Origin of the sequence: Micromonospora sp. NBC_00898, assembly GCF_045207895.1 — a bacterium.
GTDB lineage: Bacteria > Actinomycetota > Actinomycetes > Mycobacteriales > Micromonosporaceae > Micromonospora.
In genome coordinates this window covers 7,225,074-7,337,780 of sequence record NZ_CP108775.1, presented here as the reverse complement: position 1 = coordinate 7,337,780, position 112,707 = coordinate 7,225,074, and the positions used below count along the sequence as shown (strand labels likewise).

The 112,707-nt window shown below is 72.5% G+C and carries 105 protein-coding genes, 3 tRNA genes and 2 pseudogenes (1 of these 110 cut by a window edge); 40 read left to right on the top strand and 70 right to left on the bottom strand.

Annotated features, from left to right (window positions below):
• Positions 1-2 precede the first annotated feature (2 nt).
• Positions 3-800 (bottom strand): carbon-nitrogen hydrolase family protein, encoded by a 798-nt coding sequence (locus OG799_RS35645; RefSeq protein WP_406041770.1) that lies wholly within the window; start codon positions 798-800, stop codon positions 3-5.
• 40 nt (positions 801-840) lie between these two features.
• Entirely contained in the window at positions 841-1,674 is an 834-nt protein-coding gene (locus OG799_RS35640; RefSeq protein ID WP_406041768.1) for an EamA family transporter, read from the bottom strand.
• Positions 1,675-1,715: 41 nt separating this feature from the next.
• Here OG799_RS35640 and OG799_RS35635 point away from each other — a divergent pair, with 41 nt between their 5' ends.
• On the top strand, positions 1,716-2,342 hold the full coding sequence (locus tag OG799_RS35635; protein ID WP_406041766.1) for a helix-turn-helix domain-containing protein: 627 nt from the start codon (positions 1,716-1,718) through the stop codon (positions 2,340-2,342).
• Between the two features lie 24 nt (positions 2,343-2,366).
• Here OG799_RS35635 and clpX read toward each other — a convergent pair whose 3' ends face one another.
• The 5 genes from clpX to OG799_RS35610 all read right to left on the bottom strand — a co-directional run bounded on the left by clpX (position 2,367) and on the right by OG799_RS35610 (position 6,923).
• Positions 2,367-3,662, bottom strand: a complete 1,296-nt coding sequence (clpX, locus tag OG799_RS35630; RefSeq protein ID WP_200214942.1) for an ATP-dependent Clp protease ATP-binding subunit ClpX — start codon at positions 3,660-3,662, stop codon at positions 2,367-2,369.
• Between the two features lie 209 nt (positions 3,663-3,871).
• A complete protein-coding gene (locus OG799_RS35625; protein WP_406041763.1) occupies positions 3,872-4,534 on the bottom strand; it encodes an ATP-dependent Clp protease proteolytic subunit in 663 nt (220 codons plus the stop codon).
• A gap of 10 nt (positions 4,535-4,544) precedes the next feature.
• On the bottom strand, positions 4,545-5,186 hold the full coding sequence (locus tag OG799_RS35620; RefSeq protein ID WP_406041761.1) for an ATP-dependent Clp protease proteolytic subunit: 642 nt from the start codon (positions 5,184-5,186) through the stop codon (positions 4,545-4,547).
• Between the two features lie 172 nt (positions 5,187-5,358).
• The gene (gene tig, locus OG799_RS35615; RefSeq protein ID WP_406041759.1) at positions 5,359-6,705 is read right to left on the bottom strand and encodes a trigger factor; all 1,347 of its coding nucleotides are present in this window, start codon (positions 6,703-6,705) and stop codon (positions 5,359-5,361) included.
• 144 nt (positions 6,706-6,849) lie between these two features.
• Positions 6,850-6,923 (bottom strand) — tRNA-Pro (locus OG799_RS35610).
• A 271-nt stretch (positions 6,924-7,194) separates the two neighbouring features.
• Here OG799_RS35610 and OG799_RS35605 point away from each other — a divergent pair.
• A tRNA-Gly gene (locus OG799_RS35605) sits at positions 7,195-7,265 on the top strand.
• A 53-nt stretch (positions 7,266-7,318) separates the two neighbouring features.
• Here OG799_RS35605 and OG799_RS35600 read toward each other — a convergent pair.
• The 6 genes from OG799_RS35600 to OG799_RS35575 all read right to left on the bottom strand — a co-directional run bounded on the left by OG799_RS35600 (position 7,319) and on the right by OG799_RS35575 (position 11,195).
• On the bottom strand, positions 7,319-8,320 hold the full coding sequence (locus OG799_RS35600) for a tyrosine-type recombinase/integrase (RefSeq protein ID WP_406041757.1): 1,002 nt from the start codon (positions 8,318-8,320) through the stop codon (positions 7,319-7,321).
• 136 nt (positions 8,321-8,456) lie between these two features.
• On the bottom strand, positions 8,457-8,666 hold the full coding sequence (locus OG799_RS35595; RefSeq protein WP_130330370.1) for an excisionase family DNA-binding protein: 210 nt from the start codon (positions 8,664-8,666) through the stop codon (positions 8,457-8,459).
• Between the two features lie 64 nt (positions 8,667-8,730).
• Positions 8,731-10,260 (bottom strand): replication initiator, encoded by a 1,530-nt coding sequence (locus OG799_RS35590; protein ID WP_406041755.1) that lies wholly within the window; start codon positions 10,258-10,260, stop codon positions 8,731-8,733.
• On the bottom strand, positions 10,250-10,543 hold the full coding sequence (locus OG799_RS35585) for a hypothetical protein (RefSeq protein WP_406041753.1): 294 nt from the start codon (positions 10,541-10,543) through the stop codon (positions 10,250-10,252). The genes OG799_RS35590 and OG799_RS35585 overlap by 11 nt, the downstream gene beginning before the upstream one ends.
• Positions 10,540-10,815: a helix-turn-helix domain-containing protein gene (locus tag OG799_RS35580; RefSeq protein WP_406041751.1), complete on the bottom strand. Its 276-nt coding sequence runs from the start codon at positions 10,813-10,815 to the stop codon at positions 10,540-10,542. The genes OG799_RS35585 and OG799_RS35580 overlap by 4 nt, the downstream gene beginning before the upstream one ends.
• Positions 10,809-11,195, bottom strand: coding sequence for an XRE family transcriptional regulator (locus OG799_RS35575; protein ID WP_406041749.1), 387 nt, complete (start codon positions 11,193-11,195; stop codon positions 10,809-10,811). Before OG799_RS35575 ends, OG799_RS35580 begins: the two co-directional genes overlap by 7 nt.
• Before the next feature lie 291 nt (positions 11,196-11,486).
• On the opposite strand from OG799_RS35575, the gene OG799_RS35570 reads away from it, so the two are divergent.
• Positions 11,487-12,329, top strand: coding sequence for a sigma-70 family RNA polymerase sigma factor (locus OG799_RS35570; protein WP_406041747.1), 843 nt, complete (start codon positions 11,487-11,489; stop codon positions 12,327-12,329).
• A complete protein-coding gene (locus tag OG799_RS35565; protein ID WP_406041745.1) occupies positions 12,329-13,135 on the top strand; it encodes a hypothetical protein in 807 nt (268 codons plus the stop codon). The genes OG799_RS35570 and OG799_RS35565 overlap by 1 nt, the downstream gene beginning before the upstream one ends.
• A gap of 15 nt (positions 13,136-13,150) precedes the next feature.
• On the opposite strand, the gene OG799_RS35560 is transcribed toward OG799_RS35565, so the two are convergent.
• Positions 13,151-14,146 (bottom strand): DUF4365 domain-containing protein, encoded by a 996-nt coding sequence (locus OG799_RS35560; protein WP_406046511.1) that lies wholly within the window; start codon positions 14,144-14,146, stop codon positions 13,151-13,153.
• Positions 14,147-14,922: 776 nt separating this feature from the next.
• On the opposite strand from OG799_RS35560, the gene OG799_RS35555 reads away from it, so the two are divergent.
• The 5 genes from OG799_RS35555 to OG799_RS35535 all read left to right on the top strand — a co-directional run bounded on the left by OG799_RS35555 (position 14,923) and on the right by OG799_RS35535 (position 19,431).
• The gene (locus OG799_RS35555; protein ID WP_406041743.1) at positions 14,923-16,197 is read left to right on the top strand and encodes a trypsin-like serine protease; all 1,275 of its coding nucleotides are present in this window, start codon (positions 14,923-14,925) and stop codon (positions 16,195-16,197) included.
• Positions 16,198-16,267: 70 nt separating this feature from the next.
• A complete protein-coding gene (locus tag OG799_RS35550; RefSeq protein WP_406041741.1) occupies positions 16,268-16,813 on the top strand; it encodes a hypothetical protein in 546 nt (181 codons plus the stop codon).
• A gap of 383 nt (positions 16,814-17,196) precedes the next feature.
• Positions 17,197-17,616 carry an ASCH domain-containing protein gene (locus OG799_RS35545; protein WP_406041739.1) on the top strand — a complete coding sequence of 140 codons (420 nt, stop codon included), beginning with the start codon at positions 17,197-17,199 and terminating at the stop codon, positions 17,614-17,616.
• A 531-nt stretch (positions 17,617-18,147) separates the two neighbouring features.
• Positions 18,148-18,732: a hypothetical protein gene (locus tag OG799_RS35540; RefSeq protein ID WP_406041737.1), complete on the top strand. Its 585-nt coding sequence runs from the start codon at positions 18,148-18,150 to the stop codon at positions 18,730-18,732.
• 249 nt (positions 18,733-18,981) lie between these two features.
• The gene (locus OG799_RS35535) at positions 18,982-19,431 is read left to right on the top strand and encodes a GNAT family N-acetyltransferase (protein ID WP_406041735.1); all 450 of its coding nucleotides are present in this window, start codon (positions 18,982-18,984) and stop codon (positions 19,429-19,431) included.
• Positions 19,432-19,766: 335 nt separating this feature from the next.
• Here the strand turns inward: OG799_RS35535 and OG799_RS35530 are convergent, their stop codons facing one another.
• The 3 genes from OG799_RS35530 to ltrA form a co-directional block, all read right to left on the bottom strand.
• On the bottom strand, positions 19,767-20,285 hold the full coding sequence (locus tag OG799_RS35530; RefSeq protein ID WP_406041733.1) for a GNAT family N-acetyltransferase: 519 nt from the start codon (positions 20,283-20,285) through the stop codon (positions 19,767-19,769).
• A 15-nt stretch (positions 20,286-20,300) separates the two neighbouring features.
• Positions 20,301-21,488 carry a site-specific integrase gene (locus tag OG799_RS35525; protein WP_406041731.1) on the bottom strand — a complete coding sequence of 396 codons (1,188 nt, stop codon included), beginning with the start codon at positions 21,486-21,488 and terminating at the stop codon, positions 20,301-20,303.
• Positions 21,489-22,079: 591 nt separating this feature from the next.
• Positions 22,080-23,537, bottom strand: a complete 1,458-nt coding sequence (ltrA, locus tag OG799_RS35520; RefSeq protein ID WP_406041729.1) for a group II intron reverse transcriptase/maturase — start codon at positions 23,535-23,537, stop codon at positions 22,080-22,082.
• Between the two features lie 929 nt (positions 23,538-24,466).
• On the opposite strand from ltrA, the gene OG799_RS35515 reads away from it, so the two are divergent.
• Together OG799_RS35515 and OG799_RS35510 are read left to right on the top strand one after the other, a co-directional pair.
• Entirely contained in the window at positions 24,467-25,021 is a 555-nt protein-coding gene (locus OG799_RS35515; RefSeq protein WP_406041727.1) for an RNA polymerase sigma factor, read from the top strand.
• A complete protein-coding gene (locus OG799_RS35510) occupies positions 25,021-26,037 on the top strand; it encodes a CU044_5270 family protein (RefSeq protein ID WP_406041725.1) in 1,017 nt (338 codons plus the stop codon). Before OG799_RS35515 ends, OG799_RS35510 begins: the two co-directional genes overlap by 1 nt.
• Positions 26,038-26,414: 377 nt before the next feature.
• Here the strand turns inward: OG799_RS35510 and OG799_RS35505 are convergent, their stop codons facing one another.
• A complete protein-coding gene (locus tag OG799_RS35505; RefSeq protein ID WP_406041723.1) occupies positions 26,415-26,804 on the bottom strand; it encodes a hypothetical protein in 390 nt (129 codons plus the stop codon).
• A gap of 197 nt (positions 26,805-27,001) precedes the next feature.
• On the opposite strand from OG799_RS35505, the gene OG799_RS35500 reads away from it, so the two are divergent.
• A complete protein-coding gene (locus tag OG799_RS35500) occupies positions 27,002-29,908 on the top strand; it encodes an Hsp70 family protein (RefSeq protein ID WP_406041721.1) in 2,907 nt (968 codons plus the stop codon).
• A 58-nt stretch (positions 29,909-29,966) separates the two neighbouring features.
• On the opposite strand, the gene OG799_RS35495 is transcribed toward OG799_RS35500, so the two are convergent.
• Both OG799_RS35495 and OG799_RS35490 read right to left on the bottom strand, forming a co-directional pair.
• Positions 29,967-31,850 (bottom strand): propionyl-CoA synthetase, encoded by a 1,884-nt coding sequence (locus OG799_RS35495; protein WP_406041719.1) that lies wholly within the window; start codon positions 31,848-31,850, stop codon positions 29,967-29,969.
• Positions 31,851-32,146: 296 nt separating this feature from the next.
• The gene (locus OG799_RS35490) at positions 32,147-32,680 is read right to left on the bottom strand and encodes a hypothetical protein (RefSeq protein WP_406041717.1); all 534 of its coding nucleotides are present in this window, start codon (positions 32,678-32,680) and stop codon (positions 32,147-32,149) included.
• A gap of 98 nt (positions 32,681-32,778) precedes the next feature.
• Between OG799_RS35490 and OG799_RS35485 the strand changes: the two genes are divergently transcribed.
• Both OG799_RS35485 and OG799_RS35480 read left to right on the top strand, forming a co-directional pair.
• On the top strand, positions 32,779-33,996 hold the full coding sequence (locus OG799_RS35485; RefSeq protein ID WP_406041715.1) for a GNAT family N-acetyltransferase: 1,218 nt from the start codon (positions 32,779-32,781) through the stop codon (positions 33,994-33,996).
• A gap of 37 nt (positions 33,997-34,033) precedes the next feature.
• Positions 34,034-34,390: a hypothetical protein gene (locus tag OG799_RS35480; protein WP_406041713.1), complete on the top strand. Its 357-nt coding sequence runs from the start codon at positions 34,034-34,036 to the stop codon at positions 34,388-34,390.
• 28 nt (positions 34,391-34,418) lie between these two features.
• Here OG799_RS35480 and OG799_RS35475 read toward each other — a convergent pair whose 3' ends face one another.
• The 4 genes from OG799_RS35475 to OG799_RS35460 form a co-directional block, all read right to left on the bottom strand.
• Positions 34,419-34,889 (bottom strand): ribose-5-phosphate isomerase, encoded by a 471-nt coding sequence (locus tag OG799_RS35475; protein WP_406041711.1) that lies wholly within the window; start codon positions 34,887-34,889, stop codon positions 34,419-34,421.
• A gap of 71 nt (positions 34,890-34,960) precedes the next feature.
• Complete coding sequence (locus tag OG799_RS35470) at positions 34,961-36,160, bottom strand: DUF1015 family protein (protein WP_406041709.1); 1,200 nt, start codon at positions 36,158-36,160, stop codon at positions 34,961-34,963.
• Between the two features lie 128 nt (positions 36,161-36,288).
• Positions 36,289-36,708 (bottom strand): hypothetical protein, encoded by a 420-nt coding sequence (locus OG799_RS35465; RefSeq protein WP_406041707.1) that lies wholly within the window; start codon positions 36,706-36,708, stop codon positions 36,289-36,291.
• A 172-nt stretch (positions 36,709-36,880) separates the two neighbouring features.
• Positions 36,881-37,504, bottom strand: a complete 624-nt coding sequence (locus OG799_RS35460) for a disulfide bond formation protein DsbA (protein ID WP_406041705.1) — start codon at positions 37,502-37,504, stop codon at positions 36,881-36,883.
• A 222-nt stretch (positions 37,505-37,726) separates the two neighbouring features.
• On the opposite strand from OG799_RS35460, the gene pepN reads away from it, so the two are divergent.
• On the top strand, positions 37,727-40,273 hold the full coding sequence (pepN, locus tag OG799_RS35455; protein ID WP_406041703.1) for an aminopeptidase N: 2,547 nt from the start codon (positions 37,727-37,729) through the stop codon (positions 40,271-40,273).
• Between the two features lie 66 nt (positions 40,274-40,339).
• On the opposite strand, the gene OG799_RS35450 is transcribed toward pepN, so the two are convergent.
• The 15 genes from OG799_RS35450 to OG799_RS35380 form a co-directional block, all read right to left on the bottom strand.
• Positions 40,340-40,753: a DUF5130 family protein gene (locus OG799_RS35450; RefSeq protein WP_406041701.1), complete on the bottom strand. Its 414-nt coding sequence runs from the start codon at positions 40,751-40,753 to the stop codon at positions 40,340-40,342.
• On the bottom strand, positions 40,740-41,024 hold the full coding sequence (locus tag OG799_RS35445) for a hypothetical protein (protein WP_406046510.1): 285 nt from the start codon (positions 41,022-41,024) through the stop codon (positions 40,740-40,742). Before OG799_RS35445 ends, OG799_RS35450 begins: the two co-directional genes overlap by 14 nt.
• A 73-nt stretch (positions 41,025-41,097) precedes the next feature.
• Positions 41,098-42,561 carry an amidase gene (locus OG799_RS35440; RefSeq protein ID WP_406041699.1) on the bottom strand — a complete coding sequence of 488 codons (1,464 nt, stop codon included), beginning with the start codon at positions 42,559-42,561 and terminating at the stop codon, positions 41,098-41,100.
• A 387-nt stretch (positions 42,562-42,948) separates the two neighbouring features.
• On the bottom strand, positions 42,949-43,950 hold the full coding sequence (locus OG799_RS35435) for an amidohydrolase family protein (protein ID WP_406041697.1): 1,002 nt from the start codon (positions 43,948-43,950) through the stop codon (positions 42,949-42,951).
• A complete protein-coding gene (locus OG799_RS35430) occupies positions 43,950-44,474 on the bottom strand; it encodes a 3-hydroxyanthranilate 3,4-dioxygenase (RefSeq protein ID WP_406041695.1) in 525 nt (174 codons plus the stop codon). The genes OG799_RS35435 and OG799_RS35430 overlap by 1 nt, the downstream gene beginning before the upstream one ends.
• A 17-nt stretch (positions 44,475-44,491) precedes the next feature.
• Positions 44,492-45,907 (bottom strand): RNA-guided endonuclease TnpB family protein, encoded by a 1,416-nt coding sequence (locus OG799_RS35425; protein WP_406041693.1) that lies wholly within the window; start codon positions 45,905-45,907, stop codon positions 44,492-44,494.
• 46 nt (positions 45,908-45,953) lie between these two features.
• Positions 45,954-46,394, bottom strand: coding sequence for a RidA family protein (locus OG799_RS35420; protein ID WP_406041691.1), 441 nt, complete (start codon positions 46,392-46,394; stop codon positions 45,954-45,956).
• Positions 46,391-47,164, bottom strand: coding sequence for a 2-keto-4-pentenoate hydratase (locus OG799_RS35415; RefSeq protein ID WP_406041689.1), 774 nt, complete (start codon positions 47,162-47,164; stop codon positions 46,391-46,393). Before OG799_RS35415 ends, OG799_RS35420 begins: the two co-directional genes overlap by 4 nt.
• Positions 47,161-48,231, bottom strand: a complete 1,071-nt coding sequence (gene dmpG / locus OG799_RS35410) for a 4-hydroxy-2-oxovalerate aldolase (RefSeq protein ID WP_406041687.1) — start codon at positions 48,229-48,231, stop codon at positions 47,161-47,163. The genes OG799_RS35415 and dmpG overlap by 4 nt, the downstream gene beginning before the upstream one ends.
• Positions 48,228-49,160, bottom strand: coding sequence for an acetaldehyde dehydrogenase (acetylating) (locus tag OG799_RS35405; RefSeq protein WP_406041685.1), 933 nt, complete (start codon positions 49,158-49,160; stop codon positions 48,228-48,230). The genes dmpG and OG799_RS35405 overlap by 4 nt, the downstream gene beginning before the upstream one ends.
• Positions 49,157-49,954 (bottom strand): 2-keto-4-pentenoate hydratase, encoded by a 798-nt coding sequence (locus OG799_RS35400; RefSeq protein WP_406041683.1) that lies wholly within the window; start codon positions 49,952-49,954, stop codon positions 49,157-49,159. The genes OG799_RS35405 and OG799_RS35400 overlap by 4 nt, the downstream gene beginning before the upstream one ends.
• Positions 49,951-51,432: a 2-hydroxymuconic semialdehyde dehydrogenase gene (locus OG799_RS35395; protein ID WP_406046509.1), complete on the bottom strand. Its 1,482-nt coding sequence runs from the start codon at positions 51,430-51,432 to the stop codon at positions 49,951-49,953. Before OG799_RS35395 ends, OG799_RS35400 begins: the two co-directional genes overlap by 4 nt.
• A gap of 20 nt (positions 51,433-51,452) precedes the next feature.
• Positions 51,453-52,787, bottom strand: coding sequence for an FAD-dependent oxidoreductase (locus tag OG799_RS35390; protein ID WP_406041681.1), 1,335 nt, complete (start codon positions 52,785-52,787; stop codon positions 51,453-51,455).
• Between the two features lie 58 nt (positions 52,788-52,845).
• On the bottom strand, positions 52,846-54,126 hold the full coding sequence (kynU, locus tag OG799_RS35385; RefSeq protein WP_406041679.1) for a kynureninase: 1,281 nt from the start codon (positions 54,124-54,126) through the stop codon (positions 52,846-52,848).
• A 14-nt stretch (positions 54,127-54,140) separates the two neighbouring features.
• Positions 54,141-55,025: a tryptophan 2,3-dioxygenase gene (locus OG799_RS35380; protein WP_406041677.1), complete on the bottom strand. Its 885-nt coding sequence runs from the start codon at positions 55,023-55,025 to the stop codon at positions 54,141-54,143.
• Positions 55,026-55,165: 140 nt separating this feature from the next.
• On the opposite strand from OG799_RS35380, the gene OG799_RS35375 reads away from it, so the two are divergent.
• The 3 genes from OG799_RS35375 (at position 55,166) to OG799_RS35365 (ending at position 57,397) form a co-directional block, all read left to right on the top strand.
• Positions 55,166-55,636, top strand: a complete 471-nt coding sequence (locus tag OG799_RS35375) for an Lrp/AsnC family transcriptional regulator (protein WP_406041675.1) — start codon at positions 55,166-55,168, stop codon at positions 55,634-55,636.
• A gap of 87 nt (positions 55,637-55,723) precedes the next feature.
• Positions 55,724-56,233, top strand: a complete 510-nt coding sequence (locus tag OG799_RS35370) for a hypothetical protein (RefSeq protein ID WP_406041673.1) — start codon at positions 55,724-55,726, stop codon at positions 56,231-56,233.
• Positions 56,234-56,488: 255 nt separating this feature from the next.
• Complete coding sequence (locus tag OG799_RS35365; RefSeq protein WP_406041671.1) at positions 56,489-57,397, top strand: class F sortase; 909 nt, start codon at positions 56,489-56,491, stop codon at positions 57,395-57,397.
• Between the two features lie 7 nt (positions 57,398-57,404).
• Here the strand turns inward: OG799_RS35365 and OG799_RS35360 are convergent, their stop codons facing one another.
• Entirely contained in the window at positions 57,405-57,941 is a 537-nt protein-coding gene (locus tag OG799_RS35360) for an HNH endonuclease (RefSeq protein WP_406041669.1), read from the bottom strand.
• 188 nt (positions 57,942-58,129) lie between these two features.
• Between OG799_RS35360 and OG799_RS35355 the strand changes: the two genes are divergently transcribed.
• From OG799_RS35355 to OG799_RS35345, 3 genes are all read left to right on the top strand, one after another.
• Complete coding sequence (locus OG799_RS35355; RefSeq protein ID WP_406046508.1) at positions 58,130-59,272, top strand: mechanosensitive ion channel family protein; 1,143 nt, start codon at positions 58,130-58,132, stop codon at positions 59,270-59,272.
• A 258-nt stretch (positions 59,273-59,530) separates the two neighbouring features.
• On the top strand, positions 59,531-60,919 hold the full coding sequence (locus OG799_RS35350) for an MFS transporter (protein ID WP_406041667.1): 1,389 nt from the start codon (positions 59,531-59,533) through the stop codon (positions 60,917-60,919).
• A 101-nt stretch (positions 60,920-61,020) separates the two neighbouring features.
• Entirely contained in the window at positions 61,021-61,410 is a 390-nt protein-coding gene (locus OG799_RS35345; RefSeq protein ID WP_406046507.1) for a globin, read from the top strand.
• Between the two features lie 52 nt (positions 61,411-61,462).
• Here the strand turns inward: OG799_RS35345 and OG799_RS35340 are convergent, their stop codons facing one another.
• The 4 genes from OG799_RS35340 to ettA all read right to left on the bottom strand — a co-directional run bounded on the left by OG799_RS35340 (position 61,463) and on the right by ettA (position 64,965).
• Positions 61,463-62,047 carry a YbjN domain-containing protein gene (locus OG799_RS35340; protein ID WP_406041665.1) on the bottom strand — a complete coding sequence of 195 codons (585 nt, stop codon included), beginning with the start codon at positions 62,045-62,047 and terminating at the stop codon, positions 61,463-61,465.
• 131 nt (positions 62,048-62,178) lie between these two features.
• Positions 62,179-62,853 carry a hypothetical protein gene (locus tag OG799_RS35335; protein WP_406041663.1) on the bottom strand — a complete coding sequence of 225 codons (675 nt, stop codon included), beginning with the start codon at positions 62,851-62,853 and terminating at the stop codon, positions 62,179-62,181.
• On the bottom strand, positions 62,850-63,296 hold the full coding sequence (locus OG799_RS35330) for an acyl-CoA thioesterase (protein ID WP_406041661.1): 447 nt from the start codon (positions 63,294-63,296) through the stop codon (positions 62,850-62,852). Before OG799_RS35330 ends, OG799_RS35335 begins: the two co-directional genes overlap by 4 nt.
• Complete coding sequence (ettA, locus tag OG799_RS35325; RefSeq protein WP_406041659.1) at positions 63,289-64,965, bottom strand: energy-dependent translational throttle protein EttA; 1,677 nt, start codon at positions 64,963-64,965, stop codon at positions 63,289-63,291. Before ettA ends, OG799_RS35330 begins: the two co-directional genes overlap by 8 nt.
• A gap of 319 nt (positions 64,966-65,284) precedes the next feature.
• Between ettA and OG799_RS35320 the strand changes: the two genes are divergently transcribed.
• Both OG799_RS35320 and otsB read left to right on the top strand, forming a co-directional pair.
• On the top strand, positions 65,285-66,685 hold the full coding sequence (locus OG799_RS35320; protein WP_406041657.1) for a trehalose-6-phosphate synthase: 1,401 nt from the start codon (positions 65,285-65,287) through the stop codon (positions 66,683-66,685).
• 35 nt (positions 66,686-66,720) lie between these two features.
• A complete protein-coding gene (gene otsB / locus OG799_RS35315; RefSeq protein ID WP_406046506.1) occupies positions 66,721-69,282 on the top strand; it encodes a trehalose-phosphatase in 2,562 nt (853 codons plus the stop codon).
• A gap of 237 nt (positions 69,283-69,519) precedes the next feature.
• On the opposite strand, the gene cobA is transcribed toward otsB, so the two are convergent.
• The 3 genes from cobA to cobC are packed head-to-tail and all read right to left on the bottom strand — an operon-like array spanning position 69,520 to position 72,937.
• Entirely contained in the window at positions 69,520-70,764 is a 1,245-nt protein-coding gene (gene cobA / locus OG799_RS35310; RefSeq protein ID WP_406041655.1) for a uroporphyrinogen-III C-methyltransferase, read from the bottom strand.
• Positions 70,761-71,837: a nicotinate-nucleotide--dimethylbenzimidazole phosphoribosyltransferase gene (cobT, locus tag OG799_RS35305; RefSeq protein ID WP_406046505.1), complete on the bottom strand. Its 1,077-nt coding sequence runs from the start codon at positions 71,835-71,837 to the stop codon at positions 70,761-70,763. The genes cobA and cobT overlap by 4 nt, the downstream gene beginning before the upstream one ends.
• Positions 71,837-72,937 carry an Rv2231c family pyridoxal phosphate-dependent protein CobC gene (gene cobC / locus OG799_RS35300; protein WP_406041653.1) on the bottom strand — a complete coding sequence of 367 codons (1,101 nt, stop codon included), beginning with the start codon at positions 72,935-72,937 and terminating at the stop codon, positions 71,837-71,839. The genes cobT and cobC overlap by 1 nt, the downstream gene beginning before the upstream one ends.
• Before the next feature lie 133 nt (positions 72,938-73,070).
• Here cobC and OG799_RS35295 point away from each other — a divergent pair, with 133 nt between their 5' ends.
• The gene (locus OG799_RS35295; protein ID WP_406041651.1) at positions 73,071-75,203 is read left to right on the top strand and encodes a transglycosylase domain-containing protein; all 2,133 of its coding nucleotides are present in this window, start codon (positions 73,071-73,073) and stop codon (positions 75,201-75,203) included.
• A 188-nt stretch (positions 75,204-75,391) separates the two neighbouring features.
• Here OG799_RS35295 and OG799_RS35290 read toward each other — a convergent pair whose 3' ends face one another.
• Positions 75,392-76,765 carry a cobyrinate a,c-diamide synthase gene (locus tag OG799_RS35290; protein WP_406041649.1) on the bottom strand — a complete coding sequence of 458 codons (1,374 nt, stop codon included), beginning with the start codon at positions 76,763-76,765 and terminating at the stop codon, positions 75,392-75,394.
• A gap of 173 nt (positions 76,766-76,938) precedes the next feature.
• Here OG799_RS35290 and OG799_RS35285 point away from each other — a divergent pair, with 173 nt between their 5' ends.
• Complete coding sequence (locus OG799_RS35285; RefSeq protein ID WP_406041647.1) at positions 76,939-77,763, top strand: SURF1 family protein; 825 nt, start codon at positions 76,939-76,941, stop codon at positions 77,761-77,763.
• Positions 77,764-77,779: 16 nt separating this feature from the next.
• Here the strand turns inward: OG799_RS35285 and OG799_RS35280 are convergent, their stop codons facing one another.
• The 4 genes and pseudogenes from OG799_RS35280 to OG799_RS35265 all read right to left on the bottom strand — a co-directional run bounded on the left by OG799_RS35280 (position 77,780) and on the right by OG799_RS35265 (position 81,805).
• Positions 77,780-79,372: an ATP-dependent DNA ligase gene (locus OG799_RS35280; RefSeq protein WP_406041645.1), complete on the bottom strand. Its 1,593-nt coding sequence runs from the start codon at positions 79,370-79,372 to the stop codon at positions 77,780-77,782.
• 86 nt (positions 79,373-79,458) lie between these two features.
• Positions 79,459-79,665 (bottom strand): hypothetical protein, encoded by a 207-nt coding sequence (locus OG799_RS35275; RefSeq protein WP_406041643.1) that lies wholly within the window; start codon positions 79,663-79,665, stop codon positions 79,459-79,461.
• A gap of 78 nt (positions 79,666-79,743) precedes the next feature.
• Entirely contained in the window at positions 79,744-81,096 is a 1,353-nt protein-coding gene (locus tag OG799_RS35270) for a dipeptidase (RefSeq protein WP_406046504.1), read from the bottom strand.
• Positions 81,059-81,805, bottom strand: a pseudogene (locus OG799_RS35265) (uridine kinase). Before OG799_RS35265 ends, OG799_RS35270 begins: the two are co-directional and overlap by 38 nt.
• A gap of 223 nt (positions 81,806-82,028) precedes the next feature.
• Here OG799_RS35265 and OG799_RS35260 point away from each other — a divergent pair.
• Positions 82,029-82,430 carry a rhodanese-like domain-containing protein gene (locus OG799_RS35260; protein WP_406046503.1) on the top strand — a complete coding sequence of 134 codons (402 nt, stop codon included), beginning with the start codon at positions 82,029-82,031 and terminating at the stop codon, positions 82,428-82,430.
• Between the two features lie 116 nt (positions 82,431-82,546).
• On the opposite strand, the gene OG799_RS35255 is transcribed toward OG799_RS35260, so the two are convergent.
• From OG799_RS35255 to ssb, 3 genes and pseudogenes are all read right to left on the bottom strand, one after another.
• On the bottom strand, positions 82,547-84,088 hold the full coding sequence (locus tag OG799_RS35255; RefSeq protein WP_406041641.1) for a cobyric acid synthase: 1,542 nt from the start codon (positions 84,086-84,088) through the stop codon (positions 82,547-82,549).
• 137 nt (positions 84,089-84,225) lie between these two features.
• Positions 84,226-85,212: pseudogene (locus tag OG799_RS35250) on the bottom strand (cobalamin biosynthesis protein); the annotation flags it as partial.
• Positions 85,213-85,303: 91 nt separating this feature from the next.
• A complete protein-coding gene (ssb, locus tag OG799_RS35245) occupies positions 85,304-86,074 on the bottom strand; it encodes a single-stranded DNA-binding protein (protein WP_406041639.1) in 771 nt (256 codons plus the stop codon).
• Positions 86,075-86,417: 343 nt separating this feature from the next.
• Here ssb and OG799_RS35240 point away from each other — a divergent pair, with 343 nt between their 5' ends.
• Both OG799_RS35240 and OG799_RS35235 read left to right on the top strand, forming a co-directional pair.
• Positions 86,418-86,858: an HPF/RaiA family ribosome-associated protein gene (locus OG799_RS35240; protein ID WP_406041637.1), complete on the top strand. Its 441-nt coding sequence runs from the start codon at positions 86,418-86,420 to the stop codon at positions 86,856-86,858.
• Between the two features lie 82 nt (positions 86,859-86,940).
• Positions 86,941-87,969 (top strand): alpha/beta hydrolase, encoded by a 1,029-nt coding sequence (locus OG799_RS35235; RefSeq protein WP_406041635.1) that lies wholly within the window; start codon positions 86,941-86,943, stop codon positions 87,967-87,969.
• Positions 87,970-87,972: 3 nt separating this feature from the next.
• Here OG799_RS35235 and OG799_RS35230 read toward each other — a convergent pair whose 3' ends face one another.
• The gene (locus OG799_RS35230; RefSeq protein WP_406041633.1) at positions 87,973-88,707 is read right to left on the bottom strand and encodes a hypothetical protein; all 735 of its coding nucleotides are present in this window, start codon (positions 88,705-88,707) and stop codon (positions 87,973-87,975) included.
• 167 nt (positions 88,708-88,874) lie between these two features.
• Here OG799_RS35230 and OG799_RS35225 point away from each other — a divergent pair.
• Positions 88,875-88,947: transfer RNA gene (locus OG799_RS35225), tRNA-Arg, on the top strand.
• A gap of 82 nt (positions 88,948-89,029) precedes the next feature.
• Here the strand turns inward: OG799_RS35225 and xerC are convergent.
• Positions 89,030-89,662, bottom strand: coding sequence for a tyrosine recombinase XerC (gene xerC, locus OG799_RS35220; RefSeq protein ID WP_406041631.1), 633 nt, complete (start codon positions 89,660-89,662; stop codon positions 89,030-89,032).
• 790 nt (positions 89,663-90,452) lie between these two features.
• Here xerC and OG799_RS35215 point away from each other — a divergent pair.
• Together OG799_RS35215 and OG799_RS35210 are read left to right on the top strand one after the other, a co-directional pair.
• Positions 90,453-90,977, top strand: a complete 525-nt coding sequence (locus tag OG799_RS35215; RefSeq protein WP_406041629.1) for a SigE family RNA polymerase sigma factor — start codon at positions 90,453-90,455, stop codon at positions 90,975-90,977.
• Positions 90,974-92,200 (top strand): hypothetical protein, encoded by a 1,227-nt coding sequence (locus OG799_RS35210; RefSeq protein WP_406041627.1) that lies wholly within the window; start codon positions 90,974-90,976, stop codon positions 92,198-92,200. The genes OG799_RS35215 and OG799_RS35210 overlap by 4 nt, the downstream gene beginning before the upstream one ends.
• Positions 92,201-92,257: 57 nt before the next feature.
• On the opposite strand, the gene OG799_RS35205 is transcribed toward OG799_RS35210, so the two are convergent.
• From OG799_RS35205 to OG799_RS35190, 4 genes are all read right to left on the bottom strand, one after another.
• Complete coding sequence (locus tag OG799_RS35205) at positions 92,258-93,040, bottom strand: alpha/beta fold hydrolase (protein ID WP_406041625.1); 783 nt, start codon at positions 93,038-93,040, stop codon at positions 92,258-92,260.
• Between the two features lie 79 nt (positions 93,041-93,119).
• Positions 93,120-93,908: a GNAT family N-acetyltransferase gene (locus OG799_RS35200; protein ID WP_406041623.1), complete on the bottom strand. Its 789-nt coding sequence runs from the start codon at positions 93,906-93,908 to the stop codon at positions 93,120-93,122.
• Between the two features lie 236 nt (positions 93,909-94,144).
• Positions 94,145-94,657 (bottom strand): hypothetical protein, encoded by a 513-nt coding sequence (locus OG799_RS35195; protein WP_406041621.1) that lies wholly within the window; start codon positions 94,655-94,657, stop codon positions 94,145-94,147.
• Positions 94,658-94,932: 275 nt separating this feature from the next.
• Positions 94,933-95,916: a sigma-70 family RNA polymerase sigma factor gene (locus OG799_RS35190; protein ID WP_406041619.1), complete on the bottom strand. Its 984-nt coding sequence runs from the start codon at positions 95,914-95,916 to the stop codon at positions 94,933-94,935.
• A 130-nt stretch (positions 95,917-96,046) separates the two neighbouring features.
• Between OG799_RS35190 and OG799_RS35185 the strand changes: the two genes are divergently transcribed.
• Together OG799_RS35185 and OG799_RS35180 are read left to right on the top strand one after the other, a co-directional pair.
• Positions 96,047-96,454: an SgcJ/EcaC family oxidoreductase gene (locus OG799_RS35185; RefSeq protein WP_406041617.1), complete on the top strand. Its 408-nt coding sequence runs from the start codon at positions 96,047-96,049 to the stop codon at positions 96,452-96,454.
• Positions 96,455-96,688: 234 nt separating this feature from the next.
• Positions 96,689-97,333: a class I SAM-dependent methyltransferase gene (locus OG799_RS35180; protein ID WP_406041615.1), complete on the top strand. Its 645-nt coding sequence runs from the start codon at positions 96,689-96,691 to the stop codon at positions 97,331-97,333.
• A gap of 48 nt (positions 97,334-97,381) precedes the next feature.
• On the opposite strand, the gene OG799_RS35175 is transcribed toward OG799_RS35180, so the two are convergent.
• Positions 97,382-98,263, bottom strand: a complete 882-nt coding sequence (locus OG799_RS35175) for an NAD(P)-dependent oxidoreductase (RefSeq protein ID WP_406041613.1) — start codon at positions 98,261-98,263, stop codon at positions 97,382-97,384.
• 158 nt (positions 98,264-98,421) lie between these two features.
• On the opposite strand from OG799_RS35175, the gene OG799_RS35170 reads away from it, so the two are divergent.
• The 4 genes from OG799_RS35170 to OG799_RS35155 all read left to right on the top strand — a co-directional run bounded on the left by OG799_RS35170 (position 98,422) and on the right by OG799_RS35155 (position 102,373).
• The gene (locus OG799_RS35170; RefSeq protein ID WP_406041611.1) at positions 98,422-99,600 is read left to right on the top strand and encodes a sensor histidine kinase; all 1,179 of its coding nucleotides are present in this window, start codon (positions 98,422-98,424) and stop codon (positions 99,598-99,600) included.
• Between the two features lie 52 nt (positions 99,601-99,652).
• Positions 99,653-100,870 (top strand): hypothetical protein, encoded by a 1,218-nt coding sequence (locus tag OG799_RS35165; protein WP_406046502.1) that lies wholly within the window; start codon positions 99,653-99,655, stop codon positions 100,868-100,870.
• Positions 100,840-101,556, top strand: coding sequence for a response regulator (locus OG799_RS35160; RefSeq protein ID WP_406041609.1), 717 nt, complete (start codon positions 100,840-100,842; stop codon positions 101,554-101,556). Before OG799_RS35165 ends, OG799_RS35160 begins: the two co-directional genes overlap by 31 nt.
• A gap of 73 nt (positions 101,557-101,629) precedes the next feature.
• Positions 101,630-102,373 (top strand): hypothetical protein, encoded by a 744-nt coding sequence (locus OG799_RS35155; protein WP_406046501.1) that lies wholly within the window; start codon positions 101,630-101,632, stop codon positions 102,371-102,373.
• A gap of 100 nt (positions 102,374-102,473) precedes the next feature.
• Here OG799_RS35155 and OG799_RS35150 read toward each other — a convergent pair whose 3' ends face one another.
• A complete protein-coding gene (locus tag OG799_RS35150) occupies positions 102,474-103,772 on the bottom strand; it encodes an isochorismatase family protein (protein ID WP_406041607.1) in 1,299 nt (432 codons plus the stop codon).
• Positions 103,773-103,887: 115 nt separating this feature from the next.
• Positions 103,888-104,637: a lysophospholipid acyltransferase family protein gene (locus OG799_RS35145; protein ID WP_406041605.1), complete on the bottom strand. Its 750-nt coding sequence runs from the start codon at positions 104,635-104,637 to the stop codon at positions 103,888-103,890.
• 131 nt (positions 104,638-104,768) lie between these two features.
• Here OG799_RS35145 and OG799_RS35140 point away from each other — a divergent pair, with 131 nt between their 5' ends.
• Positions 104,769-105,416 carry an alpha/beta hydrolase gene (locus OG799_RS35140; RefSeq protein WP_406041603.1) on the top strand — a complete coding sequence of 216 codons (648 nt, stop codon included), beginning with the start codon at positions 104,769-104,771 and terminating at the stop codon, positions 105,414-105,416.
• A 159-nt stretch (positions 105,417-105,575) separates the two neighbouring features.
• Here OG799_RS35140 and OG799_RS35135 read toward each other — a convergent pair whose 3' ends face one another.
• Together OG799_RS35135 and OG799_RS35130 are read right to left on the bottom strand one after the other, a co-directional pair.
• Positions 105,576-107,639 (bottom strand): glycogen debranching N-terminal domain-containing protein, encoded by a 2,064-nt coding sequence (locus tag OG799_RS35135; protein WP_406041601.1) that lies wholly within the window; start codon positions 107,637-107,639, stop codon positions 105,576-105,578.
• Complete coding sequence (locus tag OG799_RS35130; protein WP_406041599.1) at positions 107,639-108,010, bottom strand: SCP2 sterol-binding domain-containing protein; 372 nt, start codon at positions 108,008-108,010, stop codon at positions 107,639-107,641. Before OG799_RS35130 ends, OG799_RS35135 begins: the two co-directional genes overlap by 1 nt.
• Positions 108,011-108,162: 152 nt before the next feature.
• Here OG799_RS35130 and OG799_RS35125 point away from each other — a divergent pair, with 152 nt between their 5' ends.
• Positions 108,163-109,275 carry a DNA glycosylase AlkZ-like family protein gene (locus tag OG799_RS35125; RefSeq protein WP_406041597.1) on the top strand — a complete coding sequence of 371 codons (1,113 nt, stop codon included), beginning with the start codon at positions 108,163-108,165 and terminating at the stop codon, positions 109,273-109,275.
• An 82-nt stretch (positions 109,276-109,357) separates the two neighbouring features.
• Here OG799_RS35125 and OG799_RS35120 read toward each other — a convergent pair whose 3' ends face one another.
• The 4 genes from OG799_RS35120 to OG799_RS35105 all read right to left on the bottom strand — a co-directional run bounded on the left by OG799_RS35120 (position 109,358) and on the right by OG799_RS35105 (position 111,741).
• Positions 109,358-109,774 carry a CBS domain-containing protein gene (locus OG799_RS35120; protein ID WP_406041595.1) on the bottom strand — a complete coding sequence of 139 codons (417 nt, stop codon included), beginning with the start codon at positions 109,772-109,774 and terminating at the stop codon, positions 109,358-109,360.
• Between the two features lie 154 nt (positions 109,775-109,928).
• The gene (locus OG799_RS35115; protein ID WP_406041593.1) at positions 109,929-110,132 is read right to left on the bottom strand and encodes a helix-turn-helix domain-containing protein; all 204 of its coding nucleotides are present in this window, start codon (positions 110,130-110,132) and stop codon (positions 109,929-109,931) included.
• Positions 110,133-110,236: 104 nt separating this feature from the next.
• Positions 110,237-111,052, bottom strand: coding sequence for an alpha/beta fold hydrolase (locus OG799_RS35110; protein WP_406041591.1), 816 nt, complete (start codon positions 111,050-111,052; stop codon positions 110,237-110,239).
• 17 nt (positions 111,053-111,069) lie between these two features.
• Positions 111,070-111,741: a DUF4097 family beta strand repeat-containing protein gene (locus OG799_RS35105; protein ID WP_406041589.1), complete on the bottom strand. Its 672-nt coding sequence runs from the start codon at positions 111,739-111,741 to the stop codon at positions 111,070-111,072.
• A 226-nt stretch (positions 111,742-111,967) separates the two neighbouring features.
• Here OG799_RS35105 and OG799_RS35100 point away from each other — a divergent pair, with 226 nt between their 5' ends.
• Positions 111,968-112,707: the 5' portion of a helix-turn-helix domain-containing protein gene (locus OG799_RS35100; RefSeq protein WP_406046500.1), read on the top strand. The gene runs 16 nt beyond the window's last position; only the first 740 of its 756 coding nucleotides appear in the window; the start codon lies at positions 111,968-111,970; its stop codon lies beyond the right edge, outside the window.

Genomic DNA, 112,707 nt, shown 5'->3' with positions numbered 1-112,707 from the left:
CCTCAGAGCCGCCGGTTCGCGAGGCTCGGCAGCTCCGCCCGGATCGTGCGGAGCCGATCCAGGTCCAGGTCGCTGACGGCGAGTCCCGGGCCGTCCGGCACCTGGCTCAGCACCGTCCCCCACGGGTCCACCACCATGCTGCGCCCGAAGCACGTCCGCCCCGGCTCATGGTCGCCGATCTGGCCGGCGGCCGCGACGAAGCACTGGTTCTCGATCGCCCGGGCGCGCAGCAGGACCTCCCAGTGGTCCCGCCCGGTGTGCATCATGAACGCCGCAGGGACCACGAGGAGCTGCGCGCCGCCGTCGGTTGCGAGCTGCCGGTACAGCTCGGGGAAGCGCAGGTCGTAGCAGATCGACAGGCCGACCCGCAGGCCCTCGACGTCGACCACCACCGGTTGGTCCCCCGGCGCCACGGTCGCCGATTCGAGGTACGACACCCGGCCCGGGATCTCCACGTCGTACAGGTGGATCTTCCGGTAGCTGGCGGCCAGGGCGCCCGTACGGTCGAAGACGAGCGAGGTGTTCCAGGTGCGCTCCGGATCGGGGCCCGCCTCGTGGAAGGAGCCGGCAACCACCCAGATGCCGAGCCGGCGCGCGACGGCGGCGAAGAAGTCCCCCACCACGCCGCCCACCGACTCGGGCTCCGGCATGCCCTTCGCCGGTCCGAGGTAGTCCACGTACTCGGGGAGGACGGCGAGGTCGGCGCCGGCCGCCGCGGCCCGGACCAGCAGGGCCTCGGCGGCGGCGAGGTTCGCCGCCCGGTCGTCGCGGGCGTTGAGCTGGCAGACGGCGACGCGCATGGGGTTCAGCGTACGGACGGGCGACGGTCGGCGACAGGGCTCAGAGGCTGGCCAGGACCAGGGCCCCCGCGGCGAAACCCAGACCGGCGACCTGCGCCGGGCGCAGCCGCTCCCGGTCCACGGCGAGCGCGAGGAGCACGGTGCTCGCCGGGTACAGCGCGGCGATGGCTGCCACGATGCTCAGGTGACCACGGCTCGCCGCCGCCAGGTAGAGCGCGTTCGCCGCGGAGTCAAGCAGACCGGCCGCGGCGGCCCAGCCCCAAACCCGGGGCCCGAGCCGCAGGCTCACTCCGGCGCGCGCGGCCAGCGCGAGCCCGAAGCCGATCGAGCTGAACCGCACGGCCAGCACCGGCCACATGCCGGCGTCCTCGTCGGCCTGGCCCAGCAGGGCGAAGAAGACGCCGAAGAGCGCGCCCGCGCCGAGGGCCGTCCCCACGACGCGCGGGGACACCGCCCCGGAGACCCCGCCCTCCCCCAGGCTGACCAGGGCGATGGCCAGCACGGCGAGGCCGGCGCCGCAGAGTGCGAGGGTGCCGGGCGAGTGGGCGGTGATCAGGCCGGCGACGATCGGCACCAGGGCGGCCGTGATCGCGGTGACCGGCGCGACGACCGCCATCATCCCGCCGGCGAGGGCGCGGTAGAGCAGCACCACGCCCGCGGCGCCGGCCACCCCGGCGAGCAGGCCCCACACCATGTCGACGGTGTGTGGCGTGCCAGGCACCACCAGCACGAGCGCGAGCAGCAGCGGGACGCTCAGCAGCTGTGAGACCACGGTGACGGCGATCGGGGCGGCCCGGCGGGACGCCTTTCCGCCGGAGAAGTCGGCCGTGCCGAACGCGACTGCGGACACTGCTGCGAGCACAATGGGGAACATCCGAATGTCGTACCACAATATTAACCGCGAAGGATAGTGTGATGACCGACGCCAGTGCCGGGCGGGTGAGCGCGGTGACGTCCGCCGTCGCGCGGCAGGTACGCGAACTGCGGGCCACCCGCGGCTGGTCCTTTGAGGAGCTGGCGGGCCGGTCCGGGGTCAGCAAGGGCATGCTCGTGCAGATCGAAGGGGCCCGGACCAACCCGAGCATCGGCACGCTCTGCCGGGTCGCGGACGCCTTCGGGGTCAACATCGCCCAGCTCCTCGAGCCGGCCGAGGAGAGCACCGTGCGGACCACCGCCGCCGGCGAGGCGCCGGTGCTCTGGCGGGGCGAGCACGGTGGAAGCGCCCAGCTGCTCAGCGGCCTGGGCGAGCCGGACCTGGTCGAGCTCTGGGACTGGCGGCTGGAGCCGGGCGAGACGCATCACTCCCCCGACCACCCCCGCGGCACCCGGGAGGTGCTGCACGTCCTGACCGGCACGGCGACGGTGGTCGTCGACGGCGACGCGCACCTCGTACGGGCCGGGGAGACGATCGAGTTCCACGCCGACCGGGAACACGGCTACCGCAACGCCGGCGACGAGCCGGTGCGGCTGGTGATGGTGGTCGTCACCCCGTCGGGCGAATGGGACCGGAGGACCCGCTCACGCCGACGGCGCCCGGAATGATCCCGGACGCGGTCGGTACGGAGATCAGGCGGACTTCTCCTCGCGGTCCCGACGGGCCCGGCGACCGGTGAACTCGCGGGGCACGATCGTCGGGTTGACGTTCTCCAGGACCACCTCGCGGGTGATCAGCACGCGGGCGGCGTCCGGGTTGCTCGGCACCTCGTACATCACGGAGAGCAGGACTTCCTCCATGATCGCCCGGAGGCCCCGGGCGCCGGTGCCGCGGAGCATCGCCTGGTCGGCGATCGCCTCCAGGGCCGGCTGCTCGAACTCCAGCTCGACGCCGTCCAGCTCGAAGAGGCGCTGGTACTGCCGGACCAGGGCGTTGCGCGGCTCGGTCAGGATCCGCACCAGCGCGGAGCGGTCGAGGCTGCGCACGTTGGTGATCACCGGGAGCCGGCCGATGAACTCCGGGATCAGCCCGAACTTGAGCATGTCCTCCGGCATGACCTGGCTGAAGATGTCGTCGGTCGACCGCTCGGAGACCGACCGGAGCCGGGCGCCGAAGCCGGTGCCGCCGGAACCCGTCCGGGCCTCGATGATCTGATCCAGCCCGGCGAAGGCCCCACCGCAGATGAACAGCACGTTGGTCGTGTCGATCTGGATGAACTCCTGGTGCGGGTGCTTCCGCCCGCCCTGTGGCGGCACGTTGGCCACCGTGCCTTCCAGCATCTTCAGCAGCGCCTGCTGCACGCCCTCGCCGGAGACGTCCCGGGTGATCGACGGGTTCTCCGACTTGCGGGCGATCTTGTCGACCTCGTCGATGTAGATGATCCCGGTCTCGGCGCGCTTGATGTCGTAGTCCGCGGCCTGGATCAGCTTGAGGAGGATGTTCTCCACGTCCTCGCCGACGTAGCCCGCCTCGGTGAGCGCGGTGGCGTCGGCGATCGCGAACGGGACGTTCAGCATCCGGGCCAGGGTCTGCGCCAGGTGCGTCTTGCCGCAGCCGGTGGGACCGAGCAGCAGGATGTTGGACTTGGCCAGCTCGACGGCGTCGCTGCCGGAACCCGGCGCGCCGGCCGCCTCGGCCTGGATCCGCTTGTAGTGGTTGTAGACCGCGACCGCGAGCGCCTTCTTGGCCTGGTCCTGGCCGACCACGTAGTTGTCGAGGAACTGGCAGATCTCCATCGGCTTGGGAAGCTCTTCCCACTTCACCTCGCCGGACTCGGCCAGCTCCTCTTCGATGATCTCGTTGCAGAGATCGATGCACTCGTCACAGATGTAGACCCCGGGGCCCGCGATCAACTTCTTGACCTGCTTCTGCGACTTACCGCAGAAGGAGCACTTCAGTAGGTCGCCACCGTCACCGATCCGTGCCACCTACGTTCTCCCTGCACTCGTCGGCCGGTACGCCGGCCCTGACCTGCGGGCGCCGGGCGCCCGTCCGTCTGTCTGCCCCGCCGGTCCGACCCAGCGAAGCGGCACAGACCCGACGTTACCCGCTGGCGGAGGTTTCTCCGACCCCCAAAACGGGTGTGTCAGAGGTCGGCCGGGAACGGATCCGCGGCCGACCTCCGACCCGATGTTGCTCAGCTCGCGGCGTTCGCCGCCAGCAGGCCCTTCTTGCGGCTGGTCAGGATCGTGTCGACCAGCCCGTACTCCTTGGACTCCTCGGCCGTCATGATCTTGTCCCGGTCGATGTCCTTGCGGACCTGGTCGGTCGGGCGGTTGCAGTGCCGGGAGAGCATGTCCTCCAGCTGGGTCCGCATCCGCAGGATCTCCCGGGCCTGGATCTCGATGTCCGAGCCCTGACCGTAGCCGCCCTCGGTGGCCGGCTGGTGGATGATGATCCGGGAGTTCGGCAGCGCCATCCGCTTGCCCGGAGTGCCCGCCGCGAGCAGCACCGCCGCCGCGCTGGCCGCCTGGCCCAGGCAGACGGTCTGGATGTCCGGCCGGACGTACTGCATGGTGTCGTAGATCGCCGTCATGGCGGTGAACGAACCACCGGGCGAGTTGATGTACATGATGATGTCGCGGTCCGGGTCGGTGCCCTCCAGCGTCAGCAGCTGGGCCATCACGTCGTTGGCCGACGCGTCGTCCACCTGCACACCGAGGAAGATGATCCGGTCCTCGAAGAGCTTGTTGTACGGGTTCGACTCCTTGACCCCGTACGACGTGCGCTCGACGAACGACGGCAGCACGTAGCGGTTGTGCACGGCCGCGAACTGGGGCGGCAGGCTCAGATCGGTCATCGTCAGCTCCTCAGCTCAGGGTCCCGGCGCCATCCGGAACCTGAGCGGCCCCGATGATCACCTTGTCGATGAAGCCGTAGTCCATCGCCTCCTGGGCGGTGAACCAGCGGTCCCGGTCCGAGTCCGCCTCGATCTGCGCCTGGCTCTGGCCGGTGTGGAAGGCGACCCGCTCCTGGAACATCCGCTTCGTGTAGAGCATCTGCTCCGCCTGGATCGCGATGTCCGACGCGGTGCCGCCGAGGCCACCCGACGGCTGGTGCATCATGATCCGCGCGTGCGGCAGGGCGTACCGCTTGCCCTTGGTGCCCGCGCAGAGCAGCAGCTGGCCCATCGAGGCCGCCATGCCCATTGCCACGGTCGACACGTCGTTGTCGATGAACTGCATGGTGTCGTAGATCGCCATGCCGGAGTAGACCGAGCCACCCGGCGAGTTGATCCAGAGGTTGATGTCGCGGTCCGGGTCCTCCGCCGCGAGCAGCAGCAGCTGCGCGCAGATGCGGTTGGCGACCTGGTCGGTCACCTCGCTGCCCAGGAAAACGATCCGCTCCTTGAGCAACCGGTTGTAGACCGAGTCGTCGAGGTTGCCAATGGTGTCGCCTCCGCGGGCCTCGATCGCCCGTAGCGGCTTCGCTGGGATGTGCATGTCGGTCATGGCAGCCCTTCGCTCTCCGTACCGTCCTACCCGACACTAACCGCTCAGCCGGGGGGCGCACTCCCGGTCGGGGCACTGTTCGCTCTCAGCGCAGTTGTCCCGCGGACGTACCCCGGAAAGGGTTTCGGCCGCCGCCCACCGCAAAGCGGCGGACGGCGGCCAACCCGGACGATCAGTGCTGGTGGTCGTGCTCGGCCTCGTTCTGGGCACGCAGCGCGTCGAGGGTGACCTCGTTGCCGGCCGAGTCCTTGATCTTGATCTTCTCCATCACGGAGGCGAGCGCCTTGCCGCGCCGGACGTCGCCGAAGACGGCCGTGGCGGCGCCGGAGCGGACCAGCTGGTCGTAGTACTGCTGCGGGGCCATCCCGGCGCGCTGGGCGCGGTGGACGATCTCGTGACCGAACTCGTCGTCGGAGACCTGGACGTCCTCGGCGTCGGCCAGGGTGTCCAGCAGGAGCTGGATCTTGACCCCGTCGGTCGCCGCCTCGGTCAGCTCGGCGTCGATCTGCTCCTCGGTCTTCTCCTCGGCGGCGAGGTACTCCTCCAGGGAGGCGCCGATCCGCTCGAGCTGGTCGACCATGGCGGTCTTGCGGCTCTCGACCTCCTCGCGGACGACACCCTCCGGCGCCGGCACCTCGGCGGCGGCGACCATCTCCTCGAGGGCCTTGTCCCGGGCGGCGTAGATCTGCTCGACCTGCTTGCCCCGGGTGACCCGCTCACGCAGGTCGTTGCGCAGCTCCTCGATGGTGTCGAACTCGCTCGCCATCTGGGCGAAGTCGTCGTCCAGCTCCGGCAGCTCCTTCTCCTTGACCGTGCGCACGGTCACCGCGACCTCGGCGTCCCGGCCGGCGAGGTCGCCGCCCACGAGCTGGGTGGAGAAGGTGGTGCTGTCACCGGCGGCGAGGCCGACCACGGCCTCGTCCAGCCCGGGCAGGAGCTGCTTGCTGCCGACCTCGTGCGAGATGTTGCTCGCCTGGCCGCCCGGCACGTCCTCGCCGTCAACGGTGGCGTTCAGGTCGATCTGGACGTAGTCGCCCTCCTGGGCGGCCCGCTCCACGGTCTTCAGCGTGGCGAACCGCTCCCGCAGGCCCTTGACCTGCTCGTCGATCTCGCTGTCGTCGACCTGGATCTCGTCCACGGTCACCTCGATGGTGGCCGGGTCCGGCAGGGTGATCTCCGGGCGGACGTCGACCTCGGCGGTGAAGTTCAGCGAGTCACCGTCGTTGAACTCGGTGATCTCGACCTCCGGGCGGCCGAGCGTCTTCAGGTCGTGCTCGCGGACCGCGGCGAGGATGTTTTGCGGGATGGCCTCCTGCACCGCCTCGTTGAGGACGGTGCCCCGGCCCACCCGCTGGTCGATCACGGCGGCCGGCACCTTGCCTCGGCGGAAGCCGGGAACCTGCACCTGCGAACCGATCTCCCGGTACGCCTTCTTGAGGCTCGGCTCGAGCTCGACGAACGGCACCTCGATGGCGAGCCGCACGCGCGTCGGGCTCAGAGTCTCGACGGTGCTCTTCACAGGCGTACTCCTTGACGGATCTCAGTTGAGTCTGGGCGTGATTGCGACAATCGAGTGTAGGCGAGCCGGGCCGCCGGCTCGCCAGCGCCCGGGTACCGCGCGGAAAAATCGGCGGCTCCCGGGCGACCCGGCCGCGGACGACAGTCGGGGTGGCGGGATTTGAACCCACGGCCCCTCGCTCCCAAAGCGAGTGCGCTACCAAGCTGCGCCACACCCCGTGGCGACGAGAAGTGTATGCCGTCGGCGCCCACCGGACGCCCCCGGGCCGCGCCGACCCGCCGCCTCGGCCCCCGGCCGGGGGTGGCGGGGCGGGGGCGACTTCCGGGAAGTAGCGGTGTCCGCCCGCCCTGGATGCCGCCACTTTCCGGAAGACGTGCGGATCTTGGGGACGCCGGGTCCCGGGTGGTGGCTGGCGCGCCGGTACGTGGCTGCGCGTGCGGGACGGGCATTGGGTACGCTGTCGGCGCGTCCCGTCACCACGGGGCGCCCGCGGGCGTAGCTCAATGGCAGAGCTTCAGTCTTCCAAACTGACGGTGCGGGTTCGATTCCCGTCGCCCGCTCCGGCACGATGGCCCAGGTCAGACAGCTCATCCGACCTGGGCCATATCCGTGTCTACCGCTCCGTTGTGTCGGCGTGCCCGCTACGTGCCCGACCGCGCGCCTCGGCGATGCCGGCGCTCAGCGCGTCAGCGATGCTCCGGTCGCGTTCGGCGGTGGCGTGTTGGTACACCATGGCGGCACGGGTCGAGCCGTGCCCCATCCGCGCCATCAGATCCGCCAGACTGGCACCCGTGCCAGCGGCGAGGGTGTTGCCGGTGTGCCGCAGGTCATGAAAGTGGAAGCCGGGCAGACCAGCGGCGTCGACCGAGGCGGACCAGCCGGCCGCCTTCTGGAAGTTCGAGCGGCGCAGGGCAGCACCCTTCGCGCCGGTGAAGACCAGGGCGTCGGGTTCGTCGGCGACGAAGTCGCGCACGTGACGCTCAAGGTCAGGGCGGATCGCCGCCGGGATGGTGACGGAGCGGCGGCCGGCAGCCGACTTGGGCGGGCCGAAGATCATGCGTCCGTCTGACATCTCGACCAGAGTCGCGCGGACCGTGACGGTCTGGCAGCGCGGGTCGAGGTCGCGGCGACGCAACGCCGCAAGTTCGCCATAGCGGAGGCTCGTGAAGGCTGCCAGCAGCACCAGGGCGCGAAACCGCGAGGGTACCCGGCTGGCGATGTCGAGGACCTGGGCGATGGTCGCCACGGGTCGCTCAGGGGTGTGGTGCTCCCCCGCTCCCTTGATGCGGCAGGGATTGCGGCGGATCAGCTCGTCGTCAACGGCGGTGGCAAGCACCGCGTGCAGCAGTCGGTACGCCTTGGCGGTCATGGTGGCGGTCGCGCCGGCCGCGACAAGTTCGGCGTACCAGGCCCGGACCCGGCCGGGCGTGAGGTCGCTGAGCAGAACAGTGCTCAGGGTGGGTTCGATGTACTTGCGCGACAGCCACCGATAGAGGTCGACCGTCCGTGGCCGCAGGTTCGGCCGATGGTCGATCCAGGTGGCCACGTACTCCCCCAGTGCGACACGTCCCCGGTTCGGGTCGTGCCATGTGCCCTTGAGGATGTCGGCTTCCACAGCGGCGAGCCACCGGTCAGCGTCGGTCTTGCGGGCGAAAGTGTTCGGCGCTGGCCGGTCGGTCCCATCCGGACCCGGGTAGCGAGCCTGATACCGGCCCGACGGGAGCTTGCGGATGCGGCCGAAGCGGCGCTTGCTAGCCATAGACGTGTTCTCCCTTCCGGTAGCGCAGGACAGGCCGGATGGCGTCAATGCGGCCTTGACGGATGTAGTCGGTGAGGTCGTCGGGGTGGAACCGGACGTACTTGCCGACCTTGTAGAAGCGGATGCGGCGCTCAGCGACGATGCGGCGCACGAAGCGGACTCCGGTGCCCAGCCGTTGCGCGGCCTGCTCGACGGTGAGCATGTCGACGTCGCGGGGTTCGTTCAGAGCCGTACTCCTCTCGTGATGACGGTCAGGTCGTGCGGGTTCAAGCAGCAGCGGTCATCTCCTCTCGGGCGGCTTCGTGTCGCTCCCGGGCCATGGCGGCTGCGGTGTTGGCCAGGAGCGCGTCTCCGGTGGTGCGCCAGCCCGAGCCGGCGTAGGACAGCAGGCCGACGATCAGGGTTGTCTCTACCGGCTGCTCGGCCCATTCGTGGCCGGTCTCAGTGCGTCGCCAGATGACGCGGGCGTCGCGGAGGATGCGGAAGGTGACGGAGTAGCGGCGGCTTTTGGTGAGGAAGTGGCCGCCGAAGCCGAGCATGTGCGCCCACCGTCGGAGCTGCTGCCAATCGCGGTGGCCGCCGAGGGTCCAGCAGGCATCGATGAGCCGTTCTGGGTGGGTGCCCTGGTGGTTGGCGTAGAGGTCGATGGTGTCGCTGTCGAGGCGGCGGGAGACGTGGCCGGTGGTTTCGGTGCTTTTAGTGGCGTACTTGGCGAGGTAGCCGGCGACCTTGCCGTCGGTGATGTCGCCATCGGCGTTGACCGGCTGCACGTCGAGGCCCTTGCCGGGGTCGCCCCAGGTGATGTGCCAGCCGGCGGGCTGGACGGGGTGGGGGCGGGTGGTGAACGCGACGACGGCGGCGTGCTGCACGGCGGCGACCAGGTCGTCGACGCCGAGGGCGGCCGGCGGGGGGATCACCGCGTTCGGGTCGTGCGGGTCGACGCCGTCGAGACGGATGACGGCGTGGTAGTGCACGACGCCCCGGCGCTGCATTTCGGCGACCTTGCCGAAGGACACCTTGACCGGCGGCACCAGGCGGACCCGGCCCGAGTCGGTGACCTGCTGCACCCACGGCAGCCCGAGAGCACGGGCACGGGCGTGGACGTGGCGGGTGATGGCGATGGTGGTGCGGCGCCACAACTCCGGTGCGGAGTGGTTCCACACCGCCTGGCCGTCGTAGTCGTAACAGTCCAGACACAGCGGTGTGCCGAGGGTCGGGTCGTCGTCGGTGTGCCGCTGGTGGCAGCGCAGGTCGACACCATGCGGGCACAGGTCGGCGTGGCGGCGGGGCCGGCAGGGGATAGGCCGACCGGCGCGGTCGCTGCGTTGGGTGTGCACGGGGCCGAACGACGAGGCGGTGAACGTGCCGAACACTGCCGGATGCTGCGCCACCGTGGCGGGGATGCCCTTGCCGCCGGCGAGGCCCGCTTTGACGAGCTGGTAGGCGTCGCGCTGGTAGGTGCGGGCGCAGGACGGGCAGACGGCGTGGCGGCGGTTGCCGCACGGCTTGTAGATCTCCCCGTCCGGCAGGTCCGCCGTCGACACCGAGGCGAGGAGTTGCCCGGTGGCCCGGTCGACGGTGGCGACTTCACCTGAGAGCCGGATCGGGTGGGAGCAGCCCGCGGCCGATCGCACGTGTTCCAGCCAGCCGAAGTAGTCCGGGGTGGTGGCCCGTTGGAACGCGGACTCATCACGGCCGACGAACGAGCCCGACGAGCCGGTGGCGGGGTGGGGCCGGTGCCCCGGACCAGACGGGTGAGCCTGGTCCGGGACAACGGCGGTGGGGTCAGCGGCCACGGGTGCGGACCGCCTTCATCGGTAGGTGGGTGATGGGGCCGGTGCCGAACGGGTTCGGGTGGTCGAAGATCCGGCCGAGCAGGGAGGCCACGGGTGCGGGCAGGTCGGCCCGGTGGTGCTCCCACAGGTAGATGTCGCGGATGAGTTGGTAGGTCTTCGGCAGCTCGATCCCGTCGCGGGCGGCGAGGATCTTCATGCGGCCGATCAGTTGGACGGGTTCCCAACCCCGGGCAAGCCGGGGTCGACGCCAGACGTAGGCGGCGGGTGCTCCGGTGGTGGTCATCGGGCCACCTCGATCAGCACCGCCAGGTCGACGCCCAGGACGCGAGCGAGGTCCCGCAGGACAGACAACCGATCCACGGGGATGCGGTCGTGTTCGACCTTGGCCAGCCAGGTTTCCGACCGGCCAACCAGGTTGGCGCAGACAACCTGCGACAGGCCACGACGGCGACGCAACCGCGCGACCGTCTGCCCGAACGTCACTGGCTGGTTGAGCATTGCCCGCCGGTTGACGGTGGCGGGTCGGATGGCAGTGATGGTCATCGCGATCACCACAGCTCGGTGGTGTGTGCGGCCTCGACCACACCCCAACCGGGCAGACCGAACAGACGGCCCAGCAGCCCCTCGTAGAACGGGGACGCCTTGACGGTGCCGCTCTCCCAGCGGCACAGGTTCCGCTTGAAGGTGGGCCACTCCGGCAGCCGCACGCCCTCATTGGCGGCGACCTTGCTCAGCCGGCGGAACACCTCCAACTGCGACCAGCCACGAGACTGACGCAGCTTCTTCCAGGGCCAGGTGAAGTGTCGGGTAGCAGGTGCGGGGATGGTGGCGTTCGTGGTGAGCACGGACAGGGCATCCAGCAACGCGGTGCGGTCGAGCACCGCAGGCAGGTTCAGCGCCTCCCCAGGGGCCAGCGCGTTCCAAAGCGTCGCCAAAGCAGACAGCAGGCGAGCATCAGACAGTGCCGAAGAGTGGCCCGAGGCGCACAGGGCAGGGTGAACGGTAGGCTGGACAGGCATCGTTGTTCCTTTCGCATGGGGCCGATGCACCGGGCCTCGACGGGCCGCAATCCCGTCGGGGCCTTCCTCTTTGCGCTCCCCGTATCCCTTGTAAAGGGGGGTTGCGCATCGATGTATGACCGAGGGTAGGCAAGCCCCCTTGCTGGGGTCAAGCCCCGTTCTGAGGTAAGGTGCGTGAGACGTGTAGCGCAGCAGCCGGGAGGGGCCGTGGAGATCGCTCCGCAGGTCTTGGCCGAGATCCAGGACCCGGGAGAACGGGCACGCAAGGCCAGCGACCTGATTGACGAGCACCAGGCGGCCGTTAACGAGCTGTCCCGGCTGCGCCGTGAGGCGTTGGACGAGATGGTGTCGCAAGGGATGACGCACGCTCAGATCGCCCAGGTGGTCGGCATGACCCGCGCCCGAGTCGGTCAACTCCTGTCGTCGGGCCCCCGGCCGGAACGGGCGATGCTCGGCACCGGCCCCCTCACCGTGGCCGTGGGTGGCAAGTTCGAGGCGGGCAAGAAGGACCCGTATGCGGTCGTCTCCGCCGAGATGCTTGCCGCCTACGAGAAGCTGTCCAACCTCGCCCGGGGACTCGGCCTGAAGACCGAGTACGAGGTGGTGCCGCCGCCGGGCATGGTCGACCTGAACCGCACCAACTTGATAGTGGTTGGCAGCCCTCGCATCCTGCCGTTCGTCGGGCAGGTGCTCGCATCCGACCCGAGGCTGGGCTTCGGCAAGGACGACGGCGGGCTGTATCTGGTGAACCACCAGACCGGCGAGGAGTTCCACTCCCCGTCGGACAGCGGCGAGCCGGTCGACTACGGGTACATCGGCCGACTGCCCCGCCCCGACGGACGTGGCACGTTCCTGTACCTTGCCGGCGTCCACGCCATGGGCACCCTCGGCGTCGCGCAGTACCTCGAAGACCACCTGGACGAGCTGTACCGCGAGGTGAAGAACCGCCGGTTCTCCCTGCTGGTGGCCTGCACATACGACCCCGCCACGCGCACGATCAAGAAGGTCGACGCCCTTACGCCGATTTATCGCAGCGAAGGTCTGGCCTGATGCGCGTCTCGACCGCCTCGGAGGCCGGCAACCCGAAGTCGCCCAACGAGGATTGGGCCATGGCCAGCGAGAACCTGATCGTGGTCCTCGACGGTGCCACCGCCCGCACCGGCACCGGGTGCATTCACGGCATCGCCTGGTATGCCGCCAAGCTCGGCTCAGCCCTCGCCGGCCTGGCCGCCGACCGCGATTCTGAGCTGGCCAACGCGCTGATGTACGGCATCCGGTTCACCGCCGACCAGCACCGGGACACCTGCGACCTCAGCCATCCCGGCACACCGTCGGCGGCGACCGCGATGCTGAGGCTCAAGGACACAGCGCTGGAGTACCTGGTGCTCGGTGATGTCACGGTGCTTATCGACACCGCCGACGGCATCCAGGTCATCACCGACGACCGGGTGGACAAGACCGCCCGCGCCGAACGCGAGGAAGCCGACCGGCACCCGTTCGGGTCGGCCGAGAAGCAGGCCGCGTTGCTGCGGATGAAGCACGCCGAGCTGGCCGCCCGAAACCAGCCCGGCGGCTACTGGGTGGCAGCCGCTGACCCGTTTGCTGCCCAGCACGCCATCACCGGAGAAGTCCCGCTCGACAGTGTCCGACGAGTCGCCGTCCTGACCGACGGAGCCGCCCGCCTGGTGGCCCTGTTCGGTCTGCTCGACTGGCCCGACGTGCTCGACGTCCTAGAGCAGATCGGCCCGACGGAGCTGATCAGCCGGGTACGCGCCATCGAGGCCGCCGACCCGTCGTGCATGAAGTGGGCACGCAACAAGCGCAGCGACGACGCCACCGTCGTTTACGCTGCCTGACGAACCCGGCCGACGTCAGCCCAGCCCGGGGCCGATGACCCTTCGTGGCCTTCGACGCAGTTGCTCAGCGGCTAGGGCTTCAATGACATCTTCTCGCTCGGCTTTGAGCAGTTGCGGCGCCAGCGTCAAATGAGCGTTCATCCTGAACAGGGCCTGCGAGTACGGCGCGACAGCCATGAGCAGGTCTGCCGCAGCGTTATCGGCGTGCAGCTGGAAGAGTAGGTAGGCAAGTGCGACCACACCATCGGCGGCGAGGGCCACGTGACCCTGCGAGCCTTCGTAGAAACCACGATCAAGATGGAGGGTCGTGCTTCTCAGGTCGCCGGGCAACACCGCTCGGATCTCTGCCTGTGTGTACGTCAGGAATGCCGCCAGTTCGTCAGGTTTGGCAAACCGTATTCGACCCGACTCCGCGACGATCCGGCCTAGCTCTTCCGTGGTCCGGGCCAGCGGGTGTCCGTCGACCGACTCTCCGTCTACTCGGACGGGCATCGGGCTGCGGCGGAGATCGCCCATGCGGGCAGCCCGGAAGAACCGCAGTTGCTCGGGAAGCCGAGCGACTGCCTCGGGGGTCAGCCGGTGATCGACTCGGTAGTTGAAGGTGACGGTCTTCGGGCCCGGGTTGCAGCTTTCGTCGCACAGCCCTGCGTGGCTCTTGTAATGCCAGTCATAGCTGTGCGCCCAGCGAGCGTAGACCTGGTCCGCAGGAACACTGTAGGTGGCGACCAAGAGCGGGTAGTCCAACGACTGCCAGTACCGCAAGCTGCTCGTCTCGATACCGGACTTGCTGAGTCGGCCCTTGCGGGGTGCCTTTTCGATACTTTTGAGCTGGACCCCAAACAAGATTCCGGTAGCCTCGCCGTCTTCGAACAGCTCTACTTCCAGGTCTCTGCCGTAGTCCGGGTTCACGGGACGGATTACCCAGTTGTCGTCGCTGAAGAGCGTCGCGAAGGCCCTCTCTGACCTCTGAGCGTTAACGTGCGCCGAAGGGCGCTGCGGTAGACCGGGCATAGTCGCACTTTCTCTGTCGTCGGCTCCGACGCCTGTCTTGTCCGCCGACAGGCTACACACTGGATACGACATGGTCGTCGGGATGCATATGTCCAGCCTGGACCGAGCGTTGCCGTCGTCCACCGACTGTCGCCGTCGATCGGTGAGGACTTTCTGTACGTCTTCAAGGCGGCCCGAGACGGGCCGCACGCGCCGCCGCCTGGGCGCGCGTCCGACGCTCCGCTGTCGCTCCACGCCGGCCACGCAGAACGCCCGTCGGCTGGCGCGGAAAGCGGGAAGCCCGAGGGCCGCCGCAGACGGTAGCGACGAGACTGTTTGAGGTTTCCGGGCCGGCAGCCGGCCGAGGCGCGGCGGCCGTCGCACCGCCGCGCCGTAGGGCGAGTCACCACCGGCCGTGGTGGGGATGCGGCGCGAAGGATGCGGGGCCGCCCCTCCGACCTCAAGGGCGCTTCGCGTCGCTACGCGACGGCCCTGCGGGCCGCCCTTGACCCCGGAGCCTCTGCGGCCCCTCGGGCCGGCGTTGCCGGCAGGCGGGGGCCTGCCCGTGATGCTCGCGCCGCATCCCCACCACGGCCTGCCCGCCCACGCCGCAGGTTGCCATTGTCGAGGCGAAAGCCTGTCAAGCTCAGATTGACGCTCAGTCGAGAAGCTGCCACGGACTGCGTTACACCCCGTTACGCCTCCTTTGTCCATCGGGGACGCGTAGATAGATCTCGCCCCTCTACTATCCGAGCGCTCGACGGAGAAACCGTCAGTACCCAGGAAACGAGGGAGACTTGTTCTCTATTGGATTGAAGAGGCGCGGATCCCGACGCCTGCTCGCGCTCACTCTGTCCGCGCTGCTCGCCTTCCCGCTGTCGGTGGGCATCGGGGGGCTCACCGGAACGCCGGCCAGCGCGGCGGAGTCGGAGGTGCAGAGCGACCCGTTCGCCGCGGACATGGACGCCGCGACCCTGTCCATCATGCGCCGACAGGAGCAGCTGCAGCCCGCCGTCAACAAGCTGTTTGAGGATGCTAACGCGGCCGGTGAGGAGGGCTTCGCCGGTATCGCCTTCGAGGGCGACGGCCTAACCCTGTACTGGAAGGGCGCGCCGTCATCGCGGATGCAGGCGACGATCGACGCGGTTCGCTCGAACGCTCACCTCCAGGTGAAGCCCGCCCGCTTCTCTGAGAAGGAGCTCAAGGCCGAGTCCGACGAGATCTTTGCCCGCAGCAAGGATGTCGCCGACCTGCAGTCGATCAGCGTCAACTCCGACGGCAGTGGCCTAACCGTCGAGACAATGACCCCGGCCAGCCGTAATCGTATGAAGGCCCGCGCCGGGGGCCGCTTCCGCGATATGCAAGCCGTGGTGACCGAGCGGGGTGGGCGCGTTCCGGTCACGATCACCCAGGCCGTTCAGGACAGCGAACTGCTGAGCAGCCGCCGGGACGACTCCTCGCCGTGGAACGCTGGCGGGTACATGTACAACCCGAATGCCGGCGTCGGAACCGAACACTGCACCTCGGGCTTCGCCATGAACATGGACGGCATCAGCTACGTCATGACCGCCGCACACTGCGGCACCCCGCCAGAGCCCTGGTACAACTACAACGGAACCCTGATGGGCAACTCCTATAAGGAGGACTGGGACAAGGACATCATGCTCATCAACGCCCGGGGCTACGCCTGGATGTTCGACGGCACGGCGACGACCAGCACCCACAAGGTGGTGCACAGCTGGGGCTACCGGGCCACGGGCGAGTACCTCTGCCAATCCGGCTCCACCAGCGGAACCGTCTGCGGCCTGAAGACTCAGTCAGGAGACTGGACCAACTACGGCTGTGACAGCGACAATGACTGTTACTACATGCATGGGATGACTAAGGCCATCCAGGTCGACGGCAAGACCGCGGGCCAGCACGGCGACAGCGGAGGACCGGTGTTCTCCCTCGACGGCGACGGTGTCCGAGCCAAGGGCGTGGTGAGCGCTGGCGGCGGGACGGACCTGTTCTTCCAAGACATGGCGGATCCGATCAATCTCTGGAGTGCATACCCTCGTGTGATCTTCTGACAACAATAGGCTGGACCGAGCCCGCGACTCTCGTCGCGGGCTCGGTCCAGCCGAGAGAAGGGTGAGTGCCATGCACGGATCGACGAGACGACGTGGCGTCCTCCGGCCGGTGGTGACTGCGGCGGCCCTGCTGCTCACCGCGGCGGGCGCCGTTGTGGTGATCGGTCACCTCCGCCATGCCGATGCGAGCTCGCGCACCGCTACCTCCGCCGCTTCAGGCATCGGAGGGCCCGCGGCCACCTGTCCGGCCAGCCACCCCCGCACCACCGTCAGGGCACGCTCGGCCCGGTCCGGCCCCCTGGTGGAGGTGCCGGCGACCACGGCCGTACTGTGCGAGTACGGGGGCACCTCCGATGTCCTTGCCCTGTCGCACTCAAGGGCCGCGCGGGACGCCGGTGCGGTGGTGGCCCGACTGAACGGTTTGCCGCAGCCCCCCTCCACCGACGGCGGTGCCTGCCTGCTGTCCGACGGCCCGGAGTACGTAATTGCGCTTAGCGGTGGTGGGTCGTCGGCGAACGTGACGGTAAGCCCTGCCTGCGGGATCGCGCAGTATGACGGCGCGGTCCGCCACCTGACCAGCCTCCGGCACCTGCTCGACCTCTGGCCCGCCGCCTAGGCCCTGTTTCAGAAGTGGAGATCGTCTGATCCGGCGTCGGCGTGTCGGGATCGATAGACGGCGAAGTCTCCGGTAGAGGGTTCATCGACCAAGACGAACTTTCATACCGGTGATGCCTCGCGCGAGCGGCTGATCACCATAGCAGCCTGCCACGAAGCTGAAGCTCCCCGCTGCCCCTCACTGTGGGGGTCGATTTAGGGGGAGCGGAGTAGCTTTCGACAGCAACGCTGACAGCAACCGCGCCGGACGGAAGCACGCTGAGGAGCACTGGCATGGACGATGCTCCGAGCATGCAGCCGTTCCTGGACGTGTGCGGACGTGATGCACAAAGCTTGTAAGCGAGACGTCAGTCGCGGCTAGCCGCTTGCGTACCCTTCTTTGGCATGGACCTTGATGATCTTCCGCGCGCGGAATTCGCGTTCCCCGGGCCGCTGCGGGACAAGCTGGTGGCCGCGATCCTGTCCGGCGCGAAGACCTCTACCTCCGCCCTGGTTCTCGGATACGAGCGCGCGAGCGAGCCGCTGCCCGAGGTTGGCCAGCGATCGGCGGTGGTGGACTCCGAGGACCGGCGGGTCGCGGTGATCGAGCTGACCGAGGTGCGGATGGTCCGGCTCGCCGATGTCGACCTGCAACACGCCCTGGACGAGGGCGAGGGAGATGAGTCGGTCGCGCAGTGGCGGGCCGGGCACGAGACGTTCTGGCACAGAGCGGAAGTGCGCGCAGAGCTGGACGACCCCGGCTTCACCGTTGACGACGACACCCTGGTGCTGACCCAGCGCTTCCGGCTGGTTCACAGCGTCTGAGCCGACGCCGACGATTGTCCGATTCCCCGACCCATGATCCAGGCACCCGATCCTCCCCTCGGATACGCCCCCAGACGGTGAGCGACGGCGGGTAATCGCTGGACTCAGCGGGACCAGACAAGATCGGCCCCCAACCGCATTTCTGCTGGTCAGGGGCCGTTCTCGCACCTGGTGGCGGGTAGAGGATTCGAACCTCTGTAGCTTTCGCGACGGATTTACGGCACGCTCCTGCTGCCGTGGTACGCGTCCCGTGGGCTCGGCCGCCTCGGCGACGTCGGATGGCTGGCTTGGCTCCGGTCCAGGCCGTCGCCAGGCCGTCAAGCGCCACACGAGCATGACCAACGACGACCAGCGGCGGCGACGTCTGCCCAGGTGACGACACGTCCCCGGGCCGGCGACCAGCGCGAATAGCCCCGCCTTACCTGTAGTTGGTGAACTGCAGGCGGGTTCCGCCGCACCGCAACTTCGCCCATGATCTAAACCATGTCAACGAGGGCAGGGGACGAGTACCACGGAGTCCTGCACGTCACAGTGACCGTTGCGACTACCGGCGCACCGGGAGGCGAGCCTGACTCCGCTTGGATCGTTGATCTGGCCGTTCCGCCCGATCAGCGGGAGGCACTCACCACGCGCGTACGAAGCCTGCTTGAGGGCCAGGGGTACCGACCCCATGTCTTCAGGTACGAAGGTGGGCAGACAAGCTGGGGGGCAGCAGGAGAGGAGTTCTACAACCTCTTCCTGTACGTCAGCTCCCACGCCACGGACGCTGCTCTCGGAGCTGCTGTTGGCCAACTCTTCGTCAGCCTGAAGCAAAGGTGGCAGAACGGCGATGCGAGTGACCGACCTCTTGAACGAGAGGAAGCGGTGATGCGCGGCCGGATCGTCCTGGCGGCCAGCCTCAAGCTGTCTGACCGCCGTGGCCGGCCTGTCGACATGGACGAACTCAACCTACTGAGCGAACAACATGATCTCGAAACGGGGCGTTGGGTGCTTCTCTATGAAGATCCATACAAGGCCCGCTATGAGGTGGAGCTAGGCACGCGCGAGAATCTGCCCTATACGTACCGCGTCCGTCGAGACTCGCCGCCGCGATCGGATGAGCCGCAAGGGGAGTGACGACAGCTAGGTGGGCAGCGGAGCCGACAAGGCTGACAGTCCCTCGCTGGCTCCTGGCAATGTGGGGCACACAGGGGGGCACAAGACACCGTGAAACGTCGTCAACCAGCGATCAACCTTGGCAACCCGAGACGTTGTCTGAGCAGGTGTTGGGCACCGTTCCCGCTGGTGGGCTGATCGCCGCCCTTAGTTCCGCTTCAACGCCTGACCTCCGATGAGGACTCGCCCGTGCTCTGGCATGCTGCGGTCGTGGATCTCTCCGAGATTGAGGTGCGTGACGCGGTCGATGCCGACTGCCTACCAGACCTGATGAACCTGTTTGCTTCTGCCTGGTGGGCGGCCGGGCGGAGTGCCAGCGACCTCAACCGAATGTTGGAGACGTCCGACCTCGTCTTTGGGCTGGTTCACCGGCCGTCAGGTCGGTTGGTCGGCTTCGCTCGTGTGCTCACGGACGATGTCTACCTGGCGGTCGTGCTCGACGTGGTGGTTGCGCCTGCTTGGAGGGGGTTCGACCTGGGTGCCATGCTGCTCGACGCCATCGTCGGGCATCCGCGGCTGGCCGCGGTGCGAAGCGTCGAGCTCGTCTGCCAACCAGAGTTGATGCCGTTCTACCGGCGCTGGGGATTCACCGAGCAGATCGGTCGGTCACGGCTGATGCGGAGGACCAGTGACCCGCTGCTGAGCGACACGCAACCGTGAACCGGCATCTCGTCGCATGTCGTTGCGCGGAGCATCCGGCCCGCTCGTCGTGCCCGTAGCGTGCCCGATCCAGAGGTCAACACGGGCCAGGAACGGCACATGGCGCGTCCCCAACCTGATCTCTCCGCTCACGGCTACCAACGGCGGCGCGGCTCACCACCGTGGGACCAATCCGTTCCATCAGGCCGACACAACGCACCTTCCAAACTGACGGTGCGGGTTCGATTCCCGTCGCCCGCTCCACCGGCCCCCGGGCCAGGTCAGAGGCGATATCCCCCGATCCTGGGCCGGCAGGCCAATGCCCCGCTTCGATCTTGCGGGCCATCCACGGGCCACTAGGCCGTCTCTCCCGGATCTTGACTGCGGGTGTAGTGGCGCAGGCTTACGGGTTTTCCGTCGGGGGCCGTCCAGTTCGCCTTGGTCGTGTGAGTGTGTCGCCAGCCGTTGCGCTCATAGAGGGCGATAGCAGCCGATCGCTGGTCGTCAGTGACCTCAAGGGTCAGGCCGAAACCGTGGTCGGCAGCCCACTGGTGTGCGTGGTGCAGCAGTCCGCTAGCTACCGCCTGGCGGCGGGCGGCAGGCACCACGAACAGGCGGCTGACCTCTGCCGTCGGCGGTGTTGGTGACCCGTTGGCCGTGATCGACGGCGCGACGAGTTGCAGGACGACGTGTCCCACGATCGCGCTCGCGGTCTCGGCGATCCACGCTTGCAGGATGCCAGGAGAACAGAGCCACCCATGGGGATCGACGGGCCAGTTCAGCGGGTACCCGTCGACGTCGTGCACGACGGCGAGCGCCTCGACACACTGGTCAAGGTCGGTCAGTTGCCGGTCTCGGATCTTCACCTCGTTCACCCTTGCCATGATCCGTCATTGTTTGGTGCCACCCGTTGTTGGACCTGCTGCGGAGCTGTTCGGGTCGCCCTTGCGCCGGGTATGCCCGGCGATCCGGCGGTCCATGGCCGAGGCGATTTCGCGGTCCCGCTCGCTGGTCGCGTGCTGGTAGATCAACGCCGCCCGCATGCTCGCGTGCCCCATTCGCTGCATCAGCTCGCGAGTGCTCGCGCCAGAGGCTGCGGCGAGGGTGTTGCCGGTGTGCCGCAGGTCATGGAAGTGGAAGCCGGGCAGCCCCAGCGCTGTGAACTCGGCCAGATGCGCCCGCAGCGCCTCCACGGCAGCGGCCGGCACGGCGACGACCCGGACCCCGGCAGCCGACTTGGGCGGCCCGAATTCCAAGTGACTCCGCAGCGCGGCGAGCTTGCGCGTGACCCGGACCGTCCCAGAGTCGAGGTCGAGGTCCCGGCGGCGTAGGGCGACCAGCTCGCCCCACCGCAGAGCCGAGAGCGCCGCGACCACGACGAGCGCCGAGAACCGAGCAGGCATCGCGTCGGCCAGGGCGTAGACCTGGGCGATCGTGGCCGTAGGTCGCTCCGGGGTGTGGTACTGGTCGTAGCCCTTGATCCGGCAGGGATTCTGCCGAATGATCTCGTCCTCGCGCGCCGCCGTGTTGAGGATGGCCCGCAGCAGCGCGTACGCCTTGACCGCCTGAGGCTCCGGCACGCCCGCATCCAGGAGCTTCTTGCGCCACGCCCGGATGGTCGCCGGCTTGATCCCGCCCAACATGAGGTGCCCGAGATACGGAACGACCTGCCGTGCGAACAGGAACTCGTAGCCCTGCCGCGTCCTTGAAGCAAGCTTGCGCTCAGCGATCCACCGCCGCCCGTACGCCGAGAGCTCGATCTCGCCCGCTTCCGGCGCAACCCACTCTCTCTCCCCCCCTCCGTTGCTCTTCGGGATGTGCACACGCTTGACCGGCCGCCATCGGTAACGCTCACGACGTAACACGTCGATGATCGCTTCGATCTTGGCCAGGGACATGCCGTCCACGGTCTCCGGCGTGACCCCGGGCGTCATCGCACCCGTGTTGGCGTAGATGCGCCCGTAGGCCAGCAGGAACAACTGCGGATTGAACAGCTGCCGATACAGCCTCTCCATCGGCAGACCACGCCTGCCGCGTTCCTGGATGACGCCCAGCACCGTTGCGGCGTTCCGCATCACGCGTACCTCCCATCGCTGGACGTCGTGATCACCTGTGCCCCTTCGCCCTGCGGTCCGGCTTTCCCGGCCTCCCCGGCGGGTCGTGACTCCCGCGACTACTACGGGCACTCCGTCGCCGTAGGACTCGCGTCCCGTAGGCGATCCCGTGGTACGTCTTCGTCATACGTGTCGAGCCCGACGTAGGCCGCCCACTCATCCCCTCACCCGCCCTCGTTGGGCGGTGCCCCACGCCGTGGAGGTTGCATCGACCTCCGGGTTCATGCCGACGCACGACGAGGCATCGGTTTCAAGCGTCGTTCCGATGGATGCGCACATTCATCGCTGGGGATTGGGCTTCAAGCAATCCAGCCTTGGCCATATCAGGCGGGTCCCGTGACGCATCACCCTGGACGCCTCCAGACAACCGTTACGTTTCCGGCATGCTCTTGTCCCCTCGCGCTTTCGCGTCCAGGTAAGCCGGCAGACCCAGGAACCTCCCTCCAGTTCCTCCCCACTGCACGGGGGATACAACGAAGCGCCTCACGGCGCACACCCGCCGTGCGACTTTCACCGCAACGGGCTCTCCACGGATTTTGCTGCGGGGCGGGGTTGTCAGGTCGCTGCCCAGGGTTTGGGGATCTTGTTGCCTCGGTAGTGGTAGCGGGTGACCGCGACCTTGCCGAGGTCGAACAGGGTTGTCCCGTCCGCTGTGATTGGCCGCCAGGTCCCGTCGGGTCTGGCTAGCCATCGGCGGACGTCCTTCCAGCTCCACCGGTGCAGGGTTTTCAGCCACCGGATGACCCGGTGCCAGGTGAAGTCTTCCAGTTTGCGGAGGACTGTCTTGGCGACCGCGTGTTTGAAGTAGTTGGACCAGCCGCGCAGGATCTGGTTGAGCCTGGTCAGCGCGACGCTGGGCGTGAGCTGTGACGTCCTGGGGGTCAGGGCACGGATCTTGTCCTTCAGCTGTCGGACGGGCCGGTCAGCGATGAACGTGTAGACGTACCACCGATCGTGTGTGCCTCGCTTGCGGCGCCACTGGAGGTGGAACCCAAGGAAGTCCACGCCCTCGCTCAGGTGGGCCACTCGGGTCTTGGCCGGCGACAGCCGTAGACCCATCGGGGCGATCACCTGGGCGATTTCCTCGCGCAGCGCTTCAGCGTGTTCGCGGGTGCCGTTGACCATGACGACGAAGTCGTCCGCGTAGCGGATCAGCCGCCAGGTCCCCAGTCCTTTGCGCCGCCGCCGGTATCGGCGATCCTCGGTGCCCATCGACGACTCCCACTGCCCGTGAAGGTGCTCGTCGAGCACGCTCAGGGCGATGTTCGCCAGCAACAGGGACAGGATGCCGCCCTGCGGGGTGCCGGTGTGGCTGTCCTCGATCTCGCCGAGTTCGGTGAGTACCCCGGCTTTGAGGAACGAGGTGACCAGCCGCAGCACACGCTTGTCCTTGACCCGTGCCCGCACCCGCGCCATCAGCGCGGTGTGTGAGATCGAGTCGAAGCACGCCTCGATATCCGCGTCTACGACCCACTGGTAGCCCCGCGAACCGTAGTAGTGGATCTCGGCGACAGCGTCGTGCGCCCGGCGCATCGGCCGGAACCCATACGAGACCGGCACGAAGTCGGCCTCGAAGATTGGTTCCAGGACAAGCTTCAGCGCTGCCTGCACGACCCGGTCGGCGATAGTGGGAATCCCGAGCCTGCGCAGCTTGCCGCTGCCACCAGGCTTCGGGATCTTCCTCTCCCGCACCGGCTGAGGACGGAACGTGCCCGCCTTCAGCTGCATCCGCAGGTCGTCCAGAAACGCCGGGACACCAATGTCCTGCTCGATCCGCCCGACGGTCAGGCCGTCGGAACCGGCAGTATTGGCCCCGGCGTTGCTCGCGACCCGCGCGAACGCCGCATGCAACGTCCGCGGGTCGTGCACGAGGTTGAACAGGTCGTCGAACCGGCGGCCGGGATCGGCCGCCGCCCAACAGTGAAGCTTGGCCTGCATCCGCGGTACCCAGGGACCCCGCCGGGCGGCGTCGTTTCCCGCAGCGCCAATGTTCACCGGCGCGTCTCCCGTCATTGCAGCCTCCTCCCTTCGCGAATCCGCTGCCGTCCTTCGCCATGTGTCCGGCTCTCCCGGACTCGGACTACTACGACGGCTCCGCCCCACCCGGCGCGTTCAGCAGACGGTGCACCTATCCCGCCCCAGCGTTGGAATGCGCTGCAGGCGGGAGCCGACACCGGGCGGTTCCCGTGTTCACTGGTGACCGTTCGATCAGTAGGCACCCGGCTGTTCCCCTGCGGCCTCGCCACGAGTACGCCGTAGTCCTTCCCCGTGGCCTCCCCGCAGACGCCCCGAGCGCTGCCAGGAAGTTCTCCAACCCTTCACATGAAGGGCGGATACGCGCCGCGCCCGGCCCACATCCACCAGGTTCGAGCCGGTGGGGCATTAAGGGGCGTCAACACCGGTTCCTCTCGTATGCCTCTGCAACTCGCTTGCCGGACCCGCACCATCTGGCAGTGCCGGCACGTCCCGGCGTTGTCAGGACTGCTCCCACCCTCCCCGGCACCTCCCGGATCAGGCTGTCCCCAGCTACGCCGACCCCGCTACGACGGGACCAGCGGTGCAGGTCTTCCACCTCCACTCGGTCACACAGCGCCTCACGGCGCACCGGGGCTCCGCCCCGAACCCCGGCCCTCCTCAGAGATGCCGCCGCGGATCACCTCACCGGGCACCACAAGGGCTACCAGCCTTCCCGGACGGGGAGCTGGACGGTCTGGCGACTGCCCGACGAGGAGATCCGCTTGAGTCCGCAGGGACTTGAGCCGCAGGCAGTGCGGTCAGGCGCTGAGCGTGGGGGAGCCCGCCGAGGGTCGCACCTGGTGGAGCTGTTGCCGCCGGACAGCGGCACTGCGGGGGTGAGGCGCTGGTAGGCGGTTGGCGGTAATCATTGGGCCGGAGGTGACACAAGCCAGGGTGAGAGTTCGTCAACCAGGCAGGAGTTCTGGATGGGTCCACCGCGAAAACGCGATGAGGAATGGTTCACCAGGGTCTACACCGCCGATTACGGACACGTTCTGAAGTACAGCCAGCGTCGACTTGCCGATATGGAAGCGGCGGCTGAACTCGCTCAGGAGGTGTTCGTCATCGCCTGGCGGCGTCGCCGCGAGGTTCCGGACCGCAGCCTGCCGTGGCTGTATGGGGTGGCTCGGCGCCTGCTCGCGAACGAATGGCGAGCGCGAAGAGGTGCGCCAGATGTACTACCGATGACCGACGCTGGCCTTCTGCAGAAGCCGGGCGTGTCGGGCGCCGACGCGACCGTGTGCGTCGCCGATCTTCAGGCCGCTCTAGCCACCCTCGCCGACCTCGATCAGGAGATCCTCCGGTTGGTCGGGTGGGAGGAGTTGACGGTTTCCGAAGCCGCTCAGGTCCTCGGCTGTACCCGCACCACCGCCGCAGTGCGCTTGCACCGCGCCCGTCGACGCCTTAACGACGCGATGTCGTACCGATCTGGACCACCGGCGCAGCAGCCGGTGCTGGCTAATCCTCGAAAGGCTATGTGATGTTCGGAGAACAGCGAACGCGCACCCTCCTCAAGCCGATTGACCCGGCCCGGCACAGCACCATCGCACCGCCCCGGCTGTCGGCACACGACCTGATCAACCGCGCGGAGGCTACCGCCGAGCCGGTCGCCCATCGCCGTCAGGCACGCCCGACCCGCAGGCTGGTTCTGACGGCCGGGACGCTGGCCGTAGCGGTCGGCGCCGTAGCAATCGCCCAGACCTTCGGCCCGAACGGCCCGGACACCTCGGAGATCGCCAGTCCGCCCGGGGCGGATCCGGGGGTGGTGCTCGTACCGGTGGCCTACCGCTCTGGCGCCGGTGATGCGGGAAGCCAGCTGCGCGCGTTGGCCAGCAGGCTCGTCGACACGGAGTACGACAACCGCACCGGCCGGTACATGTACCACCACACGAAGACGTGGGGCGACCCAATGATGACGTCTGCCGACGGTCGCTACCACGTTGCTTTCGCGGACGATACCAAGGTCTGGCAGACGGCCGACGGAACCGGTCAGCAGGTCAGGACTCAACTTGAGCCGCAGTATCCGGACCAGGAGTCCCGGGACTACTGGCAGCGCAACCTCAAGCCCAAGGCTGCCGCGTCCGCCACCCCCGCGCCTGCCAGCATTCCCCTGCCACCGATGGACCTCGCGCCGCTGCCGTCGGGTCGAGCACAGCTGAACGACCTGCTCAAGGTCAGGTTCGGCGCCGCCTCGGTCAGCAAGGAAGTCAGCATGGTGTACGGGCGGTATGTCGTTCCGCGTCAGACGCGAGCTGAGATCTTGCGAGTCCTTGCCGACGTGCCCGGGTTCCTCTGGCGGGGACAGGTCACCGATCGAGCCGGCCGCAAGGGTGTAGCCATCACCTTCGACGACCGCGACAACAATGCACAGTCCCTCCTGATCTTCGACCCCAACACCGGGGAACTGCTCGCCGACGAGCGGCTAACCCTCTCACCGGTACGGATCAGCGCGTACCAGGTGATCCTCGACACTGCCTGGACCGATCGACTCAACTGAAATTGCCGGTGCCGGGGCCGCTTCTACAGGGGTGGCCCCGGTCCGCGTATCACCGCGACGGCCAGGCCGGGCCATCCACGGGCCAGTAACCGTAGCGCCCAGCGGTCATGAGGGGGCACGAGCGGCACCCGACTCTGCCGCCAGCCGCAGGCGTTTCGGGTCATCACGGCCCGTTGAGCGCGCTCTTCCAAACTGACGGTGCGCGGTCGATTCCCGTCGCCCGCTCATACACGATGGCCCAGGTCAGGCGAGGTATCGACCTGGGCCATACTCATGTCCGCCGCTCGGGCTGGCCGTCGCGCCCGCTTCCCGCCGGCGCAGCCGCCACCGGGCCACTGCTACTACCCGCGCAGGAACAGCAGAGTCCCGCGAAGGTACTAGGCGGTTGCCGTCGCGTCGCGGCAGTTGAGGAGACTGCCGTTGTCGGTCTGACACGACGTGAGGGTCACGGTTACCCCCTCCGGGATGTTCAGGTCCAGGACGTGACTGGTGTTCGCACCGCTGGTCAACCAGTAGTCGTTGTAGTGGTAGCCGCCGTCCCACCACTTGGCGCCCACGTAAACGCCCCGACCGTCCGCGTACGAGTCGATCGCGAGCAGGCGCTCGTCATAGGCCATGAACTCGCCGTCGCCCACGGCGATGCCGTCGTGCCAGAACATGATCCAGCAGTCCCGGCCCCCGGCGTCGTTCGACGCCGGGTTGCAGCCGGAGGTGTTGTAGTCAGCGTAGGCGGCGGTGGACGACACCCCGACCAGCACGGCCGACATCGCCGCGACAAGACCCACTCTTGCCCAAGTTCGCATCGCTCTCCTTTGTCCTCTGTGGAGGAACGACTATGGCATGCACACGGGCATCGAGGGAATCGCACGGTGACAACCGTGCCCGCGCCGGAGATCGTCGGGCGGCGAGGGCTGCGTACGATGCGTGGCCGGGCATCCCCTCGTTCCGGTGGAGGTAGCGACGGATGGCAGGCCAGCAGGACGGTTTCGCGCTCGGCGTCGACCTCGGCACCTCGAACACGGTGGCGGTGCTGCGCTGGCCGGACGGGCGGACCAGGCCGCTGCTCGTCGACGGGCAGCCGATCCTCCCCTCCGGCGTCTACGCCGACGCGGACGGCCAGCTGCACGTCGGCCGGGACGCCCAGCGGCTGGCCCAGGTCGACCCGGACCGGTACGAGCCGAACCCGAAGCGCCGGGTCGACGAGGCGGCGGTCCCGCTCGGTGACCGTCGGCTCTCCCCCGCCGAACTGCTCGCCGCGGTCCTGTTCACCGTCGCCGAGACGGCGGTCGGGGCGGTCGGCTTCCTGCCGCCCGCGGTCGTCACCTGCCCCGCCACCTGGGACGCCGACCGCCGGCAGGTGCTCGCCGACGCGCTGGCCCTGGCCGGCTGGCCGTCGGCGGCCGAACACACCATGTCCGGTCCCACCCCGCCGGGGACCCGGCTGCTGCGCGAGCCGGTGGCCGCCGCCCGGTACTACACCGAGGTGCTGCACCGGCCGGTACCGGTCGGTGACGCCGTCGCCGTCTTCGACTTCGGCGGCGGGACGCTGGACGTCGCCGTGGTGCGCAACGAGGGCGCCGACCCGTGGGGCGACTCCGGCTTCACCGTCGTCTCCTGCGGCGGCCTCGACGACCTGGGCGGCCTGGACCTCGACGCGGCCCTCGTCGAGATGCTCGGCGCGCGGATCGCCGCCGCGCACCCCGCCGAGTGGGCCCGGTTGATCGCCCCGGAGAACACCACGCAGTGGCGGGACCGGCTCCGGTTCCTGGAGAACGTCCGGGGCGCCAAGGAAATGTTGTCCCGCAACACGCTCGCGCCGGTGGCCGTGCCGGGGGTGGAGGCGGCGGTGCCGCTGACCCGGGCAGAGCTGGAGGGCGTGGCGACTCCGCTGCTGCGCCGGGCGATCGAGGAGACCCGGCGGGTCGTCACCACCGCCGGGCTGACCCCCGAACGGCTCGCCGGCCTGTTCCTGGTCGGCGGCTCGTCCCGGATCCCGCTGGTGGCCCGGATGCTCCACGCCGAGCTGGGCGTCGCGCCGACGGTGCTGGAGCAGCCGGAGCTGCCGGTCGCCGAGGGCGCGCTGACCGACCTGCCGCTGCGCCGGACCGGGCCGGCGCCCCGGCCGCTGATCCCCGCCCCCGCAGGTCCCCGGCCGGGACCGGGACCAGCCGCCACCCTCCCGGACGACGGCGGCCCGACCCCGCGGCTCGCCGCCGGGCCGGTCGGACCGGCCGACCCGCCCCGCAACGACGGCGCCCCGGCGCTGCAGGCGATGGCGGGACACGGGGTCGGACCCGGCGCGGTCCGGGACCCCTTCGCGGGCCGGCCGACGGCGACGGCGGGACACGGACCGGGGCCGGCCGGCACGGCGGCCGGGCTGCCGTATCCCGGCCGGGGCGCGGACGCGGCCGGCCTTGCCGTGCCTCCGGTCGCAACGGCCGCGCCGGCGGGGCACTGGGTGGGGGTACCGCAGGGGGTGCCGGGCGTGCCCCCGTCGGCGGCGACGGGACCCGGCGGCCGGCGGCGGCGGACGTTGTGGATCTCGCTCGGGGCGGTGGTCGCGCTCGCGGCCGTGACCACCGCGGCGGTCCTCTACGTGACCCGCGACCGCCATCCTGAGCTGGAGTTCCAGGCGTTCGGCACGGGGACGCGGATCCCGGCCGGCACGGACCGGCCCACCGAGATGTTCACCGCGGCGCTGGGCGACCGCGCCTATCTGGCGTACCGGCGCGACGACGACCGGCTGGAGGTGGTCGCCGCCGACGCGGGTACCGGCAGGGAGCTGTGGCGCAAGCAGAGCGCGGCGCCCGCCGAACGCTGGGACCGGATCGTGGCGCTGCCCGGCGCGGTGGCCCTCCTCGCGGACGGCTCCGGCACCAGCACCCCCGGCGAGCTGGAGGTTCTCGACGCCGGTTCCGGCCGGCAGCGGTGGCACCGCGCGGTGCACGGTGACGACGAGTTCTTCTTCGGCACCGACGTGCTGGTGCTGGCGGACCGGGACGGGCACCGGCTGGTCGGCCTCCGCATGGGCGACGGCAGCCAGAAGTGGAGCCGCGCCGACCCGACCGACCAGTACGGCAACTCGCGCACCAGCGTCCACCCGGTGACCAGCGAGGAGGGCCTGAGCGGGCCGGGCTTCGCCGACGGCCGGCCGCGCGACCCGTGGCAGGGCGACGTGGCGCGGATCGTACAGGTGAGCGCCGACCGCTCGGTCCGGCTGATCGACATGGCCAGCGGGATGGTGGTGCGCCGCCGGACCAACGTCGCCGAACCGGACGACCTGGTCGCCGCGCACTCCGACCGGCTCTACGTCGCGGGCGACGACGGCCGGCTGCTCTCGTACGACCTGGGGAGCCTTGCCGAACCGACGGTGCTCTACACGGCCCAGGACGACCGGCACCGGCCGCGGGACCTGGTCCCCTGCGGGGAGCACAGGGCCTGCCTGCTGGAGGTGACCGACGCCGACCAGACGACCGTCGCCGTGGTGGCCGCGGCCGAGGGGAGGAAGGCGGAACGCTGGTCCGCCCCCGGCGCCGACCTGCTGGTGCCATTCGGCGACCGGGTGCTGGCCCGGCGGACGTACCCGGAACCGGCGGTCACCCTCTTCGGGCCGGACGGGCAGCGGGTGCTCAACGAGCGGGACGGGGTGGCCGTCCGGGTCGACGCGGGCAACCTGCTGGTCTTCGCCAAGCCGCTGGGCGGCGGCGAGGACGACCGCAGCGTGGCCGGGGTGGGCGCGGAGTCCGGCCGGCTCGTCGAGCTGGGCCAGGTCAAGCAGGTACGCGGCGAGTCCTGCTCGTGGAACACCGAAGTGATCGCCTGCGGTTCCGCGAAGGACTTCGTGCTGTACCGCTTCGCCCCCGCCGACTGACGGCAAGACCCCGCCGATTGACGGCGGGGCTCAGTCGGCGGGGCTCAGTCGGCGGGGCTCAGTCGGCCGACCCGCCCAGGCCACGGAAGACGGCGAGCGTGGCCGGGTCGTCGATGGTGGCCGGGGCCGGCTCGTCCCGCCCCTCGACCAGGCCGCGCATGGTCCGGCGGAGGATCTTGCCGGAGCGGGTCTTCGGCAACGCCGGTACCACGGTCACCCGGCGGAACGCGGCCACCGGGCCGATCCGCTGCCGGACCAGGGCGACCAGCTCACCGGCGAGGGCGTCCGGGTCCACCTCGGCGCCCGCCTTGAGCACCACGTACCCGCTGGGGACCTGGCCCTTCAGGGCGTCCGCGACCCCGATCACCGCGCACTCGGCGACCGCCGGGTGCCCGGCCAGCACCTCCTCCATCGCTCCGGTGGACAGTCGGTGCCCGGCCACGTTGATCACGTCGTCGGTGCGGCCCATCACGTACAGGTAACCGTCGGCGTCGAACCGTCCGCCGTCGCCGGTCAGGTAGTGGCCGGGAAAGGTGGACAGGTAGGAGCGGACGTACCGCTCGTCGTCGCCCCACAGGGTGGGCAGGCAGCCGGGCGGCAGCGGCAGCCGGATCACGATCGAGCCGTCCGTGTCGGCCGGGACCTGCCGGCCGGCGCCGTCAACCACCCGGATGTCGTACCCGGGCACCGGCACCGACGGGGAGCCGGGCTTGATCGGCAGCGATTGCAGGCCGCGCGGGTTCGCCGCGACCGGCCAACCCGTCTCGGTCTGCCACCAGTTGTCCACCACCGGCACGCCGAGGCGCTCCCCCGCCCAGGCCCAGGTGTCCGGGTCGAGCCGCTCGCCGGCCAGGAAGAGGGTGCGGAGGCTGCTCAGGTCGTACCGGGAGATCAACGCGCCGTCCGGGTCCTGCCGCCGGATCGCGCGGATCGCCGTCGGCGCGGTGAACAGCGCGGCCACCCGGTGCTGGGCGGCCACCCGCCAGAACGTGCCCGCGTCCGGGGTGCCGACCGGCTTGCCCTCGTAGAGCACGGTGGTCGCGCCGGTGAGCAGCGGCGCGTACACGATGTAGGAGTGGCCGACCACCCAGCCGACGTCGGAGGCGGCCCAGAAGACCTCGCCCGGCCCGATGTCGTAGACGTTCCGCATCGACCAGCGCAGCGCGACCGCGTGCCCGCCGTTGTCCCGCACCACGCCCTTCGGGCGGCCGGTGGTGCCGGAGGTGTAGAGGATGTAGAGCGGGTCGGTCGCGGCGACCGGCACGCAGTCGACCGGCTCGGCGTCCGCCATGACCTCGTCCCAGGTCAGGTCCCGGCCGGGCAGCAGCGGCGCGGGACGCTGCGGGCGCTGCACGATCACGCAGTGCGCGGGGGCGTACGCCGCCTCGGCCAGCGCGGCGGTGAGGATCGGGTGGTAGTCGACGACCTGGTCCACCTCGATCCCGCAGGAGGTGGCGACCACCACCGTCGGCCGGGCGTCGTCGATGCGGACCGCCAGCTCGTGCGCGGCGAAGCCGCCGAAGACCACCGAGTGCACCGCGCCGATCCGGGCGCAGGCCAGCATCGCGACCACCGCCTCCGGCACCATGGCCAGGTAGAGCAGCACCCGGTCGCCCCGGCCGACGCCGAGTCGGCGCAGGGCTCCGGCGAACCGGGCGGTCTCCGCGAGCAGTTCCGCGTAGCTCCAGGTGCGTACGGTGCCGGTGACCGGGCTGTCGTGGATCAGCGCGGGCTGGTCGCCGCGGCCGGCCGCCACGTGCCGGTCGAGGGCGTTGTGGCAGGTGTTCAGGACGGCGTCGGGATACCAGCGGTACAGCGGCGCCGCGCTGTCGTCGAGGATCCGCTCCGGCGCCCGGAACCAGTCGATGTCCGCCGCCGCGTCCCGCCAGAAGCCCGTCGGGACGGCGATGCTCCGCTCGTACGCTGATCGATACGCGCCCATGCCCCATGCTGGACCGGAGGCGCCCGCCGGCACGACGGCCGGCCGGGGTCGGTGCGCCGGACGCGCCGCCCGGGTCGCCGAACGGCCGCCGGGCGACCGGTTCGTCATTTTCGTCCCGCCGGGGCGCGGAGCCGGCACGCACTGACCAGCGGCTCAGCACGGCGGCCGGACGGATGAACCCGGGTCGGCCGGGTAACCAGCCGCCGTCCTGGTGGAGTGACGACCGGCGTCGCGGTGATCCCGCGACCGGGCGCGCGGGCGGGCGGCGCTACGCCGACCCGCCCGCGGACCCAGGGTCAGTTGCCGGTGACCCAGTTCCAGGCCGTCACGACCCACTCGGTCTGCTGCAGGTAGGCGACACCCACCCCGGCCAGGAAGAGCGCCGTCACCAGGTGCGCGCCGCGGGCGCTGCGCCGCACCCGGCCCAGCTGCCGCTCCCAGATCAACCGGCCGAGCAGGCGGGAGAGCGCGAAGAGGCCGACCGCGGTGAGCAGGCTCAGCACGAACGTCAGCAGCGGCGCCGTCAGGTCACCCCGGCCGGAGATCGCCCAGATGCCCCAGCACACGAAGGCGAAGAGGCCGCCCGCCGCGCTCCACTCGCCGCCCCGGCGCAGCTGCGCCAGGTGCCAGCTCACCGGCCGGCGCGGCGCGGCACCGCCGGGCCAGTCGGCCTGGTCCACCGTGGGGAACTGCTCCGTACGCGGGGTGGGCCGCTGCCCCACCGAGGCCACCCCCCGCCGGTACGCGTCCCGCTGCGCCGGCACCCCGACACCGGGCTGCGGCGGCACCTCCACGGTGCGCTCCGCCCACGGCTGGGTCTGGTCCGCCATCTCGTGTCCTCCCCCTGACCGACACCGGCCACGGTTCCGAGGGTAGCGAGCCGGCAAATCGGTCGCCGACCCCGACGGTGATGGGTTACACACATCCGATGACCGATGTGGTGGTACCCCGCGCCGAGGACTTCGACGACATCGCCGGGCTGCTGGCCCTCGCCTTCCACGGCGGCCTCGACCCCGAACTGCTCGAGGTCGAGCGGGGGATCTTCGAACCGGAACGCGGGCTGCTGGTCCGCGACGGCACGACCGCCGTCGCGCACGCCGCGGCGTTCACCCGGGAGCTGGGGGTGCCCGGGGCCAGCGTCCCGGCGGCGCACGTGACGATGGTCTCGGTCGCCCCGACCCACCGCCGCCGGGGACTGCTCACCACCCTGATGCGCCGCCAGCTGCGGGAGATCCGCGACGCCGGCCGGGAGCCGATCGCGGTGCTCTGGGCCAGCGAGGGCCGGATCTACCCCCGGTTCGGCTACGGCCTGGCCGCGCAGCGGCTCAGCGTCAGCTGCGACACCACCGAGCTGCGCCTGCCCGAGCCGGCGTCCGCCGCGGGCACGCTGCGCCTGGACCGGCCGGCCGCCCGGCAGGACGAGCTGGCCCGGCTGTACGACCGGGTCCGCGCCGACCGCCCCGGCTGGTCGAACCGGGACGAGCGCTGGTGGCGGTACGTGGTGGCCGACGTGAAGAGCCTGCGGGCCGGGGCCACCGAGCGGCGGGTGCTGCTGCACGAGGGGCCGGCGGGGCTCGACGGGTACGCGCTGTTCCGGACGAAGGACGAGTGGGACCGCGGCGGCCCGCGCGGCGAGGTCCGGGTCGACGAGGTGGTCGCGGAGAACCCCGACGCGTACCTGGCGCTGTGGCGGCTGCTGCTCACGATCGACCTGACCCGGAAACTGTCCGCCCCGCTCGCGGTGGACGAGCCGCTGCTGTGGCTGGTCAACGAGCCGCGCCGGCTCGGCGCCCAACTCACCGACGGGCTCTGGGTACGCGTGGTCGACCTGCCCGCCGCGCTGGCCGCCCGCCGGTACGCCACCGATCTCGACGTGGTGCTCGATGTCACCGACGAGCTGCTGCCGGAGAACGCCGGCCGGTGGCGGCTGGTCGGCGACCCGTCGCGCGCGACCTGCGCGGCCACCACCGAACCGGCCCAGCTCGCCTGCGACGTCCGCGCCCTCGGTGAGCTCTACCTGGGCGGCACCGGGCTCGGGGCGCTCGCCGCCGCCGGCCGGGTCCGGGAACTCGTGCCCGGGACGCTCGCCGCGGCCGGCCCGGCGTTCGGCTGGCACCGCGCGCCCGCCCCGATGGAGGTGTTCTGACAGGTGCGGCCGGCTGCCAAGGCGGTACGGTCGACTGATGGGTGATGCGGAGCGACGGCGACGCCGGCTGCGGCACCACGGCGAGGCCGAGAGCGGATCACCGGCCCCGGACGGGCGCGGATCACCGGCCCCGGACGGGCCGAGCGCGACGACGGCCGAGGTGCACGACGAGCCGCCCCGGGGCCGCCGGCCCGGCCCGGCGGCCGACGAGGGCGAGCGGGGGCTGCGCGGCCTTGTCGGCTCCGGATCGTCGCAGGTCGGGGTGACCGCCGCGCTACGGGCGCGGGACGCCGCCCGCCCCACCGAGGCGGACCTGGCCGAGGCCGAGGCCCGCGTGGTGATCGTGCGGCGCAACTGGGTCCCCCGCGAGGACCTCCCCCGCTCCGGTCGGTGACACCCGCCCGGCCGGCGAGGGCCGGCGGTCAGGCCGGCAGGTCGGGCAGCTCGCGGCTCTGCTCGTACGACGCGACCTGGGCGATCCGCCGGGAGTGCCGGGGGTTGCCGGAGAACGGTGTGGTCAGGAACGCCTCGACCAGGGCGGTCGCCTCGTCCAGGGTGTGCTGGCGGGCGCCGACGGCGATGATGTTGGCGTCGTTGTGCTCCCGGGCCAGCTGCGCCGTGTCGATGTTCCAGGCGAGCGCCGCGCGGACGCCGGCGACCTTGTTCGCGGCGATCTGCTCGCCGTTGCCGGAGCCGCCGATGACCACGCCGAGGCCGCCCGGGTCGTTGACCACCCGGTCACCGGTGTGCAGGCAGAACGCCGGGTAGTCGTCGTCCGGGTCGAAGGCGTGCGGGCCGACGTCGACCACCTCGTACCCCTGCGTGGCCAGGTGGTTGGCCAGGTGCACCTTCAGCTCGAAACCGGCGTGGTCGGATCCCAGGTAGACGCGCATACCGCGCAGTCTGACAGGCCGGCCTCCGGGCCGCCGCGCGGGCGGCGACACGGAGGCGGATTCGTCACAGCTCAGCGGGACAGCTCGGCGACCACCAGGCCGCCGCGGGCCTTCGGGGTGAACCAGGTGCTCTTGCGCGGCATCTTCTCCCGGGCCAGGTTGACCGCGACGAAGTCGTCCACGGTCACCGGGGCGACGAGGACGGCCAGCTCGGCCCGGCCGGCGTCGACCTCCCCGGTGAGCCAGCTCGCCGGGTAGTCGCCGCCCACGTAGGTGATCCGCTTGTCGCCCGGGTCGAGGCCGAGCGCGTCGCGCAGCAGCAGCCGCTCGACCAGGGCGTGGTCGAGGTTCTCCAGCCGGCCGCCGTCGACGTGCGGCAGGGTGACCGCGTACCCCTGTCCGGCGAGGTAGAGGTGGACGTCGCCGCCGGCCGCCGGGACCTCGACCGGGCCGTCGACCGCGGTGATCTCCGCGCTGGCGGCGCGGAGCCGGTCCAGCAGCTCCGCCGGCGTGGTGGTCAGCTCGCTGACCAGCCGGTTGTAGGGCTGGATGGCCACCGAGGCCGGCGTGGTGATCACCGAGAGGAAGCGCGGCAGCCCGCCGGTCTGCGCGGCCAGGCTGCGGTGGTTGCCGTCGGCGACGACCAGCTCGCCACCGCCGGCTAGGGCGGTCAGCGCGTCCTGCTCGGGGCCGGGGCCCAGCAACCAGATGGCGTGCGTCCGCCCGGACTGGTCGACGTCGGTCGCGGCGGGCGCGCCGGCCGACTCGGTCGCCGCCGCGAGCGCGGCGTGCAGCTCGTCGCCGCGCCCGGTCTGGAGCAGCAGTACGGGCGAGAGCAGGTGCCCGAGCGCCTCGGCCAGGGCGACCCGCTCCCGCACCTTGGCGATGAAGACGTCCTCGTTGCGGATCACCAGGCCGGGCTCGTCGGCGCTGGTGGAGATCTGGTCGGTGTCGACCATGGCGAACAGCCCGTACGCGGTCTCCTCGCCCGGCGCGCTGATCCGGTAGAGCACCACGACCTGCTCGGCCGGGGTGTAGCTGCCGTCCGCCTTGGCCTCGGTCAGGCGGGCCACCGCGTCGGGGAGGGCGTCGAGGAAGGACTTGCCGAGGCTCTCCGGCGCCCGGTGGGGCATCTCGATGCCGAGGGCACTGTGCGGGTTCGCCTCGATGATCGCGGTGATCTCCGCGTCGTCGGCGAACTCGTCGTAGTTCTGCGCGCCGGTGCCGCCAGTGGTGATCCAGGCCCGGGCGATCGGATGCACGACCGTCATGCCCACCGACGCTACCCGCGCCCCCCACCCCCGGTACGCCGACCCTCACCGCTTCCACCAGATGAAAGGAGGGGCCCCTTGTCAACGCATCCGGTAGAGCAGGGCCCCCTGCTGACACCCGGGGGCGGTCAGCCGTTGCGGTCGAGCGGGGCGAGGGCGGGGCGGTGCCTGCCGGGGGCGGGAGCGCCGCCGGGAGCCGGGCCGGCGGGTCCGGCAGGGCGGGACGGCGCGGTGGACGGGGCGAGCCGGCCGGTCGTCGTCCCGGACGGCGCGGGACGGCCGGCCGAGGCGCTGGACCGGATCGGACCGGGCGTGCCGGGTACGGCGGCGGGGACGAGCGCGCAAGCGGGCGGGGTCATCCGGGAGGTGGCCACCACCCGGGCGACGCCGACCACGATCGGGGGCGCCAGCAGGTCGACCATCTCGGCCGGCAGGGACGGACGGACGGCCGGCCAATCGGCCTCGTCCACGGACCAGTACGTCGCACCGGAGTCCTCGGTCGCCGTCTCCGGCAACGCGTCGTCGGACGTACGGCGGTGCTTACCCATGGGAGTGCCTCCTCCGAGCTGCCAGGGTGCGGCCCGGAGGCCGCTGGCGGGGACACCCGGTGAAACGAGCTCCGGACCGGCGCGGTGACGCAAGGGAAGGTCGGAGGCGCACGTCGTCAAGAAGGGGCCCCTGCTCCACCTGAGGCGTTGACAAGGGACCCCTCCTTGCACCTCAGTCGAAGATCGGACCCAGCTCGCGGGAGCGCTTGAGCTCGTAGAAGCCAGGGGTGCCGGCGACCAGCAGGACGCCGTCCCAGAGCCGGCCGGCCGCCTCGCCCTTCGGCGCCGGGGTGATCACCGGGCCGAAGAAGGCGACCTTGCCGCCGTCCGGGCCGGGGGCGTGGATCACCGGGGTGCCCACGTCGGTGCCGACCGGCCGCATGCCCGCCTCGTGGCTGGCCCGCAGCGCCTCGTCGTACGCGGTGGTCTCGGCGGCGTCGGCGAGCGCCGGGTCCAGCCCGACCTCGGTGAGCGCGGCGACCAGCATCTCCCGGCCGAGCGGCTCCTTGCCGAGGTGGATCCGGGTGCCCATCGCGGTGTAGAGCTTCGCCAGCACCTCCGCGCCGTGTGCCTGCTCGACGGCGATGCAGACCCGCACCGGGCCCCAGCCGTTCTTCATCAGTTCCTGGTACTGCTCGGGCAGGTCCCGGCCCTCGTTGAGCACGGACAGGCTCATCACGTGGAAGTTGATGTCCACGGGCCGGACCTTCTCGACCTCCAGCAGCCAGCGGGACGTGATCCACGCCCACGGGCACAGCGGGTCGAACCACATGTCCACGGCGACACGTTCGGTCACGGTGAGATCCCTTCACGACGGGTGCGTCGGTGAGCCCGACGTCTCCCCCGATCCTCACCCCGGGCGGCATCGACCGGCACCGGAATGAGAGCGTGACCTCGGCCACCGAAGGGTGTCGGTGCATGGAAGACTCGGTTTCGGACCGGCCGTCACGAGCGGGCCGGTGAGGCCGGGGCCGCCGGGACGGCGGCGCGAGTGGGATGGAGACGAACAGTGCCGGGAGTGCGCAACCTGACCCAGGTCGAGGCCACCGAGCGGGCCCGCCTGCTCGAGGTGACCGAGTACGACATCAGCCTTGACCTGTCGACCGCCGTGCAGGCCACGGGCCGGACGTTCCGCTCGGTGACCGAGGTCCGGTTCCGTTGCGCCGAGCCGGGGGCGACGACCTTCATCGAGGTCGCCGCCGAGTCGGTGCGGTCCGCGACGCTGAACGGCGCACCCGTCGACACGTCCGGCTGGTCGGCCGAGAAGGGCCTCACGCTGTCCGGTCTGGACGCGGAGAACACCCTCGTGGTGGACGCCGACTTCGGCTACTCCAACAGCGGGCAGGGCCTGCACCGCACGGTGGACCCGGTCGACGGGGAGACCTACCTCTACAGCCAGTTCGAGACGGCGGACGCGCAGAAGGCCTTCGCCTGCTTCGACCAGCCCGACCTGAAGAGCGTCTACACCTGGCACGCCACCGTCCCCGAGCACTGGCGGGTGGTGTCCAACATGCCGGTGGACCGGGAGGAGCCGGCCGACGACGGGATGAAGGCCGTCCACTTCGTGGAGTCGGCGCGGATGAGCACCTACATCACCGCGCTCTGCGCCGGGCCGTACCACGAGGTGCGGCACAGTCACGACGGCATCGACCTGGGGGTCTTCTGCCGGGCGTCGATGGCGCGGTACCTGGACTCGGACGACCTGTTCCTGATCACCAAGCAGGGCTTCGACTTCTTCCACGAGCAGTTCGGCGTGCGCTACCCGCTGCCCAAGTACGACCAGCTCTGGGTGCCGGACTTCAACGCCGGCGCGATGGAGAACTTCGGCTGCGTCACGCACGCCGAGTCGCACTACATCTTCCGCTCGCAGGTCACCGACTTCGAGTACGAGCAGCGGGCCAACACGATCCTGCACGAGCTGGCCCACATGTGGTTCGGTGACCTGGTCACCATGCGCTGGTGGAACGACCTGTGGCTGAACGAGTCGTTCGCCGAGTGGGCCAGCCACTGGTGCAACACCCACGCCACCCGGTTCTCCGAGGCGTGGACGACCTTCCTGTCGATCCGCAAGAACTGGGGTTACCGGCAGGACCAGCTCTCCTCCACCCACCCGGTGTACTGCGAGATGCCGGACCTGGAGGCGGTCGAGGTCAACTTCGACGGCATCACGTACGCCAAGGGCGCCAGCGTGCTCAAGCAGCTCGTCGCGTACGTCGGCGAGGAGCCGTTCCTGGCCGGCCTGCGCGCGTACTTCGGCAAGCACGCCTGGGGCAACGCCACCTTCGACGACCTGCTGTCCGAGCTGGAGACGGCCTCCGGCCGGGAGCTGCGCAAGTTCGCCGCGCAGTGGCTGGAGACGGCGCAGGTCAACACGCTGCGCCCCGCGGTGACCATCGGCGCCGACGGCGCCTACCAGCGGGTGCTGATCCACCAGGAGGCGCCCGCCGGGCACCCCACCCTGCGCACCCACCGGATCGGGGTGGGCCTCTACGACCTGACCGACGGCCGGCTGGTCCGCCGGGAGCGGGTCGAGGTGGACGTGACCGGCGAGCAGACCGAGCTGTCGGCGCTGCACGGCAGGCCGGCCGCCGACGTGCTGCTGCTCAACGACGACGACCTGACGTACACCAAGCTGCGGCTGGACGAGCAGTCGATGGCGACCGTGGTGCGGCACATCGGCGGCTTCGAGTCGTCGCTGGCCCGGGCGCTGTGCTGGACCGCCGCCTGGGACATGACCCGCGACGCCGAGCTCGCCGCCCGCGACTACGTGGCGCTGGTGCTGGCCGGGCTGCCCGCCGAGACCGACATCAACCTGGTCACCGCCACCCTGCGGCAGGCGACCACCACGCTCACCTTCTACGCCGACCCGGCCTGGGCGCCGACGGGCTGGGCCGAGCTGGCCCGGACCGCGAAGGACGCGCTGGCCGCGGCGGAGCCGGGCAGCGGCTTCCAGCTCGCCTGGGCCCGGGCGTACGCCTCGGCGGCCCGCTCGGACGAGGACCTGGCGACGCTGCGCGGCTGGCTGGACGGCGGGCAGGTGCCGACGGGGCTGACCGTGGACACCGAGCTGCGCTGGACGGTGCTCCAGGCCCTCGTCGCCAACGGCGCGGCGGGCGCGGCCGAGGTCGAGGCCGAGCTGGCCGGCGACCGCACGGCGAGCGGCGAGCGGGAGGCCGCGTACGCGCACGCGCTGGTGCCGACCGCGGAGAACAAGGCGGCGGTGTGGGCGCAGCTCACCGGCCCGGAGTCGCTGCCGAACTGGCGGAACCGGGCGCTGCTGCAGGGCTTCGCGCACCCGGCGCAGGTCGATCTGGTCGCGCCGTACCGGGAGAAGTACTTCCAGGTGGTGGACCAGGTGTGGGCCAGCCGGGACAGCGAGCCGGCGCAGGAGTTCACCCAGCTCGCCTACCCGGCGTACCTGGTCGAGGAGGAGACGGTGACGGCGACCGACGGCTGGCTGGCGGGCGAGGGCCACCCGGCCCCGCTGCGGCGGCTGGTCGCCGAGGGCCGCGACGGCGTGGCACGCGCGCTGGAGGCCCGCGCGAAGGACGCCCAGAGCGCCTGACGTCGACAGCGAGAAGCCCGGCCCGCGGAGATGCGGGCCGGGCTTCGTCGTACGGGAAGGAGGGGCTCAGCCCTTGCCGGCGTGGCTGGCGAGCTGATCGAGGCCCTGGATGATGCCGCCGGCCAGGTCACCGCCGCCGAAGGACGCCACCATGGAGAGCGCGGCGAGCTTGGCGTAGGTGTCCGGGATGCGCTTGCGCGCGTACCGGCCGGTGACGATCTCCAGCTGCCGCTGGTTGGGCGACACGGCGATCAGGACCGACTTGTCGGGCTCGGCGAGCTGGTGGTGCAGCCGCTGGGCGTGCTCCCGGATCGGCTCGTCGAGGCCGCCCACGAAGACCGAGAAGACCAGGCCGGTGCCCTGGTCGGCCAGGCGGAGCGCCTCGTCGATGCGCAGCAGCTGGCGGGTCGAGAAGGGTCCGTCCAGCACCTCGGGCGGGGTGCCCGTACCCGTCGCGGTCTGCTTCTCACCAACGGTCACTTGCGCCTCCGGTTCCACCGGCCGGCGCCTCGACGCCGGCCTGCCGCTGCTTGCCGCTGGTCAGCGCCGGCGCCTGCGCGCCCGCCGCCAGCGCAACGCCGGCCGAGTCGGCCAGCTGCTCCGGACGGCCCAGGAACCAGACCGGAGTGAAGTCGAAGGGCCGGCCCGGCCGGTAGCGCTTGGCGCCGCCACCGCCGCCACGGCCGCCGGCGAGTGCCAGTCCGGCGATCACCAACACCGCGGCCGCCGGGATGCCGACGAAGACCAGCAACGTCTCGGTTACAGACAATCCCAACGCCCCCAGGCGGAAAGAGAGACCAGGAATTTCCGGGTCGGGTGGACGATCATGGCGACGGCCGCCCGACTCCGCTTGTGCTATTCACGTTAGCGGAGTCGACAGCCCGCCAGATTGCGGGGTGGTGATCCCATCCGCCACTCGCGTGCTCCAGTTGCGCGGCAGTGGCGATCAATGCCGCGTCGGCGCCGTACCGGCCGGTGAGCAGCACCCCGACGGGCATTCCGTCGGCGCCGCGACCGACCGGCAGGGAAACGGACGGTTCGCCGGTCACGTTGAAGATGGCGCAGTACGGCGAGAACCGGCGCTGCCGGTCGAAATCCTCGGCCGGATCGAGGGCGGCGAACGCCCCCACCGCCGCCTGCGGCGCCGCGAGGGTCGGGCAGAGCAGCAGGTCACAGCCGGCGGTCCGGCGGGCGCCGAGGCGTACCTGGGCCTGCAACTCGCCGAGGGTGGCCATCAGCGCGCCGGCGCCGACCGCCGCGCCCCGGGCACGGAGGAGCCGGGTCAGCGGCAGCAGTTCGCTCTCCCGCTCGGGCGGCACCGGGGACAGCGCCAGGACGTACCAGACGGTCTCGAAGAGCGGCCACGCCTCGGGGCCGAGCGGCGGGGGCACCTCGACCACCTCGTGGCCGGCCGCGGTGAGCAGCCCGGCGGCCCGGTCCACGGCGGCCACGCAGTCAGGGTGGACCGGCTCGTCGGCGAGCATCGGGGTGGTGAAGCGGCCGACCCGCAGCCGGCCCGGCGCGGCCTCCCGGGCCGCGGCCAGGTAACCGCCGGCGGGAGCGGCCGGGGGCAGGTACGGCTCGCCGGGCGCCGGTTGCGCCATGACGTCGAGCAGCGCGGCGACGTCGGCGACGGTCCGGCCGACCGGGCCGTTGATCGGCAGGCCGAACGCGCCGAAGCCGAGCGGCCCGCCGGAGACCAGTCCCCGGCTGGGCTTGTAGCCGACCAGGCCGCAGAGCGACGCCGGGATGCGCAGCGAGCCGCCGCCGTCGGAACCCTGGGCCACCGGCACCAGCCCGGCCGCCACCGCGGCCGCCGCGCCGCCGCTGGACCCGCCCGCCGTGTACGCGAGGTGCCACGGGTTGCGGGCCGGGGGCGCGACCAGCCCTTCCGAGTAGAGCGAGCAGCCCAGCTCGGAGGTGGTGGTCTTGCCCAGGCTGACCAGCCCGGCGGCCCTGATGAACCGGACCACGTCGGCGTCGACGGGCGGCACGAAGTCGGCGAAGGCTGCGGAGCCGAAGGTGGTCCGCACCCCCGCGGTCAGCGTGAGGTCCTTGATCGCCGTCGGTACGCCGTGCAATGGACCGCGCTGCTCGGCCGGCACCGCGTCGGCGGCCCGGGCCGCCTCGACGGCCAGTTCGGGCGTGACGGTGACGAACGCGCCGACCGTGTCGCCGAGCGCGTCCACCCGGGTCAGGTGATGCTCGACCAGCTCCACGCTGGACACCTCGCCGCAGGCGATCGCGGCGGCCTGCTCCAGCGCGGTCAGGTCGTGCGGCTCGGCCATACCGCCATCCTGCCCGGATGATCTGCCCGGCGCACTTCTCACGCGCCGACCGGTCCGGTCCCGGCATCTGCTCCGGCCGACCCGACCTGCGGCGACGGACCTGCCGCCCGCGCCAGCCCAGGGCCGGGGGCGGCCGGGGGTGGCCGGCCGGGGCCGGAGGTGACGGCCTGAGCCCGGGGCGGCGGGCCTGAGCCCGGGGCGGCGGCCTGAGCCGGGGGTGAGGGGTTGGTGGTCATCCTTTGCTCTGCTGCAGCCCACGCAACACCGGCGGGCCCCGGGTGTTGCCGTCGCTGAAGCAGAGCAAAGGGGGGCGCGAAGCAGTCCGGCTGGTGGCCGGTCAGGGCGTCGGTACGGAGCTCGCTGCGGCCGAGGCCGCCCGGCGGATGGTCAGCCGTGCAGGAAGCGCAGCGCGTTGCGGGAGAGGAGCTTGTCGCGCTGGTCCGCGGTGAGGAAGTCGGCCTTGTGGACCACCGCGCCGACCGGCCGCTCCCCCAGCGGGTACGGGTAGTCGCTGCCGACCAGCACCCGGTCCTCCCCCATCGTGTCCACCAGCAGCCGCAGCGCGGCCGGCTCGAAGACCACCGAGTCGACGCTGAACCGGTCGACGTAGGAGCTGGGTGGGGCGGTGGAGGCGCCGCGTACCAGGTCGCCGCGGCGGTGCCAGGCATTGTCGGCCCGGCCCAGCCAGAACGGGAAGCTGCCGCCGCCGTGCGCGAAGCAGATCCGCAGGGTCTCCGGCACCCGGTCGAAGACGCCGCCGAGGATCAGGGCGAGCACCGACAGGTGCGTCTCGGCGGGCATGCCGGTCAGCCAGCGGGCCATCCACCGGTCCAGCCGGGGGCCGCCCGGCATGTCCCAGGGGTGCACGAAGACCGGCGCGCCGACCTCGGCGCAGTGGGTGAGGAACTCGACGATGCCGGCGTCGTCCAGGTCGCGGTCGCCGACGTGGTTGCCGATCTCCACGCCGACATGGCCCCCCGCCAGGCAGCGGTCCAGTTCTTCGCAGGCGGCGTCCGGGTCCTGCAACGGCACCTGGCAGAACGGCACCAGCCGGTCGCCGCCGGCCGCGGTGACCTCCAGGGTCAGGTCGTTGAAGATCCGGGCCACCTTCACCGCCTGGTCGGCGGGGCGGTCGTAGGAGAAGAAGACCGGAGTCGGCGAGACCACCTGCACGTCGACGCCGTCGGCGGCCATGTCGGCCAGCCGGGTCTCCGCGTCCCAGCACTCGGCGCCGACCGGGCGGAACTCCGTCTCCCCCACCATGATCATGGCGGCGCGCTCGGAGTCCACCCGCAGCCAGGGCCAGCCGGACCCGCCGCACGCCGCGGCGAGGTCCGGCCACCCCTTCGGTACGACGTGCGTGTGCACGTCGACGACCGGTGAGCCCATCAGCCCTTGCCCGGGTGCAGGGTGCCGCACTTGTCGCAGGTGCGGGCCGCCTCGTCGGCGTAGAACGCCTGGAACACCGGGGGCAGGTCGGCGGCGATGTCGCGGACCTGAAGCTCGACCTCGTGCACCTTGTGCCCGCACTCCGGGCAGTACCACTGGAACTTCTCCAGCGTGCCCTCCTCGCGGACCCGCTCGACCACCATGCCGATCGAGCCCGCCTCGGGCCGCTGAGGCGAGTGCGGGGTGTTGCGCGGCAGCATCCACATCTGACCCTCGCGCACGTGCACCGTACGCGGCCCCTCAGGCGCCATCAGGTTGATGTGCATGTTGCCCTTGACCTGGTAGAAGAACTCCTCGTACGGGTCGACGTGGAAGTCGGTGCGCTGGTTCGGCCCACCGACCACCATCACGATGAAGTCGTCCCCGCCGGGGAACATCTCCTTGTTCCCGACCGGCGGCTTCAGCAGGTGCTGGTTCTCCGCGATCCAGCCGGGAAAGCTGAACGGCTCGGCGATCTCACTCACGACTGGCCTGCTTCCTACTATCTGCTCATTGCTGAGCGGTTCGGATGATTCGCTCTCCGCTCGGCGACGGCCGGGCTGGAGTCCTGGACCGGCAGTCTGGCCCGGTGGCGATCGGTCCTGTCCCGCAAGATCTGCCTCACCGTGTGGTATGGGGTGTGCAGGGCGATGTCGGGGTCGCCTGCTCGCTGCAGGATGTTGATCGCGGCGTTCACGTCGGCCTGCCACACCACCCCGCACGGGGTGCAGTGAAACCGGTCCCCGGTGCGTCGGCCGAGCCGACCGCAGCGGTGACAGGTTTGTGAGGTGTAGGCGGCGTTGACGTGCACGAGCGCAGAACCTCTGCGCTCCGACACGTTTGTTAGGGCCTCGGCGGTGACTCCTTTGGTCCACGCGGCGAGACGCCGGTTGACATTCTTGCCGAGCGTCTTGCGTCCGGCGAAGGTCTTGGTGAGGTCTTCGGCGACCACGGTGGCGGCCTTGTCCACGACCCGGTGCACGGCGGTGAAGATCTCCGTGCGCACCCCCGCGCGGTGACGGGCCGCCTGCCGGTCCCGCTTGACCGTGCCGAGATTGTTGGCGGTGATCCGGCGCGCTTTCGCATGGTCACCACGGCAGGCGGCGGTGTTCGCTATCGAGCGCAGCTTCGCCCGACGCCGGTTGCGCTCCTTCAACCGGTCCGACTCACTGCTCAGCATCTCACCGAGGCGGGTGCCGTGGCGGTCGCCGTCGGAGTCGGTCAGAGCTTCGGTGTAGCCCTTGTCCACACCAACCGTGCGCCCGCCGCAGGGCCGCTGCGACGACCGCATCTGCGACGCGTCGATCTGGTAGTGCACCTCGACCCGCCCACCACGCAGGATCAGCCGCAGCGTCCCCGCTGGGGCCACCGTCGTGGACAACGGGATCCGGACCATCTGGCGGCGTTGCAGACCGGGAACCGCCAGCCACAACCGGCCACGCCCATCAACCACGGTGTTGTACTGGTCGGCGCGCACCACGATCTGATCATGCGTGCGGTTGCGGCCCCGCTTCCAATGCTTACGCACCTGACGAGCCAGGAACGGGTCCTCAGCCCACCGGTCGACCGCCAGGGCGGTGAACATCCGCTTGCGCTCAGCCGGGTCATTGGTGCGGCGGGTGATGGCCCGCCGGACCTTGACCTTGGCCGCCGCCAGGTTCGCCGCGATATCGGCCATGGCGTCGCGAACGGTTTCCTTCCACGCATTCGCCAGCACACCGAACCGCACGTGCGTGCCGTCTGCCAACCACCGGTCCCGCACCTGCCGGTCCGTCAACCCGGACCCCACACCGCCGACCGACCCGTAACGTTGCCACACCTCACTACGAACCCGACCCAACCGACGAGCCTGCTCCACCAACGCCGCATGCTTACCCGCATTCAGGGACGTCGAATAAGCGGTGCGCGTAGCCTTCACCAGTCAACCTCCGCGGTCCGGCCCGCCCCTATTAGTGTAGATAGATCTAGGAACGACAGGAATCAATAGTTGCATCTCCCTGAGGGAGCAGGGCCACGGCCTGCATCTCGATCAGCAGGTGCGGATGCGGCAGCTGGTGCACGGCCACCGTGGTCCGGGTCGGCCCTGTGGCGTCGAAGAACTCCGGCCACACCTCGTTGTACCCGCCGAAGTCATTCATGTTGACCAGGTACGACGTCACCTGGACCAGGTCGGCCAGGTCCGCGCCGACCGAGCGCAGCAGATCCCGGATGTTCTCGATCACCGCCCGGGTCTGCACCCGGATATCGAGGTCCGTGGTGCCGAACTCGTCCACCGACACCCCTGCGAAGCTGTTGTCCGGGCGGCGCGACGACGTACCGGAGACGAAGACGAACCCACCGGCGACCTTGACGTGCGGGAACGCCCCCCGCGGCACGGCCTTCCCGGCCACCACGCGCGCGGTCATGCCGCCGCCCGCAGCGACGCGGCGCCGAGCTTCTCGACCACGGCCCGGACGTGGGCGCCCGGACGCAGCGGCACGGCGGCGGTGGCGGCGCCGGCGAGGAAGACCCAGCCTTCGCGGAGCCGCACCCCGTGCCGCCCGGCGAGCCGGATGCCCTCGTCCAGCGCGCGGCGCGGGTCACCCAGGATCGCCGCCGTCGAGCCGACCTGCGCCACCCGCCCGTCGATCTCCAGCAGCACGCCGAGGTTGTCCAGCCCGTCCGGCACCGGCGACCAGGGTCCCACCACGAACGCGGCGGCCGAGGTGTTGTCGGCGATCACGTCCGGCAGGGAGAAGGTGAAGTTGGCGTACCGGGAGTCGATCAGCTCGATCGCCGGGGCCACCGCGCGGACCGCGTCGGCGAAGGAGCCCAGCGCCTCGCCGGGCTCCGGCAGCCGGTCCAGCAGGAAGGCCACCTCCGGCTCGACCCGCGGGTGGATGAAGTCGCCGACGTCGACCGTGCCGCCGTCGGGCACCCGCATCACGTCGGTGAGCCGGCCCCAGATGACCTCGTCCACGCCCACCTGGGCCATCTTCGCCTTGCTGGTCAGCCCCATCTTCAGCCCTACCAGCCGCTCGCCCCGGTCGAGCCGGCGCTGCAGCAGCGCGGTCTGCACCGCGTACGCGGCGTCCACGTCGAGGCCGGTCTCGGCGGCGAGCTGCGGGATCGCGGTGGCGGTGTCGGCCGCCTTCCCCAGTTGCTCGGCGATGCCGGCGATGTCCGGGCCTCTCATGCGATCTCCTCCCCCTGCCGTCCCGCGAGGTCCAGCGCCACGTCCACGATCATGTCCTCCTGACCACCGACCATCCTCCGCCGGCCCAGCTCCACCAGGATCGAGCGGACGTCCACCCCGTACTTCGCGGAGGCGCGCTCGGCGTGCCGGAGGAAGCTGGAGTAGACGCCGGCGTACCCGAGCGAGAGCGTCTCCCGGTCGACCTGGACGGGCCGGTCCTGGAGCGGCCGGACGATCTCGTCGGCGGCGTCCATCAGCGCGAACACGTCGCAGCCGTGCTTCCAGCCGTGCAGCTCGGCGACCGCGACGAAGACCTCCAGCGGCGCGTTGCCGGCACCTGCGCCCATCCCGGCCAGCGACGCGTCCACCCGGACCGTCCGGCCGTGCGGCGCGTCCGGACCGGCCGGCCCGTGGCCGAGGATCCGGCCGTGCTCGACCGCGACCACGCTGTTGGCCACCCCGAGCGACAGGTTGTGGTGGGCGTGGATGCCGATCTGCGTCTCCGGCTCCAGCACCTGCCGGTACGCGTCGACCCGCTGCGCCACGTCGGACATCAGCAGCCGCCCGCCGGAGTCGGTGACGTAGACGCAGTGTGCCCCGTACGACTCCATCAGCTTGGCCTGGGCGGCCAGCCCGGCCGGGTCGTTCATGTGCGACATCATCAGGAACCCGGAGACGTCCATGCCGCTCTCCCGGGCCCAGGAGATGTGCTGGGCGGAGATGTCCGCCTCGGTGCAGTGGGTGGCGATCCGCACGCTGGTCACCCCGAGCGCCTTCGCCGCCTTCAGGTCGGCGATGGTCCCGATGCCGGGCAGCAGCAGGGTGGTGAGCTTCGCGCCGGTCAGCACCTCGGCGGCGGCGGAGATCCAGTCAGCGTCGCTGGCCGCGCCGTGGCCGTAGTTGACGCTGGAGCCGGCCAGGCCGTCGCCGTGCGCCACCTCGATCGCGGCCACCCCGGCCGCGTCCAGCGCGCCGGCGATGGTGCGTACCTGGTCGACCGTGTAGCGGTGGGCGATGGCGTGCATCCCGTCCCGCAGCGTCACGTCCTGGATGTACAGGTCGGTCATCGGGTGGCCCTCTCCGGACGCAGGGCGACCAGCCGCTCCGCGGTGCGCAGCGCGGCCGAGGTCATGATGTCCAGGTTCCCGGCGTACGCGGGCAGGTAGTGGCCGGCCCCGGAGACCTCCAGGAACACCGACACCTGGAGCCCGGTGAGGTGCCGCCCCAGCGACGGCACGTACGCGTCGACCCGGTCGAACTGCACGTCCTGCTTGAGCCGGTAGCCCGGCACGTACTCCTGGACGGTCTTGACCATGTCGGCCACCGAGGCGGCGATCGCGGCGCGGTCGGCGTCGGCGTCCGGGCAGAGGCAGTAGACGGTGTCCCGCATCAGCAGCGGCGGGTCGGCCGGGTTCAGCACGATGATCGCCTTGCCGCGCTCCGCCCCGCCGACCACCTCGATCGCCCGGGCGGTGGTCTCGGTGAACTCGTCGATGTTGGCCCGGGTGCCCGGTCCGGCCGAGCGCGAGGCGATCGAGGCGACGATCTCCCCGTACGCGACCGGGGTGACCCGGCCGACGGCGGCGACGATCGGCACGGTCGCCTGGCCGCCGCAGGTCACCATGTTCACGTTCGTCTCGTCCAGGTGCTCGTCCAGGTTGACCGGGGGCACCACGTACGGGCCGATCGCGGCCGGGGTCAGGTCGACCACCGTCCGGCCGTGCGCCCGCAGCACCGCGTCGTTGTGCCGGTGCGCGCCGGCCGAGGTGGCGTCGAAGACCAGCGCCACGTCGGCGAACTCGGGCAGCGCCACCAGTCCGTCGACGCCCTCGGCGGTGGTCGCCACGCCGAGCCGGCGGGCGCGGGCCAGCCCGTCGGAGTCCGGGTCGATGCCGGCCATCGCCACCATCCGCAGCGACTCCGACAGCCGGAGCACCTTGATCATCAGATCGGTACCGATGTTGCCGGAGCCGATCACCGCCACGCCGACAGTCACGCCGCCTCCCGGGACGAGGAGAAACAGGTCCGCACCGAGCCGAGCCCGGAGATCCGCGCCTCGTACGCCGCGCCGGGCGTCACCGGGACCATCGGACCGAGCGCCCCGGAGAGCACCACGTCCCCGGCGCGCAGCGGGTCGCCGGCGCGGGCCATGGTGCCGGCCAGCCACTCCAGGGCGTGCAGCGGATTGCCGAGGCAGGCCGCCCCGGCGCCGACCGAGACCGGCTCCCCGGCGTGTTCCAGGACCATCCCGCACAGCCGCAGGTCCACGTCGGCGAGCCGACGCGGCGTGGTGCCGAGCACGAAGAGTCCGCTGGACGCGTTGTCCGCGACGGTGTCCACGATCGAGATGTCCCAGCCGGCGATCCGCGAGTCGACGATCTCGATGGCCGGCAGCACATGGTCGACCGCCCGGATCAGGTCGACGGTGGTGATCCGCTCCTCGGGCAGGTCCGCGCCGAGCACGAAGGCGATCTCCGCCTCCACCCGGGGCTGGAGCAGCCGGTCGATCGCCACCTCGACGCCGTCGCCGACCGCCATGACCTCGGTCAGCACGCCGAAGTCCGGCTGGTAGACGCCGAAGCTCTCCTGCACCGCGCGGGAGGTCAGCCCGATCTTCGCGCCCACCCGGCGCTCGCCCCGGTCCCACCAAGCCTGCGCCTGGCGCTGCTGCACCTGGTACGCCGACTCGACGTCCCCCTCGGGCAGCAGCCGGCCACGCAGCGGTGGGCAGGGCTTTCCGCTCTGTCGGGCCTCGGTCAGCTCCCGGACCGCGCCGTCAATGTCGATCATGTGAGGTCCACGCAGACGTTGGTGAGTTCGGAGTAGAAGTCGAGCGAGTGCACCCCGCCCTCCCGGCCGATGCCGGAGGCCTTCACCCCGCCGAACGGGGTGCGCAGGTCCCGCAGGAACCAGGTGTTCACCCAGACGATGCCCGCGTCGAGCCGGGACCCGGCCCGGTGCGCCCGGCCCACGTCCCGGGTCCAGACGGTCGCGGCCAGACCGTACTCGGTGCCGTTGGCCAGGGCGTACGCCTCGTCCTCGGTGTCGAAGGGCGCGACGTGCACGACCGGGCCGAAGATCTCCTCCCGGTTGGTCCGGGCGTCCGGGCCCAGCCCGGTCAGCACGGTCGGCTGCACGTACGCGCCACCGTCGCGGGCGTCGCCGAAGCGCGGCACCCCGCCGCCGGCCAGCACCTCGGCGCCCTCGGCGCGGGCCAGGTCGTAGTGGCCGAGCACCTTGTCCCGGTGGGTGTGCGAGATCAGCGGCATGTTGACCGTCGCCTCGTCGGCCGGCCAGCCGTACGCCAACTCCTCGGCGCGCTTGGCCAGCCGGGCGGTGAACTCCTCGAAGACCGGGCGCTGGACGTAGATCCGCTCGGTGCAGAGGCAGACCTGGCCGCCGTTGGTGAAGCTGGACCGGACCGAGCCGGCGACCGCCGCGTCCAGGTCGGCGTCGGCGAAGACCAGCCCGGCGTTCTTGCCGCCCAGCTCGAAGCTGACCGCCTTCACCCCGTCGGCGGCGGCCCGCATGATGGCGCTGCCGGTGGCGGACTCCCCGGTGAAGGTGATCGCGTCGACGCCGGGGTGCCGGGTGAGGAACTCCCCGGCCGAGTCCGGGCCGAAGCCGTGCACCAGGTTGAACACGCCCTCCGGTACGCCCGCGGCGGCCATCACCTCGGCGAGCAGCGTGGCCGAGGCCGGGGTCTCCTCGCTGGGCTTCACCACCACCGCGTTGCCGCAGGCCAGCGCCGGGGCCACCTTCCAGGTCAGCAGCAGCAGCGGCAGGTTCCAGGGCACGATGATCGCGACCACGCCGACCGGCTTACGGACCGCGTAGTTCAGCGCCCGGCCGCCGGTCGGGGTGACCGTGGTGAACGACTCGGTCGGGGCGGTCGCCACGATCTCGGCGAACGCCCGGAAGTTCGCCGCGCCGCGCGGGATGTCCAGCGTGCGGGCCTGCGAGATGGCCTTGCCGGTGTCGGCGACCTCCGCCGCGACCAGGTCGTCGAAGCGGCGTTCCAGCTCGTCGGCGACCCGGCGCAGCACCTCGGCGCGCTCCCGCTCGCCCATCCGGCCCCACGGCCCGCGCAGCGCCGCCCGGGCGGCGGCCACCGCGTCGTCCACGGTGGACGCGTCCGCCTCGGCCACCTCGAAGACCGGCTCGCCGGTGACCGGGCTGCGCTTGGTGAACCGTCGCCCGGCGGCGACGAACTCGCCGCCGACGAAGTTGCGCAGCAGGCCCGGCCCGTCCGGTGCGTGCCCGGCCATCAGCCGGGGGTCCCAGAGCGTCATCCGCGCCTCCCTCGGCCGATCGTGGCCAGCCCGCCGGCCAGCAGCGCCACCGCGCCGGCCGCCACCGCCCCCAGTACCTGGTACTGCCGGCGCACCCGGCGGCGCACCTCGGCGTACGGGGTGGTGGAGAAGGAAACCAGCTCGTACTGCGAAACGTACCGGCCGGGCAGGGCCCGTTCCAGGGCGTGTTCGATGCGCTTACGGGTCTGGAAGACCGGCGAGGCGACCTTGTCCCGCATCTCCACGAAGTTGGCCAGCGCCATCCGGGCGATCGCCTCGGCGTTGACCTGCCGCCGCTGCTGGAACAGCGGCAGCGCCGCCGACCACTCGTCGCCGCACTCGTCGAGGCAGCGGTCCAGCTCCACCACGTCCTCGAACGCGCAGTTCGCGCCCTGGCCGTAGAAGGGCACGATCGCGTGCGCCGCGTCGCCGAGCAGGCCGACCTTCCCGTCCACCTGCCACGGGGTGCAGCGGACCGTGCCGAGCACCCCGACCGGGTTGTGCTGGTAGTCGTCGACCAGGTTCGGGGCGAGCGGCACCAGGTCCGGGTAGTGCTTCGCGAAGTGCTGCTCGATGGCGGCCGGGCTGCCCAGCGAGGCGAAGCTGGCGGTGCCGTGGGTCGGCCAGAACAGCGTGCAGGTGAAGGAGCGGTCCGGGTTCGGCAGGGCGATCATCATCGAGGTGCCCCGCGGCCAGATGTGCAGCGCGTCCGGGTCGAGCGCGAAGTCCCCGCCGATCGGCGGGATGGTCAGCTCCTTGTAGCCGTAGTCGAGGAAGTCCAGGCTCTCGGTCAGCACCCCGTACGCGAGGAGCTGCCCGCGCACGGCGGAGCCGGCGCCGTCGGCGCCCAGGACGACCGACGCGGCGGTGGTGACCTTCCCCTGCGGGGTCTCGAAGGTCATCTCACCGCTGGCCGGGTCGAGGCCGACCAGCCGGTGGTCGAAGGCGATCCGCACGCCGGGCAGCTTGCCGGCCGCGTCGAGCAGGGCGTTGTTCAGCGCGCCCCGGCTGATCGAGTTGATCGCCCGGTCGCCGGAGACGCTGTACGACTGGAACTGCGGCTCCCCCGTCGCCGGGTGGATCATCCGGCCGCGCATCGGCAGCGCATCCGCCATCACCTGCTCGTCCAACCCGATCCGGCGCAGCGCGTCGAGGCCCCGCTCGGAGAGCGCCAGGTTGATCGAGCGGCCCCGCTCGACCGTCCCGGTGCGCGGATCGGGCCGCCGCTCGTAGAGCGCGACCGGGTAGCCGCGCCGGGCCAGGAAGCAGGCCAGCAGGCAGCCGGCGAGGCCCGCCCCGACCACCGCGATCTCGTCCCGTTCCGGGTTCATCGGTGCCAGCCTTTCGTTCGCGACTGCGGGGCTCGCAAACCCGGCTCACTCCTCGCGCTCACGGGCGCACCTCCGAAACCGTCGCGGCCAGCGCGTCGGCGACCCGCCAGCAGTCGTGGTACGTCGAGTAGAGCGGCACCGGGGCGAACCGGACGATGTCCGGCTCCCGGGCGTCGGCGATCACGCCGTGCTCGTGTCGCAGCCGCTTGGTCAGCTCGTTCGCACTGCCCGTGCCGATCCGCACGGAGAGCTGGCAGCCCCGGCGGGCCGGGTCGCGCGGGGTGACCACGGTCAACGGCCGGTCGGCGGTCACCTCGTCGAGCAGCCGCTCCAGCCACCCGGTGAGCCGCAGGCTGCGTTCCCGCAGCGCCGGCATGCCGACGGAGTCGAAGAGTTCCAGCGAGGTGCGGACCGGCCCCATCGCGAAGATCGGCGGGTTGGAGATCTGCCACGCCTCGACGGTGGCGGGCGGCCGGGAGACCGGGGTCATCTCGAACCGGGTGGTCGCCTCGGTGCTCCACCAGCCCTCGAAGCGCGGCCGGGAGGGGTCGCCGAGGTGCCGTTCGTGGACGAAGACACCGGCCAGCGCGCCGGGCCCCGAGTTGAGGTACTTGTAGGAGCACCAGGCGGCGAAGTCGACGTCCCAGTCGTGCAGCGCCAGCGGCACGTTGCCGGCCGCGTGCGCGAGGTCCCAGCCGACCACCGCCCCGGCGGCCCGGCCGGCGGCGGTGATCGCCGGGATGTCCATCAGCTCGCCGGTGAGGTAGTTGACCCCGCCGAGCAGCAGCAGCGCCACGGTGTGCCCCTCGGCCGCCAGGAAGGCGGTCACGTCCTCCGTGCGCAGGGTGTCCTCACCCGGCCGCGGCGTCAACCGGACCACGGCCGCGTCCGGGTCGAGGCCGTGGAAGCGGGCCTGGCTGCGGACCGCGTAGCTGTCCGACGGGAAGGCGCTGTCCTCGATGACGATCCGGGTCCGCTCCCCCGCCGGTCGGTAGAAGCTCACCATCAGCAGGTGCAGGTTGACCGTGAGGGAGTTCATCACCACGGTCTCCGCGGTTCGGGCGCCGACCAGTCGCGCGGCCGGGCCCGTCAACAGCTCGTGGTACGGCAGCCAGGGCCGTTCCGCCTCCAGGTGCCCCTCCACCCCGAGCCGGCTCCACGCCGCCAGGTCGGCCAGCAGCTCGTCCCGGGTGGCCCGGGGTTGCAGGCCGAGCGAGTTGCCGGCCAGGTACGCCACCTCGGGGTACCGCCCGCCCTCGGCCGGCGGCACGTGGAACAGGTGCCGGCGCGCGGGGTCCTCCGCGTCGAGGCGGTGGGCTTCCTTCTCCAGGGAGTGCATGTCTCTCTCTCCGGTCACATCGCGGTCCGGGCCGACCACAGCTCCGGGAAGACCACCCGGGCCATGCTGCGCTGCAACCAGGCCAGCCCGGCGGACCCGCCACTGCCGACCTTGGCGCCCATGGTGCGCTGCACCGCCTTGATGTGGTGCCAGCGCCAGTCGCCGAACCGCTCGGCCACCTCGGTCAGCGCCTCGCCGAGCAGCCGCAGGTGGTTGTCCGGGCCGCCGTCGGCGTAGACCCGCACCCAGGCCGCCTCGACGGCCGGGTGCGGCTCGTGCTCGACCGCCACGTCCCGGTCCAGCAGCTCGGCCGGCAGGTCGAAGCCGCGCCGGGCGAGCAGGGCCAGCACGTCGTCCCAGAGGCTCGGTGCGGCGAGCGCGGCGGTCAGCTCGGCGTACACCTCGGTCTGCCGGCGGAACGGCCGGATCAGCGCCGGGTCGCGGAGACCGAGCAGGAATTCCAGCTGCCGGTACATCGCCGACTGGAAGCCGGAGCCCTCGCCGAGCAGGTTGCGGAACCGGTTGAAGTCCGCCGGGGTCATCCAGCGCAGCCCCTGCCAGGCGGCGTTGAGCCCGTCGAGGTGCAGGGCGGCGCGGCGCAGCGACGGCAGCGCCTCCCAGATCCGGTTCGCCCGCAGCTCCCGCTGGGCGTAGCGCAGCTCGTGGCAGGTCAGCCCGAAGTACAGCTCCATGATCTGGCTGACCATCAGGAAGGACATCTCGCCCGGATCGTCGCTGAGCGGCTCCTGCAACCCGTGCAGCGTGCTCGCCCGCACGTACGCGTCGTAGGGCACCCGCTCGGCGAACTCCAGCGTCGGTTCACCGCCGTTGCGCGCCGCCCGGGCCGCCCGCTGCTGCGGGGTGGCCGGCCGTACCGCCGTGGTCTGTTCCACCGTCATCTCCCTCCGTACGCCGGGGTAGACGACATGATCCCCCGGGTGGATCGGCGGATGGAATGCCTGTTCAACGGCGGTACGGTGGTCGGACCTACCGCTCCAAAACCGGAACGCGGTTCGGCTTCACGAAGGAAAGGTCACGCATGGACGACATGGACTGGGCGCTGCTGCGCGAGCTCCAGGCCGACGCCCGGCTCTCGTTCAGCGAGCTGTCCCGGCGGGTGCACCTGTCGCCGCCGGCGGTGGCCGAGCGGGTCCGCCGGCTGGAGGAGTCCGGCGTGATCGCCGGCTACCACGCGCACGTCGACCTGACCCGGGCCGGCCGCACGGTGGTCGCGCTGATCCGGATGTCCTGCTACGGGCCACGCTGCATCCTCAACGACCCCGAGGTAACGGGCTGGCCGGAGATCATGGAGATCCACCGGATCACCGGCGACGCGTGCAGCATGCTCAAGGTGGCGGCCGGCTCGATCGGCGAGTTCGAGGGGGTCATCGACCGCCTCGCCCCGTACGGCCAGCCGTCCAGCACGATGGTCCTCTCCACCCCGCTCCAGTGGCACCCGCTGACCCCGCTGCCGCCGGCCGGCCCGACCCCGCCCGGCCGCCGCCGCTGACCCGGGGTTTGCCCCGGTGCCAGCGGGAATGCAGCCTCCACTGCCCGTCAGCAGGATTCCGGTGCGCCGCACCGGGAGGGGGGAATCATGCGGGGGCCTGTGTCACGTCGCGCCCTGTCGGCCGTACTGAGCGTGCTGGGGCTGGTCGGGGTTTTCGTCCTGATGACCGGCACGCCGGCCCGGGCCGGGGAGAACACCTTCGTCGAGGTCACGCCGAACAGCGCGCAGGCCGGCACCCGGGTGAACATCCGGGCCAGCTGCGACAACGACAACAACCGTCAGGCCGAGGTGAACTCGGACGCCTTCGGCCGGGTGATGCTCCGCCCGAACAACGGCTTTCTCACCGGCGCGGTCACCATTCCGGGCAACAAGGCGGCCGGCGACTACCCGGTCGACCTGCGCTGCAACAACGGCAACACCGCGTCGACCATCCTCACCGTGCTGAACATGGCCCAGCCGAGCAAGGGCCCGGCGACCGGCGGCGGTGGCACCGCGACCGGCCGGGGCGTCGGCTCGCTGCTGCTGGTCGGTGGGCTCGCCGCGGTGGCGGTGGTGGCCGGTGTCAGCGCCCGTCGCAGGGCCGGGACCCGCGTCTGACGAGGTGCGGCCATGGCCCGCTCACGTGACCCGGCGGACCGGGCGACGCGAAGCCGGGACGCGGCGACTCGAGGCCGCATCACCGGCACGGCACGAGGCCGGATCACCGGGACGGCCCAAGGCCGGACGGCCGGGACGGCCCAAGGCCGGACGGCCGGGACGGCCCGAGGCCGGATCACCGGGACGGCCCGAGGCCGGATCACCGGGACGGCCCGAGGCCGGATCACCGGGACGGCGCGAGGCCGGATCACCGGGATGGCTCGCGGCCGGAACGTCGGGGCCGGGTCAGACCCGGCCGACCTGCGGACCCGTCGCGGGAACGACTCGGCCGCGCCGGATCGGGACCGGCGGCAGCCGCGCCCCGGCCGGACGCGGGAGCCCCGGGGGCGCGTCGCAGCCCGGCTGCTGTCCCGGGCGTCACGCCGGTTCGCCCGGGCCGCCGGGCACGCCTTCTCGGCCAGCGTGACCACGGCCGACCCGCAGGCCCGTCCGGTGCCCGCCGCGGCGACCCGGCCGGGCGCCGCCGGCCGGTGGCAGTCCGTCGGGCAGCGGGGGCCGGGTGCCCCGGTGCTGGTGATCGCGACGCTGATGGTGCTGATCGTGGCGATGCTCGGCGTGGAACGGGTCACCGGCATCAACGTCCTGCCGGAACAGCTCAGCGCCGGGCTGCGCCCGCCGCCGAAGAAGTTCCCGGTGCTGCCGGCCAGCCCGCCGACCGACCTCGCGATCGGCAAGATCGACCTGCGGGCGCCGGTGCACCGGGTCGGCATCGCCCCCGACGGCACCATCGCCGTACCCGATGTCGGCCGGTCCGGGGAGGCAGGCTGGTACGACCAGGGGCCGACCCCCGGGCAGTACGGGCCGGCGGTGATCGTCGGGCACGTCGACACCACCACCGGGCCGGCGGTCTTCCACGACCTGAAGAGCCTGGACGACGGCGATCGGGTCGAGGTGACCCGGGCGGACCGGTCGGTGGCCGTCTTCGAGGTCACCTCGGTGCAGCGGTACGGCAAGGACCGGCTGCCGGCGGACGAGATCTTCGGCGACTTCAGCCGGCCCAACCTGCGCCTGATCACCTGTGGCGGCCGATGGGTGGGTGGCGAGACCGGGTACGCCGACAACCTGGTGGTCTACGCGTCGCTGGTGAAGGCGCGCAGCCCGTGACCGACCGTCAGGCCGCCGCCTCCGGCTCGCGCAGGTCGAGCCAGTCCGCCCAGCGCGGGTCCGGCGCCCGGTGGCCGAGCACCCGCCAGGCCGTCCCCTTGGGGGCGGCCGGCAGGCTGTGCAGCCGCCAGCCCAGCTCGGCCGGGGTCTTGTCGCCCTTGGTGTGATTGCACCGGGCGCAGGCGGCAACGACGTTCTCCCAGGCGTGCCGGCCGCCCCGGCTGCGCGGGAAGACGTGGTCGATGGTCTCCGCAGGCCCTCGGCAGTAGGCGCAACGCCAGCCGTCCCGGGCGAAGATCGCCCGGCGGGACAGCCCGACGTGGGTTCGGTAGGGCACCCGGACGAAGCGGGTCAGCCGGACCACCGAGGGCACCGGGAGCGCGTCGCGGGCACTGTGCAGGACGCCGTCGCCGTCGGCGACGCAGACCGCCTTGGCCGAGAGCACGAGGATCGCGGCGCGACGCACCGACACGACACACAGCGGCTCGTAGGTGGCGTTGAGGACCAACGCGCCGGAGCCCGCCGTGGGTCGTATGTCAGGCATCGTGCTCACCCTCCCGGTCCAGCTGCTCCCGCCGCTGTCGCACCGACGCGCGCCCCGCGGGCAGCGGGGAGCCGCACCGGCGCCGGCCGGATCACCGACGTCCGTTGCGCCAATCGTCCCTGATCGGACCCCGGATTGCACGCACTAATCCGGGGTACCCACTTGAACCTTCCGTGGCTCGGGCCAAGATGACCGGTTCCGCCCGGGTTGATCGCCACCGGGACGGCCGGAGGGTCGGCAGCCGGCGCCCAGGAGCATTGCGGTACGAAGGCACAGTGAGTGCCGCCAGCCTGATGCTCCTCGCCCTGCCCGCCGTGGACCCGAGCCCCAGTCCGTCCGTCGACTGCCGGACGGACCCCTGGTGCAAGAACGTCTACGAGCTGACCAACTCGGCCTGGTTCGCGGAGGGCAGCTACTGGATCGTGCTGAAGCCGCTGCGGGTCATCCTGATCCTGCTGCTCGCCATCGCCGCCCGCTGGGCGCTGCACCGGACGATCAACCGGCTGGTGCGCACCACCACCGAGGGCTCGGTCCCGACCATGCTCCGCCCGCTGCGGGAGCGGATCCCCAGCGCCACGGTCGACCCGGAGCAGTTCGTGCCGGAGCGGCGGCGGCAGCGGGCCGAGGCGATCGGCTCAGTGCTGCGCAGCCTGGTCACCGCCTTCATCTTCGGTATCGCGCTGCTGATGGTGCTCAAGGAGTTCAGCTTCGACCTGGCGCCCCTGCTGGCCAGCGCCGGCATCGCCGGCGTGGCGCTCGGCTTCGGCGCGCAGAGCCTGGTCAAGGACCTGATCGCCGGCCTGTTCATGCTGATCGAGGACCAGTACGGCGTCGGTGACACCGTCGACCTCGGCGAGGCGACCGGGGTGGTGGAGGCGGTCGGCCTGCGGGTCACCACCGTGCGGGACGGGCGGGGGGTGCTCTGGTACATCCGCAACGGCGAGATCGTCCGGGTCGGCAACAAGAGCCAGGGCTGGGCGCTGGTCGTGGTGGACCTGCCGATCGGTTTCGCCGGCACCGAGGAGGCGACCGCGGTGCTGCGGACGGCGGCGGCCTCGATGGCGATGGACCCGGAGCTGGCACCGCAGATCGTCGAGGAGCCCGAGGTGCTCGGCGTGGAACAGATGACGGTGGACGGCGCGGTGATCCGCACCGTGGTGAAGACGACCGCCGACGGGCAGTTCGCGGTCGGCCGGGAGTTGCGTCGCCGGCTCGCCGAGGCGCTGGAGAACTCCGGCATCACCGCCCGGATCGCCGCCGCCCGGCTCTACCCGGGCAGGCCGGCCCCGGCGCCCTTCCGGGGGGAGACCGGGACGGGTGGCGCGACCTGACCGGCCCGTCCGGCCCGCCCGGCCCGCCCGGCCGGTGCAGACGATCCGGGGGTCGCGGACCGCGCGGCCCCTCGGGTATCGTCCGTTCGTTCAGTCGGAGATGCGACGATCAATCCGTTCACCCTAGCCAGTTGTCAGACGATCGGGCAGAATCCGGTGCAACACGCTCCCGAGGGAGCGTGCTCGTGTCCTCGCTGATCCGTAGATCTGACGACGGTTCCCGGGCAGGTCATCACGAGTGGCCGCCCTTGGGGAACGATGGAGGCGACGGTGTCCGACGAGCGACCCGCCCGGGAGGGCCCAGCCACCTTCCGTGATGTGTTCGCCCAGGTCGAATACCGCGCCATCTTCGGGGCCAGCACCCTCTCCTGGATCGGCGACTACATCGCCAAGGCCGCGGTGACCGTCCTGGTCTACCGGGAGTCCCACTCGGTGGCGCTCTCCGCCGCCGCCTTCGCGGTCAGCTACCTGCCCTGGCTGGTCGGTGGTCCGCTGCTCGCCACCCTCGCCGAGCGGCACCGCTACCGGCAGGTCATGATCACCTGTGACCTGGTCCGGATGGCGCTGATGGCGCTGGTGGCCATTCCCGGCAACCCGCCCTGGCTGATCCTCACCCTGCTCTTCGGCACCACGCTGGCCAACCCGCCGAGCCAGGCCGCCCGGTCCGCGCTGATGCCGCTGATCCTCCCCGGCGACCGGGTGGTGGTGGGCCTGTCGATCAACGCCAGCACCGGCCAGGCGGCCCAGGTGTTCGGCTACCTGGTCGGCGCGGGGATCGCCACGGTGAACCCGACCGCCGCGCTGCTGATCAACGCGGCCACCTTCGGCGGCTCGGCCCTCCTGGTCCGGCTCGGTGTCCGGGACCGGCCGCCCGCCATGACCGCCGCGCACCGCAGCCACCTGCTGCGGGAGACCGCCCAGGGCTTCCAGATCGTCTTCGGCCGGCCGGTGCTGCGGGCCATCGCCGTGCTGGTGTTCAGCGCGATGCTCTTCTCCATCGTGCCGGAGGGCCTCGCCGCGGCCTGGGCCGCCGAGGCGTCCGGGGGCGACCTCGACACGGGCGTCGCGCAGGCCGTCATCATGGCCGCCAACCCGGTCGGCTTCATCGTCGGCGGGCTGCTGGTCAGCCGGGCGTTCTCCCCCGCACGCCGGCTCACGCTGATGCGACCGCTGGCGGTCCTCGCCCCCGCGGCACTGGTCCCGGCGCTGCTCGACCCGCCGCCGGCGGTGGTGGCGCTCCTCGCCGCCGCCTGCGGGTTCGCCGTCGCCGGCCTGCTGCCGGTGGCCAACGGCCTCTTCGTGCGGGCCCTGCCCAACGGCTACCGCGCCCGGGCGTTCGGTGTGATGGCCAGCGGGATGCAGATCATCCAGGGTGTCGCGGTGCTGACCACCGGCCTGCTCGCCGAGCGGTTCTCCATCCCGGTCGTGGTGGGCATATGGAGCGCCGCCGGCGTGGTGCTGATGCTCGCGGCGGCGCTGGCCTGGCCTAGCCGGGAGGCGGTGGACGCCGCCGTCGAGGCCGCCGGCCGGGCCGAGTCCGCCGGGACGGTCCCGCACACCCGGCGGCAACGAACGATGGAACAGGCGACCGGCGCGGTCGACGACCGGCCGGGCGAGCGGGGCCGGCGCAGTCACGCGGTGACCTGAGCCACCCGTCCACCTGACGACGGGCCCGGCCGTCCCGCCGCGGCACCTGGCAGGATGGAACGGTGACTTCCGCAGGCGAATCCGACCGGCCCGGCACCTCGATGACCCTCTTCGAGGCGGTCGGCGGCGAACCCACCTTCCGCAAGCTGGTGGACGAGTTCTACGCCGGCGTCGCGACCGACCCGCTGCTGCGGCCGATGTACCCGGAGGAGGACCTCGGCCCGGCCGCCGACCGGTTCGCCCTCTTCCTGATGCAGTACTGGGGCGGCCCGAACACCTATTCGGCGCAGCGCGGGCACCCGCGGCTGCGGATGCGGCACGCGCCCTTCCGGATCGGCGCGGCGGAGCGGGACGCCTGGCTGCGCCACATGCGGCGCGCCGTGGACCGGCTGGACCTGCCGCCGGAAATCGCGGGCGCGCTCTGGGACTACCTGGAGCGGGCCGCGTACTTCATGGTCAACATGCCGGAGGACCCGGCCGCCGGAGCCTGACGGCGAGCGTCCGTGCGGCGCGGCCGGGGCCGCCGGGCCCCGGCCGGCGCGGTCACAGCAGGGCGCCCTCGTCGTGCAGCCAGTCCACGAAGGTGGTGGCGACCGCCGCGCCGCAGTCCAGCATCTCGACCAGCAGCGCGTCGTGCGTGCCGGCACCGAGCGGCACCTGCAACTCGGCGTAGATCGGCAGCTGGCCGCGCTCGGTCGGGTCGCCGACGTACGCCTTGCAGAACCGCCGGGTGTGGTTCCACTCGTTGACCACCCGGTAGGCCCGGTCGGCCCAGTCCGGCGGCACCGTCGCGTGTGGACGGGCCCGCATCACCAGGATCTCGTCCTCCGGCCCCTCCAGGGTGACCAGCACCGCGTGCCGCTCCCACATGGCCAGCAGGTTGCCGTCGCCGTCGGCCAGGTAGCGCACGTCGAGCAGATCGAGCGCGTCGCAGACCCGGCGGAGGGTGACCGGGGCGACGGTGGCCGGCATCTCCGCCATCGCCGGCCGTTCGGCGGCGGGCGCGTCGTCCCCCGGTTGTCTGGGGGCCGGTGGTCCGACCCGGACGGTGTCATCCACTGTGATCCCGCTTCGAGTTTCCGGATCGCCGCCACTGGCGGGACCGGGGCGCCATGACCACCACGGCATCGCTCGCGCACCTCACTCCCCAGCGGATCCAGTCGCCTACGGTGCGTTGGATCCGAGGATGGACGGTACCCGGACAGCCGGGTTGAGGCATCCCCCCAACGGCCGCCCCAGCCCGGAAGAATGACCCGGGGTCATCCGTTCGGGTGATCGATCGCCGGCGTCAGGGTGAGCCCGGCGGCTTTCCGCGACCACGCGGCGCCGTACGGCCCGACCAGGCCGACCCAAAGGCCGGCGAGGCGCACCTGCACGTCGCCCGGGCCGAGGAAGCCCATCCGGACCAGCCCCTGCACCAACCGCTGCGGCACCTCGACCGGGGTGTCCGGGGAATCGTCGGGCGTGACCACCACCGCGACGTGGTCGAGCAGGGCGTCCCGCAGTGCCCGCTGCCCGACCGCCCGGCCACCCACGCCGTGGGTGGCCGCCTCGCGCAGGGCCCCGGCCGCCGCCGTGGCGATCCGGCGCAGCTCCTCGGCCGGCAGCGTCTCCACGGCCCGGCTGGCCGCCGGCGGCAGCGGCCACCGCCACCGGTCGTCCCGGCGGCGCGGCAGCGCCCCGCCGCCGGCCTCCAGTTCGGCGAGCAGCTCCGCCGCCGTGACGGTGACGTCGCCGGGGGCGACGCCGGTGACCGTGCGGACCACCAGCACGCCCCACGGCAGCCGGGCCCAGAGGGCGGTACGGCCCGCGCCGGGCACCGGGCGGAGCCGGACCACGGTGGCCGGGTCCAGCCGGACCAGCCGGGCCAGGAAGGCGCCCGCGTCGGCGACGCTCTCCAGCCCGTGCCCGCCGGTCTCCCCCGCCCCGGTCATGCGGCTCCCGCCGACGGGGCGTACCGGAGCAGGAAGGCCCGCTCCTCCGGGCTGATCCGGCGGGGCCGCTGGGCGGCCAGGTCGAACGGGACGAGCACCGAGCGGGCCCGGCTGGCCAGCACCTCGCCGTCGTACAGCTCGTAGGCGACGGTGAACGAGGCGGCCCGCAGCTCCTCCACCCACAGCTCGATGCGGACCGTGGGGGCCGCCTCCGCGCTGGCCCGGCCGAGCGCGTAGTCGACCGGGCGCAGGTAGTCGACCTCGTGCCGGCGGATGACCACCCCGTCGGCGAACGAGCCCACGCCCCACGCCCGGCCGCCGGCGAACATCAACGCCACCCGCGCCTCCTCGTACAGGGTGAGGAAGCGCGAGTTGTTGATGTGGCCGTACGCGTCCAGGTCGGACCAGCGCAGCGTGCAGTGGTAGACGAACTTGTCAGTCACGGGTGAGCTTGCGGTAGGTCACCCGGTGCGGGCGGGCGGCCTCGGCGCCGAGCCGGTCGATCTTGTTCTTCTCGTACGCGTCGAAGTTGCCCTCGAACCAGAACCACTTCGCCGGGTTCTGGTCGTCGCCCTCCCACGCCAGGATGTGCGTGGCGACCCGGTCCAGGAACATCCGGTCGTGGGAGATGACCACGGCGCAGCCGGGGAACTCCAGCAGCGCGTTCTCCAGGCTGCCGAGCGTCTCCACGTCCAGGTCGTTGGTCGGCTCGTCGAGCAGGATGACGTTGCCGCCGATCTTCAGCGTCAACGCCAGGTTGAGCCGGTTGCGCTCGCCACCGGAGAGCACCTTGGTCGGCTTCTGCTGGTCCGGCCCCTTGAAGCCGAACGCCGCGATGTACGCCCGGGACGGCATCTCGACCTTGCCGACCATCAGGTAGTCGAGCCCGTCGGAGACGACCTCCCACACGGTCTTGTCCCCGGCGAGGCCCTGCCGGTTCTGGTCGACGTACGACAGCGAGACGGTCTCGCCGACCCGGACGTCGCCGCTGGTCGGCTGCTCCAGCCCGACGATGGTCTTGAACAGCGTGGTCTTGCCGACGCCGTTCGGGCCGATGATGCCGACGATGCCGTTACGCGGCAGCGAGAAGCTGAGGTTGTCGATCAGCAGCCGGTCGCCGAAGCCCTTGCTGAGACTGTGCGCCTCGATGACCGTGCTGCCCAGGCGCGGGCCCGGCGGGATCTGGATCTCCTCGAAGTCCAGCTTCCGGGTCTTCTCCGCCTCGGTGGCCATCTCGTCGTACCGGTCGAGCCGGGCCTTGGACTTGGTCTGGCGGGCCTTGGCGTTGGAGCGGACCCACTCCAGCTCCTCGGTGAGCCGCTTCTTCATCTTGGCGTCACGGCGACCCTCGACGGCCAGCCGGGCGGCCTTCTTCTCCAGGTAGGTGGAGTAGTTGCCCTCGTACGGGTAGGTGCGGCCACGGTCCAGCTCGAGGATCCAGTTGGCCACGTTGTCGAGGAAGTACCGGTCGTGGGTGATCGCCATCACCGTGCCGGCGTACTTGGCCAGGTGCTGCTCCAGCCAGGAGACGCTCTCCGCGTCCAGGTGGTTGGTGGGCTCGTCGAGCAGCAGCAGGTCGGGCGCCTCCAACAGCAGCTTGCACAGCGCGACCCGGCGGCGCTCACCACCGGAGAGCTGGGTGACGTCGGCGTCCGGCGGCGGGCAGCGCAGTGCGTCCATGGCCAGTTCGAGCTTGGAGTCGATGTCCCAGGCGTCGAGGTGGTCCAGCTCCTCCTGGAGCTTGCCCATCTCCTCCATCAACTCGTCGGAGTAGTCGGTGGCCATCTGCTCGGCGATCTTGTTGAACCGCTCCAGCTTGGCCTTGGTCTCGGCGACCGCCTCCTCGACGTTGCCGAGGACGGTCTTGGCGTCGTTGAGCGCGGGCTCCTGGGCGAGCATGCCGACGGTGTAGCCGGGCATGAGCCGGGCCTCGCCGTTGCTCGGTCGGTCCCACCCTGCCATGATCTTGAGGAGGCTGGACTTACCGGCGCCGTTCGGACCGACCACACCGATCTTGGCCCCCGGCAGGAAGTTCAGCGTCACGTTGTCGAGCACGACCTTGTCGCCGTGCGCCTTGCGCGCCTTTTCCAGGACGTAGATGAACTGGGCCACGGTGCGGGCTACCTCCGTCGGTTGCTGTCGCCTGATGGGCGGCGCGGGCGCGGGCTGCGACCTCCGCCCACCGCCGCCGGCCGGGGGCCGGCCGCGCGCACGCCATCGTCAATCCTGACAGGTACGGCCCGCTTCGCCCACATCACCCCGCCCGAAGGAGTACGCGTGCCCGCACAGCCGAGCCGATGTCGACAAGATCACGCCGGTGGTTCAGCGAGCGTGGGACGGGTAGGGAACTCCGGCACGGGGCACCAGACGCCGCAGCTACGCTCAGTACGCTCATCGCGGTGGACCCGTCAGCACCCGGAGGTGGCCGATCGTGACCGTCCGTAGCTCCTTTGTCGTAGTGGCGAACCGACTGCCGGTCGACGAGGTGAGCACACCCGAGGGACGGCAGTGGCGACGCAGCCCGGGTGGGCTGGTCACCGCCCTGCATCCCGTCCTCGCCGAACAGCAGGGCACCTGGGTCGGCTGGGCCGGTGGCACCGGCGCCGCCCCCGAGCCGTTCGACCTGGAGGGCATCCGGCTGCACCCGGTGCCGCTGAGCGCCGAGGAACTGGAGCGCTACTACGAGGGCCAGTCCAACGCGACAATCTGGCCGCTCTACCACGACGCCGTGGAGACCCCCGCCTACAAGCGCCGGTGGCGGGAGGCGTACCGGCTGGTGAACGCGCGGTTCGCGGAGGCCGCGGCGGACGTCGCGGCCGAGGGCGCGACGGTCTGGGTGCAGGACTACCAGCTGCAACTGGTCCCGGCGATGCTGCGCGAGCTGCGGCCGGACTTGAAGATCGGCTTCTTCCTGCACATCCCGTTCCCGCCGATCGAGCTGTTCATGCAGATGCCGTTCCGGACCGAGATCCTGCGCGGCCTGCTCGGCGCCGACCTGGTCGGTTTCCAGCAGCGGCTGGCCGCGCAGAACTTCGTCCGACTGGCCCGGCACCTGCTCGGCCTGCGCTACGAGGGGCAGATGATCCAGGTCGACGGGCGGCAGGTGAAGGCCGGTGCCTTTCCGATCTCCATCGACACCCGGGAGATGGAGCGGCTGGCCGAGGATCCGGCGATCCAGGCCCGGGCCAAGCAGATCCGCGAGGAGCTGGGCAACCCCAAGACGATCATCCTGGGCGTCGACCGGCTCGACTACACCAAGGGCATCGAGCTCCGGCTGAAGGCCTTCCGCGAGCTGCTGGCTGACGGAAAGTTGACAGTCCCGGACGCCGTTATGGTGCAGGTCGCCACGCCGAGCCGCGAGCGGGTGGAGCACTACCAGGCACTCCGCGTCAAGGTGGAACGCGAAGTTGGTCGGATTAATGGCGAATTCGGACGGGTCGGGGTGCCCGCAGTGCATTATCTGCATCAGTCGTACAGTCGCTCCGAACTGGCCGCGATGTACGTCGCGGCAGACGTGATGATGGTGACCCCGCTGCGAGACGGAATGAATCTGGTGGCCAAGGAGTACGTCGCATCGCGCGCCGACCAGGGCGGCGCGCTCGTGCTCAGTGAATTCGCCGGCGCCGCGACCGAGCTGCGCCAGGCCTTTCTGTGCAACCCGCACGACCCCGACGCGGTCAAGGACGCGCTGCTGCGCGCCGTGCACGTCGAGAAACCGGAGGCCCGCCGTCGGATCCGGGTGATGCAACGTCACCTGCGCACCCACGACGTGGGGCACTGGGCCAAGTCCTTCCTGACCGAACTCGGCGCGCCCGAGACGGAGGCCGCGTGAACGTCACCGCACCCGCCACCCCGCACGGCGGTGTGATGGACCCCGAGCTGCGCGCCGCCATCGGCCGCATCGCCCGGGTCCCCCAGCTCCTGATCGCCTGCGACTACGACGGCACCCTCGCGCCGATCGTCGAGGACCCGAGCAAGGCCGTGCCGCTGCCCGAGTCGGTGGCCGCCGTCCGCGCGCTGGCCTCGCTGCCGCAGACCACCGTCGCGGTGGTCTCGGGCCGGGCGCTGCGCGACCTGGCCGCGCTCTCCCGGCTGCCCAGCGAGGTCCACCTCGTCGGCAGCCACGGCTCGGAGTTCGACATCGGCTTCGTCGAGCGGCTCTCGCCGGAGCTGATCGCGGTCCGGACCCGGCTGCGCGACGCGCTGCGCGAGATCGCCGCGAACCACCCCGGGGTACGCCTCGAACGCAAGCCGGCCAGCGTCGCGGTGCACACCCGCGGGGTGGCCCCGCAGGTCGCCGCCGCCGCCATCGAGGCGGTCCGCAGCGGCCCGGCCACCTGGGACGACGTCACCGTCACCCAGGGCAAGGAGGTCATCGAGCTGTCCGTGGTGGCCACCCACAAGGGCACCGCGGTCGACCAGCTGCGCACGCAGCTCGCGGCGAGCGCCGTGCTGTTCATCGGCGACGACGTCACCGACGAGAACGCCTTCGGCAACCTGCACGGGCCGGACGTCGGCATCAAGATCGGCCCGGGTGACACCCGGGCCGACTACCGGGTGGCCGAGCCGATCGAGGCGGCCCGGGCGCTGGGCCTGCTGCTGGAGACCCGGCGGCACTGGCTCTTCGGCGAGCGGGCGGTCCCGATCGAGCGGCACTCGATGCTGGCCAACGGCCGGACGGTCGCGCTGCTGACCCCCGACGCCAAGGTCACCTGGCTCTGTCACCCCAAGCCGGACTCGGCGGCGATCTTCGCCGACCTGGTCGGCGGCAGCCCCGCCGGGCACTTCAGCATCGCCCCCGAGCGCGGTGGCATCCCGCTCGGGCAGCGCTACCGCAGCGGCACCATGACGGTGGAGACCCGCTGGTCCGGGCTGACCGTGACCGACTGGCTGGACCTGCCGGCCCGCGAGACCACCCCGGACGGCCCGGCCATCGTCACCGGCGACTCGACCCTGGTCCGGGTCCTCACCGGCTCCGGCCGGGTCCGGATCGACTTCGCCCCCCGTCCCGAGTTCGGCCAGGTCGCGGTGCAGCTCCAGCCCCTGGACGACGGGCTGCTGGTGCTCGGCTCCAACGAGCCGGTGGCGCTCTACTCCCCCGGCGTCGAGTGGGAGGTGACCAACGACGGCGGGTACGAGAACGCGCGAGCGGTGGTCGACCTCTCCGCCGCCGGCGGTCAGGTGGTGCTGGAGCTGCGCTTCGGCACGCAGAGCCTGGAGCACCACCGGGTGCCCATCCACGAGCGGCAGGCCGCGGCCGAGCAGCCCTGGAAGGACTGGGTGGCCGGGCTCCGACTGCCCGGCACCGCCCGGGATCTGGTCGCCCGCAGCGCGCTCACCCTGCGCGGGCTCTGCCACGAGGCGACCGGCTCGATCCTGGCCGCGGCGACCACGTCGCTGCCCGAGGAGCTTGGTGGGGTCCGCAACTGGGACTACCGCTACTGCTGGCTGCGGGACGCGGCGTTGACCGCCCGGGCGCTGGTCGACCTCGGCTCGACCGAGGAGGCGGAGGGGCTGCTGCGCTGGATCGACGGTGTGATCGAGCGCACCGGCGGGCACCCGGAGCGGCTGCACCCGCTCTACACCGTCGACGGGTACGAGCTGGGCGCCGAGGCGGTCATCGACACCCTGCCCGGGTACGCCGGCTCCCGGCCGGTCCGGGTCGGCAACCTGGCCAACCACCAGCTCCAGCTCGACGTCTTCGGCCCGGTCGCCGACCTGATCGCCGCGGTGGCCGACGCCCGGGGCTCGGTGCGCGACGACGAGTGGCGGGTGCTGGAGAACATGGTCGAGGCGGTCCGCCGCCGCTGGCACGAGCCCGACCACGGCATCTGGGAGGCCCGCCTCCCGCCGCGGCACCACATCTTTTCCAAGGTGATGTGCTGGATGACGGTCGACCGGGCGCTGCACGTGGTGCGCCAGCACGGCCACGAGGACCGGCCGGAGTGGGTGGAGCTGCGCGAGCGGATCGGCGCGAACGTGCTGGAGTACGGCTGGCACGACGAGGCCGAGGCGTACAGCGTCGCGTACGGGCACGAGGAGATGGACGCCTCGTCGCTCTGGATCGGCCTGTCCGGGCTGCTCCCCGGCGACGACCCGCGCTTCCTGTCGACGGTGCTGAAGATCGAGGCGGACCTGCGCAGCGGGCCGGTCGTCTACCGGTACCACTGGGACGACGGCCTGCCCGGCCGGGAGGGCGGCTTCCACATCTGCACGGCGTGGCTGATCGAGGCGTACCTGCGCACCGGTCGACGCACCGACGCCGAGGAACTGTTCACCCTGATGGTCGACACGGCCGGACCGACCGGACTGCTCCCCGAGCAGTACGACCCCCTCGCCGAGCGCGGCCTGGGCAACCACCCGCAGGCGTACAGCCACCTCGGCCTGGTCCGGTGCGCCCTGCTGCTGGACAACATGCTCAAGCAGTAACTGAACGGTGACGACGGCGGCGGCGGACCCAGGTTCGCCGCCGTCGTGCTATCCGTGCCGGCGCGACGTGCCACGGGAGTTCGCGGCGCCGCCTTTGCTCTGCTACAGCGGAGGCAACACTGGGGGCGGCCGGGTGTTGCGTGGGCTGCAGCAGAGCAAAGGGCGTGAGCAACTAGTCCAGCGGCGGGCGGCGGCGGGCGGGCGGGCGGGCGGGCGGGCGGGCGGGCGGGCGGATCATTACAACGTCAGGGCGTTGACCACATCGCCGACGACCACCACGGCCGGCGGCCGCAGCCCGGCGGCGACCACGTCCTGCGCCACCGCGCCGAGCGTCGACCGCAGCAGCCGTTGGCCGCTGGTGGTCCCCTCCTGCACCACGGCGGCCGGGGTGTCCGCCGCGCGGCCGTGCGCGACGAGCGCCGCGCTGATGGCGGCCAGGTTCTTCAGCCCCATCAGGATCACCAGGGTCCCGCGCAGGGCGGCGAGCGCCTCCCAACGCACCAGCGAGTCCGGCGAGTCCGGCGCGACGTGCCCGGAGACCACGGTGAACTCGTGCGCCACCGCCCGGTGGGTGACCGGCACGCCGGCCACCGCGGGCACGGCGATCGCGCTGGTGACCCCGGGGACCACCGTCACCGGCACGCCGGCCTCGGCACAGGCCAGCAGCTCCTCGCCACCGCGGCCGAAGACGTACGGGTCGCCGCCCTTGAGCCGGACCACGACCTTTCCGGCCAGCGCCCGGTCGACCAGGATCCGGTTGATCTCCTCCTGGGCGCGGGACGGGCCGTAGGGGATCTTGGAGGCGTCGACCAGCTCGACGTCGGGGCGCAGCTCGTCGAGGAGCAGCCCGGGGACGAGGCGGTCGGCGACCACCACGTCCGCCTCGGTGAGCAGCCGCCACCCCTTCACGGTGATCAGCTCCGGGTCCCCCGGCCCCGCGCCCACCAGCGCCACCCGTCCCGTTACCCGTTCCCCACCAGTGTCAGCAGGGGGCCCCTGCTCTACCGGAGGCGTCAACAGGGGGCCCTTCCTTGCACCCAGCAGATCCCGGACGGCGTCGCGGACGGTCATCGCGCGGTGCGGGTCGCCGCCGCCGAGCACCGCCACGGTGACCGGGCCGTGCCGGGTCACCGCCGGGGTCCACGCGGTGGCGGCGGTGCGGTCGTCGGCGCGTACGCAGAAGATCCGGCGCTCGGCGGCGGCGGCGCTGACCGCGGCGGCGGCCGCCCGGTCGTCGACGGCGGCCTGTACCAGCCACGCGCCGTCCAGGTCGGCCGGGACGAACCGGCGCGGCTCCCAGCGCAGCCGACCCGCGTCGACGTGGGCGCGCAGCGCCGGGGTCAGCTCCGGCGAGACCAGCAGGACGTCCGCGCCCGCGTCGAGCAGGGCGGGCACCCGCCGGGTGGCGACCGCCCCGCCGCCCACCACGACCACGCGCCGGCCCGCGAGCCGCAGGCCCAGGGGGTACGGGTTGCCGGTCACTTCTCGGCCACCCCGGCCGAGTCGAAGGTCGCCACCTCGTGCAGCACCCGGACCGCGCCGGTGACCACCGGCAGCGCGAGCAGCGCGCCGGTCCCCTCGCCGAGGCGCAGCCCGAGGTCGATCAGCGGGTCGAGGCCCAGGTGGCGCAGCGCCACGGTGGCCCCCGGCTCGGCGGAACGGTGCCCGGCGACCATCGCCCCGACCGCGTCCGGCGCGAACGCGGCGGCGGCGAGCGCGGCGCTGACCGCGATCACGCCGTCCAGCAGCACCGGGACCCGGCGGGCCGCGGCGCCCAGGATCAGCCCGGCCAGCGCGGCGTGCTCCAGCCCGCCGACCGCGGCCAGCACACCCAGCGGGTCCGCCGGGTCGGGCGCGTGCCGATCGAGCGCGGCGCGCACCACGTCGATCTTCCGCCGGTACGTCTCGTCGTCGACCCCCGTCCCGCGACCGGTCGCCGCCACCGGGTCGACCCCGGCGAAGGCCGCGATCAGCGCAGCGGCCGGCGTGGTGTTGCCGATGCCCATGTCCCCGGTCAGCAGGATGCCCGCCCCCGCGTCGACCAGCTCGCCGGCGACCCGGATGCCGGTCTCCACCGCCGCCCGCGCCTCCTGCCGGGTCAGCGCGGCGGTCACCGTCATGTCCCGGGTGCCGGGCCGGACGTTCGCGGCCACCAGCCGGGGTCCGGCCGGGCCGGACGCCTCGGCCGGCTCCACCGGCAAGGGGGTGGCCACGCCGACGTCCACCACGGTCACCGACGCGCCGGCCTGCCGGGCGAACGCGTTCACCACCGCGCCGCCGGCCAGGAAGTTGCCGATCATCTGGGCGGTGACCTCCTGCGGCCAGGGAGTCACCCCCTGGGCGTGCACCCCGTGGTCACCGGCGAAGATCGCCACCGCGGCCGGCTCCGGCAGCGGTGGCGGGCAACTCCCGGCCAGGCCGGCGAGGCGTACCGAGAGGGGTTCCAGGGCGCCGAGCGACCCGGCGGGCTTGGTCAGCCGGCCGTGGAGGTCGCGGGCGGCAGCCATCGCCGCCTCGTCGAGCGGCCCGATCGCCGCCACGGTGGATTCCAACATCATGCCTCCAGGATCTCCGCCAGTACCTCGGTGAACGCGTCCGTGGTGGCCGGGTCGCGCACGGCGATCCGCAGCCAGTCCGGGCCGAGCCCGGGGAAGGTGTCGCCCCGACGGACCGCCCAGCCGCGTTCGCGCAACCGCTCCCGGACCCGGTCGGCGCCGGGCCGGTGGATCAGCACGAAGGCGCTGGCCGGGTGGCCCGCGACGCGTACCCCGGGAAGGTGGGACAGGCGGGCCACCAGGTGGTCGCGGTCGGCGGCGAGCCGCGCGGCGATGGCGCGCTCGGCCGCGACCGCCGCCGGCGACGCGCAGGCGGTGGCGGCCGCGAGCGCCGGGGTGGAGACCGCCCAGAGCGGCTGGGCGGCGGCGAGGCGGGCGAGCAGCCCGGCGTCGCCGAGCAGGTAGCCGATCCGCAGGCCGGCCAGCGCCCAGGTCTTGGTGAGGCTGCGCACCACGAGCAGGCCGGGCAGGTCGCGGCGGGCCGCGAGGGACTCCGGCTCGCCGTCGACGCCGGGGACGCGCGTGGTGTCGGCGAAGGCCTCGTCGACCACCAGCACCCGACCGGGCCGGGCCAGCTCGGCCAGCGCCGCCGCGGGGTGCAGCACCGAGGTGGGATTGGTCGGGTTACCGATCATGACCAGGTCGGCGTCGGCCGGCACCCGGGCCGGGTCGAGCCGGAAGCCGTCGGCCGGATCGAGCAGCACCCGTTCGACGGCGTGCCCGGCGGCCCGCAGCGCGGCTTCCGGCTCGGTGAACTGCGGGTGCACCACCACCGGTCGCCGGGCGTCGCGCAGCGCCCGGGCGATCAGCACGAAGGCCTCGGCGGCGCCGGCGGTGAGGAGTACCTCCTCCGGGGGACGCTTGTGCCGAGCGGCGACGGCGGCGCGGGCCGGCCCCGGGTCCGGGTACGCGGCCAGGTCGGCCAGCGACGCGACCAGCGGGTCGGCCAGCCAGTCCGGCATCGGCGCCCGGCGGACGTTGACGGCGAGGTCGACCAGGCCGGGGGTGGCCTCGACGTCGCCGTGGTGGGCGAGGTCCGGCTCCGGCCCGACCGCCGGGCCCGATCCGGGGCCAGGCGTCCCGATCAGCTCAGCACGCATGTCCGCGATCCTGCCGGGAAGCTGCCGTGCGGGACAGCGGATCCCGGCGTGGGCCGCGTCACCACCCCTCCACCCGGTCGCCCGTTTATGAATTCTTCTCATTTCCGAATCGGAAATGTCATAGCTTGACCACGTGAGCAACCGACCCCTTGCCTCCGCTGGTCGTGCCGTTCCCCTCCTCCGCGCCGGGCTGATCGCCGGCATCGTGGTCGCCGCCGCGGCGTACCCGTTGGCCGCCGTCACCGGCATCGGCGCCAAGGCCACCGCGCACGCAGTGGAGCAGAAGACGAGCATCCTGAAGACCGCGCTGCCCGCCGAGACGTCGTACCTGTACGCGCCGGACGGCAGGACCGTGCTGACGATGTTCTATGAGGAATACCGGCAGTACACCAAGATCTCGGACATGTCGCCCAACATCCAGCAGGCGATCGTCGCCGCCGAGGACAACCGCTTCTACCAGCACCACGGCGTCGACCCGAAGGGCGTCGCCCGCGCCTTCGTGTCCAACGCCCGCTCCGGCGGCGTCTCCCAGGGCGCCTCCACGCTGACCATGCAGTACGTCCGGATGGCCCTGCGGGACAGCGCCAGCACCCCGAAAGAGGTCCAGGAGGCCACCCAGCAGACCAGCCTGCGCAAGGTCAAGGAAATGCGGATGGCGCTGGACATCGAGAAGGAGCTGAGCAAGGAACAGATCCTGGAGCGCTACCTCAACTCGGCCTACTTCGGCCACCGGGCGTACGGGATCTACGCGGCCTCGCAGATCTTCTTCTCCAAGACTCCGGACACCCTCAGCCCGGTCGAGGCGGCCACCCTGGCCGGCCTGGTCAAGTCCCCCTCCGAGTACGACCCGATCACCTCGGACCAGAAGGACGCCACCGGGCGGCGCAACTACGTGCTGGACCGGATGTCCCAGCTCGGCTACCTCTCCCCCGACGCGGCGACAGCGGCGAAGTCGCAGCCGATCCAGCTGAAGCTCACCAATCCGCCGAACGACTGCGCCTCGATCGACGACAAGTACCGCACCTGGGGCTTCGCCTGCGACTACCTGAAGAACTGGTGGAGCGCCCAACCGGCGTTCGGTGAGAACCGGCTGGAGCGGATGGACAAGCTGCGCCGCGGCGGCTACCGGATCGTGCTCAGCATCGACCCGAAGATCCAGGACGCGGCCGAGAAGAACGTCGGCGCCAAGGACGGCACCGGCAGCCCGTTCGCCAACGGGATCGTGGTGGCCGAGCCGGGCACCGGGCGGGTGAAGGCGATGGCGGTGAACCGCAACTACTCGCTGGACCTGAGCGAGAACGGGCCCAGCTCCAACCCGGAGGCCGACCCGAAGACCAAGGCGAACTACCCGAACACGGTCGCCCCGCTGCTCGGCGGCGGCACCCTACCGGGCTACCAGGCCGGATCGACGTTCAAGATGTTCCCGATGCTGGCCGCCCTCAACTCCGGCATGACACTGTCCACCGCGTTCAACTCGCCGTACCGCTACCAGTCGGCGATCTACGACGGGTGGGCGCCGTCGAACGCCAGCGCCGCGATGACCGGCCGGCAGACCATGTGGTCCGGTTTCGGCAAGTCGGTGAACACCTACTTCGTGCAGCTGGAGGAGCAGGTCGGCGCGGACAAGGCGGTCCGCCTCGCCGAGCAGCTCGGGCTGCGCTGGCGGACCGACGTGGACAAGGAGCAGGCCTCGCCGGGCAAGGCGAAGAAGTGGGGCGCCTTCACCCTGGGGGTCTCCGACGCCACCCCGCTGGAGATGGCCAACGCGTACGCGGCGGTCGCCGCGGACGGCCGGTACTGCGAGGCCATCCCGGTGAACGCGATCCTGAACCGGGACGGCACGCCGGCCGTGTACACCACGCCCGGCGGGGTGCAGCGGGAGGTCGCCAAGCCGCGCTGCCGGCAGGTGGTCAGCGCGGACGCGGCCCGGGCCGCCACCGACGCCGCCCGCTGCCCGACCGGCGACACCCCGGCGCGGGGCGGCTGCGGCGGCTGGTCGACCGCGGACAGCGTCCGGGGCACGGTGGGCCGCCCGGTGGCCGGCAAGACGGGTACCACGGACAGCACCCGGTCCGCCTGGTTCGTCGGGTACACCCCCGAGCTGGCGGCGGCGAGCTTCATCGCCGACCCGGACAATCCGTTCAACGCGGTGGGTGACGGTCAGTCGCAGATCCCGGTGAACGCGGTGGCCGAGACCCTGCGCGACGCGCTCAAGGGCCAGCCCACCCGCCAGTTCACCCCGCCGTCCGACCGGATCGTCGGCTGACCGCCGCGCCGACCACCACCACCGGACCGCCCGGGGGTGCGCCCGGGTTAGTCGATCAGGAGGTTCGCGTCCCGACGCGAACCTCCTGATCGACTTCCGTCGCGGCGTGGGCCGCGGTGAGCTGCCAGAACTCGGTGCGCAGGGTGGAGACGGTCAGTGCCGGAAGCGGCGCACGGCCACCTGACCGATCACGCCGGAGCCTCCGCCGTCGCCGGCTCCACCGCCACGGCGGCCACCAGCCGCGCGGCGATCTCCGGATACGCGGCCCAGTGCGGGACGAGCTGCGAGGCGTGCACACCCCGCCAGACGAAGCCCTCCGGCGCGCCGCCGTCCCAGCTCCACGCCGGCCGCTCGCCGGCCCGCGGGGTGAGCACCGCGCCGTGCTGCTTGTGCCCGACCACCACCGTGCCGGCGGCGGCCACCACGCTGTCCGTCCGGGCGGTCGCCTCCCGGTAGCCGATCACCATGCCGTCCCGGCTCGCGCCGATCGCGTCGAGCACCCCGCACATCGGCAGCCCGTCCAGCTCCCGGGCCAGCCAGAGCAGGCCGGCGCCCTCGGCGATCACCGGGCGGCCGGTACGGGCCAGCTCGGCCACGGCGATGCAGAGCCGACGGTTGGCCGACAGCTCGTCCGCGTACGACTCGGGGAGCCCGCCGCCGACCACCAGCGCGCGGGTGCCTGCGGGCAGGGCCTCGTCGCGCAGCGGGTCGAACGTGACCACCTCGGCGCCGGCGGCGCGGAGCAGCTCGGCCGTCTCCGGGTGGCTGTAGTCGCCGCCCGGGCCACCGGCCAGCGCGACCACCGGACGCGCCCCGGTCGGCGCCCCCGCCGGTTCCGGCGACCAGGGGTCGACGGTCAGCTCCGGCGCCGAGCGGGCCAGCACCAGCAGCCGGTCCAGGTCGACCGTGGCGGCCACCGCCTCGCCGAGCCGGCGCACCGCGCGGACCGCCTCGGCGTCCCGCGCGATCGCCGGGACCAGGCCGTGCCGCCGGGCGGGCAGCACCGGGGGCAGCTCGTGCCGGCGCAGCGCGCCGTAGACCGGCACGCCGATGTCGTCGAGGGCCTCGCGGAGCATCGCCTCGTGCCGGGGCGAGGCCACCCGGTTGAGGATCACGCCGCCTAGCCAGAGCTGCTCGTCGTACGCCCGGAAACCGTGCACCAGGGCGGCCACCGACTGCCCCATCGCGGCCACGTCCACCATCAGCACGACCGGGCTGCGCAGGGCGGCGGCGACCGCCGCCGTGGACTCGGTCTCCGGCCGGCCGGCAACCGAGTCGTACAGCCCCATGGTGCCCTGCACCACCGCGAGCCCGGCGCCCGCGGACCCGTGCGCGAAGAGCGGGGCGATCCGCTCCGGCCCGACGAGCCGGGGGTCCAGGTTGCGCCCCGGGCGGCCGGCGGCCAGCCCCAGGTACGCCGCGTCGACCTGATCCGGGCCGATCTTGAAGCCGGCCACGTCGAGCCCCCGGTCCGCCAGCGCGGCGAGCAGCCCGAGGGAGAGGGCACCGGTGCCGTGCCCCGAGGAGGGCGCGCTCAGCAGGACGCGCGGCACGACGGTCATCATCGACTCCTCGCAGGCGACGGGACGTACGCGGGGTGGTGCGCCGCGGCGGGCCGGTCGCGCGGTCCGCCCGCGTGACCATACCCGGCGGAACCGACCGGCGGCGGCCGCCGACCGGCCGGTTCGGGGCCCGCACAGCTCAGTGGCCCCGCTCATACGGGTAGCCTCAACGCGTGTACCGGTTCCTGCTCACCCCGCGCTGGCTGGGCTGTCTCGCGCTGACCCTGGTCGCCGCCGCGCTGATGGTGTTCCTCGGCAACTGGCAGCTGGACCGCTACCGGGGCCGTACGGCGATCAACGAGCGGATCGACGCCGGCGCGACGATGGCTCCGGCGCCGCTGCGCGACTCGATGCCCGCCCCGACCGGCGGGCCCGGCACCGCCGGTCCCGCTCCCGCCGACCGGCTCACCTGGACCCGGGCCACCGCCACCGGCCGGTACGACCCCGCGAACATCGTCCTGGTCCGCGGCCGGACGGTCGACAACACGGTCGGCTTCGAGGTGCTCACCCCGCTGGTCCTCGCCGACGGCACCGCCGTCCTGGTCGACCGGGGCTGGATCCCGCCGGCCCCCGGCGCCGGCGCCACCTCCCAGCCGCCGGTACCGGCCGCGCCGACCGGCGAGGTGACCGTCACCGGCCGGGTGGTGTCCAGCGAGAGCGGCGGCGGCGCGGTGGACCGCCGCGACGGCAAGCTGGAGACCCGGTGGATCGGCGTGAGCCGGCTCGCCCGGGAGTTGCCCTACCCGGTCCACGGCGGCTACCTGCTGCTCGACCAGCAGACCCCGGCCGCCGACCCGGCCTTCCAGGCGGTGCCGATCGGGCACACCAACAACTGGCAGAACTTCGGCTACGTGGTGCAGTGGTGGCTCTTCGCCGGCATGAGCCTCGTCGGCTACGGCTGGGTCGCCCGCCGGGAGGCGCGCCGGGCGGCCGGGCTGGACAAGCCCCGCCCGCCCGTCGACCGGGCCGCGGAACCGGCGCCGAGCGCGTCGGTCTGACCGGTCGGGCTACCGCTCAGCCGGTGACCCGGCCGGCGTGGATGGCCCGGACCGCGTTGATGGTGTCGGCCTCCGCCGCGGTCTTGTCGTCCCGGTACCGCACCACGCGGGCGAACCGCAGCGCCATCCCGCCCGGGTAGCGGCTGCTGGTCTGCACCCCGTCGAACGCGATCTCGACGACCTGCTCGGGACGCACCCGGACCACCCAGTCGCCCTTCTCCACCGCCAGGTCGAGGAACCGCCCGGTCTGCCAGCGCAGCAGCTCGTCGGTGAGCCCCTTGAACGTCTTGCCGAGCATCACGAACTCGCCGGTACGTGGATCCCGGGCGCCCAGGTGGAGGTTGGACAGCCAGCCCTGCCGCCGCCCACTCCCCCACTCCACCGCCAGCACCACCAGGTCGAGGGTGTGCCGGGGCTTGACCTTGACCCAGGCCGACCCGCGCCGACCCGCGTCGTAGGGGGCCGCCGGGTCCTTGACCACCACCCCCTCCTGGCCGGCCTCGATCGCCGCGGCGAACGCCTCGCCGGCCTGCTCGGGCCCGTCCACCTCCATCCGGCCGACCAGCAGCGTCGGGTCCACCGCACCGGCCAGCGCCGCCCACCGCTCCCGGCCCGGCAGATCGATCAGATCCGCGCCGTCGAGGTGCAGCAGGTCGAAGAAGTACGGGGTCAGCACGGTCTCGCCGGTCGTCTCGGCGGCGGCCAGCACGGCCGGGGCGACCGGGTTGCCACCGGTGGTGCTGGGCGTGGTGCGGCGGGCGGCCCGGCTGGCGGTCTGCTGGAACGGCAGCGGGCGGCCGGTGGCGTCCAACCCGATCGCCTCACCGTCGAGGACCAGCTCCCGGGCGGGCAGCGCGCGCACCGCGGCGACCACCTCGGGCAGCCGGGAGGTGATCTCGTCCAGGCTGCGGGTGAAGACGGCGATGTCCTGGCCGGAGCGGTGCACCTGGATCCGAATGCCGTCCAGCTTGACGTCGACCACCGCCGGGACGCCGGTCGCGGTGAGCGCCTCGTCCACCGAAGGGGCGCTCTGCGCCAGCATCGGGGCCAGCGGGCGGCCGACCTGGAGCCCGAAACCGGCCAGCGCGGCCGCGCCGCCGGAGAGCGCGGCCACCGCGACGGCCCGCAGGTCGCCGGCGAGCAGTAACGCCCGGCGTACGGCCAGCACGGGCACCTCGGCGGCCCGGGCCACCGCGTCGGCGAGCAGCCCGGCCTGGGCGCCCTGCCGCAGCTCGCCGCTGAACAGGCCGCGAAGCATCCGCTGCTCGTCGGCGGTGGCCGCGGCGAAGAGCCGGCCGACCAGCTCCCGGCGACGGGCCTGCGAACCGGGGCCCCGGACCGCCGCGATCTCGTCGATCGCCGCGTCGACCCCGGCCACGGTCAGCGTGGGCTCGGCGGCCGGTGGGGGCAGGTCACGCAGGCCGGCCCAGCCGACCCCGGTCTGCCGTTGGCGCAGCTCGCCGGCGAGATAGCCGGAGCCGGCCGGCACCTCGGGCGGGTCGAGCCCGCGGAGCGCGGCGGCGAGCAGCTCCACCTTGGCCCGCCGGCCGCTGGTGGCGCCCACCGCGGCGGAGGTGGCCGCCAGGTCGAGGAACCGCACGGATCCCATCCTGCCAGCCACCGCCGACACCGCGACGGACCTCGACCGGGCGACGGATCCCGTGCGCCGCCCGGCCGAGCCGGGGCCGAGGCCGGTCAGGCCGAGACGGGCTCCTCGATCCGCAGGCCGCGCCCGCGGACCTCCTCGGCGACCCGGGTGAGCAGGGTGTCGAGCGCGACCAGCACCGCGGACAGCTCACCGAGCTGATCCTTGAGAGTGTCCTCGGGCCACGCGGAGACGTCGACGTCCCCCAGAGCACTCACGGCGGCCTGGAGCCGCGCCATCTCGTCGTTCGTACGCATGTTCGAAAGGCTATAACACCCCTGCCCCCGACACACCCCAAACTCCGACATCGGCCCCGAAGTTGCGGTTCTCCACAGCTAGCTCCGGTTCGCGCCCGCCTCGGCGACCTTCGCCAGCAGCAACGCCTCGGCCAGGCAGACCCGGGCGAACTCGCCCAGGTGCAGGCTCTCGTTCGGGCCGTGCGCCAGGGCGTGCGGGTCCTCCACACCGGTCACCAGGATCGCCGCCTGCGGGAACATCTCCTGGAAGGTGGCGATGAACGGGATCGACCCGCCGACGCCGATGTCCACCGGGTCGGTGCCGTCCCAGGCGCCCCGGAAGGCCGACCGGGCCGCGTCGAACATCGGCCCGGTGGCGTCGATGACGCAGGGGTCGCCGTCGTGCTCGAAGGTGACCGTCACCTGCGCGCCCCACGGGGCGTACTCCTCCAGGTGCGCGCGGAGCGCCGCGTACGCCTTCTTCGGGTCGTCGCCCGGTGCCAGCCGTACGCTCAGCTTCGCCTTGGCGGACGGGACCAGCGCGTTCGGCGCCTCGCCGGTGGCCGGGGCGTCGATGCCGAGCACGGCGAGCGCGGGCTTGGTCCAGAGCCGGTCGGTGATCCGGCCGGTACCGATGAACTGCACGCCCTCGGCCAGGCCGGCCTCCACGCGGAACCGGTCCTCCGGGTAGTCGACGGCGGCGCCCTCCCGGCCGACCAGGCCCTCGACGGCCACGTCACCGGCGTCGTCGTGCAAGGTAGCCAGCAGCCGGACCAGCGCGGTCAACGCGTCCGGCACCGCACCGCCGAACATGCCGCTGTGCACGGCGTGCTCCAGCGTGCGGACCTCGACGAAGCAGTTGACGATGCCGCGCAGCGAGGTGGTCAGCGCCGGTTCGCCGATGTCCCAGTTGCCGGAGTCGGCGATCACGATGACGTCCGAGGCGATCTCGTCGCGGTACTCGGCGAGCAGCCGCTCCAGCGAATCGGAGCCGTACTCCTCCTCGCCCTCGATGAAGAGGACCACGCCGACCGGGAGGCGGTCGCCGAACGCGCGCAGCGCCGCGACGTGCGCCATGATTCCGGCCTTGTCGTCGGCCGCGCCCCGGCCGTAGAGGCGGCCGTCCCGCTCCACCGGCTCGAACGGGTCGGACAACCACAGCAGGCGGTCGCCGACCGGCTGGACGTCGTGGTGGGCGTAGAGCAGTACGGTGGGCGCGCCGGGCGGGGCGGCCTTCTTGCCGATCACGGCCGGCTGACCGCCGGAGCGCACGATCTTGACGTCGAGGTCGCAGCCGCGCAGCAGTTCGGCCACCGCCTCGGCCGACCGCTCCACGTGCGAGTGGTCGAAGCCCTCGAAGGCGATACCCGGAATGCGGACGAGACGTTCGAGGTCGGCACGGACTCCGGGCAGTTCACGCTCGACGGCGGCCCGCACCTCGGACTCGGACATGATCGGTGTGGTCATGACCGGCATCGTATGCCGGCCTTACTCGACGCCACCCGCCCCGCCCCGGTGCTCCCCCAGGATCCGCCGGTCAGCCGCGCCGGACGTAGTAGCGGGTGGGGTCGTGCGGGAGGGTGGGGGCGCCGTCGACCACCAGGTCCGCCGCCGCCTCCGTGCCGTCGGCGGCGAAGTGCGCCCGTTCGCCGGCGTGCCAGCGGCGCAGCTCTGGCAGGATCTCCGGCCCGTCCCGGGTGAGCGCGCGGGACAGCCGTAGCGGCGCCGGCGCGGTGACGAAGACCGACAGGGTCAGCTCCGGCCGAACCGCCGCCCGCGCCACGCTCACCCCCTCCACGATCAGCACCGGCCCGACCGGCACCGGCACCTCCCGCGGCAGGAAGCAGCGCCGCACCCAGCTGTACCGCCGGTACGCCCCGGGCCGCCCGTCCCGCAGCGGCACGAGCACCCACTCCTGCAGTCGCGGCCAGAAGGTGAGCTGGTCGTCCCAGCCGTCCAGCAGGTCGTCGGTACGCACCACCGGTGGCCGCCCCCCGCCCGGCAGCCCGGCCAGGGCGTCCGCGAGCCGCGCCGCGAAGACGCTCTTCCCCGCGCCGCTCGGCCCGTCGACGGCCACCATCCGGGTACGCCCCAACCGCGCCGGCCCGGCGAGCACCCGCCGCGCCAGCTCGGCGTACGCCTCGACCACCGCCACCGTCACCCGCCCGACGTTAGTGCCCACCACCGCCGCCGAGGCCCCGGCCGCCACCTGCCCGCTCGTCATCCCCGGCGCTCGGTCTCCGCCGGATCCCCGGCCCGCTGCCCCCGCTCGTCGCCCCCGGGGTAGGTGGTCCCCCGTCCGCTGGATCCTGCGGGGCGGCGGCGGCGTTCGGCCGCCGCAGCGGCGACGCCGCCGGCATGATCGGGAGGTGCTCCATGACGTGATGAGTCCGGGCGTCGACGCCCTCCTGGAACAGGCCCGGGCCGGGCTCCACCGGCTCACCCCGCATCAGACCGTCGAGGCGGTCCGCGCGGGCGCGCTGCTGGTCGACACGCGTACCGAGGCGCAGCGCCGCGAGGAGGGCGAGCTGCCCGGGGCGATCGTGATCGACCGGACCGTGCTGGAGTGGCGGCTCGACCCGGCGAGCGCCTGGCGGATCCCCGAGGCCACCGGCTACGACCGAAAGGTCGTGGTGGCGTGCCGGCAAGGCTACAGCTCCAGCCTCGCTGCGGCCGGTCTCCAGGCCCTCGGGCTGCGTCGGGCCACGGACATGATCGGCGGCGTGGAGGCCTGGCGGGAGGCGGGCCTGCCGATGTCCGACCGCCCCGCCGACATCCGCTACTGAGCCGGCCACGCCTCCGCCCGGCGGCCTCGGTCGGCGTGATCGCTCCCGGTCGCCTGGCTCCGCCGGCCGGCCCTCCGCCCGCCTGATCAACCCAGCGCCGGGGGCGAGGGCGGGTGTCAGGCGGGCGGGGCCCCGGGCGGGATGAAGGGCAGGTCGGCGGGCGGACCGGACTCGATCAGGCGCCAGAGGGCGGCCGTGTCGAGGTGCTCCTCGACGAGGTCCCCGAGCAGGTCCAGGGTTCGTTCCCGGGCGGCGGCGAAGGAGTTGTCGGGGGCGACCCGGAAGCCGGCCCGCCCGGCGAGCCGGGCCACCTCGGTGAGGAATCGGCGGCGGAACCCGTCGGACTCGAAGGCCCCGTGCCAGTGGGTGCCGTGCACCGCGCCGAGCAGCGCCCCCTCACCGCTGCCGTCGGCGTACCGGAGCAGCGGGGGCAGGGCCGGGTCGGTGGTGGAGACGTACCCGTGGTGGATCTCGTAGCCACGGACCTCGACGTCGCCGGCCGCGGCACCGGTGGACTGGCGGACGGTCTTGCCCGGGTCGAAGGTGATCTCGATGGGGAGCAGGCCCAGCCCGGGGACGCTGCCCTGGCGGCTCTCCACCGGGTCGTGGATGGCCCGGGCGAGCATCTGGAAGCCGCCGCAGATGCCGAGCAGCGGCTTGCCGGCGGCGGCGTGCGCCAGCACCGCGTCGGCCAGCCCGGTCTCACGCAGCCAGGCCAGGTCGGCCACGGTGGACTTGGAGCCGGGCAGCACGACCAGGTCGGCGGCGGCCAGCTCGGCGGGCTCGACGGTCAGCCGGACCCGGACGCCGGGCTCGGTGGCGAGCGCCTCGACGTCGGTGGCGTTGCTGATCCGGGGCAGCCGGACCACGGCGACGTCCAACCAGTCAGTGCCGTACGGGGCGCCGGGTCGACCGAGCACCCGGCCGTAGGCGAGGGAGTCCTCGGCGTCAAGCCAGAGGTCCAGCTCCCAGGGGAGCACTCCGTACGTCGGCCGGCCGGTGACCCGGTGCAGCATGTCCAGCCCGGGCTGGAGCAGCCCGCGATCGCCGCGGAACTTGTTGATCACGAAGCCGGCGATCAGCGCCTGGTCGGCCGGGTCGAGCAGGGCGACCGTGCCGAACATCGAGGCGAAGACGCCGCCCCGGTCGATGTCGCCGACCACAATCGTGGGCAGCCCGGCGTGCCGGGCGAGGCCCATGTTGACGTAGTCGCCACCCCGCAGGTTGATCTCCGCCGGGCTGCCGGCCCCCTCGCAGATCACCACGTCGTACGCCGCCCGCAGCTCGGCGAGCGCGGCGAAGGCGGTCCCGGCGAGCCGGGGACGCAGTTCGCGGTAGTTGCCGGCGGTGACCGTGTCGACGGCCTCGCCGAGCAGCACCACCTGGCTGGCGTGGTCGCTGCCCGGCTTGAGCAGCACCGGGTTGAAGCGCAGGTCCGGGGCGAGGCCACAGGCGGCCGCCTGCATCGCCTGGGCGCGGCCGATCTCGCCGCCGCGCCCGTCGGGGCCGACCACCACCGCCGAGTTGTTGGACATGTTCTGCGCCTTGAACGGCGCGACCTTCACGCCCTGCCGGTGCAGCCACCGGCAGATGCCGGCGGTGAGCACGCTCTTGCCGGCGTCCGAGGTGGTCCCGGCGACCAGCAGCCCGCCGCTCATCGCCCGCTCCCCCGCGCCGCCCCGGCCGAAGCCGCCGCCGCGCCCCTCGACCCGATGCCCGGGCGCGCAGGGCCCGCCACCCCCGCGCCGCTCGGTCCGGCGCCTGAACCCGCCGCGACGCGGGCGGCGACGGCTCCGCGCACTCCGCGCAGGGCCGACCGGCCGGCGGCACCGACCAGCCGCCCCACCGTGAGCGGGTACATCGCCGCGATCCCGAGCGCGGCGACGCCCACGGCGCCGGAGATCCGGGCGGCCCGCTTGAGGTGCCGCGCCTCGGGACGGGGGCCGTCGCCGAGGAACGGGCGCACCTCGGACCGGCCGAAGTAGACGTTGCGCCCGCCCAGCCGGACGCCGAGCGCGCCGGCCATGGCGGCCTCGCACTGGCCGGCGTTGGGGCTCGGATGGTCGTTGCGGTCGCGGCGCCAGACCTGCCAGGCGCGGCCACGGACGCCGTGGGCGGTCGGCGCGACGGCGATGGTGAGGAGCCCGGTCAGCCGGGCGGGCGCCAGGTTGAGCAGGTCATCGAGGCGGGCGGCCGGGGTGCCGAACCGGGCGTAGCGGGGCGAGCGGTGCCCGACCATGGCGTCGAGCGTGTTCGCCGCGCGGTAGCCGAGCAGGCCGGGCAGCCCGGCGACCGCGCCCCAGAGCAGCGGCGCGACGACCGCGTCGGAGGTGTTCTCGGCGACCGACTCGACGGTGGCCCGGGCCAGTTCCGACTCGTCCAGCGCGGAGGGGTCCCGACCGCAGAGGTGGCCGAGCCGGCCGCGGGCGGCGGGCAGGTCGCCCCGGCGCAGCGCCTGGCCCATCACCCGCGACTCGTGCCGCAGCGTGCGGCCGCCGAGGACGGTCCAGGTGCCGGCGGCCACCAGCGCCGCCCGGACCACCGGGTGCCGCCGCGTGGCCACCGTGGCGGCGACCCCGAGTAACACCGGAGCGCCCACGGCGAGAGTGGTGAAGGCCGCGCCGGCCGCCCGGTCCGGCCGGTAGATCCGCTGCTCCAGCGCCCCGGCCGCCCGGCCGAAGCCGGCCACGGGGTGCCAGCGGCGAGGGTCGCCGAGGAGCGAGTCCAAGGCGTAACCCACCACCAGTCCTGCCGCGCTCGCCGTCGCGGTCGCCTGCCGCACCCGTCACCACCTCCGGCCGGCCAGCCTAGTCGTACGGCGGGGTGACCACCGTCGCGTCGCCACCCCGCTCCCCCGTGCACGACTCCACCACTCAGGCGGGCACCGGCGTCCGCCCGCGCCCCCGCCGGCTCCGACCGGTCGGGGTGACGCCGGTGGCGGTGTCGTCCCCGACCGGGTCCAGCTCGTCGGGGGTCGCGTCACCGGGCTCGGCGGCCAGCTCGTCGCCGTCCTCGTCGTCGTCGCCGCCGGCGTCGTCGGCCCGGTCGTCGAAGGGGTCGCTCAGCGCGCCGAACTCACCGCCCGAGGGACCGTCCAGGTCCAGATCGGGCAGGTCGGGCCCGGTCTGCGGGGCACTGAACTCGGGCAGCTCGAACTCGTCGTCGAACGGCCGGTCGCCGAGCGCGGCCGGCACCTGCGCGGACGGCACCGGCTCGGTGGCCTCGCCGTGCACCCGGCGCTCCGCCTCGGCGTCCTCGACGGTGCTGGTGGTCACGCTGGGCCGGTTGCGCAGGAACCGGCCCCGACCGCGGGACAGGTCGTGGCCGACGGCGACGGCCTCCAGCTCGTAGAGGGTGCGGTGGTTGCCGGCGTCGTCGGTCCAGTCGCGGGTGTAGAGGCGACCGGCGACGACCACCGGGTCGCCGACCATCACCGAGGCGGCCACCCCCTCAGCCAGCTTGCGCCAGCAGTTGACCCGGACGCGCAGGCTGTTCCCGTCGACCCAGCGGCCGCTGTCCCGGTCGAGCCGGCGGGCGGTCGAGGCGACCTTGAAGTTGGCCACCAGGGTGTTGCTCTGGGTGGTGCGACGCCACTCGGGCGCGGTCAGCACGTTGCCGACGATGGTGACGTACGTATCGAACATCGTCCCTCCAGGGGAGATTCGGGGCTTGCCGTGGCGAGTCGACTCGACGCCGAGCCTCGGCCACCGGCCGCGCCACCGTCACCTCCACCGGCAAAGCCTGTGGACGACGCGGCCGGCTGTGGACAACCGCCTGATCAAGGTCCGGTCTGCTAGGGCCGACCGACCCTGGGGCGTTGACCTGGGCCGCAGCATGATCGGAATTACCCGGCGGGCCACGCCGGGGTCGGTTCCGGAACGACGCCGGCTGGGTATGGATTTGATCAACCGAGAGAAAGGCCAGCGAGATGATCCTCTGCTCACTCCGTACGACCGGTTCCGTCCGCGCCGAGGGTGAGGTTCGGCGATGAGCGCCGTGGCGAACCCCGCGACCGTGGCCGAGTGCCTGCGCGTCGGCGCCGGGTTCTCCCAGGGCGACCGGAACTGGATCGCCGAGCAGTTCGCCACGCTGGACGCCCGGCTGGCCGGTTTCCACGCCGACGCCACCGAGCTGGAGGTGTCGGTCAAGGACCGCGAGGCCCGGGGGCAGAAGGTCACCCTGGAGTGCTGGGTCGCGGGTCGGCAGAAGATCGTCACCACCTCCGCGGAGGAGGACCTGCACGCGGCGCTCAACGACGTCCGCGACGACCTGCGCCGGCGGCTCAACGACGCGAAGACCCGGCAGCAACCGCGCAGCAACAAGCACCTGCGCGACACCGGCCAGCCTGCGGGCGTACCCGCCCAGGCCGGCGACCGGGACGAACTGCCCGCCGCCGACCCGGACCGGGCCGACGCGGAGACCGCCTGACGGGAGCCCGCCCCGTCCGCCCGATGCGGACGGGGCGGGCGGGGGCTACCGCCGGGTAGCGTCGCGGCGTACCGTCGCGGTCGTGGAACCGGACGTGCTGGGACCGCCGTACGAGCGGCAGACGATCGACCTGGGCACCGACGACGAGGGACCGGTCGTCGCGACCCTGGTCCGCCGGCGGGCGGAGCGCCCGACCGGCCGGGCCGTGCTCTACGTGCACGGCTTCGTCGACTACTTCTTCCAGACCCACGTCGCCGACTTCTTCGCCGAGCGCGGCTGGGACTTCTACGCCCTCGACCTGCGCAAATACGGTCGCAGCCTGCTGCCGCACCAGACCCCGAACTTCTGCCACGACCTCAGCGACTACTTCCCGGAGCTGGACGCGGCCGCGAAGATCATCCGCGAGGGCGACGGGCACGACACCCTGCTCGCCATGGGCCACTCCACCGGCGGGCTGATCCTCTCGCTCTGGGCGCACGCCCGCCGCGAGGCCGGCCTGGTCGACGGCCTCTTCCTGAACAGCCCCTTCTTCGACATCAACGCGCCCTGGCTGGTCCGTCGACCCCTCGCGGCCGCCGTCTCCCGGCTGGGCCGCAGGGCGCCGCACCGCATCCTGCCGTTCGGGCTCGGCACCGTGTACGGCGAGAGCCTGCACGCCGACCACCGGGGTGAGTGGCGCTACGACCTGGCCTGGAAGCCGCTCGCCGGGTTCCCCGTGCGGGCCGGGTGGATCAACGCCATCCGTACCGCCCAGCGCCAGCTCCGCGCCGGGCTGGAGATCCCGGTGCCGGTGCTGCTGGCCTGCTCCACCCGGAGCTTCCGGGGCACCAAGTGGCACGAGTCGGCGACCCTCGCCGACGCCGTGCTCGACGTGGAGCACATGGTCCGCTGGGCGCCCCGGCTCGGCCGGCACGTCACGCTGGCCCGGTTCGACGGCGGGTTGCACGACCTGACGCTCTCCAGTCCCGCCGTACGGGAGCAGGTCTTCACCGAGGCCGGGCGGTGGGCGGAGGCCTTCCTCGCCGCCGGCCCCACCGAGCCGGCGCCGGACGGGCCACCGGCGGCCCGGCGGCCGGCCGACGACCGGGCCGGTGCGACCGCCGAGGGCTGACGGTCAGGCGCCCGGCGACACCGCGCCGAGCGCCGCCCGGATCCGGTCGAAGGTCGCGATCCGGTGGCCGCCGCCCTCGGCGGGCAGCACCAGACCCAGGCAGTGCACCGCGAGGTCGCCGCCCGCAATGACCTCCGCGCCGAACACCGGCGCGCCGACGTGGCCGTCGGGCAGCGCCGTGCCGAGCCGGATGTCGTCACCGTCGCGGACCACCCGCTCGATCACCGCCTCCAGCGGCCGGGACCCGTCGTCGGCGACACCGAGCGCGAGCACGAACGCCGACCCGGGGACCGTCCCGATCCCGGCGATGACGTCCGCGGGCGCGGCCAGCTCGTCGGTCACCGGCTGCGTCCGCCACTGCCAGCCCTCGTCCGCGGCGTGCTCGTGCAGGCCCCTGGCGAGCATGGCGGCGAACCCGACCTCCGGAAAGTGGGCCCACTGCGCGGCGAAGTCCGCCAGCAGGATCGCGTCCGCGGCCCCCGCGGGCTCGGTCACGCTGGGCCGCAGACCGAACTCCCCGTACGGTGCCCGGGTGATCGCGTCCGCGGTCAACAGGTACTCGCGTGCCAGCTGCCGGCCGTCGGCGGCCGTGACCAGCTCGGTGAAGAAGAACGCCGTCCCGAAGCCCCGGCCGGTGTCACCCGGCCGGTCGAGCTGGCCGACGGGCAGGATGGCGCGGCCGACGAGCTTGCAGAGCTCGGAGGCGATGTCATTCTCGGTTTCCGGGTCGAGCAGCACGACGCCGAGGGTACGGACCGTCGCCCCCGTCCGTCTGCCGACCCGCGTAACCCGGGTGCCGCCGACGGGCGTGCCGTGCGACGCTGGCCGGCGACGTGGCCGGGACGACCCGTTCCCCCGCGCAACCGGGCGGCGGCGGTACCCTCTTGGCGCGACACCCACGACGCGCGCCCGTAGCTCAGCGGATAGAGCAGGGGACTTCTAATCCCAAGGCCGCAGGTTCGAATCCTGCCGGGCGCACCCACGTCACCGCAGGTCAGCGGCTTCCCGCTCCCGGTGGAGACGATCACCACGGCCCCGTACAGCCATTCGTACAGCCAAGTCAGCCGAAGAGATGCTTCGCGGCCTGGTCCACGGCGGCCCGCTCGATCTCCGGCAGGACGTGGGCGTAGCGATGGGCGCGGAAGAGTGCGAGATTCTGCGCCGGCACGGGCACCGTCCGCCGGGACCGCTCCGTCTTCGGGGCGACGAGTTGCAACCGGCCCTCCGCGCGCTGGACGGTTTGCCGAACGGTCAGGGTGCCGGCGTCGAAGTCGATGTCCGCCCAGGCGAGCCCCGAGCAGTTCCCGCGTCGGAGTCCCACCGTCAGCGCGCAGACGTACAGCGCTTCCAGGCGGTGACCCCGCAGTGCATCGAGCAGCCGCTTGGCCTCTTCCACGTCCAGGGCGCGACGCTCGACCTGACGCATGGCCGGTGGACGCACCGACTTCGCGGCGTTGCGGTGCACCAGCTCCTCCCGCTCAGCGTCACCGAGCGAGTTGCGGATCAGACCGTGGATGTGCCGCACGGTCGTTGCCGAAAGACCGGCGTCCGTCTTCTCCGCGAGGAGGCGACGGATGACCGTCGGAGTGAGCTTGTCGAGCGCCAGCTTCCCGACCGCCGGACGGATGTGGTTCTCGATGAGCTTCCGGTAACCCGGCAAGGTGGAGGGACGCGTCCCGTCGCGCTCCTTCATCCGCGGTCGCCAAGGGCGTGAAGCGGCGCCGGCGCACGGCGCACGTGGCGAAGCGGATGCGGTAAACGCCGAGCGCCGCCCGTTGTGTGGGGGGAACGGGCGGCGCCGGGCACCGGGTCCGTACTGAACACGGACCCGAGGTTTGGACGGAAGGCCGGGGTCGTTGCCCTCGGCGGTTTACGCCTGGGGCGGCCGGGTGCAGAAGTCCTTCGGACCCCGACCTTCCGCGCGGTGAAGAGTATCGGCGCCCACTGACACTCGGGCGCCGGCTATGGCCAATTTAAGGCGCCGCTAAGCCGTCGATTAGCCAGTGATCACCTCGGCGGTCGGCGCGCAAGCGGTTAGCGTCAGCCCTGGTCGCGGACTGGTGCAGTGCACATATTCAGGTATGCAGTATTCCTCGGTGCTGCCGTGTGGTCATGGTCAGCGGGGCAGCGTGGTGGCGTCAGGGAGTGGGCCGGAAGGTTGAGCGCGCTCGGGCTGAAGGTGCTGCGCGGGGGCCCTGACGGATGTCAGGGCACCGCGTCTCAGAGGTGGTTATGGACGGGCCGATGGGTCAGCAGGTGCCTCGGTCGGCGTCGGTGATGAGCTGCGTGACGAGGTCGGGATGGCTCACCATCGCGACGTGGCCCGTCCCCCGACGTCAGCGTCGCCGCGGGTTGCCCGGTGCACGGCCGACCGGATTGTCGAGCGCCGACCCGACACCCTCCCCGTGCAACCTTTCGCCATCCGGCTCCGACAAGAAGACGACCAGAGCACACCGACCACACGGGTTGAAGAAGGGAGCAGGATGCGGCCCGACCTCGAACGGGAGTACGTCGAGTACGTGACGGCACGGTTGCCCCGCCTGCACCGCACGGCGTACCTACTCTGCGCCGACGCGTTCCAGGCGGACGACATCGTCCAGACGACGCTGACGGCGTTGTACGTGAACTGGAAGCGAGCGGCCACCGCGGACAATCTCGACGGGTACGTGCACCGGATCATGGTGCGGCGCTACCTCGACGAACAGCGGCGCGGCTGGTCGAAGGTACTGCTCGGCGACCGCGTCCCGGAGCTGTCCGCACCCGCCGACCAGGGTGTCGAGGAGCGGGACGCATTGGTGACGGCATTGCGGGCGTTGCCCAAGGGGCAGCGGGCCGTCGTGGTGCTGCGCTACTTCGGTGACCTGTCGATCGAGGCGACCGCGGAAGCCCTCGGCTGCTCGGCGGGCAACGTCAAGAGCCAGTGCTCGCGCGGTCTCGCCGCCCTACGCGAGGCGCTCGACGCACGGCATCCGGTCATGACCGCACAGGGAGCGAGGATCAAGGCATGAACGACGAGCAGGAGCTGCGCGACCGGTTGGCGGCGGTCGACGTGCCGCCGAGCCGCATCGAGCTGGACGTGGTGGTCCGCGCCGGACGCCGGCGCGCCTTTCGCCGCCGATCGGTACAGGCGACCGGGGGGGTGGCGCTGGCCACAGCCGTGCTGCTCGCGGTGCCGGCGATCCTGACCAGGGCGGAGGCGCGGCCGGCGGGGCCGGCCGGTGCCCGTCCGGCAAGCGCCTCGGCGAAGGCGGACACCGGCCTGGCCAGCGCCGCGGCGGAGGCGACCGCCTCGGCCGGCCCGGCCGGCCCGTGCCGGATGACGGAGCTGCCCGTACCGGCCGGGATGACGGACGTCACGGCCGTCGCGGTGGATCCGACCGGCAGGTACGTCGTCGGGCACAGCGTCGTCGGGCAGGATTTCCGGCCGGTCCTGTGGACCGACGGGCAGCCGCAGGCGTTGCCGATGCCCGGCAAGTCGGTCCAGCCGATCGCCGCCAACGCCAGCGGCGTCGTGGTCGGCCTCGTGGAGGAACCCCAGCAGGAGTACGTCTTCCGCTACGAGAACGGCGCGTACGCGAGGCTGCTCACCCCGCCGGGTGACTGGCACGTGTACCCGGTCCCGGCGATCAACGCGGCCGGTGACATCGTCATCAACGCGGAGCCGCGCGGCAACTCGGGCGGCAAGGACAGCATCGTGCTGCTCTGGAAGGCCGGCTCGACGACCGCCGTCAAGCTGCCGCTGCCCGCCGGCGCCAACGCCTTCGACATCACCGACGACGGCACGATCGTCGGCGCGATGTACAAGGACGGCATGGCCACCGCGGCGTACGCCTGGGACCAGCGGGGCAACGGCCGCAAGCTGCGGGTGCCGGCCGGCCAGACCGGCGCCGCGTACGCGGCCCGGGGCGAGTGGGCGACGGGCGGCCTGTGGCCGTCCATGTCCGCGGCGCGGTGGAACCTCCGCACGGGCGAGGTGACCAGTCCAGGTACGAGGAAGCCAGCAGCGACGAAGTCCGGATCGGAGGGGCCCGGCGATGCGGTCAACGCCTCCGGCTGGGTCGTCGCCCGTGGCGCGGTGCTGCTGCCCGGCGGCGCCACTGTCGAGCTCGCCACGCCCCGCGGGCAGACCAGCCGCGCGGCCGACGTGTCCGACACCGGCCTGGTCGTGGGTCAGGCGGTGACCGACGGTCGCGACGCGCAGAACCTCGGGCCGCGCGTCTGGCGTTGCTGATCCGACCGTGCGGAAGGGGCGGCCGGTGGCGGACATCCGTCACCGGCCGCACCACCGTCAGCCCTGTCGTTCCCGGCCACTCCCGGCGGGCGTTTCCCGCAGGAAGTCGAGCAGCAGCCGGGTCACCGCCTCGGGCCGTTCCAGGCTGGGCAGGTGGCCCGCCCAGTCGATTTCGACGTGCCGGGCGTCGGCCAGTTCCTTCGACAGCCGGACCGCGATCTGGCGGAAGTCCGGCAGGTCGTGATCGCCGGAGACCAGCAGGGTGGGGGCGGTGATGTCGGCGAGGTCGAAGTCGGGCCGGATCTGCGGGAACTCCTCGACGGCGGCCAGTTGCACCTCGAAGGCGTGCCGCTGCATCTCGCGTACCTGCTCGCGGGTCGCCTCGTCGGCATGCGGGCCCAGCCAGAGTTCCACGTTGAGCTCGGTCGCGCCCGCGACGTCCCCGGCTTCCAGCAGCGCGTCCTCGCGCTCGCCGAACGCCTGGAGTTCGGCGCTGGGCTCGTGCCCGGCCAGCGCGGTGCAGAGCAGCGCCAGGCACGTGACCCGGTGCGGCCGGCGGGCGGCGATCTCCAGTGCGAGCCGGCCACCACCGGACGACCCGACCAGCGCGAACTCCTCGGCGCCGAGCTGGTCCAGCAGGTCGATGACGTCCTGGGCGTTGTCGTACGGCCGGTCCGGGAGGGGCGAGTCGCCGTAGCCGCGCATGTCGCTGCGGACCACCCGGTAGCCGGCGTCGACCAGGGCCGGCAGCTGTGGGTCCCACATCCGCCGGTCGCAGGCCGTGGAATGCAGCAGGGCCACCGTAGGGCCGTGCCCGGCCACGTCATGTGCCAGTGTCATCGGCCCAACCTAGGGGTCCGGCTCCCGGCGCACACCCGGATTTCACCGCGTGTGCGCCGCGCCACCGTGATTCCTCCGGTCAGGGCTGCGGTGTCCACACCCAGGGCGTGGTGGTGCTGACCTCGTGCAGACCGAGCCGGCGCAGGATGGGACAGCTGTCCGCGGAGGCGTCGACCATCAGGTATTTCAGGCCCCGGTCGACGGCGATCCGGGCGCGCCGGGCGACCAGCGCCCGGTAGATGCCCCGCCGACGCCACCGGGCCAGGGTTGAGCCGCCCCAGAGCGCGCCGAACTCGGTGCCCGGGATGACCACCAGCCACGCGGCGGAGACGAGTTGCCCCTCGGCCTCGGCGACCAGCACGACGATGTTGTCGGGGGCCGTCTCGATCCGGTCGGCCAGATCGTCGGCCAGCCAGCTGAAGTCGGCTCCCCACACCTCGGTCTGCAGGGCGGCGATCCGGGCCAGGTCCGTCCGGTCGGTGGTGGGTCGGACGGTCACGCCGGCCGGCGCCTCGCCCGCCGTCACCAGGTCGGACGCCAGGCCCACGACCACGGTCTCCTCCGGTTCCGGCGCGAAACCGGCCAGCCGGAGCCGCTCGGTGAGGTCCGCCCGGTCGTGGCCGTACGTCTTCCACTCGACCGCCTGGCCGCGGGCGGCGAAGTCGGCCCGGACCCGCCCGATCAGGGCGTCCAGTTCGTCCACCGAGAGCCCGTCGAGGTCACGGGCGAAGGCGAGGCCCCGGGACGGGGTGGTGATCCGAAGGACCGGGCCGTCCCAGGACGGGGTCCAGGTCTTCGGCAGCCGGTCGGCGATGGTACCGCGCACCTGGTCGTCGTGGCGGAGCAGGAGCAGGTCACGAGTGGTCATGCAGCGGATTCTGGCACCCGGAGCGAGGGATTTTCCGGCCCCGGGCGCCGACCGCCGGTAGCGGGCGAAGGTTGGGGTGAGGCGGCGGCCGCGGGACCCGGCCGCCGCCTCGCCGCGCCGGTGAGGACGCGGATCGCGACGCCGTACGGATGACCGGGGGGTAGGTCATCCGTACGGCGTCGCGGTGCCGACACCGGACGGGCGGAGGGGGGGTGGGTGCCCGCCCGGAGTCGTAGTTAGTTGGCCGGCGGGGCGGTCGGCTTGTGGTCGCCGGGCGCCTCGGTGCGCTGGCCTGCGGAGGTCGGGCGGGGCTGCGGCTTGCCGGTGGGGTGGCTCGGGGTGGCGGTGGGTCGGGCCGCCCGGCTGGGCTTGCCCTTCTCGTTCGCCAGCAGCGTGTCGCAGTACGCGGCCACCTTCTCCTGGTCACCGGCGGTGGTGATCAGCACGCGGAACGCCGGGTTCTCCAGCGCCTTGCCCGGGTTGTCACCGACGCCGGCCCGGTAGGCGTGGCAGAGGCCGACCAGGTTCGGCGACGGGGAGCCCTTTGCCTCGGCCGGCGAGCCCTTGCCGCGGTCGGCGGCGTCGGAGGGCTTGCCGGTGGCGTGGGCCGACGGCTTCGCGGCCGGATTCAGCGGGTCGGGCAGCGTACCGGTCGCGGCGGCGAGCGCCACGCCACCGGTGGCGGCGACGGCGAGCGCCGTGGCGCCGGCCTTCAGGGTGAGGAGTTTCGCGAGGGCGGTGTCAAGCATCGAGCAGCTCCGTCTGGGGGATGGAAGTGCGGACGTGCCGCCCGGCGTGCCTCCGGCGCAGCGGTGTTCCCGGCCGGGACGCCGGGAGGTGGTGCTGACGCGCGAAGCGACCCCTGGCCGGGTGGGGATTACCGGCTGTCACCGAGGCCCGACGGTGACGCCGCTGGGTGATCAGTCGACGACGCCGCAGGTCCGCTGGTCGGAGGGTCTGTTCATGCATCTCGTGCCTCTCAGCGCCGGCCGCCGGCAAGATGTCACACCGCTACCGTCCGCTGTCAGACATCGACCGCCAGCGACGGAAAGCGCACGGTGGCCGGCATCGGGGCCAACCCGAACGCGGTGAACACCGCCCGGTCCTGGAAGACCACGTTGCGGCTGATCCCCGCGCCCGTGACGGTGAGGACCTGCACGGTGTGCGGGACGTACGCGTCCCCGTCGCGCACGTACGCGGCCAGCGCGGGCTGGCCGTTGGCGGCGGTGGGCAGCATCCGCCAGTCGGTGCCGCGCATGGCGAAGGCCCGGGCGATGAACCGGCCGTAGCGCTCCCGACCGACGTACCAGTTGAGCACCGGCGGCATCTCCAGCACCGCGTCGGCGGTGAGCAGCCGGGTCAGCGCGTCGACGTCGGCCCGCTCGAAGGCGGCCACGTACCGGTCCACCAGCGCCCGCCGGTCCGGGTCGGCCGGCTCGGCGACCTGCTCCTCCCGGACGGCGACCGCGCCCAGCCGGGCGCGGGCCCGTTGCAGCCCGCTGTTCACCGCGGCCGGCGTGGTGGCGAGGGTCTCGGCGACCTCGGCGGCCGGCTGGCCGAGCACGTCGCGCAGGAGCAGGATGGCCCGCTGCCGGGGCGGCAGCAGTTGCAGGGCGGCGACCAGCGCCAGCCGCAGGCTCCCCCGGGCCGCGACCACGGCGGCCGGGTCGAGCAGCGCGTCGGGGACGGGCTGCAACCAGGGCACCTCTCCCACCACCATGCGGGCGTCCGGGTCGGGGTTCGGCGCGACGAGGTCCGACGGCAGCGGCCGCCGGGCCCGGCCGCGCAGCGCGGTGAGGCACGCGTTGGTCGCGATCCGGTGCAGCCAGGTCCGCAGCGAGGCCCGCTCCGGGTCGTACCGGTCGAAGGCCCGCCAGGCCCGCAGCAGCGTCTCCTGCACCAGGTCCTCGGCCTCGTGCACCGAGCCGAGCATCCGGTAGCAGTGCGCCAGCAACTCCCGCCGGTAGGGGCTGGTCCGCCGGTCGAAGTCCGCGCCGATGTCCGTCACTGGTCCGTCCCTCCGTGTGCCCTCCCCATACCTACCGGCCCGGCCCCCGGAATTCATCGCCGACGGACCGATGAGTTTCCGCCCGACGCCAAGTAGGTACCGGCGAGATCCAGACCACGGAAGGACGACCATGACGGACACCGGAACCATCCACGCCCGCGACGACCGGGCGGTACGCGAGGTGTTGCACGCCCTCGGCGCCGCCTGGGCGGCCAACGACGCCGACGCCTTCGCCGACCGCTACACCGACGACGCGACGGTGGTGCTGCCCGGCGGGGTGTTCCACCAGGGCCGGGAGGAGGTCCGCCGGTACATGGCGGCCGCCTTCGCCGGCCCGCTGAAGGGCTCCACCTCGGTCAACGAGCCCGAGCACGTCCGCCTCCTCGGCGACCGGGCCGCGGTGGTGGTCAGCCGCAGCGGCTTCCGGCTCCCCGGCGAGGAGACGCTTTCCGCCGACCGGCTCCGCCGCGCCACCTGGGTGCTGTCCCGGCACGACGCCGGGTGGCGGGTCGAGGCGTACCACAACTGCCCGGCCTGACCGGGCCTCCGGCCGCCCGCCCCCGGCGGGCGGCCGGAAACCGGATGACGGCCGCGCCGCCGCCATCCACCATCGACGGATGCCACATCATCGACCGGCCGAGCCGGACATCCGGCGGTACTACACCGAGGTCTACGCCGAGGCGGAGCGGCTGCACCGCGCCCCGCAGGGCGGCTGGAGTCGGCGCGTACCCGGGACCTGCTGTCCCGGCTGCTGCCCGCACCGCCGGCGACGGTGCTCGACGTCAGCGGCGGCCCGGGCGCGTACGCGGGCTGGCTCGCGGCGGCCGGCCACCGGGTGCACCTGGTCGACCTGGTGCCGGCGCACGTGGCCGCCGCCCGGGACGCCCACCCGGAGATCGTCGCCAGCGTGGGCGACGCCCGGGACCTGCCGCTGCCCGACGACTCGGTCGACGCGACCCTGCTGCTGGGTCCGCTCTACCACCTCACCGAGCGGGCGGACCGGGTGACCGCGCTGCGCGAGGCGGCCCGGCTCACCCGGCCCGGCGGGCCGGTGATCGCGGCGGTGATCAGCCGCAACGCCGCGCTGATGGACCTGACCCGGCAGGGTGTGGTGGACGAGCGCACCCGGCCGATCCTGCTCGCCACGTACGCCAGCGGGGTGAACGACCCGGAGACCGGCTTCACCACCGCCTACTTCCACCGCCCTGAGCAGGTGATGGACGAGTTCACCGCGGCCGGCCTGCCGACCCCCGACCTGTACGGGGTGGAGGGTCCGCTCTGGCCCCTGCTGGACGCGTTGGACGTCGGACCGGACGACCGGCTCTTCCGGGACGCGGTCGACTGCGCGGCGGCGTTCGAGCGGGACTCGGCGGTGATCGGGGCCAGCTCGCACCTGCTCGCGGTCGCCCCCGCCTGACCGGGGCCGACCGGCCGCCCGCCGCGGCCGGTCAGGCGGAGCGTCGGGTCAGGACGCGTCGCGCATCCGGAGCGGCAGGGCGCGGCTGTCGTCCTGGCCGTGGCCGGCCGCGTGGGCGGCCTCCCCCGCCTCGCGGGCCGCGTCCACCAGCGGCAGCCGGGGCTCGGCGGCCAGACAGAGCCGCAGGTCCTTGGTGAGCATGTCGACGGTGAAGCCGGCGGTCTCCGGCGGCCCGGACGCCAGGATCTGGCGTACCGGCGGGAAGGCCGCGCCGAGCGGGCCGGCGGCGATCAGCTCGTCCACCACGTCGGGCGGGAGGTCGAGGGTCGCGGCCAGCCGCAACGCGTCGCCGATCCCGGCGAGGGCGAGGCCGAGGGTGAGGTTGCGGACCAGCTTGGCCGCGCTGCCGGCGCCGACCGGCCCGACGTGCCGCACCTTCTCCGGGTCGCCCCAGAGCTCCAGCAATGGGCGGGCCGCGGCGACGTCCGTCTCCTCCCCGCCGACCAGCACGCCCAGAGTGCCCTCGGTGGCCGGCCCGACCGAGCCGTAGACCGGCGCGTCCACGTAGCGCAGCCGGTGCTCGCGCAGTCGCGTCGCCATCCGCCTAGAGGCGTCCGGGCCGATGGTGCTGCCGTCCACGACCAGGGTGTCCGGGTCGGCGCCGGAGGCCACCCCGTCCGGACCGAGCAGCACCTGCTCGACGGCGTCCGGGTCGGCGAGCATCAGCACCACCACGTCCCGGTCGCAGGCCGCGGCGGCCGGTGTGGGGGCCACCGTCGCGCCGTCGGCAGCCAGGGCGTCGGCCCGGCCGCCGGTACGGTTCCAGACGGTCAGGTCGTGTCCGGCGGTCAGCACGTGACGGGCCATCGGGGTGCCCATCCGGCCCAGTCCGAGGAAGGCGACCCGCAGTCGCCGTGATTCGTTGCCCATGCCGGCAGTCAACCGTACGATCGCCGGGCGCGCGCGCCCGGCGATCAGCGACGCGCCACGTACCGTGGGTGACCGGTTGCAGTCCGACATGCTATTCTCCGGCGTCGATCCACCCGTGCGGACCCGACCGGGTCGCTGCCGGAAGGACACCTCCCCCGATGCCGGTCGCTGCCGTCACGACCTCGCCGCCGTCCGCCTGGGACCGGCCGGCGGGCGGCGCGTTCACCCTCGTCTTCACCACGCTGCCGGCGCTGCTCCGGCTGACCTGTGGCCTGGTCGGCGCGGTGACCGCCCTCGCGGTCCGGACGCCGCCGGTGCGGGTGGGCCTGCTGGTGCCCCTGGTCGCGGCGCTCACCGCCTGGTCGGTCTGGTACGCCGCCCGGGCCCTGTGGCGCGGGGTGACCGGCCCGCTGGTGGCCGGTGACGTCGCGCTCACCACCGCGGCCTGCCTGCTCGTGCCGTGGCTGGTGGCGCCGGAGGTGCTGCCCGGCGAGGGGAGCTGGATCGCGATCCTGGCCAGCACCACCGTGATCAACGTCCAGGCCACCGCCCCGGCCCGCTGGTCCGTCCCGGCGGGGCTGCTGGTCACCGCCGGCTACGTTCTCGGCACGACGACCGCCGGCAACCCGGTCGAGGCCCGCGCGCACGCCGCCACGCTGCTGGTGCAGACCGGCTGCACGGCGATGGTGACCGCGGTGATGCGGCGGCGGATCGGTCGCGCCGACCGGGCCTTCGGCGACTACCAGCGGCTGGCCCGGGCGGCGGTGGTCGCGCGTACCGCGCGGGAGGCGGAGTGCCGGCAGAACCGGGACCTGCACGACACCGTCCTGGCGACGCTGACCATGGTCGGGCTCGGCGCGGTGGCCGGCCCGTCGGCCGCGCTGCGCGACCGGTGCGCGGCCGACCTGCGTACCCTCGCCGCCCTGGCCGACGCCCGGTCGGTGCCGACAGCCGGGCCGACCGCGCTGGACGACCGGCTGCGGGCGGTCCTCGCCCGACTGCCCGAGCTGCCGGTGCGCGCGACGCTGGCGCCGTGCGCGGTCCCGGCGGAGGTCGCCGAGGCGCTCGCCGAGAGCGCCGCCGCCGCGCTGTCCAACGTGGTCCGACACGCGCCGGGCGCGAAGGTCACGCTGGGCCTGGCCCGGGTCGGCGACGCCGTCGTGGTCGAGGTCGCCGACGACGGTCCCGGCTTCGACCCGGCCACGGTCCCGCCCCACCGGTACGGCCTGCGCGAGTCGATCCGCGGCCGGATGGCCGCGGTGGGCGGTCGGGCAGAGGTGGCCTCCGCCCCTGGCGCCGGCACCACGATCCGGCTGGGGTGGCCCGGTGACCACTGACCTCGACCCGGTGCCTCCGGGCGGCGGCCCGCCCCGGACCCGGCGACGGGGGGTGCCCACGCCACCCGCCGGGAACCGGGACCGCGATCCTGCCGCCACCGGTGGCGCTACTCGGGCCCGCCCGGAGGGGCCGGCCGGGTGGACGGACGCCGCGGGGGCCGGCGGCGCGGCGACCGCCGTGGCCCGGGCCTCCGACCGGGGCGCCCGGATCGCCGCGATGGCGATCGCGCTGGCCTGGCACACCGCCATCGGACTGCCCGCGGTGCTGGGCGCCTGGTCGGGGCTCGCCGCGCCGATGGTGGTCGCCGCCGGCTGGGCGGTGACCGCGGCGATCGGGGTGGCGACCGGCGTACGCCTGCTGCGCGGCGCGACCCCACCCGCCCGCTGTCTCACCGTGGTGCTGCTGGTGGTCGACGCGGCAGTCTTCGCCGCCGCCGGGGAGCGGTACCTGTTCAGCGCGGCGAACTGGGTATGGAGCGGGCTCGCCTGGTTCTTCCTGCTGGTGCTCTGGCGCCGCCCGGTCGGCTGGCTGCTCGCGGTGCTGGGCGTGCACGGGGTGATCGCGCTGGGCGCGGTGCTCGGGCAGGGGGCGACCGCCCCCGCCGACCTGACCCGGTACGCGATGTACGTCTACGGCACCTCGTCGCTGCCGGTGGCGGTCTTCGCCGGGGCCGCCGCGATCGCCGTCTTCGCCCGGGACCGGGCGGCCACCGCCGCGGCCGCCGGAGCGGTGGCGGCGGAAGGGGTGGCCGCGGAGCGGGCCCGGGAGGACCGCCGGGCGCGGCTGGCCCTGGTCAGTGGCACCGCCGAGGAGGTGCTGGCCGCCCTCGCGGCCGGCCACGCCGACCCGGCCGACCCGGAGGTGCGGCGGCGCTGCGTGCTGGCGGCCGCCCGGCTGCGCCGGCTGATCGCCGAGTCCGACGACGTGCCCGACCCGCTGCTGCACGAACTGCGGGCCGCCGCCGACCTGGCCGAGCGCAACGGCCTCCCGATCGAGCTGATCGCCATCGGCGTGCCGCCGGACCTGCCGGTGGAGGTACGCCGCCGACTCGGCGACCCGCTCACCGCGGCGCTCGCCGACGCCCGGCGGTGGGCCCGGCTGACCGTGGTCGCCGGGGCGGACGAGGTGGTGGTCAGCCTGGTCACCCCGGACCACGACGGGCCGGATTCGACCGGGCCGCCCGGCGCCGACGAGGCGGGTCCGGTGGAGCACGTGCACGAGCGGGACGGGGAGATCAGATGGACGCAGACCCGGTGGCGGAGGACGTGACCGGCGCGTCGCCGATCGGCGTGGCGATCGTGGACGACCACCCGGTGGTGATCGACGGGGTGCGGGCCTGGCTGGCCGCCGAGCCGCGGCTGCGGGTGCTGGCCACCGGGGACGACCCGGACGTGGTGCTCCGGGCCGCTCCGCGGGCCGAGGTGGTCCTGCTCGACCTGCGGCTGCACGGCCGGATGGTGTTCGACAAGCTGGTTGAGCTGAGCGCCGCCGGCCGGCGGGTGGTGGTCTACTCCGAGCACACCGATCCGGACACCATGCTCGCCGCGCTCGACGCGGGGGCGGTGGCGTTCCTCGCCAAGCATGAGGGACGCGAGCACTGCGTCGCTACCGTGCTCGCCGCGGCCAACGACCGCCCGTACGTGCCGCCGGCGCTGGCCGGGGCGATGGTGGGTGACCCCCGGCCGGACCGGCCGGCCCTGTCCGACAAGGAACGTGAGGCGCTGCTGCTGTGGTTCCAGTCGATGTCGAAGGCCTCGGTGGCACGCCGGATGCGGATCAGCGAGCACACCGTCAAGCAGTACGTGGACCGGGCGCGGATCAAGTACACCCGGGCGGGCCGGCCGGCCGCCACGAAGGCGGCGCTGCTCGCCCGGGCGATCGAGGACGGGCTCGTCCGGCCGGAAGAGATCGGCATCTACCGGTCACAGGCGGCCTCCGACCGGCCGACCCCCTAACGGGTGTCATGACACCGAGCGTGTCCTCGGCGACGCTCGACGTACCGCCAACCGTCCCCGGGAGGTCGTGACCGTGCAGGAGGACGCCGCACCCTTCTTCGTCGGGCCGCACCGCTTCGACGCCGACGACGACGCCGCCCGCCCCGTGCTCGACCGGCGGTACGCGCTGGTCCCGGAGCCCGGCGAGCAGGTGCTCGCGCTGCACCGACTCCGGGTGGCGGGTCACCTGCTCGGCCCGACCGAGGGCGCCCGCAGCTGGGTGCTTCCCGCGCCCGCGACGGTCACCGTCACCGACCGTCGGGTCGCGTACGTGTGCGGCGGTTCCGAGCTGGCCCTGGTCGCCGGGCGGGCCAGCTCGACGGGCGCCCGGCACCGGCGCCCGGGCCGGCTGTCCCGCCTGGTCAGTGGGCAGATCCGCTGGCAGTGGCCGTCCCGGCTGGAGGTGCGGGCCGACCACCCGGACGGCGACGCCGATCTGCTGGTCGTCTGCGACGCGCTGCGCACCATCCGGCAGCCGGCGCTCGCCCTCGGCGGTCCGGTCCCGCTGGTGGCCGAGCTGGCCCGGCAGGTACGCCGGTCGGTCGCCGCCTTCCGGCTGGTGCACCCGGAGCTGGTTGACCTGTCGCCGCCGGAGCGGGACGAGCTCGCCACCCGGCTCGTGCCGACGCCCGTCCCGGCGACGGGCCGGATCACCCTGCCCGGGTCGCTCCCGGTCGAGTTCCTCTCCCGGGACGACTACTACCGCCCGCAGGCGGAGCCCGGCGCAGACCGGCCCCGCCGGTCGGCCCTCCCCCACCGCCCCGGCTCCGTCTGCTGACCCGCGCCGCCCCGAGGCGCCGCGGTCCTGGTGCGGAACGGCTCCCAGCGGCCGAGCCGTCCAGGATCTCGGGCGGCGCGGGCCCGGCGGCAGGGGCGGGTCAGCTGGCCAGCGGGAGGGCGTCGCGGGTGGTGCGGGCGCGGGTGCGGAGGCGGCGGAGCATCCGGGCGTCGGTGAAGCCGACGGCCCGGGCGGCCGACTCCACCGTGGCGCCGTGCCCGATCAGGTGCTCGGCCCGCTCCACCCGCAGCAGTTGCTGGTAGCCGAGCGGGGTCAGCCCGGTGGCCTGCCGGAACAGCCGGCTCAGGGTGCGCTCGGACACCCCGCAGGCGGCGGCCAGTCCGGGCAGCGGCAGCGGCTCCGAGAAGCGGGCGTCGATCAGGTCCTGCGCCCGGTGCACCGCGTCGGAGAGATGCGAGCGGTACCGCATCATCGCGCTGGCCTGCTGTTCGTGGCCGTTGCGCCGGGCGTACACGACCAGGGTGCGGGCGATCCGGGCCGCCGCCGACGGGCCGTGCCGGGTGGCCACCAGGTGCAGCGCCACGTCGATGCCGCTGGCGATGCCGGCCGAGGTGACCACCCGGTCGTCGACCACGTAGAGCACGTCCCGGACCACCCGGGCCGCCCGGTGCCGCCGGGCCAGCTCGTCCTGCACCTCGTGGTGGGTGGTGCAGCGCCGCCCGTCGAGCAGGCCGGCCCGGCCGAGCGCGAAGGCCCCCGCGCAGACGCTCGCGACCGTGCCGCCGCGCGCGTGGTGGTCGGCCAGCCGCCGCAGGTCGGCGACCCCGACCGGCCCCGCCGGACCGGCCGGGACCGCGCCGGCCAGCTCGGCGACGGTACGGACGGTGGCGAACCGCCCGGCGAGGGCGTACTCGGTGCGGGTGACGATGTCCCCGGTCGACAGGGTGCGCGGGTCGGCGAGGACCTGCTCCAGCGACGCGTCCGCCGGCAGGTCGCGGTGCGGGATGGGGAAGGTGACCGTCGCGTCGGTCACGAAGGTCATCTCGTACCCCAGGTCGGCGCCGACCCGGGTGGTGGTCTCCACGCACTGCTCGGTGCGGATGCCGCATACCGTCACCTCGCGGACGCCCGCGAGGGTGAGCAACTGCTGGAGGTTGGTGGTGGTGAAGGCGTTGTGCGAGGTCTTGACCAGCGTGGGTTCCCCGTCGACCGGGGACAGCCCGTCGATCAGCCGGACGTGACCGAGGGCCGGGTCGAAGACCGTGCCGGTGCCGGGTTCGGCGTGCAGGACCCACACCACCAGGTCACCCCGACCGCGGGCGGCCGCGACCAGCCGGTCGACCTGACCGACGATGTCCGGCTGCGAGGCGTACGCCCAGATCGGACGCTGGCGGAACGACTCCTGGACGTCGATGACGACGAGTGCGGCTCTGTTCATGGACTCGATCCTGACCGGGCGGACACCGGGGCGGCAGGCACCATCATGCCCGGATGCGGAACGATCCGGTCACCGGCCCGGCCGCGCCGGTCGGCGCCCCGGCCCGACGCCCGGGTCAGGCGGCGGAGGCCCGGCGGCCCCGGCGGTCCAGCTCGGCGGCCTCCTCCAGGGTCGGCGCGGTGCCGCCGAGGTTCGCCGGCTGCCACCAGGTGTCGTCGGCGCCGGCCGGGGCGTCCGGGTACTCCCGCTGCACCTGGTCCACCAGCGCGCTCAGCCGGCTCTTCAGCTCGGCCGTCATCGCGTTGGCGTCCGGGTACGCGGTCGGGCTCATCGGCTCGCCGATAAGGATGGTGATCGGGGTGTGCCGGCGGGTCAGGGTGCGCGGCCGACCCTTCGTCCAGAGCCGTTGGGTGCCCCAGAGCGCGACCGGGAGCAGCGGCACCGCCGCCTCCTGCGACATCCGGGCCGCGCCGTTCTTGAGCTCCTTGACCAGGAACGACCGGCTGATCGTGGCCTCCGGGAAGACGCCGACCACCTCGCCGCGCCGCAACGCGTCCACCGCCGTGTTGTACGAACCGGCGCCGGCCCGGCGGTTCACCGGGATGTGCTTCATGCCGCGCATCAGCGGGCCGGAGACCTTGTGCGCGAAGACCTCCTGCTTGGCCATGAACCGGACCAGCCGCCGGGACTCGTACGCGCCGTAGCCGCAGAAGATGAAGTCCAGGTAGCTGACGTGGTTGCTGGCCATCACCGCGCCACCCGTGCGCGGCACGTGGTGGCTGCCCTCCACGGTCAGGCGCAGGTCGAGGACCCGGAACATCGTCTTGGCGGCGGCGATCACGGGCGGGTACACGAGTTCCGGCATCCGGCAACTTTACCCCGCGTAGGTTACGGAACCGTAGGGGCCGAGCGTGCCGTCGGAGGACCACCCTTCTGCCCTTCTGCCCTCGGCAGAGGCGGTTGGCGGGTGGCGGCGGAGCCCGGCACGATGGCGCGATGACGGAACGCGCGGTGCTGCTCTGGATCCACGGCGGCGGCTGGCGGGGCCGGTACCACGAGGACGGCGCCGCGCTCGCCCCGCTCGGACTGCGGGTGGTCGCGGCGACCTACCGCTTCGTGGACGAGGCACACTGGCCGGCCCAGCTCGACGACGTACGGGCCGCGGCGCGGTCGGCCCGGGCGGCGGCCGGCGGGTTGCCGCTGCTGGCCGGCGGCGACTCGGCGGGGGCGACCCTGGCCCTGCACCTGGCCCTGCGCGGCGTCGACCGGCCCGGCGACGTGGCGGGCGCGCTCGCGTACTGGCCGCCCGTCGACCCGCTCGACGCGGACTGGCGGCGGCTGCGCGCCCACGACGATCCGTGGGCCGGCCTGCTCGGCCACCCGCCGGCCGCCGGCGACCCGGCCACCGCCGACGCGACCGTCGCCACGCACCTCGGCTCCGGCGTGCCGGTGCTGCTGGTGCACGGGCGCGACGACCGTGCTGTGCCGGTCAGCCAGTCGGTCGAGCTCACTGGACGGCTGCTCGCCGCGGGGCACCCCGTGCACACCTGGATCACCCACGGCGGGCACGCCCTCGACCTGGGCCGCCCGGACATCCGGGCGGCCACCGGCGCGTTCCTGGACAGCGTCCTGCCGCCCGGCTGACGCGGCTGCCGTCAGGGCATGCCCGATCTCGCCGCGATCGTCATCCACTGCCGCGACCCGTACCTGCTCGCGCCGTTCTGGAGCACGGTCACCGGGCTGCCGGTGGTCGACGAGGACCGGGTCCGGCTCGCCGAGCGCTCACTCGGACCGACCGAGCCGCTACGAGGCGGACAGCTTGTGCATGTCCATCCGGCCCCGTGCGAACGCGTCCACCCGGCCCCACCGGCCCGGGATGTCCAGCACCTCGATCCGACCCATGCCGATCGGCAGCCGCGGGTCGACCGCGAGGTGCCCCTCGTGCGGCTCCAGCCCGAGCATCGTGCGGAGCAACAGCAGCGGCGTACCCGTCGACCAGGCCTGCGGGCTGCACGCCGTCGGGTACTCCACCGGGAACTTGGTCAGGTCCCGGTCGTAGCCGCCGAACGCCTCGGGCAGCCGCCCGTCGAAGTACCTGGCCGCGTCCAGGATGCCGCTGGCGATGGTGGCCGCCTCCTCCGCGAAGCCGTACCGGCGCAGCCCCCAGGCGATGAACGAGTTGTCGAACGGCCAGATCGTGCCGTTGTGGTAGCCGATCGGGTTGTAGCGGACCTCGCCCTCGGCCAGGGTCCGCACCCCCCACCCGGAGAAGAGCCGCGGGCCGACCAGGTGCTCGGCGATCTTCGCCGCCCGCTCGTGGTCGACGATGCCGCTCCAGAGCAGGTGGCCGATGTTCGAGCTGAGCACGTCCATCTGCCGGCCGGTCGGGTCCAGGCCGAGGGCGAAGAACTCCCCGTCCTCGACCCACCAGTCCCGGTTGAACCGCTGCTTCAGCTCGGCCGCCTCCCGTTCCAGCTGGTCGGCGTACGCCGGGTCGCCCCAGAACTCCCGGGCCAGCCGGGCGGCCCGCATCTTCGCGTCGTACGCGTACCCCTGCACCTCGCAGGTGGCCCGCGGGAACGGGGGCAGCGTCCCGTCGCGGTACGAGATCGAGTCCCAGGAGTCCTTCCAGCACTGGTTCTCCAGGCCGGTGTCGGTGTTGCGCCGCTCGTACCAGATGTAGCCGTTGCCGACCAGGTCGGCGTAGTCGTCGATCCACTTCAGCGCGGCCCGGCACTCCCGTTCCAGCTCCTTGACCAGCGTGACGTCGCCGGTCCACTTCTCGTACTCGTCGAGCAGCACCACGAACAGCGGGGTCGCGTCGACCGAGCCGTAGTACGGCGAGTGCGGCTGCTCCTCGAAGGCGGCCGTCTCGCCGTACCGCATCTCGTGCAGGATCCGGCCCGGGTCCTCGTCGCGGAAGTCGTCGAAGCGGGTGCCCTGCAGGGCGCCCAGGATCCGCAGCGTGGTCTTCGACAGGGCCGGGGCGAACGGCAGCACCTGTAGGCAGGTCAGGATGCTGTCCCGGCCGAACATGGTCATGAACCAGGGCAGGCCGGCCGCCGGCAGCGTCTGCCCGCCGAGTGAGAGCGGCGAGAAGCGCAGCGCGGCGAGGTCGATCAGGCTGCGCCGGTACGTGTGGGCGACCTCACCGTGCTCGCTGTTCACCTTGGGCGCCCGGGCGATCCACTCCTCCAGGTCGTGCTGGAGGGCGAGCCGCTCGGTGCCGTGCGCCCGCAACCCCATCCGCAGGTCCCGGCCGCCCGGGCCGAGCGCGTACGTCTGCACGTCGATCGCCGTGTTCCACTGCTCGTTGGGTTCCAGGTGGATCGTGTACGCGAATCCGTTCGGGTCGTAGCGGGCCGGCACGGAGGAGGTGATCACCGTCTCCCGCCGGAAGTTCCCGCGCCGGTAGCCGATCCGCAGCCGGTCCGCCTCGACCTCGCTGTAGATCTCGCCCTTCTTGTTCAGGATCTCGTCCTTGACCTGGAACAGGTCGGCGAAGTCGGAGCCGGCGTCCATCCGGATCTCCAGGTCGACCGCCTTCTCGTCGTGGTTGAGGATGGTCAGGGTCTCCCGGAAGCTGCCGCCCACCGCCCGCTCCCGGATGACCGACAGCTTCGCGTCGATGTAGTGCGTCGCCATCCCCGGCACCAGGAAGAACCGCGCCTCGTAGTACTGGAGGTCGTCGTAGGAGAGCGCATTGAGCCGCTCACCGTTGACGGTCAGCACCCACTTGGACAGGAAGCGGGTGTCGAGGGAGAACAGGCCGGTGGGCTCACTCGGGGTGGCCTCGATGTCGCCGGTGTCCTCGGAGACCACGAACGTGTTGCCGTCCAGGATCCGGATCGTGTTGGTGCCCGGCATCAGTGGACCTCCCTCTGGAACGCGTGGTGGGGCCCGCGGGCATCCGGCGGACCGGGGAAGATCCGTTCGACCTGCAGCACCAGGCGCAGGTCGCCCGAGACCGTCATGTCGCCCCGGATCAGCGCCGCGATGGCGTTCTCATTGCCGGTGACCAGCTCGCCGAAGAGCCGCGGCGGGGTACCCACCACCGTGTCGGCCTCCCGGTCCTCCTGGCTCACGTGCAGCTTGCCCCGCTCGATCTCGAGCAGCCAATGGGTCGTGTGCGCCCCTTCGTGCAGGTCGAAGCGCAGGGTTCCGGAGGTTTTCTGCAACAGGGGTTCGAACCCCCGCCGGTCCAGGTCCTCGAAGAACCTCGTGGTCGCGTCCAGCATCCGGTCCACTCCTCCCGCGATCCGCGGCGTTCGACGTCCGAGGAGGGGTCCCCACCGGGTACGACGTCAATCTCGCCCGGTTCGGGTGAGTCGACGCGGCGGGTGCGGCGGAGGGCGGCGGTAACCTCCGACGGGAGAGACGAGGAGGGCCTGTGGCGGGCATACCGGAGATCGACCGGGAGCGGGTGCTGGCCTACCGGGTCGCGGCCCAGCAGCTCGACCGTCCGGGGCTGCGCCCCGCCGACCTCGACGTGCTGGCCCTGGGCATCCAGGACACCCCGTACGGCTCGGCCCGGCTGGCGCTGGCCGCCCGCGTTCCCGCGGCCGTCGGGCCGGACGACGACCGGTTGGAGCTGGTCTGGTCCTTCCGGGGCGCCCCGCACCTGCACCGCCGGGCGGAGCTGCCGGCGCTGGCCGCCGCGCTCTGGCCACTCAGCGACACCGACGCCACCCGCCGCATCCCCGGGCAGATCCGGGAGGGGGCAAAGCTGGGGCTGGCCGCGTTCCGGGCCGCCGCCGACGCGTTCCGGGCGGTGGTGACCGCGCCGATGGACCGGGGTGAGGTGAGCCGGGCGGTCACCGAGCGGATCCCGGCCGCGCTGAGCTACGACTGCCGGCCCTGCGGCAGCCGGCACGTCTCGGGCGCGCTCTTCCAGCAGGCCGGCCTCGCCGGCGGGGTGCGCCTCGCGGTGTCCGGGCGGGCCGCGCGGCTCGCGCCGCTGGCCGGGTGGTCGGGGCCGCCCGACGCGGCGACCGGCGCCGACGCGCTGGCCCTGGCCTACCTGCGGCTGCTCGGCCCGGCGACGGTCGGCGACGTGGCCGGCTTCCTCGGCACCAGCGCCACCGAGCTGCGCCGCGTCTGGCCGTCGGGCGCGCTGACGGAGGTGCGCGTCGACGGTCGCCCGGCCTGGGTGCCGGCGGACCGGCTCGAGGCGCTCCGGGCGGCCGAGCCGGCGCGGCTGGTCCGGCTGCTGCCACCCGGCGACCCCTACCTCCAGGCCCGCGACCGGGCCCTGCTGGTCCCGGAGAAGGCCCACCAGCAGCAGCTGTGGCGGATGCTGGGCAACCCGGGCGCGCTGCTGGTCGACGGCGAGATCGCCGGCACCTGGCGCGCCAAGCAGGCCGCCAAGGGCCGGCTCGACCTCACCGTCACCCCCTTCGCCGCGCTGCCGAGCCGGGTCGGCCGGGCGGTGGAAACCGAAGCCAAGGTGGTGGCCGCCGCCCGGGGCGCAGCCGAGGCGCGGGTGGTGATCGAGCAGGTCTGACCGGGGTCGCCGGCAACCGGCCGCTTCGGGGCGCACGACGCCGGCCCCCGAACCGGGGGCCGGCATCACCGCGGCGGACGGGTCAGTTGTTCGGTTCGTCGGCGCTGATGTCCGCGAGCACCGATTGGGGCTCCCGCTCGACGGCGAGGTCACCCATCGAGATGAGCCCGACCAGGCGGCCGTCGTCGATCACCGGCAGCCGGCGTACGGCGTACGTCCGCATCAGGTCGGCGGCGGCCACCGCGTCGTCGTACTGGCTCACCGTGACCACGTCCTTGGTGGTGATCTGGTTGAGCCTGGTCGTGCTCGGGTTCATGCTCTCGGCAACGCCGCGGACCGTGATGTCCCGGTCCGTGACGATGCCGACCACGTTGTCGCCGTCGGTCACCACCACGTCGCCGATGGCGCTGTCGCGCATCTCCTGCGCCGCCGCGGTGAGCGTGTCGTTGCCGTCCATCGTCACCAACCGGGTCGTCATGAACTCTCCGACCGTTGTCATGGTGCTCCCCTCTCGGTGTCGGCACGGTCGTCTACCCGCCCCCGCCGACCGGTAACGCCCGCCGCTCGGTCGTGGGCGGCGCAGCCGCCGGCGCAGGTCGAGCACCAGCAGTGGCCCCGGGCTCCTATCTCTGACTCCAGCCGCAAGGTAGCGGTCAGGGCTTTGTGGCCGTGGTCTTCTTGAGCTGGCGGGGGACGGTCTTGGTCTTGTCGAGGTGTCCGTACACGGTTGACCGGGGCACGCCGAACATGTCGGCGATCTGCTGGACGGTCTTCTCCCGCTCGTCGTAGAGCCGTTGGGCGAGCGCAGCCTGGTCCGCGATGAGCTTCGCGAACGGCCGCAACGTCCGGCGTTCCATCGCACTGGGCCCTGACCTGGGTAATCGAGGTTCGGAAACAGCTTCTCACCATGACACCGGCGAAGGCCGCTGCCTGGCTGATCGTCAGTCCGCTGGTCAGGTCTTCAGCGCCGGCCGCGGCCGAGGGCGCCGACCTCGCGTACGACCTCGGCGATGGTCCGGTAGTCCTTTTTCAGGATGTGGTCGTGGTTGCTGGCGACCTTCGCGCTGATCTTGATGTTCGGGTTGCGCTCGACCACCTGATCGACGCTGGCGCGGATGCGTTCCTGCTCATCACCCTTGCTTCCGATGGACGCCCCGGACGCGAACACATACCGCGTCGGGACGGTGATGCCGTCCAGCACCGGACCCAGATTCCGTGCGCGGGCGAGCTTGCCGAGCTCGATGTTGCACTCGGCCATCTGCGCGGCGTTCAACCGCGGGGTCAGGCCCGTCGGGCGCAGCAGCGGCAGGAACCAGCTCAACCGCTTGAACAGCTTGCGGATCCGCTGCTCCATGGCCTCGTCGAGCCAGTCGTGCGGTTGCGCGCCTTCCACCAAGACCGTACCCAGGGCACGGTCGGCGTTCCGGCTGGTCCAGTGCGCGGCGACGAACGCCCCGTATGACCAGCCCGCCACCAGCGGCCGGTCCACGCCCCTGGCTTTGAGGACGACGTCGACATCGCGGACGGCGGCCTCGAAGGAGTAGTCGGCCGACTTCTTCGATTTGCCGCGGGCCCGCTCGTCGTAGGTGATGTGCCGGTAGTCGGGGCCGAGTTCAGCGATGACCCGCCGCCAGTACCCCTGAGTGGCGAACTGGCCATTGAGGTAGACCACAGGGATACCGGGACCGCCAGTGTCGGTGACGGCCAGGGCCGTATCGTCAACCGGCACCATGCCGGTCCACTTCGAACTGGTCGAGGAAGTGCTGTTCTTCGTCATGACGGATGGCTCCTTCTCTACAGGCTGCGGGCGGTGATGTCGCCGTGGCCGGTGGTCGCGTGGATGGTCAGGCCGGCCGCGGCGCCTTCGGTGTTCTTCAGCGCGTTGTGGATCCGGCCGTAGCCGGTGCCGGCGTCCAGGCAGGCGGAAACTCCGTGGGCGGCGCCGACCGTCACGTCGCCCATCTGGGTGCGCAGCACGACCGTGCCGGAGGTGGCCTCGGCGATGTGGATGTCGCCCTTTTGGGTGCTGATCTCCGCGGGGCCGGTAAGGCGGCCGACCGTGACGTCACCGGCGTAGGCGGCCACGCGCACGCTCGCGGCCTCGTCGATCTTGACCGCGCCGTGCGCGCCCTCGCAGGCGACGTCGCCGAGCCGTCCGACGCCCCGGAACTCGGCGGCGGCCGCCTTCGCCTCGATGCGGGAACCGGCGGGCAGTTGGACCGTCACCTCGATGGATCCGGACGCGCCGAGGATCTGGTTCTTCTCCGCCGGGGCCTTGATCCGCAGGACGCCGTCGCCGAATTCGACCTTGGTCTGCTCAGCCGCCTTCACGTCGCGGCCCTTGGAGGCGTTGGCGGGCAGGACCTCGACGGTGGTGTCGGCCCGGTCGGCGGCGATGACCTGGATGCGCCCGGCGGGGATGTCCAGGACGGCGGAGATCGCGGCGGAGGTGTCGAACTTCTGCATCATGCTCTCCTCGTGCGCTCATCGTTTCTGACACCGGAAACACTACGTTGCGTTCGAGAATTGCGCAACGAGTTCGTTGCGCACAACCTGTATTAGCGCAGGTGGAAGTCCAGTTTTCGTTGCAATGGATGTGAACCTAACGCAATGGCAGATGTCCTGGTCGTTGCATTGGACTGTGGGCGAACGCTACGCTGGCGGCACCAGGGAAGCACGAAGGGAGATCGCGGTGCCGGGAGGCAGACTCACCCAGCAGGAACGTCAGCAGATCGCGCTGGGGCTGGCCGACGGCCTCGCCTACGCGGAGATCGCCCGACGTCTCGACCGCCCCACCTCGACGATCACGCGTGAGGTCATGCGCAACGGCGGCCCCACCGCCTACCGCGCCGACTTGGCCCACCGCGCCACCGAACGCCGCGCCCACCGGCGCAAGCACACCCCGCCCCGAGAGCACGGGGCGCTGGCGCAGGGCCACGGGCGCGACGACGAGGCCGTGCGTGAATACGAGGAGGCGTTCACCACCCTCCTGATGCAACAGGGCCTGCCCAAGATGATGGCTCGGGTGCTGACCTGCCTCTTTATCGCCGACGCGGGCAGCCTCACCGCGTCCGAACTCGTCCAGCACCTCCAGGTCAGCCCGGCGTCCGTCTCCAAGGCGATCGCGTTCCTCGAAGATCAGGGCCTCATCCGCCGGGAACGCGACGAACGCCGCCGCGAGCGCTACTTCGTCGACGACGACGTCTGGTACCAGTCGACGATCGCCAGCGCCCGCGGCATCGCCCAGGTCGCCGAGACCGCACGGCAGGGCGTCAGCGTCCTCGGCCCCGGCACCCCGGCCGCCGCCCGCCTCGAGAACATCGCCCGCTTCAGCGACTTCATCAGCGAGAGCATCCTCCGCGCCGCGGAGCAGGTCCGCGAAGTCCTCTACACGAAACCCGAAGCGAGCTCAGGCGGCACTGCCAAGCCAAG

Bases quoted from the DNA above. Each gene is read 5' to 3' on its own strand.
- OG799_RS35645 (WP_406041770.1), bottom strand. From the start codon at position 800: ATGCGCGTCGCCGTCTGCCAGCTCAACGCCCGCGACGACCGGGCGGCG.
- OG799_RS35640 (WP_406041768.1), bottom strand. From the start codon at position 1,674: ATGTTCCCCATTGTGCTCGCAGCAGTGTCCGCAGTCGCGTTCGGCACG.
- OG799_RS35635 (WP_406041766.1), top strand. From the start codon at position 1,716: ATGACCGACGCCAGTGCCGGGCGGGTGAGCGCGGTGACGTCCGCCGTC.
- OG799_RS35625 (WP_406041763.1), bottom strand. From the start codon at position 4,534: ATGACCGATCTGAGCCTGCCGCCCCAGTTCGCGGCCGTGCACAACCGC.
- OG799_RS35620 (WP_406041761.1), bottom strand. From the start codon at position 5,186: ATGACCGACATGCACATCCCAGCGAAGCCGCTACGGGCGATCGAGGCC.
- OG799_RS35595 (WP_130330370.1), bottom strand. From the start codon at position 8,666: ATGCTCACCGTCGAGCAGGCCGCGCAACGGCTGGGCACCGGAGTCCGC.
- OG799_RS35585 (WP_406041753.1), bottom strand. From the start codon at position 10,543: ATGACCACCACCGGAGCACCCGCCGCCTACGTCTGGCGTCGACCCCGG.
- OG799_RS35565 (WP_406041745.1), top strand. From the start codon at position 12,329: ATGCGCGTCTCGACCGCCTCGGAGGCCGGCAACCCGAAGTCGCCCAAC.
- OG799_RS35560 (WP_406046511.1), bottom strand. From the start codon at position 14,146: ATGCCCGGTCTACCGCAGCGCCCTTCGGCGCACGTTAACGCTCAGAGG.
- OG799_RS35550 (WP_406041741.1), top strand. From the start codon at position 16,268: ATGCACGGATCGACGAGACGACGTGGCGTCCTCCGGCCGGTGGTGACT.
- OG799_RS35545 (WP_406041739.1), top strand. From the start codon at position 17,197: ATGGACCTTGATGATCTTCCGCGCGCGGAATTCGCGTTCCCCGGGCCG.
- ltrA (WP_406041729.1), bottom strand. From the start codon at position 23,537: ATGACGGGAGACGCGCCGGTGAACATTGGCGCTGCGGGAAACGACGCC.
- OG799_RS35515 (WP_406041727.1), top strand. From the start codon at position 24,467: ATGGGTCCACCGCGAAAACGCGATGAGGAATGGTTCACCAGGGTCTAC.
- OG799_RS35510 (WP_406041725.1), top strand. From the start codon at position 25,021: ATGTTCGGAGAACAGCGAACGCGCACCCTCCTCAAGCCGATTGACCCG.
- OG799_RS35505 (WP_406041723.1), bottom strand. From the start codon at position 26,804: ATGTCGGCCGTGCTGGTCGGGGTGTCGTCCACCGCCGCCTACGCTGAC.
- OG799_RS35500 (WP_406041721.1), top strand. From the start codon at position 27,002: ATGGCAGGCCAGCAGGACGGTTTCGCGCTCGGCGTCGACCTCGGCACC.
- OG799_RS35495 (WP_406041719.1), bottom strand. From the start codon at position 31,850: ATGGGCGCGTATCGATCAGCGTACGAGCGGAGCATCGCCGTCCCGACG.
- OG799_RS35490 (WP_406041717.1), bottom strand. From the start codon at position 32,680: ATGGCGGACCAGACCCAGCCGTGGGCGGAGCGCACCGTGGAGGTGCCG.
- OG799_RS35485 (WP_406041715.1), top strand. From the start codon at position 32,779: ATGACCGATGTGGTGGTACCCCGCGCCGAGGACTTCGACGACATCGCC.
- OG799_RS35480 (WP_406041713.1), top strand. From the start codon at position 34,034: ATGGGTGATGCGGAGCGACGGCGACGCCGGCTGCGGCACCACGGCGAG.
- OG799_RS35475 (WP_406041711.1), bottom strand. From the start codon at position 34,889: ATGCGCGTCTACCTGGGATCCGACCACGCCGGTTTCGAGCTGAAGGTG.
- OG799_RS35470 (WP_406041709.1), bottom strand. From the start codon at position 36,160: ATGACGGTCGTGCATCCGATCGCCCGGGCCTGGATCACCACTGGCGGC.
- OG799_RS35465 (WP_406041707.1), bottom strand. From the start codon at position 36,708: ATGGGTAAGCACCGCCGTACGTCCGACGACGCGTTGCCGGAGACGGCG.
- OG799_RS35440 (WP_406041699.1), bottom strand. From the start codon at position 42,561: ATGGCCGAGCCGCACGACCTGACCGCGCTGGAGCAGGCCGCCGCGATC.
- OG799_RS35435 (WP_406041697.1), bottom strand. From the start codon at position 43,950: ATGGGCTCACCGGTCGTCGACGTGCACACGCACGTCGTACCGAAGGGG.
- OG799_RS35420 (WP_406041691.1), bottom strand. From the start codon at position 46,394: ATGACCGCGCGCGTGGTGGCCGGGAAGGCCGTGCCGCGGGGGGCGTTC.
- OG799_RS35415 (WP_406041689.1), bottom strand. From the start codon at position 47,164: ATGAGAGGCCCGGACATCGCCGGCATCGCCGAGCAACTGGGGAAGGCG.
- dmpG (WP_406041687.1), bottom strand. From the start codon at position 48,231: ATGACCGACCTGTACATCCAGGACGTGACGCTGCGGGACGGGATGCAC.
- OG799_RS35400 (WP_406041683.1), bottom strand. From the start codon at position 49,954: ATGATCGACATTGACGGCGCGGTCCGGGAGCTGACCGAGGCCCGACAG.
- OG799_RS35395 (WP_406046509.1), bottom strand. From the start codon at position 51,432: ATGGCCGGGCACGCACCGGACGGGCCGGGCCTGCTGCGCAACTTCGTC.
- OG799_RS35390 (WP_406041681.1), bottom strand. From the start codon at position 52,787: ATGAACCCGGAACGGGACGAGATCGCGGTGGTCGGGGCGGGCCTCGCC.
- kynU (WP_406041679.1), bottom strand. From the start codon at position 54,126: ATGCACTCCCTGGAGAAGGAAGCCCACCGCCTCGACGCGGAGGACCCC.
- OG799_RS35380 (WP_406041677.1), bottom strand. From the start codon at position 55,025: ATGACGGTGGAACAGACCACGGCGGTACGGCCGGCCACCCCGCAGCAG.
- OG799_RS35375 (WP_406041675.1), top strand. From the start codon at position 55,166: ATGGACGACATGGACTGGGCGCTGCTGCGCGAGCTCCAGGCCGACGCC.
- OG799_RS35370 (WP_406041673.1), top strand. From the start codon at position 55,724: ATGCGGGGGCCTGTGTCACGTCGCGCCCTGTCGGCCGTACTGAGCGTG.
- OG799_RS35365 (WP_406041671.1), top strand. From the start codon at position 56,489: ATGGCTCGCGGCCGGAACGTCGGGGCCGGGTCAGACCCGGCCGACCTG.
- OG799_RS35360 (WP_406041669.1), bottom strand. From the start codon at position 57,941: ATGCCTGACATACGACCCACGGCGGGCTCCGGCGCGTTGGTCCTCAAC.
- OG799_RS35355 (WP_406046508.1), top strand. From the start codon at position 58,130: ATGACCGGTTCCGCCCGGGTTGATCGCCACCGGGACGGCCGGAGGGTC.
- OG799_RS35350 (WP_406041667.1), top strand. From the start codon at position 59,531: ATGGAGGCGACGGTGTCCGACGAGCGACCCGCCCGGGAGGGCCCAGCC.
- OG799_RS35345 (WP_406046507.1), top strand. From the start codon at position 61,021: ATGACCCTCTTCGAGGCGGTCGGCGGCGAACCCACCTTCCGCAAGCTG.
- OG799_RS35340 (WP_406041665.1), bottom strand. From the start codon at position 62,047: ATGCCGTGGTGGTCATGGCGCCCCGGTCCCGCCAGTGGCGGCGATCCG.
- OG799_RS35335 (WP_406041663.1), bottom strand. From the start codon at position 62,853: ATGACCGGGGCGGGGGAGACCGGCGGGCACGGGCTGGAGAGCGTCGCC.
- otsB (WP_406046506.1), top strand. From the start codon at position 66,721: ATGGACCCCGAGCTGCGCGCCGCCATCGGCCGCATCGCCCGGGTCCCC.
- cobT (WP_406046505.1), bottom strand. From the start codon at position 71,837: ATGTTGGAATCCACCGTGGCGGCGATCGGGCCGCTCGACGAGGCGGCG.
- cobC (WP_406041653.1), bottom strand. From the start codon at position 72,937: ATGCGTGCTGAGCTGATCGGGACGCCTGGCCCCGGATCGGGCCCGGCG.
- OG799_RS35290 (WP_406041649.1), bottom strand. From the start codon at position 76,765: ATGACCGTCGTGCCGCGCGTCCTGCTGAGCGCGCCCTCCTCGGGGCAC.
- OG799_RS35280 (WP_406041645.1), bottom strand. From the start codon at position 79,372: ATGGGATCCGTGCGGTTCCTCGACCTGGCGGCCACCTCCGCCGCGGTG.
- OG799_RS35275 (WP_406041643.1), bottom strand. From the start codon at position 79,665: ATGCGTACGAACGACGAGATGGCGCGGCTCCAGGCCGCCGTGAGTGCT.
- OG799_RS35270 (WP_406046504.1), bottom strand. From the start codon at position 81,096: ATGTCCGAGTCCGAGGTGCGGGCCGCCGTCGAGCGTGAACTGCCCGGA.
- OG799_RS35260 (WP_406046503.1), top strand. From the start codon at position 82,029: ATGAGTCCGGGCGTCGACGCCCTCCTGGAACAGGCCCGGGCCGGGCTC.
- OG799_RS35255 (WP_406041641.1), bottom strand. From the start codon at position 84,088: ATGAGCGGCGGGCTGCTGGTCGCCGGGACCACCTCGGACGCCGGCAAG.
- ssb (WP_406041639.1), bottom strand. From the start codon at position 86,074: ATGTTCGATACGTACGTCACCATCGTCGGCAACGTGCTGACCGCGCCC.
- OG799_RS35240 (WP_406041637.1), top strand. From the start codon at position 86,418: ATGAGCGCCGTGGCGAACCCCGCGACCGTGGCCGAGTGCCTGCGCGTC.
- xerC (WP_406041631.1), bottom strand. From the start codon at position 89,662: ATGAAGGAGCGCGACGGGACGCGTCCCTCCACCTTGCCGGGTTACCGG.
- OG799_RS35215 (WP_406041629.1), top strand. From the start codon at position 90,453: ATGCGGCCCGACCTCGAACGGGAGTACGTCGAGTACGTGACGGCACGG.
- OG799_RS35210 (WP_406041627.1), top strand. From the start codon at position 90,974: ATGAACGACGAGCAGGAGCTGCGCGACCGGTTGGCGGCGGTCGACGTG.
- OG799_RS35205 (WP_406041625.1), bottom strand. From the start codon at position 93,040: ATGACACTGGCACATGACGTGGCCGGGCACGGCCCTACGGTGGCCCTG.
- OG799_RS35200 (WP_406041623.1), bottom strand. From the start codon at position 93,908: ATGACCACTCGTGACCTGCTCCTGCTCCGCCACGACGACCAGGTGCGC.
- OG799_RS35195 (WP_406041621.1), bottom strand. From the start codon at position 94,657: ATGCTTGACACCGCCCTCGCGAAACTCCTCACCCTGAAGGCCGGCGCC.
- OG799_RS35185 (WP_406041617.1), top strand. From the start codon at position 96,047: ATGACGGACACCGGAACCATCCACGCCCGCGACGACCGGGCGGTACGC.
- OG799_RS35175 (WP_406041613.1), bottom strand. From the start codon at position 98,263: ATGGGCAACGAATCACGGCGACTGCGGGTCGCCTTCCTCGGACTGGGC.
- OG799_RS35170 (WP_406041611.1), top strand. From the start codon at position 98,422: ATGCCGGTCGCTGCCGTCACGACCTCGCCGCCGTCCGCCTGGGACCGG.
- OG799_RS35160 (WP_406041609.1), top strand. From the start codon at position 100,840: ATGGACGCAGACCCGGTGGCGGAGGACGTGACCGGCGCGTCGCCGATC.
- OG799_RS35150 (WP_406041607.1), bottom strand. From the start codon at position 103,772: ATGAACAGAGCCGCACTCGTCGTCATCGACGTCCAGGAGTCGTTCCGC.
- OG799_RS35145 (WP_406041605.1), bottom strand. From the start codon at position 104,637: ATGCCGGAACTCGTGTACCCGCCCGTGATCGCCGCCGCCAAGACGATG.
- OG799_RS35140 (WP_406041603.1), top strand. From the start codon at position 104,769: ATGACGGAACGCGCGGTGCTGCTCTGGATCCACGGCGGCGGCTGGCGG.
- OG799_RS35135 (WP_406041601.1), bottom strand. From the start codon at position 107,639: ATGCCGGGCACCAACACGATCCGGATCCTGGACGGCAACACGTTCGTG.
- OG799_RS35130 (WP_406041599.1), bottom strand. From the start codon at position 108,010: ATGCTGGACGCGACCACGAGGTTCTTCGAGGACCTGGACCGGCGGGGG.
- OG799_RS35120 (WP_406041595.1), bottom strand. From the start codon at position 109,774: ATGACAACGGTCGGAGAGTTCATGACGACCCGGTTGGTGACGATGGAC.
- OG799_RS35115 (WP_406041593.1), bottom strand. From the start codon at position 110,132: ATGGAACGCCGGACGTTGCGGCCGTTCGCGAAGCTCATCGCGGACCAG.
- OG799_RS35110 (WP_406041591.1), bottom strand. From the start codon at position 111,052: ATGACGAAGAACAGCACTTCCTCGACCAGTTCGAAGTGGACCGGCATG.
- OG799_RS35105 (WP_406041589.1), bottom strand. From the start codon at position 111,741: ATGCAGAAGTTCGACACCTCCGCCGCGATCTCCGCCGTCCTGGACATC.